Below are 115,343 nucleotides of genomic sequence, written 5' to 3'. Positions count from 1 at the left end.
TTGAAAAATCAGGAAGCACGCTGAACATTCCCACTTCTGCATTCGGCTGGTAAAGTCCTACAAGCTCACAGATAATGCCTAAGATCCAGGTTGCCAGAATTCCCCATAAGATATTGCCCTTTATATTCTTTACAACTAAAACTGCCGTGATTAAAATACCGATAAGCGCCAGCAATACTGTGATTCCAACGCTGTTAAACAGCCCTTCTTTAACGGCTCCTTTAAATGAATAAACAGATACTAAGGTTGCTCCGTCCACAACGATCTTCGCATTCTGCAGACCGATAAAAGCGATAAATAAACCGATACCCACGGAAACCGCATGTTTTAAATTCATCGGAATCGCATTGAAGATTGCTTCACGTACATTGGTCAGTGACAGTACGATGAAGATCAGACCTTCGATAAATACGGCTGCCAATGCTGTCTGCCAGGAATATCCCATCTGGCCCACAACCGTGTAAGCGAAGTAAGCGTTTAACCCCATGCCGGGAGCAAGAACAAACGGATAGTTTGCAAATGCCGCCATCAAAAGTGTTGCCACCAAAGCGGCCAGAGCTGTGGCCGTAAATACGGCTCCATTATCCATTCCCGCACCGTCAACGCCCAGAATATTCGGGTTAACCGCCAGAATGTAAGCCATTGTCATAAATGTGGTAATACCTGCTATAATTTCCGTTTTTACATCTGTATGCTTTTCCGTAAGATGAAATACACGATCCAATACATTGTCATTTGCTGTTGCCTTCATATAAAATTCCCCCTTATATTATCATTTTCAGCTTTCTTCTCCGCCCTGAGGACGGGAGTGAATCTTTCTTCATCGTGATACGATAAGACTGCCCGCTACATATTTCGCCTTGATCTGGCTGTCATCTGCCAGGTAAATCAGCCGCTCTAAGCGTTCTTTCACGCCCAGCTGCTGAGGATGTTTCAAGGAACTGTCATCCAGAACAACTGCATCCAGTTCATACCCCTTCTCGAAACTTCCTACGTTGCCGAAAAACTCTCCCCCTCCTTTTGTCCCAAGATAAAATGCTTCCTCTACGGTGAGAGGTTTTAAAGATTCATCCTGAATCCTCCAGCGCATCTTGGACGCCTGTATGGCATCCGACATGGCCCGGAATATGGATTCAGTGAAACCGCCTGCAACATCGCTTCCCAATCCCACTTTGATTCCCTTATCCAGGTAGCTTCTGACCGGAGCAATTCCCGAAGAAAGGTTCATGTTGGACTGAGGACAATGGGCCACGAATACGCCCCGTTCCTTCATTCTGTTCTGCTCTTCCTCACCGGACCACACGCAGTGGGCCATGATCGTCTTATACGTTCCCCCGAACGCGCCGGTACGGTCATAGGCGTCTCCATAAAACTGCGACTGTGGGCAAAGCTCCTTTACCCATGCAATTTCACTTTGATTTTCCGAAAGGTGTGACTGAAGCGGCAAGTCAAAACGCTTCTGTATCTCTGACAGCTGTTCCATTAGTTCGTCTGAACAAGTCGGTATAAATCTTGGCGTCAAAATCGGTTTTACGTGTTTGTATCTGCCTGATGTCTCTTCCAGCCAGCGGATCGTGTCCTCTGCCGACTGCTGTGTCTCTTCCACCAGAAAATCCGGTGAATTCCGGTCCATATTGACCTTACCAACCATGGTTTCCAGTCCAGCTTCTTCCAAAAGATCCATTAAAAGCTCCGTTGCCGGAGTGTGAATCGTCGCGAAGATGCATGCTCTTGTGGTCGCGCTGTTTTTCAAGTTGTCTGCAAAAATTGTGTACGCCTTTTTCGCATATTCCAGGTCCTGATACTTCGATTCCTCCGGAAATGTATGGGTGTTCAGCCAGTCCAGCAGCTCTAAATCCATGCCTAAACCTCTGAACGCATACTGGGGCGCATGCATATGTAAGTCCACCAGTCCGGGGATAATGAGTCTGTCCCCATAGTCCGTCATGGGATAATCCCCATAATGATCCGGCAGTTCCCGGTAAACACCGGCGGATTTGCCGTTCTCACAAACCAGATACCCGTTTTCCACAATCTGTACCGCCTTTTGATCGCTACTGTAACAGATGTGGCCTCTCAGCACAAAACAATTGTTTTCCATCTTGCCTCCTGTTCCAGCATTCCCCACAGAGAATCTTAGCCTTTTGCAGCGGGAGACGGCAGCTGTTTACATCCGGTAAACCTGGCTTTAAAACACTCGGTGCCATAATTCCGGGGAACAAAAAAACTACCGTGCTTGTCACCCTGCGCTTTCACAGACAAAATCCCTGTGAAAACTTATAGGCAACTATTACGGTAGTTGGTAGAGACGCTCAACCAATTATGAGCATATATAAGTTTTGTGAATACTATTAAATTTTTATTAAATTGTTTCTCTATTAACAACATAACACAAAAGCTATCGGAATGTCAATACCCATTTTCTCAATTAATTTTTATGCTGTCAAAAATATTTTCAGCCTTCTTCATCAGACTCCACTGCATTCTTCCCAGCATATTTACACTGGCCGTATACCGGATTCCATTCACCGTAAAATGCCTGTTTATGGAATAGCTGGAAAGCCGCCCTACTTTGTACCTGGACACCTCCTGTTCATACTCCACGCCATTCATCGTCCCTGTTTCCGGCCCCCAGATCACTTTAGGACGTTCCATGTCCCAAGTTTCCTCTTCCGGCTCTTCGCTGAAACGGGCCACCATCACGAAGAAATTTTTCGCTTCCGCCATCACGGCAAAAGTGCCGTCGTCCTCACCATCTTTGCCCTCTTTCGGATATTCTATAGGTTCCATCGGCATAAGCAGGGATATGCCGGTATCTTTAATCGAATACCGCTCCCAGCTGCCGATATCAACCGGCTTCAAGCTTCTTACGGCGCTGTTAATTCCCGATGTCAGGCCAATTAGGGTCATAACCGATCCGATTATCAGAAAAACCGCATTCCCGGTTTTATTTCCGGAAATACCCGACGGCCCAGCCGTGTTCTGCTCCATCAGCTCATCTTCTCTTTTTCGAACTCCGTTTAACCGGACAAGAGCCGCTGTCTTCACGCAGATGATGAGAAACGGCACCAGATAAAAGCAGACAATCAGTATCATGTATCTTGTAAAAACCGGAACAGACATTTCCAGCAGGAATATGGGAAAGGGTGCTAAGGCAGTGGTCAGCAGAAGCAGAAATCCTATCACGCAGGCGGTAAAGCCGGCAGCGGAGTTTCGCTTCCTGATTCCGAATACTGTCCCAAAGAGCATCAGCCCCATTACCGCTCTCATCCACGGCGGCACCACCAGAAAATCCATCATGAAACTGGCATTGGAAAACAAATTCAGAAGCCCATTGGAGGCAGCCGCCCCGGCCATCACAAAACATCCGAAGCAAAATACCGCAATTTCAAGATGATTCATCTGTGTTTCCCATTTTTTTATCTGATCTTCCATTTTTGTCCCTATCCTGTCTAAGTTTTATCTATAAATTTTATCATGAAACAGGTCTGGTGTCCAACTGCTTTCTCGTGGTGCTTTGGTAAATTCAAGCGAAAAAACCACTTATAGAAATCATCTATAAGTGGTTTTTTTCAACCTATCTTCACTTCGGCTCCGCTTTTTTTCAATATGTCCTTTAACGTTTCCAGATACCCTTGATCCGGCGTCTGAAACCGACTCATGATCTGATCCGGAAGCCTCAGCGCTTCCAGTTTTGACAGCCCCATATTGTGATAGGGCAAAAGCCAGATTTGATCCACATGACCGTCTAAGCCTTCCGCCAATTCCGTAACGGCTTCAATTTCCACGGCGGAATCATTAATTCCGCTTATTAACGGCAGGCGAAGCCAGACATGCTTATTCAATTCCTTTACCGTCCGTTTCAAATTCTCCAGTATCCGTTCATTTCCAACGCCTGTCAGCTCTTTATGGATGTCCGTATCCATATGCTTAATATCATAGAGTATGTAATCCGACTCTTTGAACACCATCTCTGCCGATTCCCAGGCCGCATATCCGCAGGTTTCCACAGCTGTTGAGATGCCTGCCTCCCTGCATTTTCTCATCACCTGCGAGGTGAAACGGGGCTGCATCAAGGGCTCGCCTCCGCTGAAGGTTACGCCTCCGCCGGAGGATTTAAAATAAATCCTGTCTTTGACCACCTCATCCAATATCTCTTCTGCCGTTGCCTCATAGCCGGCTAAGCTTCTGGCTCCGTGTTCACAGACCAGCTCCGAAGCGCATGCTCCGCAGTTGATGCACCGGGACGTATCTGTGAACGCTTTTTTTGTTTCAGGCGATATGGTGATGCATTGGCCGGGACATATTTTCACGCAGCTGCCGCAGCCGGTACAAAGTTTTGAATGGATCATCAGCTGGGGAAAGATTTCATTTGACTCCGGATTGTGGCACCATTTACAGCGCAGCGGGCAGCCTTTTACAAATACCGTGGTACGGATTCCCGGGCCGTCGTGTATGCTGAATTTCTGTATGTTAAAAACCGTTCCTTTCTCGTGTTCCATAGCGACCTCATTTTTCTGTATTCAAGAAATTATAAAAGGGTAAAGATGCCGATCAGTCCTCCGGCTCCCACTAAAGCCAGACTCACAAGCGAGATGACTAACTGGCCGTTAAAAAGCAGTTTCGCATTCTTTTCCACGGGATTTGCGCCCATGATTAAGGCTCCGCCTGTGGAGAACGGCGATAATGCCGTGATTCTGGCACCGCAGCAAATAGCAGCCAGCATCGCATAAGCGGGAATCCCCGTAGCTTCGGCAATGGGCGGAACCAATGAGGCCAGCATCGGAAATACCACGCTCATTCCTCCTGAGAAAAAGCTTAAAAATCCTGCTAACACTCCAAGAATGGCCACAATTACCGCCGGTGACATGTTTTTGCTCAAAAGCGCTGCGATATAATCGGTTGCTCCCGCTTCGCCTGCGATATTCATGAGCATTGCCATTCCGCCTAACATCACGATTGTGCTCCAAGGAACTCCTTTCGCAATCGCTTCTTTTTGATTTCCCAGCTTTAAGAGGATGCAGAGTAAAATTCCCACCATACAAAGCATCTGAATATCCATATATCCGGCCAGCAGCTTCACGATGGTGATTCCCGGACACAGGGTATTGATAATTGGGAAGAGCAGAGACAGTCCCACTACGCTTCCGATAATGATTAACGTATACTTCTGTTCTTTGGTAAATGATTCCGGCTTCGCATATTCTAAAGCCGCCCTCTTCTTAAAACCGCCGAAGATCAGGGAAACTCCGATACAGATCACCAAGGACAGGATCAAATAAGCCAGCCACAATTTCCAGGTATAGCTGTCCGCATGCTCAGGCCAATACTCCTGAATCACCCCTTTTGCAATGATTCCCTGGGCGCTCCATGGCAGCTCGCTTCCGGCCGCGCCTCCGTGGCAGGCCACGGCGGCTATAATCAGCGGATGCAGCCCTACCTCAGCCGCAATGTTGAATCCGATCACACTCATGATGATGTTGGCCGTCGCCCCCGGAGCCCCCATTCCTCCGATGGAAAAACCGGCGAAATAGATTACAAGGGGTATCATCCAAGTCTGTTTTCTGAAACGGTAAATAAAGCTGTCCGCCACCTTCTTCATGGTGCCGTTCTGTGTGGCGAACGCAAAGAACATAGTGATGCACATTAATTGGAATACAATGCTGGTCGGCCATTGGCTCACTACCGCCTTCACTTTCATATTGAGGCAGAAGCATCCAATCAGCCAGGCAAAGATAATTGCCGGGATACCTAAGTTAATATTCAGCTTATAGTTTAAAAGAATACAAATAATAATTGCAGCTAGCGTAAGCACTAAAATTGTACCAATGGACATTTTATCCCCCAATTCCGCCGCCAAAAAGCGGCACAAACCTCCAAGCGTTATTATTTACATCATTTCATGCGTGGTTCTTTTTATGATCTCGTCCTGTACTCCATCCGACAGCAGTGTGAAATAGGTGCTGTAGCCCGCAACCCTCACAACCAGATCGCGGTACTGGTCCGGATCTTCTTTCGCTTTCTGTAATGTCTCCGTATCCACCACGTTGAACTGAATCTGTTTTCCTCCATTGTCCAGATATGCGTGGATGAGAGCTCCAAGTTTCATCGCATCCTCTTCCTGTTTCAGGGAATTGGGGTGCAGTTTCATGTTCAGCAGAAGGGAATTCAGTTTCTCCTGATTGATCTTCAGAGCGCTGTTAAGCATAGCCGTCGGGCCGTTTCTGTCCATGCCCTGTATCGGCGATCCGCCACCGTCCGCCAAGATGGAGCCGGCATATCTTCCGTCCGGCGTTGCTCCAACCAGTTTTCCTCCCGGTTCATGAGAAGTGATGGAAATAGCCGCCACACAATATTTTGTTCCTCTGTAGCTGTCCATGTTAAGGATTACATCCGACAGCCGGTTATAGAGTTCCGCTATGACGCTGTCCGTCTCGTCATTATCGTTTCCGTATTTGGGAACCGCCAGGCACATGCGCCTGATCTCCTGATTCCGTTCACCTTCCCAGTTGGCGTCCAAAGCGCCGATCAGTTCGTCCATAGTGATCTTCTTCTCATCAAATACCAGCTTTTTAATGGCCGCCAGAGAATCGCCCACGTTGATAATGCCCACACCGATTCCGATAGCCGGCCCCAATCCCGGATAAGGAAGTTTTCTGAAAAATGGACTGCATCCCACATCCACGCCGTCATGATACAGAGAGATCGCCAGCGCATCCTGTAAAAACCGCTGGGAACGCCTGATATTGAAACGAATCTGCCGGTCGGCCGCGTAGCATTTAAAATACCATTCATAATGCTCTACCAGCCGGTCCATAAACTCCTCAAAACTCTTCATCTCACGCGGGTCCCCTGTTTTCGGCCCTACCGCATGGTCCTCAATCGGACTGTAGCCGTTATGCAGGAACGTATCGAACGGCAGCGCATTGCAGCACATGGAAAACAGCTGGCCCCAGCCTTCCGGCACCGTAACATCCAGACATCCCACAATATAATAATCCCTGGCCACTTCCAGCGGCATCCCTTTGTCCACCAATGTTTTTATATAAGAAGCATCGCTGACAAATGACGGCATGCCGATTCCGGTTTTCACCAGTTCAATCGCCTTTCTCATCAACTGAGGCGGAGTTCCTTCGTGGATTCTAAGCGTAATGGTATGATGCGGGGTGCGGCAGCGCATTGCGGCCTCCAGGAACAGATAAGTCAGTTCATTGGTTGCATCCGTTCCGTCCGGTTTCACGCCTCCGATGGTAACAGAACGCCATGCCGCCTGGCCGGACCATTTTTTACGGTGCTGACCGCCGGATGTGGACCGGATCTGCATATATTTCAAGCGGAGACATTGGAGGTACTCCAAGGCGGTTTCCTCGTCCATCGTGCCTTCGTCCATATCGTGTTTAAAGTATGGATACATATACTGGTCCGCACGCCCTAAAGGCATTACGTTCATATAATGGGTCAGAATATAGATAAACCACTGGAAATGCAGGGCGTCTATAAAGGTCACTGCCGGGAATTCAGGAACACGGCTGCAGCTTTCCGCCATCTTCATAAGCTCTTCCCTGCGTTTGGGGTCCTGGCACTCATCCGCCTGCTTCTTCGCCAGATCGGCATACCTGTGCGCCCACCGGATCACGGCCTCATTGATGATCACCATCGCCCTGAGGGAATAAACCCGGTCCACATCGTAATCCGTTTTCAGTTCAAAACAATCAATTTCTTTTAACTTCTGCTTTGCCTTTTCAATATTGGCCCTCAGCCCGGTCTTTAAAGCAAATTCATAATTAATGCTGGCAAATTCCTGTTCCGGAAATATGGAAAGGCTGCTGAGAGCCAGGCCGGACCCGGCGGCTTCTTCGATCGTTTTGTTGCGCGGAAGATGAAAACCGCTCTTTTTCCACGCCCACATCTTTTCGTCAAACAGATCCAGCATCTTATATTCAGCTGCAAAATGCTGCCAATAATCAGCCATGTCCTCCATGTCTTTTACGCTTTCCTCGCTGATATAATGAGTTCCCTCTTCCCTTAGAGATTCGATTCCCTCTTTTCTCCAGCATCCTCTCGTCCAGAAATCGGCTTCCAGCCCCAGCGGCTGAGACGCAGGCGCTCCTGCGATCAGATCCCCGTCTAATATAAAGATATTGATATGATCCAGCATATACGCCTGTGCCTTGGCTGTACGCACTACATCCGGATCGCCGTCATATTTTTTATAAGCTTCCGTAAAAAGTCTGGCCTTTTCCGTACAGATGGTCATCCGCGTATCGCGTATGTAGTGATACATTTTTTCAATTCTTGGTGTCATGTTAGATTCCTCCTGATTATTTTTTAATGCCCGCCGGCGGACAATAAATTTTCTTTTATTTTCCTTTTATTTCCGTCAATCTCAAATTCGAATTGACACATAAAACTAATATATTTTATAATAAATATAGCAAAAAGCTATACCAAAGGATAAGAAAGGAGTTTTATGGATTTCCGAGAACTGCAATACATTATCGCCATAGCCGAACAGGAAAATATATCGAAAGCCGCCGACCAGCTATACATCGCCCAGCCAACCCTGTCCCGTTTTCTCCAAACACATGAAAAACTGGTTGGAGCAAAGATATTTCAGCGGATAAACGGAAAGCTGAAGCCCACTTACTTCGGCGAACGCTATCTCGATTACGCGCGCCAGATCATATATATAAAAAATCAAATGGATTTTGAATTGAATGATATCGCTCATCAGAAAAAAGGGCGTTTAAATCTGGCCTGCCCCAGAAACAGGCGGGACGGCATCATCCCCCTCTCCATCCTGGAGTTTAAAAACCAGTTTCCCGAAATTGAACTGAACATCCTGGAATCCGACACCACCGGGAGAATCCAGCTTTTAATGAAAGGCGACGCAGACATTGCCATCGTCTATCCTCCTGATTACGATCCCGACTTATTATACGAGCCTATCATCCAGGAAGAATTAGTCCTGTGCATCCCTCCCGGACACCCTCTGGCAAACTCCGGTGTTCAAAGACCGGACTGTAAATACCCATGGATTGATATCCGTAATTTTAAAAATGATTCCTTTATTCTCCAGCCCTCAACCGCCATCTCCGGAAAGCTGGCGGCCAAGGTCTTCAAAAATGCCGGAATTTCACCAAAGACCGCCCTCTGCACCAGCAGCCTTCACGGCACCCTCGAAGCGGTCAGCAAGGGATACTGCTGCGCCTTTATCCCGGAACTATTTTTAAAGTCCACGTCCCTGACCCCATTCCCAGCCTGCTTCTCCCTGGGTGATCCCAGCTCTCACATGGAGCTGACAGCCATATGCAATAAAAACTCTTACCGGCCAAAATACATTCAAAAATATATTCAAATTCTAAAAAAAGAAGCCGCATCACAGCAGGCACTCTCCGACTAACCATCCGCCCTGCCTACCTCATGCCCTTATTATAATTCCTGACATTTATGCTTTCAAGACAACATTTTGCATAACAAATATGTCCCCAAGCTATACTCTTTGAGTTGGCGAGATTGTTATTTAGCTGAGTTGGCGAAAGGGGGACGCACGGAATGGGAAGGCGGAACCGGAAGACGAAGGTCGGAGGGGCCATCCAGGCCGGGGAAGGAAGATGCAGCCAGATGGGATTCGGGATTCGCCCCTAAGAACTACTAAGGCCCGTAAGAACAGAACGAGGCAGGCCAGCGCCATTCGCAGTGAACTCTTGATGACTTCGCTGCTCAGCGGCGCTTTAGAAACTGACCTGGAAATCAATTTCTACCTGCCTCGTTCTGTCCTTACGGACCTAAGTAGTTCTAAAGGGGTTCCATACGATCCCATCTGGCTGCATCTTCCTTCCCCGGCCTGGATGGCCCCTCCGACCTTCGTCCTCCGGTTCCGCCTTCCCATTCCGTGCTGGTTTTCGCTAGCCTGGTTAAAAACAATATTGGTGCATAGGTATTTATGCAGAATCACATTTACATTGATCGTGAAGGGATTTTCAGAAATGCCTTCAGGTTTTACTTTAAACGTTAAGGCATTTCACGAAAAGACCTCACCCTTTACATTAAATGGTGAAGGCATTTCTGAAAAAGACTTAACGGTTGATGTAAAAATTCACTTTCCCATCCACTAAATCTTTTTTCCTTAGCCAGCCAAGCAACAGCCGGAAAGAAGGGGAAACCTGGGCGGGCGGCGGAACTGATAAGAGATAGGGGATCGTTTGCAGACCCTTAGAGGTACTTGGTCGTCAGAAACGGAAAAAGGCAGACAAATACTGAATTCCGAATCAGTATTTGAGGCGCCCTTGAGCGATGAAGTCATAAAGAGTTCATCGCGAATGGCGCCGCGCTGCCTTTTTCCGCTTCTGACGGCCTTAGTACCTCTTAGGGTCGAAACTCGAATCCCCTATCTCTTATCAGTTCCGCCGCCCGCCCAGGTTTCCCCTTCTTTCCGGCGTTTCTTTCTAAACTAAATAAAGATTTCGCTCATAGACTCAAAGGGGAGGGAGGTTTCGGTTATGAATGATTTAACTGTATCCCCGTCTTCGGCCGGAACAGCCCAGGCCAATCCGCAACCGGCGCTGATCTGTCTGGGTACGGGAATCAGGCGGCCCGGAATGCCGGCCGCTTTACAGTTCTTTTCCATGGCAATGGATTCTGCTGTTGTATGAAATGTTATCACTAATTTTAATTCTTTCGCTCTCATGGCTTTATTCTATCATTAATTCGTATTCGTGTCCAACTTCTTTAACGGTCACGCTTCTGCCTTTGCTCTTTGCAAACTTTTCTACATTTGTCTTCGAGTGAGCCTCTGTAACTACCACTTTTATGCTCTCTCCCGGATGTTTCTTCATGGCCTGGTCTGTGAGCATCAATGGCTCCGGGCAGGATAATCCTCTTGCATCCACTTCGATCATCGCCGTATCCTCCTATTCCTTATCTTTTTTGATACAAAAACCTATGATAAACAATACCACTGCGCATAGAATGACTGCAGCTTTTCCCGCGGTTCCAAGTCCTCCCGGCGATACCGGGTCTGCTGAGGCCGCAGAGCCTGCCAGTCCGAAGTTATGGCAGACGGCAGCTCCTACAAAAAGTCCTAAAAATGTGACTGCCGCATCGCCGGACCCTTGTCCCGCCAAAACAAGCTGTCTTAACGGGCATCCTCCCGCTAATACGGCGGCAAATCCAACCACATATAGGCCGAGGAAGTTCCAAAGATGTTGGGAATGAGCTACCGGCTGTCCGGTGAAGGACAGATGAAATCCGCCGCTAACCAAGTTATAAATTGTCATTACTACGAAAAATCCGCCGATGATGGTGAGCAGATCAAAGTTTTTCATGAGAATCACGTCCCTGACGCTTCCTGCAAAACAGGTTCTGCATTTTTGAGAAACCGCTCCGAAAACCAAACCGGCCGCTAAGGAAAGGATTACAGGGGCGTGCATGCTTCCCGGGCCTTTTTCACTGGCTGCCAGTAAGGTGGTGAATGCGCCCAGAATAAGAACAATTGTCATCATCGCAGGAAGTATGTAGCCTCCGGACCGCCTGGTTTCATAGGATCTTCCCAAGCTGAATCCATGTTTCAAAGCCAATGTGCCCGTGAAGATTCCCCCGATAAATCCCACCAAAGCCACATAGGCGTTTAAGTCTCCTGCCGACATGCGGATCAGCATGCGGAGAGGACATCCTAAAAATGCCAGTGCCCCGATCATCATAATCATCCCCAATACAAAACGGATCATCGGAGCCGATCCGGCCGTAGAACGGTACTCTTTCGTCAGCAGAGAGATAATAAATGCCCCCAGGATAATCCCTGTAATCTCCGGCCTGGCATATTGGACAACCGCAGCCTGATGGAATTTCATTGCTCCCGCCGTGTCCCGGATAAAACAGGCGATGCATATGGCCATGTTCTTAGGATTCCCGGACGCCGCCAAAATTACGGCAATGATACCGAGCAACGCGCCTGACAGGGCCAAACCTTTTTTCGTACTTGTAAAACTCATACCTTACCCTCCATTATTCTTGCCTAATTTTTTTTGTATATTTTTATCTTAACACTAATTATTTATTAGGTCTAATTGATAATCAGGATAAAAAAATCGTACTTATAGAAATTATCTATAAGTACGATTTTCTCATAAATGAAACGATAATTTTATATGTATTCATACAAATCCCTGACAAACTGCAAAAAGGTTCTGGCCGCCGTTCCCGGCTTATTGTTGCGGTTCCATACCATATAAAGTTTGCGGCTGACATCTCTGCCGCTCAGATAGAATTTTAACACCAGTCCCTGCTGTACGTAATCTTCCGCCGCCGCGCTGGAGATGACCGATACTCCCATACCATTGCTCACCGATTTTTTAATGGTTTCCTGATTGCTGATGGTTGCGACCACGGGAATCTTTTCTATATCGATTCCTTCGTTCCTTAAAAAGCGTTCCGTTTCCATTCTCGTCCCGGACCCTTCCTCACGGACAATCATTTTTTCCTGATATAGCTGTTCCAGAGGATATCCATCCTCCTTGAATTTTCTGTATTCCTCCTGATTGGGAGTGATCAGAATCAGGCGGTCCGAATAGAACGGCTCATACACGCAGCTGGCATTTTCAATCATGGTGCCTGTGAAGCCCACTTCGATCTCGCCTTCCAAAATCTTCTGTATCACAACCTCGCTGTCCGCTTCCATGAGTTCCAGTTCATTTTCCGGGTAGTTCTGGCAGAACAGGGACAGCGCCTGGGGAAGTATATACTGTCCCGGCACCGTGGAAGCTCCTACGATCATCTTCCTTTTTTTAGGAGCTTCCTTTTCTTCAAAATCATGCCAAATGCTTTTCTCCAGCTGCAGCATCTGGCGGGCTTTTTCGTACAGCCGCTGTCCGTCCGGGGAAAGAAATACATCCTTTGTCGTCCGGATAAACAGCTTTCTTCCCAGTTCCTTTTCCAAAGAGTTAATATGAGCGCTGACCGTGGGCTGGGTCAGATAAAGCTTTTTTGCGGCTTTTGAAAAGCTTTTCACCTCTGTAACACAGACAAATGCTTCCAATTGTTTCAGATTCATTCCAAATCCCTCTCAGTCTTTTGCCAGTTCATTTACAGCTTCTATGGCGGCATCCACTTCTGCTTCCGTATTCTGATGGGAAAAGCTGAATCTCACGGCTCCCTGATCCACGGTTCCCAGCGCCTGATGCATCAGCGGGGCGCAGTGGGCTCCGGCCCTGGTGCAGATGCCGTATTCTTCAAACAATTCATCCGCCACCTGGCCTGAATCATAATCCCCGATATTCAGGGCAACAATGGGACATCGTTTTGAGACGGAAAAGTCACCATAAATCTTCACATTGGAACAATCCTTTACTCCGTTATAGAACTTCCACATCAGCTCCATTTCCCTGTTTCTCAGCTGATCCAAACCTGTTTCTTCTATATAAGAGACTGCGGCGGACAAACCTGCAATTCCATGTCCGTTCAGCGTTCCCGCTTCTAAGGCAGTTGGCATCACGTCCGGGTGTTCCTTCGAATAGCTGTGAACTCCGCTTCCCCCGGCCAGCAGAGGAAGAATCTTTACTCCCTCCCTCACACAGATTCCTCCGGTTCCCTGAGGTCCCAAAAGGCTTTTATGGCCGGTAAAACAGAGAACGTCAATGCCCATCTCCATCATATGAATGGGATATACCCCAGCGCTTTGGGATGCGTCCACCACCAGCAGTACGCCATGACGGCGGCAAATCTCCCCCACCTGCGCTATGTCAATCATATTGCCGGTCAGGTTGGACGCGTGGGTGCATACAACTGCTTTCGTTTCGGGACGAATCTGTGTTTCCAATTCCGACAAATCAATTCTCCCCAGCCTGTCCGCAGGAATGATACTGAGTTTAACCCCTTTTCGTTCCATCAGATACAGGGGTCTGAGCACAGAATTATGTTCCATCTGTGTTGTGATCACATGATCTCCCGGGCAAAGCAGCCCCTGGATGGCTATATTCAGGCTCTCTGTAGAATTCATGGTGAACGCTACTCCGGAAGGATCGCCCGCTCCGAAAAAGTCAGCTAATTTTTGTCTTGCATCAAAGATCAGGCGGGAGGCGGCCAATGCTTCGTCATGGGCTCCGCGTCCCGCATTTCCCAGATGCTGCATTGCCTGTACCACCGCGTCGATCACGCACTGCGGTTTATGAAAACTCGTTGCCGCATTATCCAGATAAATCATAGCTTCGTCTCCTATAATAACCGGATGCGTTTTTCACCGGCGGGAATCACGCGGCCGATCACTGCAAACGGGGTGTCCATATCGGTTTGTTCCAGGTCTTTCATAATCTGATCCGCAGTTTCAGGGGAAACGCTGATTAGGAGGCCGCCGGAGGTCTGGGGATCAAAAAACAGATCCAGCATATGCTCCTCGGCATTTCCAACATCGATCTTTCCCTCGGCAAAAGCGCGGTTTTTATAGGCTCCGGCCGGTATCAGCCCCATCTTGGCATATTCAGCCGCTTCCGACTGAACCGGAAGCTGGTCCAGATGAATCTCTATGGTGACGCCGCTTCCCTCTGCCATCTCTACGCTGTGTCCTGCAAGACCAAAACCGGTCACGTCGGTGCAGCTGTGGATCTCGTAGCGTTCGATCACCTGTTTAGCCTTTTTGTTAAGCGCCGTCATGGTTCTGATCACTTCCGCTTTCGCCTTCTCGGATGCCATCTCCGCCTTCACCGCAGTGTTGACAATACCGGTTCCCAGCGGTTTTGTTAAGATCAGCACATCTCCCGGAACCGCTCCGCAGTTTTTAAACATCTTGTCCGGATGGACAAAACCGGTTACGCTGAGCCCGTATTTGGGTTCGTCGTCCTGGATGGAATGGCCTCCGGCCAAAACAGCCCCGGCTTCCATCACTTTATCCGCGCCTCCCCTTAAAATCTCTCCCAGAAATTTGGGATTCACACAGTTTGGCCACGCCACGATATTGAGCGCGATCTTGGGCTCTCCGCCCATGGCATAAATGTCGCTCAATGCATTTGCCGCAGCCACCTGGCCAAATGTATATGGATCGTCAACAACCGGCGTAAAAAAATCCAGCGTTTGAATCAAGGCCAGTTCATCAGAAACTTTATAAACCGCCCCGTCGTCGGAGGTTTCTATCCCAACCAACAGATTGGGGTCCTGAAATTTTGGAAGACCTTCTAATATTCCCGCCAGAGTGCCCGGCCCGATCTTGGCTGCGCACCCTGCGGTATGCGACATTCCCGTTAATTTTACTTCATTGTCTGGTATCATGATAAACCCTTCTTTCCCCATTTATAGATATTTTCTATATATCATTGTACCATAATACTTTTTACTGTCAATTACATGAAATGATTCTGAGCCGGCTTTTTCGCAAAAAGGGCGAAAAAGGCCGGCTCAGAAAAGCTGTTAAAGTATTATTAAATTAATTCATTATAAACACCCCGTTTTGTATAATGGGTATGGAGCAGCTTGTGGGCCAGATGTCCGTTGGCCTCTCCTAAATATTCGTCATAAAGCTTCTGAAGATCAGGATTCTCATGGGATTTGCGGAGAGTCTTCCGCTCATCTTCGCTGTAAAGGGCTTTCGCTCTCTTCTCCCGGTAGCCTTCCACATAAGTTCTCGGCTGCCCGCCTCCGTTGACGCATCCTCCGGGGCATCCCATCACTTCGATAAAGTGATAGGGCGATGTTCCTTCTGCAACTTCCTTCATAAGTATGGAAGCGCCTTCCAGGCCGCTGGTAACCGCAATATTTACCGTCACGCCTTCTAAATGGGAGAAAGCAGGAAGCACATTTTCTATTACGAGAGATGCGGTTTTAATCTGCTCCATGCCCACGATCGGGGTCACATGAAGCCCCTCAAACGGAAGTTCCCGTCCGGTCACCAGTTCGTAAACCGTTCTGAGAGCCGCCTCCATAACTCCTCCAGTCACACCGAAGATGTCCGCAGCTCCTGTGGACAATCCTAACGGAGCGTCAAATTCGCCTTCCGGAAGGTTTACAAAATCAATTCCCGCGGATTTAATCATTCTGGCCAGCTCTCTTGTGGTGAGAACCGCATCCACATCCGGGTGTCCGTCCACCTGCATCTCAGGCCGCTGGATTTCATATTTTTTAGCGGTGCACGGCATTACGGATACTACGAACATATCCTCCGGATCTTTTCCGATCTTTTCCGCATAGAAGGATTTAACCACCGCGCCCATCATGGTATGAGGGCTCTTACAGCTGGAAAGATGATCCAGTTCTTCCGGGAACCGGTGTTCAATGTGTTTGATCCATCCCGGTGAACAGCTGGTGATCATAGGAAGAGCAGCTTCTTTTCCCTCTTTCAGAACTGTATTTAAACGGCCCAGCAATTCGGTTCCTTCTTCAATAATTGTCAAATCAGCGGAGAACAGAGTATCAAATACATCGTCAAAGCCCAGTTCATGAAGGGCGGAAGCCATCTTTCCTGTTACAGGAGTTCCGCATTCCATGCCGAATTCTTCTCCTAAAGCCGCCCGGACTGCCGGGGCAACCTGAACCACCACCCGTTTCTTAGGATCAGCGATGGCTCTCCATACAGGTGTCAGGCCGTCCGTCTCCTGAAGCGCTCCCGTCGGACATACCACGGTGCACTGGCCGCACATGGCGCATGCGGTGGAGTTGAGCGGAAGGCCCATGGCAGGGCTTATCATGGTCTCAAATCCTCTGTTCTGCGCCTGGATCGCGCCTACATGCTGAATCTGGTTGCAGACGGTCACGCAGCGCCTGCAAAGGATACATTTGCTGGTATCTCTGGTGATGGATGGGGAGATATCGATTTTGCTCTTTGCCATCTCGCCTTCCAAACGGCTTTCCGTCACGCCCAGTTCATAGCCCAGCTGCTGAAGCTCGCAGTTCTGGTTTCTCTGGCAGTTTAAGCAGTCCTTCGGATGATTGGATAACAAGAGCTCGTAGAGCACCTTGCGGGCGGCTCTTACTTTCGGGGAATTGGTTTTAATCACCATTCCGTCCCGAACCTTTGCCATACAGGAAGCCTGAAGGTTTTTCATGCCTTCCACCTCCACCACGCAGATGCGGCAGGAGCCGTATTTATGGATATCTTTATACTGACAAAGGCTTGGTATCTTAATTCCGGCTTCTTTTGCCGCTTCCATGATGGTCAGTCCCTCACGAACTTCCATCGGCTTTCCATTGATCGTTATATTCATCACGTTACCTCTCCTTCCTATCTTCTATCACAATGCAGACATCTCAAGGATTCTGCCATGGCGTCTAATTTATGGAAACCGCAGGCAACTTCTTTAAAGTTGTCAATTCTGTCTTCCACTGCCAGGGTTCTTACCGGGAACCGTTTATGAGGCTCCGTCACTTCCGCATCCGGCACATTCGGGATATCAAATACCTGGCCCTTATTCAGTTCACCGCTTCCGCCTAAATATTTATCAATATTTACTGCGGCAAGTTTTCCGTCTGCAATGGCCTGGATCACCACGTTAGCGCCCCATGGGCTCGTGTCGCCTCCTGCGAATATGCCTTCCTGGGATGTCTGGCCTGTGAATTTATTGATCTCCAAACGGCCTTTCTGATCCAGATCCACCTGAGTTGTGTGGTAGAACTGATGGTCAACATCCTGGTTGATCGCCTTGATGATGCAGTCACATTCAATGGTGAAATCAGAGCCCTCAATATGTACGCTTCTCCTGCGCCCGTCATTGCCGTAATCAGCCAGCTCCCTGCGGACCATATGGATTCCTGTTACATGGCCGTCTTTTCCGAGGAATTCTCTTGGGGAGGCCAATGTGATGATCTTCACGCCCTCTTCTCTTGCTTCCACAACTTCCTCCTCACCGGCAGGCATCTCATTTTCCGTACGGCGGTAAACTACCGTGACTTCTTCCGCTCCCAGGCGGACTGCCGTGCGGGCTACGTCCATAGCCGTGCTTCCGCCGCCGACCACTACGATCCGTTTTGCCACGGTTCTGTCATAATTAAGTCCAACTCTCTTTAAGAACTGAAGTCCGCTTTCCACTCCGTCCAGATCTTCTCCCGGAATATCCAAAAGTCTGGAAACCTGTGTTCCGATGGCGATATAAACGGCGTCGGACTGGTTTTTCATCTCCTCAAAGGTAATATTTTCACCGATCTTTGTATTCAAATGGATCTTCACGCCGCTCTTTTCGATTGCATGAACTTCCTTCGCCAGCACTTCCTTAGGAAGGCGGTATTCAGGAATTCCCCAATAGAGAACTCCGCCTGCCACGGATTCCGCCTCATATACATGCACTTCATGGCCAAGATTAGCCAGGTAGTACGCGCAGGACAGTCCGGAAGGGCCTGCTCCGATGATGGAAACACGTTTTCCCGTGGATGGCTGAGGCTCTACCACCGGCAGATTGTAATCATCCCGCAGCGCATAGTCTCCGATAAACCGTTTTAAAGAGCAGATGGAAACAGCTTCATCCACCTGGCTTCTGCGGCAGTGGCTCTCACACGGATGGGTACAAACGCGGCCGCATACGGACGGGAACGGGTTCTCCTGGCGGATCAGCTGGTACGCGTCCTCAATCCTTCCAACGGAAAGGAGGGACAGATAACCTGGTACATGGACATTGGCCGGGCATGCATTGCGGCATGGGGCGGTCTGAAGCTCGGCACAGACGCCTGCGTCGCAGTGTTTGGCGTAAATATGGGCTTCGTATTCATTTCTGAAATATTTCAGGGTGGACAGCACCGGATTTGGAGCCGTCTGTCCCAGGCCGCACATGGCTGTCTGCTTGATGGTTTCCGCCAGTTCCTCCAAAAGCTCTAAATCGCCTTCTTTTCCCTTTCCTTCAGTGATCCGTTCCAGAATCTCCAGCATGCGCTTTGTGCCGTTCCGGCATGGAAGACATTTTCCGCAGGATTCATCCCGGATAAAGTCCATAAAGTAGCGGGCCGTATCCACCATGCAGGTGTCCTCGTTCATGACTACCAGTCCGCCGGACCCCATGATGGCCCCAAGTTTTGACAGGGACTCATAGTCCACCGGAGTGTTTAAATGGGCCTTTGTCAGACAGCCGCCGGACGGTCCGCCGGACTGAATGGCCTTAAACCGTTTTCCTCCTGAAATTCCTCCGCCGATTTTATAGATAATATCTCCAAGCAGGATTCCCATAGGCACTTCGATGATTCCGGCATTGGCGATGTCGCCCGCCAGCGCGAACACCTTGGTTCCCGCACTCTTTTCTGTTCCAAACTGATGGTACCAATCGGCTCCGTTCAGCACGATGGGAGCGATATTGGCCAGCGTCTCCACGTTGTTGATAATGGTCGGTGATTCAAACAGACCTTTTTCAAATGGGAACGGCGGCTTCTGTCTCGGCTCACCTCTCTTGCCTTCTATGGACGCCAGAAGTGAGGTCTCCTCTCCGCATACGAACGCTCCGGCTCCGATTCTGATCTCCAGATCGAAATCCACGCCGCTGCCGAACACGTTGGCGCCCAGAATCCCGGCTTTTCTGGCCTGGTCGATGGCATTGGACAAACGCTCCACAGCCAGCGGATATTCCGCCCGCACGTACACATATCCTTTATCCGCGCCAATTGCATATCCTCCGATCATCATTCCTTCGATGATGCTGTGAGGATCGCCTTCCAAAATACTTCTGTCCATGAAAGCGCCCGGATCGCCTTCATCCGCATTACAAACAATATATTTTCTTCCGTCTTCTGAAACAGCCTTCAATCCGGCCTCCCATTTCACTCCGGTTGGGAAGCCTGCACCGCCGCGCCCTCTTAAACCGGAAGCTTTTATGGTTTCCACCACATCGGCCGGGCTCATGGACGAAAGCGCCTTGGACGCCGCCGCATATCCGTCTCTCGCTATGTAGGCTTCCATGGACGCATATTCCATCCGTCCGCAGTTTCTCAGCGCAATCCTTACCTGCTCTTTAAAGAAGCTGATATCATCCAGTTTCGGGATATATTTCTTCAATTCATTATCATAAAATGTATATTCTTCACAAATTTCCTGATTAACCAGGTGGCGTTCCACCATATCTGCCACCTTATCCGGATCCATAGCCGTATAAAAGATTCCCTCCGGCTCCACCAGCAGTACAGGTCCGGCCGCACAGGTTCCCATACAGCCTGTAATCAAAACATGAACCTGATTTTCCAGATTATGTTCCTTCAGTGCCTTTTTCAATGCGTCCTGCACTTCCCCGCAGTGTGATGAGATACATCCGGCCCCGCCGCATACTAAAATTTCATGACGGTACTGTTTCTGTTTTTCTATGTATTCCTCTTTGACCCTCAACAAATCCATGTTTTATTCCTCCTCATCATAATATCTTGCTAAAATCTGCTCCAGCTTATCAGGATTAACCTGCTTAAACACCTGGTCGTCGATGGACATAGCCGGCGCAAGACCGCAGGCGCCGATACACCGGGCCACTTCAAACGTAAACTTCCTGTCTTTGGTCGTGTCCCCAATCTCCACGTCCAACAGCTTTTTCAGTCGTTCCACGATCTTTTTCCCGCCTCTTACATAACATGCGGTGCCAAGACATACCCGGATGGTATGCTCCCCTCTGGGCTGGGTAGAAAAGAAAGAATAGAAGGTAACAACTCCGGATACCTCTGCAAGCGGCACATCCAGCGCCTCCGCCACCACCTGCTGCACTTCCAACGGCAGATAGCCGTAAATCCCCTGGGCCATATGGAGAACCTGAATCAAACTGCCCTCTTTACCCCGATATTCAGCGGCCCGTTCGCCAATCAGCTTTAAAAGCCCTTCCTGGCTGTTGTCACAACCACAGCAGCACACAGTTTTCGTTTCTTCATTCATACCATTACCTCCTTAAATGATTTGTTTATTGTGAAAAATTATACAAAGTTAAAAGGAGAGCAGCCCAAACGGACTGCTCTCCAAAAAATAATATCTATGAAATTGTCGCTGTTTTCGCTTTCGAACGTAGCATTTAAGCGTCATATGGCGATTCCTCCACAAAAAAATGTTTGTATGAAACTCTGTAAAAGATTTCACAAAAATTTTTTAGCTATGCTAAAACTTTTTGTACATTTTCATGGTAACATGTTACAAGTCCCGTGTCAAGATGAATTTTTTTTAGTATTAACTATATAATTCCGTCATTTTTTTCTTCCAAAACGTGAATCGCATGATATAAAAATTCATTCAGCGGGGTCGGAACCCCTGTTTCCCTGCCCAGGCGCACCATGGTGCCGGCGAACATATCCACCTCGGTTTTCCGGCCGGATTCAATGTCCTGAAGCGTGGAAGGCTTATTCTGATACGGAAGTCTCTTTATCACTTCCCTCTGGTTCTGAATATCTTTTTCTGACAGGTCGATTCCCTTTTTCTGGGCCACGGCCACCACTTCGCGCATCACCATTTCCCTGATTTCAGTAGCATGTTCACTGACGCCGCTCCATGCTCCGAACGGTATGCCAAGCACTGCCGCCGTCTGGTTCTCACTCACGTTGCACATATATTTAATCCAGATGGCCCGCTCCATATCTTCCGGAATCCAGGATTCTATGCCCGCGCTTTCAAATAAGTCTTTTACGGCTTGTACCCGCTCCGAGATGGTTTCATTGGTCTTTTCTCCAAATTCCAGATGGGCAACTTTTGGATTATAGCTCACCTGGTTCCCCTTCATCACCACACTGACCCTGGCAAGGGAATAGATCACACGGTCCCATCCGTATTCCTCTGCAACCGCTTCTTCGCTTTCCACTCCATTGAGAGGGGCCATGATGATGGTATCCGGGCCGATCTGGTTCTTAATATCCTTCAGCGCCTCTTTTATGCCCGTAAATTTTGTGATGATCACCGCAAGATCAGCAAATCCGGTCTCCTCTTCCGGGGAAACCACGTGGAAATGATAGGGCTCTCCGTTGATCACAATTCCGTCCCTTTCGAGCCTCTCCTTCCGGCTGCCTCCTGCAATGATCCTTAAATCGTCTCCCATCACCTTTGACAAGTTGCCGGCAATATAGCTTCCGATTGCCCCCAGTCCGATCAATGCCACTGTTTTAACTTTTCTCATCTGTTTCTCCATCCTTTCCGCCGCCTTCTATGGCCGTCCATTGTTTCAGGTTTATTTCTTTATGAAGCGTCAGGGAATAGATAATCTTTTCCCGGACACATTGCCCTGTCATCTGTTCCAATGCTCTCTGATAGTAATCCAGCTGCTCCCGGTACCGGTCCGCCAAAACCTGTTCCTGCCCCGGCTGAATCCGGTCTGTCTTATAATCCACTAAAACCAGTCCGTCCTCTTCTTCCATATACGCATCGATAATACCCTGGATCAGCACCAGTTCGTCCGAATCGCAGACCTCCATCTCCCTGGCAGGAATCCCGATCACAAACTGCTGTTCTTTATGAAGCGTTCCCTTGGCGGCCGCATCTTTCATCCGTCTGCCAAGAGGCGATTGGAAGAACCGCCACAGCCGCCCGATATCCAAAAGCTCCATGCTGCTCTCCGTCATTTTCTTCGATTCCTTTAAGGAAATGACCTCTTTCTCCAAAGCTTTACGGTCCGTTACCGCCGCAAAATCCAACAGCTCCAAAATCCGGTGATATGCGGTACCCCGGGTTGCCCCTCCTGTCTTTTCCGCCTCTTCCTCCTTTAAAAATGCAGGAATAACCGGAAGCAGTTCCGTTTCCTCCTCGTCTTCCATTTGCCCCTGCTTTTTCAGTTCCGAAACAGACATCTTGGTATGAAGATGGATATCCGGTTCATGAGGGTATTGATATGACAGCGTTTCCTGAAGCCGCTGGGCATATTCCTCATCATACACATGGCTGCCGTCAAAATTGACCAGCTCATCCCTGGAAATCGCTTTTGCCGCCTGGCGGCTGACCTCTTCTCCCACCAGATCTTCCAGTTCCACGATCTCCGTTTCTATGGATGGAACCGGCCGGGCCATGCTCATGAGAACCCAGTCCAGATAGGAACCCGCAGTGGAAAGCACCGTATAAGGAACTGCTCCCTCCACAAATGGAACCTGCTGCCATTTCTCCATCTTACCGGCCAGATTCCGGTCCGTTGCAGTCATAATCAGCTTTTCTTTTGCCCTGGTCATGGCAACATACAGGATTCTCAGTTCCTCTCCCAGGTTTTCCAAGTCGATTCTCCGTTTCATCACATTTTTCTTCAGAGTCGTTGATTTGACACGTTTCTCCAAATCCACATAATCCGTTCCGATTCCAAGCCTGGGATCGATCAGAATCTTTCCTCTCACATCCTGTTTGTTGAAATTCTTTCCCATACCGGCCAGAAATACCACCGGAAATTCCAGCCCCTTGCTCTTGTGTATGCTCATAATGCGGACCGTATCGTCATGCTCTCCAATCACCGACGCCTCGCCGAAATCCGCATCATACCGTTTGATCTTATCGATATAGCGTATGAACTGAAACAGCCCTTTATAGCTTGTTTTTTCATAGGAAACCGCTTTTTCCACCAGCATATCCAGATTGGCTTTTCTCACCTCTCCCGCCGGCATGGCCGATATATAATCGTAATATCCGGTCACGCTGTAGATCTCATAGAGAAGTTCGTGGATCGGCATATAGGCGCTCTTGCGGCGTAGATCTTCTCTCAGTTCCTCAAATCTTCTCAGTTTTCCGGCGATCATCCGTTCTTCCTCCGGCAGGCTTCCGTTCGAATCAACGGCAAGCATATGCCTCAGCGCCCCATAGATGCCCCGGTCCTGGCCTTTTTCGGCTTTTTTCATATAGAGATACATCATCACAACCAGCTCTTCGTCCGTCATCCCCACAACCGGAGATTTCAGCACCGCCGCAAGGGGAATGTCCTGAATCGGATTATCGATCACCGAAAGAAGGCTCAGCACGGTTTCCACCTCGATGGCGGAAAAATACCCGGTTCTGGATTCCGCATAAGCGGGAATTCCCTCACTGGTCAGAACCTCCAGAAATGTCTCCACCCATCCGCTCGTGCTTCTGAGCAGAATCACCACATCCCGGTACTGCACAATGCGGTACTCCTTCTTTTTCTTATCCCACACATAGAGGCCGTTTTCCGGGTCCATCAGCTGTCTTAATTTCCCCGCAATCATTCTGGCTTCGGCTTCCTGCCCCGTATATTCTCCCGTCTCCTCTTTCCGGTCCAGAAGTAAAAGTTCCGTAGGCGTTCCGGCATTTCCTTCAAAGGGCTCAAATGAAGCTCCCGGATGAAGAGCCGTTTCCCTGGTATATTGGATATTTCCCAGGTCCTTTATCATGATTCTGTAGAAAATATCATTGATGCTGGTCAGCACCGAATCCCTGCTTCGGAAATTCTGATGCAGCTCGATCTTTTGGCTCTTGCTGTCCTCTACAGTATACGTCTCATATTTTTCCATAAAAAGTTCAGGGCGGGCCAGGCGGAATTTATAGATACTCTGCTTAACATCCCCTACCATAAACACATTGGGCCGTCCGAACCGTTCTCCGGAAAGGCTTCGGATCAGCGCCTCCTGCACATAGTTGCTGTCCTGATACTCGTCAACCAGAATCTCATAATACTGGCTGCTCAGTTCGTCCGCCACTGCAGTAGGGTGTTCCCCGTCCTCCTGCATATCGATCAGAATCTTCAATGCAAAATGCTCCAGATCATTGAAATCCACAATATTCTTTTCTTTTTTCTCTTTCTGATACCGGTCCGAAAAGTCCTGAGCCAGCTTTAGCAGGGTGAGAACCGCTCCGCTGGTGGCCTGAATATCGGCAATCACATCCTCCACCGACTCAAAACAATATTCATCCCTTAATTTTGTCACCGCTTTTTTAATCCGGTTTCTGGTGGATGTAATAAATTCTTTTTTATCCGCGTCCACCTCTTTTTTCCTGATCGAAGCCATCCGATCCCAGGTCACGGTTTTCAGCGCTTCGTTCAGCTGGCCATAATCCTCGGAATCCGCCAGCCGCTTCATCATCCCCACATCATTTTTAAGCATAGGCTCATATGCGGACAAGATCTCGTCTCCGCTGGCAATTTCAAGCGCCTCTTCCAGCTGTCCCTTAAACTCCCGGATCTGCGCGATGGCGTCGCTCATCAAAAACTGCATCCAGGGCATCTCCATCAGCTGACTCATATCGCTTCCGGAAAGCTCATCCCTGCATTCCTTCATCCACAGCTCCGGCCAAGGATTGCTTTGGGAAAAGGTATAGACCTGCATGATATAGTCCTCAATCCCGCCGTCCGCCTTTCCCACCGCATAGGTGTCCACAAAGCGCTCAAACTCTTCGTCCCCGCTCTCGTAGTAATCCTCCAGCATCTCCTTCATCACATCCGCTCTGGTGAGCATCAGCTCGCCCTCATCCCCGATGCGGAACGCCGGATCAATGTCCAGTTTATTAAAATGTTCCCTGATCACCTGTAGGCAAAAGCTGTCGATGGTGGTGATCTGCGCAAAATGCACCAGCGTGGACTGGCGCTGCAGATGGCGGTCCTGTGGATTCTTAGCCAGTTTTTCTTCTATGGCGGCTCCGATCCTCTCCCGCATCTCCGCAGCCGCAGCGCTGGTAAATGTCATAACCAACAGCCGGTCGATGTCCACCGGGTCATTTTCGTCTGTAATCATCTGTATAATCCGCTCTACTAAAACCGCGGTCTTACCGCTTCCCGCAGCGGCCGACACCAGGAGATTCCTGTTTCTGCTCTCAATGACCTGCTGCTGCTCTTTGGTCCAATTTACCGACATGTAGGTTTCTCCTTTCCCGGCATCTCTTCTATCTCTCCCCAGATCTCTTCCGGCTTCATGGACCGGAATTTCCTGTACTGATATCCATCCGTTTTCTTATCAAATCCGCAGACCGGGTGATAAGGGCAGTAATCACAGGCCGTCTTCGTCCCCTGCTGGTATGGATTCACCTGAATCTGTCCTCCCAGAATCTCACGCCCTGTATCTTTGACCTTTTCCCGGACATACTGTTTTAATGCTTCAAACCGTTTCCGGTTGGCAACGGAAGACCGTGCTTCCTGAATCACCCCGTCTTTCATCGCCACCGGAATCACGTCGGATTCCTTTTCAATCTCGTGATCCAGATGTTTGATCACCTCCAGCTCACTGTTTACCAGACCGTTCATTCTCAGCTGCCTCAATATCTGCTGCTCAATGGTTTCCTCATCCGGCGTCATCCCGGCTTCCTTCTCAACCAGCGGGTCCTTGATGTTGTAATAGAAAATTCCGGCCGGCACCACCTCTTTATCCGGGTGTTTCCGCTCTTCCAGTTCCATCACCGCATCCATATACACCACCAGCTGAAGCTGCAGCCCGTAGAACAGGGACACCAGATCAAAGCTGGTGCTTCCCGATTTATAATCAATGATTTTCACATAGACATGATCCTCGTCCACACAGGTATCCATGCGGTCAATCCGCCCTCTCAGATGAAGCGCTTCTTCGTCGGAAAGGGAAATCTTCATGGCCGACAGATTATCGATGGAGGAGAAGGAAACTTCAAACCCGGCCGGTTCAAAATCGCCCTTTTTCAGCTGCTCCGAAAGAGCCCAAATCGTCCTGTCCGTGATCTTTTCCACCCTGGCCGCCAGATAAGCGTTTCTGGCCGAGCTCTGAAGTATGGTATTGCCGTATTCCCCGGTCACCTCTTCCACACAGGCCTTTACCAGCGCTTTTCTCTCTTCCTCTTCCAAATCCCGAAAGCTCTTCTGCTGTTCCCGTATGGCCTTAAAACACCGGTCAATGGAGTTATGGAACAGATTTCCCATATCCACGGCCGCCAGCGTATATTCCTGTCTCTCCGTCAGTTCCAGGCCGTATTTCAGAAAATGGGCGTAAGCGCAGGCTGCATACTGTTCCAGACGCGTCACGCTGCCGCTTAAAACGTTCCCGTACAGAGCCTTAGCCGCCGCCTTGCCGATTCCCGTTTCCCGGTATACATAGCTGGCCGCCTCCACCAGCTTACTCAGCTGTTCCCTGTGTTCCGGCGAATTGAAAAACCAACGGTAAAGTTCCATAAAGCGGGGATCATCCGGCCTTTCCTGGAATCTGCGCAGCCCCTGTGTCAAAAGCCTCTTTCCCTCCTGGATGGAGTGGATCATTCCGTCCTCCGTCTCACATTCCCTGACCTCCAGCTTTGGAAATAACGCCCTGATTTCATTGATAATATGGGACGGTCTCTGGCTCTTTCCTTGGGAATTGAGGGCTGTATAGGATAGAATCAGTTTTCTGGACGGCTTTGTCAGCATCAGATACAGATAAAACCTCTGCATAAACCCGTCTTCCGTAGAAGTGGGGGCCAGTTCTATCTGATGAGCGCCTAAAAACTCCCGCTCTTTATCCGTTAAAAGGTTGCCCGCCGTCTTTTTAGACGGCACAATCCCATCGTTGACGCCCACGAAAAACAGCACCTTCACATGATCCAGACGTGTTCTGGTCAAGTCGCCTACCACAATCCGGTCCACCGTAGCAGGAATCACGCCCACTTTAATCTCCTCAAAGCCCGCGTCCAAAATCTCACTAAACTCTTTTCTGCTGACGCTTTCATCCCCTAAAAGTCCCACCAAACGGTCAAACAGATCCATAACCAGCTGATAGATCTGGCTGTATTCCTTTGCCAAAACCAGCTGTCCCCGGCTTTCAAAATATTCCTGAAACTGTGCCATCTTCTTCTCCGCCTGGCATTCCTCCAAAAATGACACCAGAGCTGCCGCCATACCGCGGACGGTGATGCCCTCTTCACGAAATGCGTCCCGCAGATGGCAAAGGGGTTCCAAAATCTTATTCTTGCAGTAATTCAATTCCAAAAGATTTAAATCATGGCTTCCCTTATACTCCCACTCCCAGATGCTGTTCCACCGCTTAAATCCCCTGATTCCAAGGGCGATCACATAGTTTTCCATCCGGTCAGCCTGTTCCATATCCTCCCACACCAGCCCGGTCTTAATATAGCGGAACACGCTTTCATAAGCAAAATCCTTCTGTAATATCTCAAGGGCCGAACGGATCAGTTCCACCATGGGATTTTCCAAAATGCTCTTTTTATCATCCATAAAATATGGAATTTCATTTTTAATAAACTGCTGTATGATCTGAGGCCGGTATCCGGAAAGATCACCGGTAATAACCGCAATATCCCGGTAGCGCAGACTTCCCTCCTGCACCATCCGGTGAATCCCGGCCGCCACAAAAGCCACCTCATCCTGAGGATTTACAGCCTGATACAGGGAAAGCGGCGAATTTTCCCCATCCGTCCACTCCCCGTCATAAGAAGCCGCCCCATACCGGAAAATATTCTGTTCCAAAAAGTCCAGCTCCACCCTGTCGCCGAACCTTACATAAGGATGGCAGTCCAGCCGGATGTCCTCATCCCGCATCACCCCATTTTTCTCAGCGATCTGATCCAGTTTTGTCACAATCACCTTGCTCATATGGAACAAATCCTGATAATCCGATCTTTTATAAGGATCGGCGGACGGATCGACGGTCACAGTCACAATCACCTTTTTACAATAACGGATCATCAGTTCCAACAGACGGTACTGGACCGGGGTAAATCCCGTATACCCGTCCAGAGTAACAACGCTGTTTTTAATGATTTCCGATTTTTCCAGGTTGTCGCATAAAACGGACAAAATCTCCTCCGCCGTGATGTAGCGGTTCTCCTTATCCTCTTTAAATCCCCGGTATAAAACCGCCAAGTCTTTTAATTTATGGCCCAGCACATCGCTGGATGCCTGGGGCGCCATCTCTTCCAGCATCTCATTGGTAATGCCGTACTGAAGCAGCTCTGAAATCATGGACTTGAGACAGCTGATGAATCCGGGCTTATTCAAATTCCCCTTAAAATACCCAAGGCTGTTCTTCTTATCAGAAGCAACCTTTCTTAATACCATGGATTTTCCCATATCGTCCAGGACGATGGGGTTTTCTATGGCCAGTTCTTCAAATATTCTGTACGCAAGCCTCTGAAAGCTTACGATATCTATGTTCATGGTTCCGTGGTTGGGGTGCAGGGTCACGATCTCTTTCTGTGTCTGCATGGTAAACTGCTCCGGAACAACCGCAATATACTGCTGTTTCGGATTGGAAATGGACTCTCCAATCAGCCACTCATACAACACCCTGGTCTTACCGCTTCCCGACCCTCCGAGTATAAATTGTAAGGACATAGTTCCTCCCATCTGTATTTTATAACTTTGCTTTTCAGTATACCATAAACTCCATATGGCTTCCAATTTATTTTTATTAAGAGCTTTTGCATATGCCCAATATTTGAGCGTGAGCGAGTTTGGGCATTTCCCTTGGTTTTTAGAAAAATCCTGCACGTTTAGAAGCGCTTATGTCCGAAACCGGAACCGGAAAGTTCCTGCAAACCTGCCAAAACCGGAACGGACAGCAGAGACCACCGGGACTGTGAACCGTAATAATATTTTTGCATAAAACGGTCATGTGGTAAATAGATTATAACAAACACTTACGGAGGTTCCCCATTATGAGCTCCAAAACCAAAATTGTAGTTTTACGAATGAAAGAAATTATATATACCGCCATTTTCATCGGCCTTGGAATTCTGCTGATTACTCTTTTTCTGATTATGTTCCATCCGAAAAAAGATACCGAGACCGCATCTTCCGGCCAGGCTTCTTACATACCGGGCGTTTATACGGCTTCTCTGACATTAGGGAATCAGGAGGTCAATGTAGAGGTAACCGTGGATGCTGATCATATAAACTCCATTACGATGAAGCCATTAAGCGATTCCGTTACCACCATGTATCCTCTTGTACAGCCCACCCTGTCTGATCTGGCTGAGCAGATCTGCAACACACAGTCACTGGAAAACCTTTCTTATTCCAGCGAAACAAGATATACCTCCACAGCCCTTCTAAACGCCATCGAAACCGCCCTAAACAAAGCGCAGGCAAAGTAAAGCTGAATTGCTATTTAACGGGGTTGGCGAAGGGTACGCACGGAAACGGGAGGCGAAACCGGAAGACGAAGGTCGAAGGGGCTGTCCGGGCCGGGGAAGGAAGATGCAGCCAAATGGGATTCGGGATTCGCCCCTAAGAACTACTAAGGCCCGTAAGAACAGAACGAGGCAGGCCAGCGCCATTCGCAGTGAACTCTTGATGACTTCGCTGCTCAACGGCGCTTTAAAAACTGAGACGGAAATCAGTTTTTACCTGCCTCATTCTGTCCTTACGGACCTAAGTAGTTCTAAAGGGGTTCCATACGATCCCATTTGGCTGCATCTTCCTTCCCCGGCCCGGACAGCCCCTTCGACCTTCGTCTTCCGGTTCCGCCTCCCGTTTCCGTGCTGATATTCGCTAACTTAGTTAAAAAGAATTCATTTATTTGCCTCGATATTTACGAAGAATCACATTTATATATATCTTCAAGGGATTTTCAGAAATGCCTTCGGGTTTTACTTAAAACGTCAAAGCATTTCTGAAAAAACCTTCACCCTTGATGTAAAAACTTACTCACAATCCACCCAAATCTTTTTTCCTCAGCCAGCCAAGCAACAGCCGGAAAGAAGGGGAAACCTGGGCGGGCGGCGGAACTAGAGCAAGACAGGGGATCGTGTGCAGACCCTTAGTGATACTTGGTTGGCAAGAGCGGAAAAAGGCAGACAAATACTGAATTCCGAATCAGTATTTGAGGCGCCACTGAACGATGAAGTCATAAAGAGTTCACCGTGAATGGCGCCGCGCTGCCTTTTTCCGCTCTTGGCGGCCTAGTATCACTTAGGGTCGTAACCCGAATCCCCTGTCTTGCTCTAGTTCCGCCGCCCGCCCAGGTTTCCCCTTCTTTCCGGCGTTTCTTAGTTAACTAAATAAAGATTTCTATGATAATACCTTTTGGTAGGCGGCTCTTGGGCTTCCATCTTCTTCGGTTCCCACGATATAGATGATTCCGCACCGCTTAAATCCAAACTTTTCCACAGCCCTCTGCATGGACTTATTATCGGGATGCGTATCATTGCGGATATTCCTAAATCCCCATTCCCGGCAAAGCTTTTCGCCTTCCTCAAATAAGATTCCGGCCAGCCCCTGCCCTTTCCGGCTCTCCTCCACACAAACCCGGTGAAAAGATACATAGTCCTCCTGATTCAGCCAGCTTCCTTCAATGGTATTATAAGCCTCCTCCTCTCCGGACACCACAGTAATCATCCCCACGACCTCTCCGCCGTCTTCCAGCACATAGTTAATTCCCTTCTCCAAATCCTCCCTGAGCACGCCTTCATTCGGATATCCCATCTGCCATTGGTCAATTCCTCTCGCCTTCATAGATGCTTTCGACTGATTCACCATCTCCATCATCCGAAAAATGTCCCTTTCCTCCGCCTTCCTAAAAACCATATCCTTACTTCCTCCTATCTCTTTATAATCATCGTAATCCTAAATCTTAGCTTCCCTATCACTCCAAAATTTCCTGTAAGTAGTTTATCACACCGCTCTTTCTCTTTCAATCAGATTCAACCTCGGCATTTCTGCTGTTGTGTCCCGGGGCCGCTTTTTGCCTGGCCTTGGTTGGGGGGCCGTCCCTGCTTCGGTTCCAAAGGGGTTGAACCAGACCCCGTCATATGACTATGCAGGGTATTAGAGGGTGTTAGCGCGCCGCATTTTTCGTTCTGAGGGAAAGAGCCGCTTGTTTGAGTGTCAGCGAGTTGCGGTCTTTCCCGAAGGCTTTTAGAAAAATCCGGCACGCTTACAGCCTCTTATACCCGAATCCGGAATATGCCGGGGTCTGGTTCACCCCCTTTGGAACCGAAGCAGGGACGGCCCCCCAACCAAGGCCAGGCAAAAAGCGGCCCCGGGACACAACAGCAGAAATTTCACCATTTCAAACCTATTGCCTTTTTCTTCTATAGCCGCTATAATGATATACAATTTACCTGTATCAAAAGGCGATACATAACTACTATATTAATGTGAGGTCAGGGCAGGAATATGAAAAATTCAGCTAAGCAGGCAAACGGTGCGATGGAGCACAATCAAATTACAGAAGGAGTGATCTGGAAGCAGCTTCTTCTGTTTTTCTTTCCGATTCTGTTCGGTACGTTCTTTCAGCAGCTTTATAACACAGTGGATGCCATCATCGTAGGCCAGTTTGTCGGCAAAGAGGCGCTTGCCGCAGTAGGGGGGACAACTGGGACTTTAATCCAGCTGTTAGTCGGCTTCTTCGTCGGTCTTTCCTCGGGAGCCACCGTTATTATCTCACAATATTACGGGGCTAAGCGGGCTGATAAAGTGGGTTATGCCGTACATACTTCCATCGCTTTCTGCATCGCCGCAGGAGCGGTTATGATGGTGGGCGGCATTTCGCTGGCTCCTTCCATTTTGGGAATTATGGATACTCCTCCGGCCATACTGTCCTATGCCACTTCTTATATCCGCATCTATCTGGCAGGGATCATCCCCAATCTGATCTATAACATGGGGTCCGGTATTCTGAGAGCGGTAGGCGATTCCAAACGGCCTTTGTATTTCCTGATCGCCGGATGTTTTACCAATATTGTGCTGGATGTTCTTTTTGTAGCCGTTTTACATATGGGGGTAAATGGAGCCGCTCTCGCCACGATTCTGTCGCAGGCAGTCAGCGCTTCTCTCGTAATTGTAGTTTTAATGCGCACCTCCGATGTATACCGGTTAATCCCCAGCCAGGTACGGCTGGATAAGAGGATGTTAAAGCGGGTAATCCGCATTGGACTGCCGGCAGGACTTCAGTCCGTGATGTACAGCTTTTCCAACATTGTAATACAAGCCAGCGTCAATTCCCTGGGTACGGATACGATCGCAGCCTGGACCGCATACAGCAAGATTGACAGCGTGTTCTGGATGATCATCAGCGCCTTTGGTATCTCCGTCACCACATTTACAGGCCAGAATTACGGTGCAGGGAAACATGACCGGGTCAGAAAAGGAATCCGGGTCTGCATGGCCATGAGCATGGCCGCTTCCGTTTTCTTGTCGGCCGCCTTGTATCTGATCGGTCATGCATTTTTCCGCCTTTTCACCTCTGATGCGGCGGTTATATCCATCGGTATGGACATTCTTCATTTCCTGGTTCCTACTTTTATCACTTATGTCGCTATCGAAATCTATTCCGGCGCATTGAGAGGAGTTGGGGACTGCTGGCTGCCTATGCTGATTACCTGTTTGGGCGTATGTGTCCTGAGAATTGTATGGATTGTTGCCGCCGTACCGTTCCACAGAACCATTAAAATGGTGGTGTTCAGCTATCCGCTCACCTGGATTACCACCACCATCTTATTCGTCATTTATTTCAACTTCTTCAGTCATTTAAAGAGACGGCGTTAAATAAAATACACCGGGCATAGAAATATGCCCGGTTATATAACTGGTTTACCCTTTATTTCGTTCGCGCCCCATTTCCCGTCCACCGGGACGCTGGTCTTTTTCCGTCGATTGTCCTTCTTGGTTTTGGGAAGATTCAGATTCCCGGTTATCCGGCATGTTTTCCGGGTTCATTTCAGACCCGTCATTCATTTCAGTTTTGCCTTCCATTTCAGTTCTTCCTTTCATTTCAGGTCTGTCTTCCATTTCAGGTCTTCCTTCCATTTCAAACCCGCCATTCATTTCCGGCCTGCCTTCTCCCATTCCGCCCTGACCTCTGTGACCGCCCGGCATGGTTCCGGCTGCTCTGCTGCCTGAAGTGGTTAATACGGTGGTAATTGTCACTTCCTTGGTCTCTTCACCTGCCGTAATCTTATAAGTACCCTCTGTTTCTAATCCCGGCGCGCTGATGACTGCGCTGGAATATTCTTTTACCGGCGTATAGGAAGCAATCAGATTTCCGGACGCATCGACCACGGTTATTTCCGTTCCCGCTTCCTGGGTATTTTCAAAATAAACCAGAATACTATTCTGCTCGGACCCATCTGAGAACGTCTGGGCCATTCCTGAGCTTCCGGCTGCAATTACCACTCCTCCGGTTATGATTCCATTTCCGTCATAATCGAGAGCTCCGTCTCTGCTGCTGGTCGGCCCGCTGATATAAAGTTCACCGCCGTCCACATAAAAATGGCCGTTGGAATCCACTCCGTCCGCAGACGCATTGATGTGGATGGTTCCTCCCGAAATGCGGATATACGCATTTTCCTGAATTGCAGTTCTTCCTTTTCCATTTCCAGTTTCCTCAGTTTTGGATGTGTCTTCAACGGCATTCAGTCCGTCGTCTGTGGATGTGATGTCCAGACTTCCTCCGTTGATATCTATGGTCTGTGCCTCGATTCCTTCATAACTTTCCGCTACCTGTATGATACCGTCATTGACAATTACCGCGCCCTTTGACTTCATGCCGTCATCCCCGGCATGAACCGTGATGGTTCCTCCGTCCACAACCAGAGAATCCTTCCCCTTAATTCCATCCTCTTTTGCAGTGACAGTGATTTCACCCGACAGGATATACAAATTATCCTTGCTCCGTATGCCGTCATTATAATTTCCCGTCACTTCCAGAGCTCCATTGCCTTCAATAATCAGATCTTTCTTGGTAAAGATCGCCGCATCCGGCTCATCTTCTCCTTCTTCCAGCGCATATTCTTCGCCGTCCGTCACCTGATTCACCGTTCCATCCATCAGCCTCAATCTGATTTCTCCGCTCTTTTTACCATAAATGGCCGACAGATCACTGCTGGTGATCTCAAATCCGTTGAGTTCCAGAATAATGGCGTCCTCTTTCGCAGCGTCTACCACAATTCTGCCTTCTGTCAGAATTCCTTCCAGACGGTATGTTCCTCCCTCTGTGATCGTGATGATTCCGTCGCTTTCCGATGCCCCGTTGCCGTTAATCGATACAGCGGTCTGATCACAGAAAATGGTAGTGAGATTCCCGGTTTCTTCCCCGGAATTTTTTAACGGTTCCGTCTCGATACTTCCGGTTTCCTGTACCTTATTATCAGCGGCTTCCCTGGCCTGGCATCCGGATACCGAAGCGGCCAGAGCGCACAGACTGCCCGCAAGAAGCAGATATTTTCTATAATTTCGCATTATAATTCCTCTCTTTCTCTCGCTACTCTGCCGCACACGATGGTGAGATTGCCGTTACGGCAGCGCAGGTTGTCAATAAACGCTTTTTCCTGTTCTTCCCGTTTCAAATCCACTCTGTATTGGAGTTCGTAAAGACTTCCCATATTAACGGTTTTTACCTTTAGAAGTTCATACTTCTTAACATACGTTTCAAATACATCGTCAAATATCCCGTAATAATCCAGATTTTCCGGGATTGTCACCTTTAATTCCCGTTCTGTAAAATCAGAATTATTCGTTGGTATTAAGATTAAGAGCACTGTCATTCCGCCTGCAATCAGAAGTAAAAGCACCGCCAGGCCAAGGTATCCCATTCCGGTGGCCAGGCCGATGGCCATTGCCATAAATACACTTTGAATTTCCCTGGAATTGCCTGGAAGCGACCGGAATCTTACCAGGCTGAATGCGCCCATAACCGCGACTCCGGTTCCCAAATTGCCGTTTACCATCATGATTATCGTCTGAATGATAGCCGGAAGCATTGAAAGCGTCAGCACGAAATTTCTGGAACAATGATTTTTATATGTATGAATTGCAGCCAGCACCAGCCCCAGCAGAACGGAGACTCCGGTGCAAAGCAAAAACTCCATGAGTGAAAGGTTGGATTGTGTTGTCGTCAAAATACTGTTAAGCACAGATGCGCCCTCCTGTTTCTTCATTCTGTTTTAAAATGTAACGCTTATAGTAAGCGCCATATTTGGAAAATGTGATTGGAAAGATGTCCAGATTGGAAAACACACGGCTCATCCATACCGGCATCGCTCCGGGAATCTTCACTTCCATCAAAATCCGGCCCTGTCCCAATACATTTACCCCAAAACTTCCCTGTTCCAAATCCAGAGCAAAGGATCTTCCTACAATATTGGTATCAAATGTAACTCTCAGTTCCGGGTCTTCATTTCCATAGTACGCAATTCTGTCATAGGACAGATACACCGCCGGTTTCAGGTCATACCGCCTTATGGCATAGTCCAGTTCATGCAGAATCTGGCCGTCCTGTTTTGGCCTGATTTGCTGCCCCAGATACGCATTGGCTTCTCCCAGCGTCATGGCCGCCCTCCGTTTATAGACCACACCGTCAAATTTCTTTTTTAACTCTAAAAATACCGTATCCTCTCCTGACGGTACGCCGTAGCTTCTGAGGCGGACCTTTTCTTTATACTCCGGCTTTTCTAAAGACGTTCTGATTAATTCATAATCCAGAGTATCATAATAGACATTGCATATTTTATGTTTTCCATAATGATCCATGGTCATTGACTGGTTGAGATAACCCATCAGCTGATGATACTGATCCTGGGTCAAACTGTATTTTTTTTCATATCGCTTAAATATTTCCTGCGCCATCTAATTACCTCCTTCGCATTTTCTGATGGTGGTATCTTATCGATTTAACCTGAAATTTACCTTAAATCAGCTTTTCAGCTTAATTTCAGTTTGAGGAACTATACTTTTCCATATATAATAGGGATTGAGAGGAATTAATTAGGAGGCTGATCCATGAATATATTAATTGTAGAAGATGAAATCCGTCTGGCGGAGGCTTTGGGGCAGATTATGGAGGAGCAGAAATACCAGGCCGATATCTCCAACGACGGCATTGACGGCCTTAATCTCGCGCTGTCGGGCGAATATGACGTAATCGTTTTGGATGTGATGCTGCCCGGAAAAGACGGCTTTCAAATCGTTCAGGAACTCAGAAGAAATAAAATCCAGACTCCCGTTCTCATGCTGACCGCCAGAGACGATGTGCGGGATAAAATTGCAGGATTGGACCGGGGTGCCGACGACTATATGACCAAACCATTTGTCCCCGAAGAACTGCTGGCCCGGATACGGGCTTTATCGAGACGGCAGGGAGATGTGGTGATCGAAGAATTGGCCTTTGGCGACCTGCTTCTCAAATTTTCCACCAATGATCTGTGGTGCGGCCACAAATCCATTCATTTAAGCTTTAAAGAATTTGAAATACTCAAGATTCTAATGAGCAATCCAAAATCCATCATTTCCAAAGAACAGCTGATTTCTAAGGTTTGGGGAAGTGATTCCGATGCGGAAGACAACAACGTGGAAGCTTACATTTCATTTTTAAGGAAAAAATTCTTTTTCTTAGGTTCAAAGGTGAGTATTGGCGTAGTCCGTAAAGTGGGTTACCGCCTGGAGGGGGATCAATGATTAAGAAGCTGCACAGGAAATTCATCCTGATCAATATGATCTTTGTGACCAGCATTTTAGCCATTGTGCTGGGAATCCTGTATTATACCAACTTTCAGCGATCCAACATAGAGCTGAAGATAGCCATGTCCCAGGTAATCCAGTACAATAACCGTCCTCAGGATCATAAATTTGAAGTACGGCGCCAGCCAAAGCCCGACCCGGAGCAACGCCCGCCAAGGACCTTAACGCCCATGTTTCTGGTCACTTTAGATAATGAGCACAAGATCGTGAACACAGAGTCCAGAAATGTGGAAATCGAAGAAGACCTGCTTCAAACCCTGATAGATACGGTAATCTCCCTTCCCACACCGGAAGGAGAGCTAAAAGATTACAATCTTTTATACCTAAAACAGGAAATCCCCAACGGAATGAAGATCCTTTTTGCAGATCAAAGCCTGCAAAAATCCAACATGAGAACCATGCTTTTCAATTATCTGGCCATCTTTTTCTCCGGTACCGCCGCCTTTTTTGTACTGAGCCTGTTTCTATCCAAATGGGCGCTCACACCGGTGGAAAAGGCCTGGGAACAGCAAAGCCAGTTTGTAGCGGATGCTTCTCATGAATTAAAAACGCCTTTGACCGTTATTTTAGCCAATTTAAAAATCCTGGCTTCCCATAAAACGGAAACCATACAGAGCCAGAAAAAATGGCTGGACAACACACAGGAAGAAGCCAACCGGATGAAGCAGCTGGTGGAGGACCTTTTATTCCTGGCCAAATCCGACGCCCAGACCACCCAGCCGGTAACATCTGAATTCGATCTCAGTAATCTGGTATGGGAACGTGTTCTTCTCTTCGAATCCTTGGCCTTTGAACAAAATCTGACTTTAAACAGCGACATCACCCCGGACATCCATATGACCGGCAACGAAAGCCAGATCAAACAGCTTCTCACAATTCTCATAGATAACGGATGTAAATATGCAGGAAAGGGCGGCGCTGTCGATCTGACCTTAAAAAAAGAACAGGATAAAATCCTGCTCTCCGTTCACAATACCGGCGATCCCATCTCTCCGGAAGATATCGGCCATCTGTTCGAACGCTTCTACCGCGCTGATAAATCCAGGGCAAGAAAAGCCGGCGGCTACGGCCTGGGCCTCTCCATCGCCAAGTCCATCGTAGAAAGCCACCACGGAAAAATCTCCGTTACAAGCACCGAGCCCCAGGGAACCACCTTCACAGTGACCTTTTAACCTAAAAGATATTGGAAATCTTTATCTAGTGGACTAAGGTACGCCGGAAAGAAGGGGAAGCCCAGGCGGGCGGCGGAAGTAATCGGCGAAATGGGATTCGGGATTCGCCCCTAAGATGTACTAAGACCCGCAAGGACAAAAAGAGACAGGTAGAAACTGAATTCCGAATCAGTTTCTAAGCGCCCCTTGAGCAGTGAAGTCATAAGGAGTTCACTGCGAATGGGCGCGATCCTGTCTCTTTCTGTACTTGCGGGTCTTAGTATCACTTAGGGGCGAATCCCGAATCCCAATTGGCCTTTTTTCATGCTCCCCCCGCCCGGGTTCCCGTAAAGACCGCCTTTCCCTTCCCCGCATCTCGATTCCGGGCGTACCTTTCCGACACCCCCGTTAAATAACAATTTACCCCCGCATAAAGCGGCTCAGGAATTCTTTGGTTTGGTGATCCTTGGGGTTGCTGAATAATTCCTTTGGTTCGCCGTCTTCTACGATCACTCCGTTGGCCATGAAGACCACATGGTTTGATACGTCGCGGGCAAAGGCCATCTCGTGAGTGACGATGATCATGGTGAGGCCTTCGTCTGCAAGGGTTCTCATAACCTCCAGAACTTCGCCCACCATCTGCGGGTCCAAGGCGGAGGTCGGTTCGTCGAACAGAAGAACTTCCGGTTCCATAGCCAAGGCGCGGGCGATGGCTACACGCTGTTTCTGTCCGCCTGAAAGCTGTCTCGGCTTTGCGTTGATATAAGGCGCCATGCCGACCTTTTCCAGATACATCATAGCGTTTTTATGAGCTTCTTCCTTGCTTTTTTTCAAGACCTTGATCTGTCCGACCATGCAGTTTTCCAGAACCGTCATATTGTTAAACAGGTTAAAGCTCTGGAATACCATTCCCACTTTGGAACGGAAGCTGGACGGATTGACTTTGGAATCCGTGATATCCGTATCGTGATACAGGATTTCTCCGGTAGTGGGTGTTTCCAGTAAATTGATGCAGCGCAGAAGTGTGGATTTACCTGAACCGGACGCTCCGATGATGCAGGTTACATCCCCTGTACTGACCGTAAAATCAATATCCCGAAGCACAACATTGGTGCCAAATGTTTTACTTAAATGTCTGATCTGTAATACGCAGCTGTCCGCCATTATGCTTCCTCCTTATTCTTGTTCTTATCGTCCGGATAGCGGTACAATCCGCTGGTATGTGCCAGCGTATCCGTAGTCGCCAGGTCGTAATTGTCCGGACCATCCATCTTCTTTTCCCAGAAGCGCAGGATTCTGGAACAGGTAAAGGTCAAAATGAAGTAGATCACCATAGCGATGGCAAATGCTTCAAAATAAGTATACAGTGCTCCCGCAACTCCCTTTGTCGCGTAGAATAATTCCACGGTTCCGATGATGGAAAGCACGCAGGTATCCTTGATATTGATGATTAAGTTGTTGCCGATCTGCGGCATGATATTTCTCAGCGCCTGAGGAAGGATGACGCTTGTCATGGTCTGAAAATGGTTCATTCCGATGGCCTTGGCTCCTTCGGTCTGTCCCGGATCGATGGAAAGGATTCCGCCTCGCACCGTCTCCGCCATATACGCGCCCGTATTGATGGAAACAATGAAAAATGCCGCAAACCACATGGACATATTGATATTGAATACTGCGGCGGAACCGAAGTAAATGAACATGGCCTGAGCCATCATAGGCGTTCCCCGAAATACTTCCACATACACGTTCAAAAGCGCCTTTACAATCCATAAAAGCACCTTTTTCACCATATTGTCATGTTTTTCCACCGGAATGGTCTGTACAATTCCAACTGCAAAACCGATAATACATCCGATCAGCGTGCCGACCAGGGCGATGACCATAGTAACTCCCGCACCCCGGGCAAACGAAGCGCCGTTACGCTGAAGAATATACACAATTCTTCCAAAAAAATCTGAAGGCATAATTTTTCTCCTTACTTTTAAAATGGCACGGGGCTGCTGCTGCCTTCCCGTGCCTGTACTGTGTTAACGCTTGTCCTATTGAGAAAGAGGCTGAACCGAAATCGCATCATCCATCATCTTGGTATAATCATCCGGCGTCATTTTTCCTAAAACTCCGTTAATCGCATCTTTTAATTCCGTATTGCCTTTCTTTAAAGAGATACCGATGTTAATCTCTTCTTCTGAAACTTCAAACGCTCCCTCCGTATCGGAGAAATCCAGAAGTTTGAAATCAGGATAAGCAACGCATGCTGCCATTCCGGTCGGCATATCCGTTACTACCAGATCACATTTGCCGGCGCTTAATGCTACCAGCATAGCAGGAGCTGATTCCTGAGCCGGTAAAATCTTGGCATCCGGAATCTGAGGAAGGCATACATTGTACCAGATTGTGTTCTGCTGGGAAGTACAAACCGCACCTTTTAAATCTTCAACGCTCTTGGCATCCGCATATGCTCCATCATTTTTCACCAATGTGATGATGGATGCGTAATAATAAGGTTCCGTGAAATCAACGGATTCCATACGCTCGGATGTGATGGACTGTCCTGCGATTACACAGTCAACCGTACCCGACTGCACCGCCGGCACAAGGGCATCCCAGTCTAATTTGACAATTTCCAGTTCATATCCTAACTCATCAGCGATCTTCTTCGCCATCATAACGTCATAGCCATATGCATAATCCGGGCTTCCTGAGATTGGAACCGCGCCGTTGGAATCGTCGGGCTGTGTCCAGTTATAAGGAGCGTAACCGCATTCCATAGCCACTTTTAACGTCTTCTTTCCCTCTGCTGCCGCTGCGGATTCCTGCTTTTCGCTTTTCCCGCCGCACGCTGCCAATGATACTGCCATGGAAGCGGCCAAAAGTGCCGATATCACTTTCTTCACATTTTTTTTCATAATTCTCTCCTCTTTCCTACATTTTATCTAATGTAACAAATAGGAACATTATAATGGATTCACTTCCTCATTGTCAAGGGAAAACCCGGTTTCTGCCGTCAATTTCTGCAAACAACCGCGCTTTTTCGTCCAAAGACGACTCAGACGGGAAATCCGCCAGTTTTCTGCCCCTATTCCATATTGTCAAATTTTATCATTTTGCCAGGATTTAAAATATTTTTCTCGTCAAATGCCAGTTTTATGGAACGGTACAGATTGTACATTCTGGTTCCCACAAAATCTTCCAGATATTCCAGCCGTCCGTTTCCGATCCCGTGTTCTCCGGACATCTGTCCACCCAGCTCTTTGCTCTTTTCATAAAGCTCTTTCAGGATCTCTTTGGTGGCTGTCTTCCATTCTTCTTCCGTCAGCTGGTCGCGCAGTATCTCCGTATGGATGTTGCCGTCGCCCGCGTGGCCTACCGTTATGATCCTCACGCGGTGTCTGGAAGCGATCACCTTGGCCGCTTTCACAAATTCTGCAATCTTATTTCTCGGAACTACCACGTCGCATTCTTCTTCCGAAGTGGTATCCGCTTTCATTCCCTCCAAAACGGCTCCTCTCACGCTCCAGACAGAACCGATCCGTTCCTCGGTATCGCAGAACAACACGTCCAAAGCCCCGGAAGCCATGCAGATCTCAGCCGCATCGTCGCAGTCCCGCTCGATCTCCTCCTGGGAATTGGCGTCAAACATCACAATCAGATAAGCATTTCCGCTGTTGTCCGGGAAATGTTTTCCAAGAGTTCTCTCCACAATCTCCAAAAGGTCTGCTTCCATCAGCTCAATGGCCGTGGGCACCAGATGGGACTGAAGGATTTTAGGAACGGTTTCCACACATGTCTCAATGGCGTCAAATGGAACCACTAAAGTTCTGGTGCATTTGGGAGCCGGAATCAGCTTCAGGGTCACTTCCGTCAGCACGCATAAGATTCCCTCCGAGCCGATGACCAGGTCTTTAATATCAAAACCAGTGGTATTTTTCACCACATTGCTGCTGAAATTAACCAGTTCTCCATCCGGAAGCACCGCTTCGATGGAACGCACATAATCCCTGGTCACGCCGTAGCGCACCGCTCTCATTCCGCCTGCATTGGTGATTACGGTTCCTCCTATGGAGGCCGTCTTCTCGCCGGGATCAGGCGGATAGAACAGCCCTTTTTCGGCTGCGGCTGCCGCCACTTCAGATAAAAGCGCTCCCGGCTGAACCGTGATGGACAGGTTTTCCATGTCGATCTTAATGATCTTATTCATCTTCATCAGAGAGAGAAGGATTCCGCCGTATTTGGCTGTGGCTCCTCCCGCAAGTCCCGTGCCGGCTCCCCGGGCCACTACCGGAATGTTGTTCTCATAAGCGAACTTCATGATGGCGGAAACTTCTTCCCTGGAAATGGCTTCTACCATCACATCCGGCGGATATACTCCGTATTCCGGCATCTCGTCGTGATAATATTCTTCCTGAATCTGGTCTTTTTCATAGACCCGGGATGGGTCTGTCACTGATTTTAAATAGGAAATGTGTTCTTCATTGATCTTAGTATATGGATAAGGCATCCTGTTATACCTCCTCATTTTCTGCGATTGATTTTAACTGTTCGATCAGAGCAGGTACTGCCTGATTCAGATCATCCACGATACAATAATGGGCTGTTTTAAATATAGGCGCATCCGGGTCCTGGTTGATGGCAACGATGCATTCCGCCTGGTTCATGGCGCTGGTGAACTGGATGGCCCCCGACACACCGCAGGTGATAATTAATTTTGGTTTCACGGTCCGTCCGGAAAGGCCGATCTGTTCTGACGCCGTTCCATATCCCGCTTCCACCATAGGCCTTGTATAGGCAACCCGGCCCCCTAACTGCTCTGCCAGCTCTTTCACCAGCTTCATGCCGTTCTGGCTCTTTACGCCTCTGCCTGCCGCCACCAGGATGTCCGCGTCCTCAATGCCTTCTTTCTGCTGCGGAATTCTGGTTTCTAAAATTTCAATGCCGGATTTCACCATCTCATCCGTCACATCGCACATGATCAGGCATCCGTCGGGATGTTCCACTTTTTTGGCGCGGTCCATCACTTTATATCTTACCGTGGCAAACTGAGGACGGTGGTTCTGAATCAGAATCTGCGCCATAATATTGCCGCCAAATGCCGGGCGGATCTGAACCAGATCCGTATTCTCCCTCATCTGAAGGCTGGTACAGTCGGCGGTCAGGCCGGTATGGAATCTGGCCGAAATCCTGGGCGCTAAAGAACGTCCAACGCTGGTAGCCCCGATTAATACAACGGACGGTTTATAGGTTTTGATCACATCCTCCATCACGTTGGTATAGGTATCCACGCGGAAATCTTCTAACGCCTCCGCTTCATAAACAAACACCTTTTTCACACCGTATTTCAGCAGCTTTTCCGCATTTTTAGCGGTGCCCTCTCCGCCGGCTGCAATCACGCACACATCGAATCCAACGTTTTCCGCCAGTTTCAACGCTTCGCCGATCAGTTCATAAACGCAGGGATGTATTTTCCCGTTGGACTGCTCCATGAACACGAAAATATCGTTCCACTGGGATTTATCCACCTTTTTATCCTCAGTTTCTTCTATATGTACTGCCGTCCGGGGACATGCTTTCACACATGCTTTGCACATCTTGCAGGCCGCATTGACTCTGGCCTTTTCTTCTATAATCTCAATCGCCTGAAATGGGCAGGCTTCCCGGCATACGCCGCAGCCGTTGCACAGGCCGGTATCTATGGTTAACTGTTTCATGCTCTTACGCCCTCCACTAATTTTTTCTTTTGAAGGATTTCCACCAGCTGCTTCATCTTTTCAACCGCATGGCCCTCTAAGTAGATCTGGCGCATTTCCGCCTCCGGAGTGAAGATTCTCTCCACATTGGTCGGAGAACCGCTCAGTCCGTAATTTTCTTTATTCTGGTCCGCAAAATCCTTCAGGGAAAGCAGTTTTACCGTCTTGTGGGCAGCTGCTTTCTTTCTCTTATAAGAAGGGAGCCTTGGAACAAAAATTCCGCTCTCCACGGTGATCAGACACGGAAATTCCATTCTGGCAGACTGGACGATCTCCTCGGATTCCCTGCTGACGCTGATGCTTTTCTCATTCACATCCAAAATGCCGGACACCCAGGAGATATGAGGGATGGACAGATGCTCCGCCAACGCAGGACCGATCTGAGCGGTATCCCCATCCGTGGTCTGTTTTCCGCAGATAATCAAATCACAGCCGCCGATCTCCTTAATGGCCTCCGACAGGGTATAGGAAGTGGCCAGAACATCGCTTCCCGCAAAAGCCCGGTCCGAAACCAGGATTCCTTCATCCACGCCCATATTAAATACATCCCGCATCATCTCTTCCGCCTGGGATGGCCCCATAGAAATGGCAGTCACCGTTCCGCCCACCTGCTCTTTTATTCTCAATGCGGTCTCCACCGCATATAGGTCATAGGGATTGGTCTTGGACTGCGCCCCATTTCTGATAATCACTCCGGTATCCGGGTCAACCTTTACTTTATTAGACGCCGGTACCTGCTTAATACAAACTACTATTTTCATATTAAAGCCCTCTCTTGCAGTATTTGTTTAAACTTTAACAGTTTAAAGTATTGTCTCGTTGAATTTTAACATATTGCAGGAATTTTATCAACTGTTTAAATATAAATAATATGATTCCTATAACCGCTTTACCGCCCCGGACTTAGGTACTTTAAGCGGCTTTTGTTTCCAAAATCGAAAGATAACTTCCCTTTTGGAATTGTATGCAAAGTAATCATAAGCTACAATTAATTTAAGAAAAGACATAACTGTTCAGTAGGTCTGCGCATTTACTGCGCTGACCGTAATAAAACTTGGAAAAGCAGGCAAAAATCCCATCACCGCAGGCGATTTCGCATGGATTTTTGCTCGTAATTGTGAGGGTACTGAATAATTACGAAAAGACAATACAAATCCCAGAATGTGAGATTATAAAAAAGAAAAGAGGCGAATTTATGGCGGCTCCTAATATGCCTGCCAAAAAGCAGGATACACAGGCTGTTTATTTAATGAAATTATTAGTGGGACTATTTTTTATGTTCGGTTTTGGATATGTAGTCCCTCCGTTTGCCACCGTAACCAAACTTGGCGTTCAGGTAATCGGCATTTTCATCGGCATCATCTGGTTTTTGTCCTGGTTTGAGATGACATGGCCGCCGCTTTTGGCGGTTCCGGCCTTAGTCTTTACCGGGTACATTAACACTGCGGATTTTATTACTTCGATGCTGGGCAATACTACCGTATTTCAGATGATTTTATTAATGGCTCTCTGTTTTGCGATCCGTCAAAGCGGCGCCGGAAAGGTGATCGCCGGCTGGTTCATCACGAGAAAATGTCTGAAAGGCCATCCCGTTTTATTCTGCTGTGTTTTTTTGTGGGCTTTCTTCATCGCCTCCATTTTCCTCAGCTACGCTTCCTTCTTTCTGGCATGGGAAGTGCTGAATAACGTATTTCGGGTCACCGGGTATCAAAAGCAGGAAAAACTTCCTGTTTTGATGATCATAGGCACATTTATGGTGGCATGGCTTGGTTACTGCTCCCTTCCGATCGCAGGGCTCCAGCTGGCCATGGTGGCCAGTTTTAACTCTACTATGGCGGTCTATGGCGTTGAACTGGATACGGCAACTTACATAATCTGCGGCCTGCTTGTGGGAAGTGCGGTATCAATTGCAGAAGGACTTTCCATCCGATACATTTTCCGGGCCGACATGTCACGCCTTGCCGACCTAGATCCTGAAGAACTGGGAATCGATACGTCCACGCTGCATTTTAATAAACAGCAGATCATATTGCTGGCCGCATTTATAATCGGCATCGGTTTCAGCGTTGTCAGCAGTTTTGTTCCGAAGGAAAGCGCTTTGGGCGTCTGGATGGGCACCATCACCTTATATGGCTGGTTTGCCCTGCTGTTAACCGTACTTTCCTGGATTAAAACAGACGGAAAACCTGTTTTCAATATCGGAGAATCCTTATCAAAAGGTGTGATGTGGGGCGCAGTTCTCTGTACGGGCGCTTTCGTCGTAATCGGAGGGGCAATTACCTCTGATGCCTGTGGAATTAAAGCCGGGATCAACCAGCTTCTAAATCCCTTATTTGGTCAGATGAACTGGTTCATCTTTATGCTGTTTGCAGTGGCGCTGACTTCCATCATCACCAACCTGATGTCCAATCTCTCTACCGGAGTGGTCATTATAACGATTGTCGCCCCATTTGTGGTGAACTATATTGATGCCGGAATCAATCCGTCTGTCTTAGGATGTGCCATCACAATCTCAGCCATGCTGGGAATGCTGACAATGAGCGCAGGGGCCTGGTCTCCTATGCTGATCGGAAACGAATGGGTGGATTCTCAACCGTTGGTTTTAAAGTATGGGGGAATCATGGTAGGAGTTTACATTGTTGTCGCTGCCGTTTTATTCGGCATTTTAGGCTATATTTTATAATTACAGTTACGATTCACGGCCCCGGGGACCTCTGCCGTCCGGTCTGGCTCCGGCGGTTTATACGGCCTTTCCTGTGACTTTGCAGGGCATTAGCAATTCTTAACTCGCAGAATTTTTCGTTCAAGGGAAATGTCCACCTGTTTGAGCGTAAGCGAGTTTGGGCATTTCCCTTGGTTTTTAGAAAAATCCTGCACGTTTAGAAGTGCTTATGCCCGAAACCGGAACTGGAAAGGCCGTATAAACCGCCGGAGCCAGACCGGACGGCAGAGGTCCTCGGGGCCGTGAATCGTAACTAATTACAAGAAGGGGGGAAACTCCCTTCTTTGCATTTCTTGATAATTTTCTGTTTTGATGATATCTTTGTAGTAAGAGAGGCGGGGAAGCAGATATGGATTTAAAACAAATTGAAACGGTTTTAGCAGTGGCGGAGACTTTGAGTTTTTCAGACGCCGCATGGAAGGTTAATTTTTCATCATCCAGCGTATCCAAACAAGTCTCAGCGGTGGAAAATGAATTAGGAATTAAGATCTTTGAACGGAAAGCCCGGTCAAAAGTAATGATTACCAAAGCCGGAACTTCCGTAATTCCTTACTTGCGGCGGATAGCGGATGCCTATAACCGCCTTAATCTGCATGTCTCCTCTGTGCTGAACGATCAGGATAATTCCTTTATCATCTCCTGCCCCAACGGCTTCAGCACCCTGGGAGAAGAACGGTGGATCAGCGATTACTGCCGCTGCTATCCGGAGGTGCAGCTGCATCAGATCTTTGCCGATCAGAAAACGGCTCTCAGCATGCTGAGCACCGGCAGAATCGACGCGGCCTTTAACATGGCTTCTGAAAATATACTGGACGACTATGCAGCCTATTTAAAACATTCTATCTTTTTATCCAATATACTGCCGGAAGATAAACTTGGCATCATACCGTTAGAAAAAAAGAACATCATGATCGCCGTTTCGGAACGCCACCCGGCCATCAAAGACGGTAAGGTTAATCTTGCGGATTTGACGAACGAGAAATTCTTTTTCCGTCATTTTCGAGAGAATATGGAAGAGGATGATAAAATCCAGCATTTCATCCAGGCCTGCCACAGTGAAAATTTTCACCCCGATATCAAATTCATTTCCGATATGCGCAACACCATTGTATTCAGTATGGTGGCTTCCGGCCAGGGAATTGCACCTCTCATGCACTGCCCTGATTTCATCTATCCGGGTGTCAAGGTGCTTCCATTGACGAAAGAATATTATACCTTTACAACCGTTGTCTATTATTTAAAAACTAACCGTTCAACCGCGCTGAACAAATTCCTGGACTGCATTAAAGAATGGCTGGAAAATCATCCGGGCAGTCATTAATTAAGTTATCGCGGACTGTCCCTGGAGCTTTTGCGGCCCGGTTCGGCTCCGGCAGTTTCCATGGCCTTTCCTCTTTCGGGTACAAGCAATTCTAAATTAATTTCCAATACGGAATCATAACTTCATTATCGGATTTGTATCCGTTTTATCCCTTTGATAAGATTAAGACGTAGGTGGGATTCCCTATGTCTTTTCTTTTATTAAAATTAAATTTAATCTTATCAAATACAGGAGGTAAATCATGCAGACAATCATAAAACATCTTTATTGTGACGTCGCAATCATCGGAGGCGGAGCAGGTGGCTGTTCTGCCGCTATTACGGCGGCAAAAAGGGGCTTGCAGACCATTCTATTCGATAAGGGAGTCAGCTTAGGAGGACTTGCTACCAATGGATATGTTCCGCAAATTGCCGGAATGATCGAAGGGAACTGTAAAGAATTCTCAGAAAGGCTTGAAAAAAGCGGCTATCTTATGAGAAAAAGCGCTGACGATGACCATAACCCAACCTTTGATCCTGAATTTTCGAAATTTATTCTGGAACAAATGGTGATGGAACACGGCGGACGAATCATCTACGACGCCACATGCATGGATGTGGAGCTGGAAGGCGAAATGATAAAAGCTGCTGTTTTTTATACAAAAGGAGGATGGATGGCGGTTCATGCCCCATACTTTATTGATGCAACCGGAGACGCCGACGTGGCTTATCTGGCGGGCGTTCCTTATCAGGTAGGAGGCGCCGATTTTGCCGGTTTAAATATGTCAACCACTATGGGAACCAGATGGGCCGGTTATAATGCGCCCGCATATGAGCTGGCAGATGAGCGTTGGAAAGAAGAACAGATAAAAAACGGCGTTGATCCTAAAAAAGTCAAGCCTCTGATCTTCAGTCTGGAAGAAAAGGCTATTGAAGCGGGAGAATTATCCCGCCATGTTGCGAATCCATGGAAGGGCATTTTCCAGGTACAGCTGCCTAACACAACCCGGGAGGATATGGAATTCTGTACCTTTTCATTTCACAGCTATTATACCCATAATACGGATGTGGAGGATATCTCACGGCAGATTTTGGAACAGCATACTCTGATCAGCCAGTATGAACAGTTTCTCCGGACGTATGTCCCAGGCTTTGAACAGGTCCATCTTATCGGTCAGGGCTCTCTTCCGGGCGTCCGGGATTCCAGGCGGATCTTCGGCGAATACATGCTGAAAGCCTCCGACGTGGCCTGCGGCACGAAATTCGAAGATGGTATCGCCCGTTTTCCGGAGATGTTTGATACCCACCATCCGACCAACCCGGAAGCCGTATTCCAGCGCCATATCCATATTCCCGCCCCAAGCGGTTCCGCCGTATGCAGGGAAGCCTGCTGCAGCGCCGCAATGCATCCATTTGGCCGTCCGGCAGGAGTGGAAGCCCGCTCCAATCCAAGAGATTATTGTGAAATTCCATACCGCAGCCTGATTCCAAAGGGAATCGATAATCTTCTGGTAGTTGGCCGCTGCTGCTCTTCCGAATTCCATGCCAACGGAGCCATGCGCATTATCGGGCCGGCCATGGGCACCGGTCAGGCTGCCGCCGTCGCCGTCCATACAGCAAAAATTTCCGGCGTAAACCCCCGTGACATAGACGGTAAGTTAATACGCCGGAAACTGATTGAAGAAGAAGGTGTGGACCTGGATCATTTTCCAGGCGGCTGGTGGGAAAAGCTGAGGGATAAAGAAGGGGAGCTGGTCGTAAATTCAGGGGATGCCGTCAGCATAATCTAAGCTCCCTCGGCAGTTCACCAAAGGTTTTACGCTGCCTTCTCTTCCTTGCTCACCAGTTTGCGGATTCCTTCGAATGCCACAATTACGCCCAGGATCAAAAGCAGTACAGCAAATACCAGCTGCAATGCATTGCCGAACACAAACTGGTTCGATAATGCGGTAACCAGATCCTTAATTTTCAGGGTCAATGCGGTAAATGTTACGCCCAGCATGATTACCATCGGCCCCCAAAGCATAAATCCCTGACGTTTTGTCTTCTTTAAGAACACCGCGCAGGCGATGAGCGCAAGGGCTGACAGCAGCTGGTTCGCCGAACCGAACAGCGGCCAGATGCTTGCATAGCCAGCGCGAGACAGGGCATAGCAGAGCACCAGAGTTAAAATCGTTGCAAAATATTTGTTTGTAAGCAGTTTATTCAATGCGCTTGCATTTTCCGGATCAACGCTGTCATCTGTAAAGAATTCCTGGAAGGCGATTCTTCCCACACGGGCTACGGAATCCAGACTGGTTAAAGCAAATGCGGAAATGGACAGCGTAATCAGCGTATAACATACGCTTTCCGGCAGACCTAAGCTGGTTAAGAATATGGAGATTGCTTTGGCAAACAGCTGTGGAGGCGTTCCTTTTGGAAGGCCTTCGCTGGTTGCCACAAATCCTGCGGCGATCAGGGCCGTAATCGCTAAAAGGCTCTCTAAAAGCATGGCGCCAAAGGATACAGGCAGCATATTCTTTTCATTTTTAATCTGCTTGGAAGCCGTTCCGGAAGCCACCAGTGAATGAAAACCGGAAACCGCGCCGCAGGCAATGGTAACAAACAATGCCGGGAACAGGTAGGAAATGCTTCCGTCCGCACCCACAATTGTAAAAGAGGTAAAGGACGGCAGATTCATGGAAGGATTATAAACACAAATTCCCAATACTGCTCCGAGGATCATGGCGATCAGCAGATAGCTGTTCAGATAATCACGGGGCTGCAGCAATGCCCAAACAGGCGTTACACATGCGATAATTACATAGATAAATACGAAAATCAGCCAGGTTCCCTGCGGTATGTAAATAGGCAGCATCAAACCAACTGCAACTGCCGCCACCAAAAGTCCAATGGCTACGATGGTATTGACCAGCGTGCCGCATCTGGTATATTTCAGGAAAAATCCCAGACAGACCGCAAACATGATAAACAACAGGGATGTGGTCGCTACAGCTCCATTTGCTGCGATCGCTGCGCCTTCCGCGTCGAATCCGTTAAAGGTTCCCGCCACGATATCGGCAAATGCGGCCACAACGAGAATGGAAAACAGCCAGGTAAATAATAAAAACAACCGTTTTCCAAGCTTACCGATATAAAGCTCAATGATATAACCGATGGAACGGCCTTTATTCTTTACCGACGCATACATGGCCGAAAAATCCTGAACCGCACCGAAGAACACGCCTCCTAACAGAATCCAAAGCATAACCGGAAGCCAGCCGAACATAGCGGCCTGAATCGGTCCGTTGATTGGGCCTGCGCCGGCGATGGATGCGAACTGATGGCCGAACACCACGTTGGTATCCGCCGGAACATAGTCTACGCCGTCCTGCATCTCATAAGCAGGCGTTTTGGCTTCCGGATCAATTCCCCATTTCTTCACAAGATATCTGCCGTAAATCAGATAGGCTCCGCCTAACACAACTACAGCTAAAATCATCATAGATAAACCATTCATAATTGCCACTCCTTTATGTAATAATTAGGTTTAAGAATCGGGAATCTCAGAAAATGCTGCATTTCTCAATATCCTTTTTTCTTTGTCTAACAATTTATCACTTCATCTTAAAGAAGTCAACGGATTGTTTATAAATAGTTTATATCTATTTTATATATTTTTAATAACTACAGGTTATACCTCTCCTGTCTGTAATTCTTCCCCGTAATAAAAACAAGGTTTCATCAATCCAATTCCAGCTCTGTCAGCTTATGTTCCAGCACATCCACAAGCCCCAGATCGGTCAGTCCCAGTTCCGGTACGGTAGGGAGGGAGATAAAGCTGAGGGACATAAAAGGCGCATCCATTCTGCATCCCAGTTTCTTGGCATCCTCATTCAGAATATCCAGCTGAGCCATCACCTCTTCCGCCGTTTTTTCGCTCATCAAACCGCCGATTGGAAGTTCCATGCTGTTTATAATCTGTCCGTCACAAGCTGCGGACAAACCGCCATTCAGCCTGGCCACTTCATTCACCGCAGCCGCCATATCCTGATCATTTGTTCCTACCACCACAATATTATGATGGTCGTGGGACATGGAATAGGCTAACGCTCCCTTTTCCAGTTCAAAACCATGAACAAATCCGATCCCAACATTACCATTTTTACCATAACGTTCCACAACAGCCAGTTTCAGAATATCTTTGGAAAGATCCGGCTGTATGAATCCCTCGTTCACAGGAAGAACCGCTTCCATCCGGTTATTGATAATCTGTCTCGGAATCATATCAATTACCTGTACTTTGGTGGAATCCCCTTCCTTTTTCGACTTTACCAGGAAGGAAGACGGGGTGATCTCCCGTTTTAAAATGACCGTATGCTTGATCCATTCCGGATAATCGCCCACTTTGCATTCTTCCAGCAAAGATCCGTTTTGAGCCACGATCTTTCCTTCGAAAATAACGGTTTCCGGCTTCACCGTCCGCAAATCCTTAACAAGCAGAATGTCCGCCAGACGTCCCGGGGTAATGCTTCCGATCTCATCCTCCAGCCGGAAATGCTTCGCCGTATTCACAGTCGCCATCTGAATGGCATCCATCGGTTCCAGCCCCAGTTCCATAGCCCGGCTCACATTGTAATTAATATGGCCTTCCGTCTGAATCTCCCTGGCATGTTTATCATCCGTACAGAACATCAGATTATCGGTCTTCATATGTTCTTCCACAATCCCCTTCACCAGCTCATCCACGTTGCGCTCGCTGCTGCCTTCCCGGATCAGCACTTTCATTCCAACCTTCAGCCGTTCTTTCATCTCCTGAACGTTCACACATTCATGGTCATCCGAGATTCCGGAAGAGGCATAGACATTGAGCTGCTGTCCCAGCCTGCCGATGGCGTGGCCGTTGACGATCTTTCTTCTTGCCAGCGTATCCGCGATTTTCTGTATGTACTCTTCTTTCACAAACAGTATTTTAGACGGGTCCAGCTCTCCAAGGCTTATGCTCTCGTCCCAATCCATAATTTCAGCCACTTCCTTCGCCCCCAGAATGGCTCCGGTTGTTTCCAGCCCCGGCGCGGTCGGCACTCTCGACGACACTTCGATCAGCATCCGGTAAGGCAGGCGGCTCATGGACTGAAGCATGGCGTTAAGGCCGTCACCTCCCGCCACATTGGCAATTTCCATAAGATCAGCGCATAAAGTCGTGGTTCCCTGAGGGACAACCACAGAGGCCAGCGCCTCCGGAGACAGCATAGTGGATTCAAAATGCATATGGGCATCGATCAGTCCCGGCAGCGCATAGCTTCCCCCGCACTCCAACACTTCCTTTGCTTCCAGTTTTGCATCCGGGTCAATGGATACGATCCGTTTGTCTTTAATATAGATATTGGTATCGTAAATTTCTCCTGAAAATACATTAACAAGTTTAACATTGGAAAGCTTCAAATCGCATGGATGCATGCCTAACCCAGTCTCAATCGTATTCTTTATCTCTTCAAATGTCCTCATCTTCTCATCCTCCTATAAAATAATATCAAGCGCCAGATAAATAACAAAAATTGCCGTCAAAACCCACACTGTCTTCGTAATTTTTCCCGTCTTTCCCGCAGCGATCTGTCCGATGGTATATCCGATCAGGCCGAATAAAATGCCGTACGCAATATTATAGGAAAACGGCATAAATGCCACCGTCATAAATACGGGCAATGCAATGGAAACATCGTCTAAAGGCAGGTTTCTCAACGGCTCAATCATAAAGATTCCCACCATAACAAGGGCAGGCGCCGTAGCGATCGCCGGTATCATCAGGAAAACCGGAGATAAAAATAAGGTCAGCAAAAATAAAATTCCCACAACACAAGCCGTTAAACCGGTTCTTCCGCCTTCGCTGATACCAGTTGCGCTCTCCGCACCGTAAATGGTCACCGTATTGGTTCCCAAAAGGGCTCCCACGGCCGCGCCTCCGGCCGAAACGAACAATGCTTTGCCCGCACACGGTATATTTCCGTCTTTATCAACTAATCCGGCCTTGGATGCCACACCCAGGAGCACACCGATACTGTCGAATAAATCCACGAATAAAAAGCTGATGATTGCAAAAATAACGCCCAATATCATGGCCGGAGTTCCGTCAAACATCCCTTTAAGTGTCAGCTTCCCAAATGTGGGAGCCAAAGCTGTCACCGGATTATCAAAGGAAAGGAGAGTTTTCGGCAGCACCGTATAAGCCGCCCCTGTCAGCGGATCTTTTACAAAGATCCCAAGCACTGTAATCACCATAATACCAATTAAAATTGCACCCTTAACCCGTTTAATTACCAAAACTGCCGTAAGGAAAATCCCCAATAATGCGAGAAGAGCTCCCGGATTTGCCAAATCTCCCAATGTGAGCAGGGTATCCTGAGATGCGGCGATGATCCCTGCCTGTTTCAGCCCCGTAAATGCAATGAAAAATCCAATGCCCGCACCTACTGAATGTTTGATACAATCTGGCATGGCATCCACAATTTTCTGCTGAACCTTTATAATGCTCAAGATCATAAAGGTAATTCCCGAAATCGCCACACAGGCAAGAGCGTTCTGCCACGGCAGTCCCAGCGTATTGCACACATAATAGGTAAAATAGGCATTCAGTCCCATAGCCGGCGCCAACGCGAACGGAAGGTTAGCCCACACTCCGATCCAGATACAGGCCACCGCAGACGCAAGCGCTGTTGCCCAGAAAAGAGCCTTGGTATCCATTCCTGTCGCAGCTAAAATCCCCGGATTTACCGCCACAATATAAACGCAGGTCAAAAAAGTGGTAATTCCCGCCAACACCTCAGTTTTCAGATCCGTCCCCCGATCCGTAAGATGAAAATAAGTATCCAGCTTATGTTTCATTTCATTCTCCTCCTAACAATTGTTATTATGATATTATGGTATTACCTTTAATGTTGTTAAAAAGAAAAGTACTTTTTAAGTACTTCACTTTTCATTCTCATACACGTTCTTCACTCTCAGCAGGCTGAACTTAATATATCCGGTATCATAAAATTCCGTATCATAGATGATGGGCCGGTTTTCCTGGTTATAGTTCACCCCATGGAATACCAGCGCGCTGCTGCACTCCATCAGACTGCCCGGTTTTGCAAACCTGCACATCTCCTCCCGGTCCATGGTTTCGATCTTGATCTTATCGCGAACCACGAAATTCCCCGCAGACTGCCGGATAATATCAAAGGTGGAAGCAGACTTCACGTCTTCCTCGCTCAGCTCATCACCCACCAGCGAGCTGGCAAACCGGTCGATACTGATAATCGCCGGGTGGCTGTCGGCCATATAGACCTTTTCCACCACGTAAATCTCTTCCCCTTCGTCCAGCTGGAGAATCTGCCGGGTCTGTATGTCGGCCGCCCTCTTCTCCACAGAAACCACCTGAAAAGATGCCTTGTAGCCGCACAGCTCCACCAGATGTGAAAACTCCTCACCCGGCATTAAGTTCACCTGAATCTTAACCGCTTCCGGATTAATGAAGGTTCCCCTTCCATGAATCCGTAATATCATTCCCTCCTTCTCCAACTCATCCAAAGCCCGCCTTATGGTCACTCTGCTGACTCCTAATTTCGAAGAAATCTCATTCTCTGAAGGAAGTTTCATATTATCCTTCAAATCCACATTCCTTATGTATTGGTAGAGATAGTTTTTGACAGAGTTGCTTAAATTCGCTTTCACCATTGGATGAATTTCCATATTTTCACGCTCCTAACAAGGTATTACCATAAGATCATTGTACCCCTAAAATTATCCAATGTCAATCAGTAAGATCATTTAACAAAAGATTGTTTTTTCATCGCCCTGATTCCAACAAGTTCTTCAGTCTCCGGCACAAAAGCAGTTCTCCATCCTCTCCCAACAGATCGTAATCGCCGACCAATTCCTTCTTATAATGATAGAGTATTCCCTCCGATTCCCCTTTTTCCAAGGCTCTTATGAATTCATCTTCTCCATATTCTGCGATCAATCCGGCAAATTCCCTTACCCTGGGCTTTTTAAACATGCCGTAATCGCAGGGGAACTCCCTGCACTCCCAACAGCCGGATAATCCTTTTTTCTTACAGCAGACAAAAGGCTTGCACCATTCTTTATTCGCACATCCTTCATTCCTGCACCCGGCGCATGACGCATTTTCACTGCAGACACAGCATGCCAGGCCGCAGTAAGCCAGCCCCTTGCTTCCATCAAAAAAATCCTGCTTTACTCTCTCATAATATCCCGTCCCCGGTTCCAACGATTCTGACGGCACAAATCCCAGCCGTTCCAATACATTTACCCTGGAAGGAGTGTTGGAAACCTTAATTTTTAAATTGACGGCATTAAAATCGAAAATCAGTTTTGACACGGTAAGCTTCAGCAGTTCTTCTATATAATAATCCTTCTCATACTCATCAGCCAGGTCAATCCTGAGAACACCGGCTTCTCCCCCGAATATCTCCAGCGTTCCAACCGCACGGCCCGTATTTTTAGAAATAACCGAAAAACGGACATATCTCTGCTCCTCATATTCTCTGAGCCAAAACTCGATACAATCCGTCATCTGCTCCAACTTGGTATAATGAAAATCACTGGTGCAGTTATCCGCATTCACTCTCTTTGCAACTGCGGGGTCTGAGTAACAAACCAGCAGATCCTCTGCGTCTGACACCCTCACAAGGCGCAGCTGAAAACTGGCGGTTTCATATTCGGGACACGTTTCATATGGGTTCATAGACCTGATCCTCCTTGCGCTGAATTCTGTTCTCTGTTTCTGTTTGATCTCTGTTCAGCTTTTGTTTTCAGTATACCATATATCTACGGTCATTGCAAACATATGTTCGTTTTTAGTAATATAGAGGCCTGTGTCATTATCTGTGTTCACGTTCAGTCAAGTATCCGCCATAATCCATAACAGCGGATTTTAAAGATTTAAATTTTTTTCAAAAAAGTGTTGACATTTTCTCAATTATGCATTATATTAATATCAGTAACAATTACTATTACTAATAAATAAATTTTAATATACGAAAAGGAGAACACGAATTATGAAAAAATGGGTTTGTACAGTATGCGGATATGTTCATGAAGGAGAAACAGCACCGGAGTTTTGCCCGGTTTGTAAAGTACCGGCTTCTAAGTTTGAAGAGCAGAAAGGTGAATTATCATGGGCTGCTGAGCACGTGATCGGCGTTGCACAGGGTTCCAGCGAAGATATTATGATGGATTTAAGAGCTAACTTTGAAGGCGAATGCTCTGAAGTTGGTATGTATCTGGCTATGGCACGCGTTGCTCATAGAGAAGGTTATCCTGAGATCGGCTTATATTATGAAAAAGCCGCTTATGAAGAGGCTGAGCACGCTTCCAAATTTGCTGAATTATTAGGCGAATGCGTAACCAACAGCACAAAGAAGAACCTGGAATTGAGAGTTGCTGCTGAAAACGGCGCTACTGCCGGTAAGTTCGACTTAGCTAAACGTGCAAAAGCTGCTAACTTAGATGCAATCCATGATACCGTTCATGAGATGGCAAAAGATGAAGCCCGTCATGGAAAGGCATTTGAAGGCCTGTTAAAGAGATACTTCGCTTAATATTTAATAAACTTTGCCCCCAATTAATCTCTAATTATCATAAACTAGTCAAAAAAGACACCGGATGCGATATTTCCTCCTGCATCCGGCGTCTTTTTTGCTGGTCAATGAACAGTCCTTTTTCCAGGCGGATGAAAGCGAAATCTATCGTTCTAACATTTTCTCCATTCCGCTGCCGCTGTCATCTGCCGTCATCGTTTCAAATCCAAGCTGATTATAAAACGTTTCCTTTCCTTTGGAAGATCTCAAATCGATGCAAACCTTCCAACCGTCTTGTATGGTGCTCTTGATAAAATTTTCTGAAAAGCGGTACAAGAAAGTCCCAATCATCTGTCCCTGGTAATCTTTATGAATAATAAAATCTTTCATAAACCAGTGCATCCCATAATCGCCAAGCCAGTTAATTGCTGCCACAGCCTTTCCCTTATGGCGAACAACAAATGATTTGGTGCTGTTATTGACTGCAAGTTCCATCTGCTCTCTCGCCGGAAGACTCCAGCCGACCGAAGAAAACAATTCCGCAAGCTCATCGGCAGTTATGTCCTGACTTATGGTATAGCAGTCCATATTAAGCGAGCATAAAATGTTCCTCTCCCTGATTCTTCGTTCTTCAAGGCATTTGATATACCCGTCATAACCGGACAGGCGGTTTTGCTTTCCGTACCCTTGTGACACATGATACTCTGTCACGGCTTTCATCCAGCCATTTCCACGTTCGGCAAGCACGCTGTCAATTGCAGACCTCACATTTGGCTGGTCTATATAGACAATGACAGGAGACATCGGTTTGATAATCTCTGCTATCTCAGCAATACAGTTTGCAGACGCTTCTTCTTCCATACCAAATCGCATCATGGTTTCACACATCGGATTCTGCAAAAAAATGCAGTTGAAAACATAGATGACATCCTCGTCTGCACCATTCACAAAAGAACGCCACTTTTCAAGTATCCGGGCTCTTTCCGTTTCAAAATCCGGGAAATCATAATCGGCAATATCGGCGGGATGTTCTGCCGCTCCTTCATCCACACATACAACTTGTTTCCCTTTTTTCGTAAGTTCTCCGGCAATCATCGATGCAGTTGTGCTTTTTCCACTGCCGGGAAGCCCTTCTACGATTATCAGATTTGTTTTCATAATTTCATTCTCCAAACTTTGATTTGTATTTATCCGTCAGCCAGGCAATAACTATTTTTTATTCTTTTTCCTGCTCCATACAACAGCGCCGATTATAAGCAGAAATACAACGCCAAGAAGAAGGATCACACCAGCCGGATTCTTCTGCTCTTCTTCAGCATTAAACTGGCCGTTATCCAGCTCCCGGCCGCCCAAGTCCTGATCGCCGGCTCCCCACTGTACGCCGCCTTCTCCGGTATCACCTTCTTGCATGTGTTCCTCCGGCAGACTGCTGCTTTCCTCATATGGGGATGTCTCCGTCTCTTCTTGTGTGCCGCCTGTCTCCTCTGTGCTCGTCACAAGTCCTTTTCCTTCACCGCCCGCTGCCGCCAGACTGGATTCCGCCGCCCGGGATACATCCAGCCAATAAGGTGCGGTTCTGGATAGGAAAATGACCGGAAGCCCATCCTCGGCACCGCTGCTTTCCGTTGTACCCGTGCCCGAACCTCCGCCGGAACCTCCATATGTACCGCTAAATCCACTAAAACCGCCGCTGTAAGTGCTGCCGCCAGTATTTTTCTTGACACCGGAAGTTCCCGAACCGGAAATCTTATGATCCTTTAAGTTTACATCCGCCACAGTGCTCATTCCCGAACGGGACGGGCCGATTATCTGCACTTTCAGATAGATTTTATCCTGCACGCCGTATTCCTCAAAAATGTGTTCATACGGAATATAGGTATAAGGCGGAACTTTCTGTATCTCTGTCACAAAGTTCTTCACCTCTTTCGGATCTCCGGCCACCGTATCATCCAGCCAGTAAACCTTCTCCCATTTTTCCTTGTCTTTACTATAATAAATGTAAACCTCTTTTGTATCATGCGGAACTTCCGGAACAGAAAGGCGGATCTCAGCAATCTGGCTGTCAACGCTGATCAAATCCGTCGTCAGCAGGCAGATGATCTCCTCAGACGGTTTCGTCACCGGAGCCTGAGTGGTTTCAGGCTGGGTGGTCGTAGGCTGGGTCGGATCAGGTATCTCGATATTGTCATTTTTCACGGTGCAGTTCATCGGAAAGACTTGAATCTGGTTCTGATAAATGCCTCCCTGTTTGATAATAATCCCTTCCCGGCCCTCTTCATAAAGCCGGATTTCACCGTTAACAGGAATCAGGGTTCCTTCTTTCTCAACCACGATCACCTGGCCCGGCCCCTTAATCAGCAGTTTCTGATTATCGATTTTTAAACTGCCTCCCTTTATGATCTGTATCATATAAAAAGGCTGTCGGGCCACCAATTTGGGATTAGTCTGCTCTCCCGTTAATATGGTCACCGGATATTTGGTCTGCTGCCATTCAACAGGATAATTGATCACAAGATCCTGAACCAATTTTAAGGTAACCGGCTCCTTATCCGCTTTTTTATAAGCTTCCATCAACTCTTCCACTTTGCTGACCGGAACCGCCTTTTCCCACTCCCCGTTGTCCGCAGTCGTACTTTCCGGCTCTGCAGAAGAGGAAACTCCGGTTTCCGGCTGCGCCGCCATTAGTTCGCCTGTTGGCAGGCATCCGATGAAAAAAGCCGCTGCCAGCGCAGCAGCCAGATATCTTCCTCTATACCATAAATGTCTCATAACATCTCCTATTCAATCATAGACTGTTTCAGTTACTATTTATTATACCTGTCACCTGAGGGAGCGTCAATTCAGTTCACAGATTCGTAAGGTTTTCTTTACAGTTTAGCTTTCTGCCATAACTGATCCCATCTCCAAAAGTTCCTGCATACTGCCAAAACCGGCACGGACGGCAGAGACCGCCGGGGCTGCGAATCGCAACCGTATCAATAATTTTTTTCAAAATAAGTATTGACATTTTCTCAGTTATGTATTATATTAATATCAGTAACAATTACTATTATTAATAAATAAACATTTTATATAAGAAAAGGAGAACACGAATTATGAAGAAATGGGTTTGTACAGTATGCGGATATGTTCATGAAGGAGAAACAGCACCGGAGTTTTGCCCGGTTTGTAAAGTACCGGCTTCTAAATTTGAAGAGCAGAAAGGCGAATTATCATGGGCTGCTGAGCACGTGATCGGCGTTGCACAGGGTTCCAGCGAAGATATTATGATGGATTTAAGAGCTAACTTTGAAGGTGAATGCTCTGAAGTTGGTATGTATCTGGCTATGGCGCGCGTTGCCCACAGAGAAGGATATCCTGAGATCGGCTTATACTATGAAAAAGCCGCTTATGAAGAGGCTGAGCACGCTTCCAAATTTGCTGAATTATTAGGCGAATGCGTAACAAACAGCACAAAGAAGAACCTGGAATTGAGAGTCGCTGCTGAAAATGGCGCTACTGCAGGTAAGTTTGACTTAGCTAAACGCGCAAAAGCGGCTAACTTAGACGCAATCCATGATACCGTTCATGAGATGGCAAGAGACGAAGCCCGTCACGGAAAAGCATTTGAAGGTCTGTTGAAAAGATACTTTAACTAAGATTAGTTAATCCCCCACACTTGAATGATTCCCCCATCATTCTCTTAACTAAAAACAAGCCGCAGCGATTCTATACTCCCCGCTGCGGCTTGTTTTTTATTGTTGTTTCCAAACAAAACTACTGTATCATAGAATGGCTGTGAATATAAAATTCTTCCTGGCTCGGCTGGTATTTCTTTTCCATTTTTTCAAATGTATCGTCGAACTGCTGAATCTCCTGAGCCATTTTCTCCTCATCGATTTCATAAACAGGACTTTGACAGTAGACCCATTTTCTCCCGTCTAAAGCTCCGGGGCTCAGTTCTTTTACCAGCATTGCCGACGGATATGCGCCGTTTGCCAGGCAGACGTTATACTTTTTGCAGCTTTTAAAACCACGGCTCACATAATTGCCCGGGTTTCCAAAGATCACGATCACATCATATCCCAGCTCAGCCGCCTTTTGAAAAGAAGCCTCGATTAATTCTTTTCCATACCCTTCCCTCTGGTATTCCGGCAGCACACTGATGGGGCCAAATGTGAGGATTGACTTTTCTGTCCCCGATTCATCCAACAGTTTTGCTTTTGTATACATTATATTTCCAATGACCTGGCCGTCCAACTCGGCAACCAGATCCAGTTCAGTCAAAAAGTCTTCGTGCGCTCTCATCACATGGGCCAGGTAGTGTTCAATGCAGCCTGGAATATAGAGATTCCAAAAGGCTTTTCTTATCATTTCTTCTACACGCCTGTAATCATGTTCTGCTTCATTTCGAATCGTAATTGCTTTTTTCATTTCTGTCCCTCCGCTTATTTCACTGTTCAGCCGCTTTTTTCTTCTTGGTTTTTGGAGCAGGAAGCTCTTTATAGGTAGCCTGAATCAAAGCAGTCATCAACTCCCTGTCATCCACACTGTCGATAACCAGACATGGCTTAGCGCCCGGATACGGCTCTCCTTCTTCACAATTGGGCAAAAGGGCGGCTCCTTTCTCTGTCTTTTTCACAAAAAACTGGTTATCACAGATCAGTCCGATCACTTTTTTGTCACAGTAAACGGTAAATTCTCCAAACATCTTTCTGTAAGAGATTCCGCCCGCGCCACTGATCTGGTCACAAACATATTCTACAAAATCCAAACTGGATGCCATAATCTACCTTCCCTTCTGATATTCTGTTCATTTATAACCGCTACAATCATTTTTACCATTTAATTATAAAAAAAGCAACAGGACATCCGTGTGTCATGTTGCTTTTCCTTCTGCGGAAGATAATTTATTATTCCACCACTTCGATCTTCTCAATGACCGGCTGGTATTCCTTTTTTACACTTCCATTGTAATCCTCTGCTATTACAGTCTCGCAGATCTTGTCCACCACGTCCATTCCGTTGGTTACATATCCAAAAACAGCATATTCACCATCCAGGCGGTCGCTGTCCTCATGAACGATAAAGAACTGGGAACTGGCGCTGTCCATGCTCTGAGAACGCGCCATGGAAAGTGCACCTCTCGTATGTGATAACGGGTTATTCACCCCATTCTTAGAGAACTCGCCCTTTATCTTCTGATCCGAACCGCCCATTCCGGTTCCAAGAGGATCTCCGCCCTGAATCATAAATCCGCTTATAATCCGATGAAATGTTAGGCCGTCATAAAAACCGTCCTTTGCCAATTTCAGAAAATTCTCCACCGTAATCGGAGCTGCTTCCGGCTCCAATTCTGCTGTAATTGTTCCATAGTCCTTGACGTAGATTTTGACCTGTGGCTTCTCCCCTTCCGTAACCACTTTGCTTTCTTCTGCTGCCGCCTCTGTCTGAGCCTGGGTCTGGGCTTCGGACGGTTTTGTTTCCGCTTTTGTTTCGCTCTTGCAGCCTGATAATACGGTAACCGCCAGCAGCATAGATAAAAGTAGATATTTTTTCATGTTAATCCCTCTCTTCATTGTAATGTATTAATCTGAAGTTGTAACTGTTCAGAGCATCTGCACATTCCCTGTTATGACCATATTAAAATCTATCACTGTAAGGGTACTGAACAATTACCAGGATCTTATTATATAGTGTTTTTACGAAAAGATCAAATTATTATTTCCTGGCTGACGGCGGCGTACACTTCTCTTGCGGTATCTATCAGTTTCTGTATTCCCTTTGACACATCCGTATCCGCCCTGATTACCGCAGAAAAGTTCCAGATTCCATTTTCTTCCCCTTCCAGAGCCAGATAATGAAGGCGCTTGCGAAATACCGACTGGTGCGGCATTGAGGGCACGATGGAGATACCCATCTTATTCTCCACCGCCGAAAAGATCAGCCCCAGATTCTCAATCTCACTCACCACAGGAGGGTTAAAATGCATATGTTTCAGATAGTTTCTCATAAACCGGCCGGTATTCATGCTGGCGGCAGGTATGATAAACGGGCAGTCCTTCCACCTCTCGGCCCGCACAAATGGGTAGTGGCAGCCCTCCATTTCCACAGCTTCTTCCAACAGGAAATGGCCGTCATTTACCAGAAGAACCATATCCTCTCTGGCAATGTGACAGCAGATATGTTCCGGCGGTTCCGCGGCCGTATTCACAAAAACTACATCCAATTCGTGATTTTCCAGCATTTGAAGCAGGCTGCTTTTTGTATTTAAAGAGACCTTCGTCTGAAATTCGGGATATTTCCTATAAAACAACGGAAGAAGCCAGGAAGCTAAAAACTCTCCCCGGCTGGCGGATGCGCCTATCTTGATTACATTGGTATTGTCATGAATGATCTGGTCCAGTTCCTCCTGCATTATAAGATTCTGCTGCAGGATGGCTGCTGCATGTTTCAGGTAGCATTCCCCTGCCGCAGTCGGCACCAGCTGTTTTCCCGCCTTATAAAACAGGGATGTGCCCAGTTCCTCTTCCGTTCTCTGCAGGAAGCGGCTGAGCGCGGGCTGGGTGATGTACAGCCGCCCTGCCGCTTTCGATATGCTCCCCTGTCTGGCAATTTCCACAATATAGGCGTAATCCTTACTGTTCATAAATATTCTCTCCCTGCATTCTCAGCTCGCTGTCATTTTGGTATTCTCTTACCATTATACCTCATTTTTCCGTTTACAGCCAGACAAGAGGAATCACCACGAATGCCACCACGATACTGCACGCACATTCCAGCAGCCCCCATTTAAAGATTTCCTTAGGGCTGTAATGTCCGCCTTCCATAATAAATGCCAGAATCGGTGTTGCCATAGGAGTCAGACAGCCGATAGCGCTTCCGAACAAAGCTGCTGCCACAAATGCATATGGTTCAATTCCCATGGACTGTGCGATGGCAATTCCGATGGGAGCCATCAGGGAAGCCGCCGCATTGTTGGACATAAATTGTGTGATCAGAGCCGTAGCCAGATAAATCACCACGATAATCATAAACGGCGATGCGCTGTTGCCTGCGATTCCCATAATTCCTTCCGCAATCGCATTGCCAAGGCCGCTGGTTTCCACACCCTTTGCCACCGCTGTCATTCCTCCGATCAGGAATACGGTGCTCCAGTTAATGTTTGCAAACATCTGCTTTTGGTTCAGACAGCCAAGCAGTACGGATGCCACACCGCCTATAGCCGCACACATATACATAGGACAGATATCGGAATTTATCACCATTCCCGCGATCGTCAGAACTAAGATTCCGCAGGAGACCAGCATTTTTCCATTCAATTCCTTTGGAAGATTTTCCGCCTTTGCAGCTTCCGCCGCATCCGGCGCCACATAAGTGGTTGGTAGGAACTTATGCATGAGGAAATACAGGACTATAATCCCAAATATAGCTCTCGGAAGCCCGTACCATGCCGGTTCCAGGAATTCCCATCCCCTGTATCCGCTTTCGATCAGAATGGATGCGGTTGCCGAACACATTCCCGATCCGGCTAATGTCATAAAAGATCCCATTCCAATACCAGCGAATAAAGGCAGTAAAATCCGGTTTACAGAAATGCCCGCCGCCAAACAGATGGAACAGAAAATCGGATACAGTATCATCAGGGCTGCGGAACCGCTGCACACAGATGACAGTATCCATCCGGATACAATCGCCACAACCTGAAGGCTTCTCTCCCCTTTTCCGGTAATACTTACAATCTTACGGCCCAGCCATCCCGCAAATCCGGTATGGAACATTCCTCCGCCTACGATCATCATTCCGATCATAAGAATGATGGAACTGGACGTATAGTAATTAAATGCTGTCTTTACCGGCAAAAATCCGGCCAGAGCCATTGCAATCGTGCCGATTACAACCACCACTGCGTTAGGAAATTTGGGACTGAAAAACATGAATACAACTGCTGCCAGTATAATGGCTGCTATTATCATTGGTGACATAATAAATCCCCCTGTCTTAAACTCTTTTTATTCGTTTTAATTACCTGCCTCCATAAAGGCGTTGAACTGCTCTGTCAGCGTATCAATGAAATTGACCCACTCATTTGGATCCACAAATGGATTGTTGGACGGATCTGCGATCATGCGCTCCCTCTTTTCAAGGGTTTCATTCTGTCTCGGATGATTCCCTAAAACCACGTCCACCTGCTCTCCTCTCACCTTTTGAAGGGAAGCCAGGAACTGACTGCGGCATTCAAGAGGCAGTCCGTCGTGGATTAATGCCTTTTTATAGAGCGTATTGTAACCTGCTCCTCCAAAATATCCCACATGATAAATCTTTCCCTCCTCTTTTGTATCGAAGAAAAAGCTCATCACCCCCGGGGAATGTCCCGGCGTATGGATGCACCGGATGGAAGTGCGGCCCAGCTTTAAAATCTGCCCGTCTTCCAGCTCTATATCCGGCTGGAATATGGATGCATATGGATAAGGGCAGGCCTCCATATAGACAAGTTCCGGCCTGTTTCTGAAAATATCCGCTCCCGCCTTGCTGATCGCCAGCTTGCATCCATACAAATCCTTAAAATCATTGGCAGCGCCGATATGGTCAAAATGTTCATGAGAATGAATGATATATTTGATATCCTTAGGGTTAAACCCGCATTCCCACACCGCCTGAACCATCAGATGAATGGAATGCTGAAAACCGCTGTCAAACACGATCAGGCCATCCCCCGTATCGATCAGATGGGAACACACCTTCTGATCTCCAATATAATAGACATCTCCAATAATCCGAAACGGTTTCACATAATATCTGGACGGATGTGCATAATAATCCAGATTCTTGGTTTTCTGAACCTGCTGCAGTTCTTCATAACTTTTTTTATATTTCTCTAAATCCATAACTCCTCGCATTCTGCCTGATAAACGGCATTTCAATTTATATCTTTCTGACGGGGATATGCATATTCCTTATCGATAGTTTTATTATATTAGACAGGATCATATAAATCAAATGCATATATTTTCTTTTTTCATTACATTATGTAATACATTATTTATTCTCACTCCACAATTTCGGCAAAATAAAATGGCGACTCTGATTCTGCTGTTCAAAGCCGCCATAAGCTGAATGCCGTTATATAACGGCTTATTTTTAGGAGATGTAATCTGTGGGTTACTCAATTATGCCATTTTTCTGTAACCACCGGGTTACTAATCCTTCGGTTTCTTCTTGATTATTTTGAGCCGTGCTTCCCGAAACAGCAAGCCCGTCTAAAATTACTGCATTGGGAAATAAGTCCGATATTCTGTCCTCAGTTAAAGAAAGCCCGCTTCCAGCATGAGTACAAAAGGGCACAATTGTCTTGTTGGAAAAGTCATGGCTTTCTAGGAAAGTATAAACAGGCATAGGCATATCGCCCCACCATATCGGATAACCAATAAAAATTATGTCATATTCCGAAATGTCCTCAATATTATTCACGAGTTCAGGGCGTGCACGTTCTTCTTGTTCCCGCTCCGCAGCTTTTGTAGCTTCATCATAGCTATCAGGATAAGCTGATCCGGTGCGGATTTCAAACAGATCACCGCCTGTTTGTTCAGCAATTATATCTGCTACAATACTTGTATTTCCTTTTTCAATATAACCGACACCATAGTTTTCACCTGTGCGGGAAAAATATACGATTAAACTATTGGCCTTCTGATTATCAGCTGCTTCCGGTTGAGAGTTGTCCCCCATAACGCTGCGTGAAAGTGTTAAAGGTTTTACAGATGCCTCAGACTGCTCTAACTCTGTATTAAGCGGCTCGCTGTTTCCTGCGGGTGTACTGCAACCGCCCAATACCAACAATATCATCAACATCATTGCTGCTATTTTTGTCATATCATCACCTCTCTTACTCTTGCGGTTTTAACGGGCCATAAAAATAGCTTGAAGTAGCGCCGCCATCGACTAAAAAAGTAGATCCGGTGATAAAAGCCCCTTTATCGCTCATAAGCAATTCCGCTACATTTGCAATCTCATCTGCTGTTCCCGGCCTTCCTGCCGGACACTTTTCAAACATATTTTTGTAGAAATCTCCGCGCGGGCCGTTAAACTCGTCTATCGCAAGCGGAGTGACGACAATGCCGGGAGCTATATCATTCAAACGCGCCCCACGTTTTCCCCATTTTACGGCTTCTGCCATAACCCGTTTTTCATTACAGCGTTTTGCCATCTGATAGGCGTGCAGCGTATCGCGTATATGTTCCGTCTGTAAAATATCAAGGTCCAGCAATTCTTCTGTTGGCGTTACAGCAAGAAGTTCGTCCTCTTTCGCAGTCAACGCGGGCATGCGCCAACCGGACTGGCTTGAGATCGTTACGCCTGCGCCGCCTTGTTTGATAACTTTCCCGACTTCTTCCAACAAAACGGCCGTTCCGTATAAATCCACTTTTAAAATTGTTTCAATCGGCGCTTGACTGGGGGAAACTCCGGCTGCATTGACTAACATAGCAATTTCGCCGTATTTTTCTGCTTCCGAAATCAGTTTTAAAATGGAGGCACGGGAGGATAAATCCATTTCCACAGCAACAGTATCAAAACCTGCGTCATTCATAATTTGGGCGATCGTTTGGGCATTATCAATATTTTTATCACCTATTACAATTTTTTTACCATACCCCATTCTGCGGGCAATCGCCATTCCTATTTGCCCTGCCCCTGTCAAAATCATTACATCCTTCATTCTGAAATCCTCCTGACTATTTTCTGTTTTATTGATCCAACGCGTTAGCATTCCTTTTAAGTAAGCAGTATATCCTTAAATGCATTTGTTTTTTCCCGTCAAAGCATTACCGGTCTCATAGGCTTTTTTGTAAGAGGGATGCTTGTAAACATCGCCTTTGTCCCAGGTTCCGGTTCCATAAACAATCCCCTTTTCTTTTGCTCTCGGCAGACAGCGGAGATATCCGCGCAAACCTGCGATTGTTTCGTCGGCAGCAGTATGTTCAGGATCAGCGGCAGTAATAATGTAGTAGAACTCCTTGTTTTTAATTTCCTGATAGCGGGGTAAGCAGCGGTCAATCATTATTTTCATCTGTGCATCCATAGAATAGAAATAAACAGGTGTTGCCAATACAACCACATCGGCATTGATTAACTCTTGCAGAACCAGTTCCATATCGTCACGCTTCACACAACGATTTGTATTTCTGCACCCGTAACAGGCGGTACATGGGCTAATATCCATTTTAGCCAAATTAATTTTTTTAACAGAATGTCCTGCGTCCGACGCTCCTTTTAAAAACTGGCTGCAAAGGACATCGGAATTTCCTCCCTCACGAGGGCTTGCATTAATCGCTAAAACTTTCATCTCAACACGCCTTTTTTTATTACATGATTGTTTTCACTTTATATTTTACAGTTTTATACCCCAGCCGCAATTCAAGTTAAAGGACGATTCCATAAGAAAAACTTATAAGAAGGCCCGCGCTTGTCCAGACAAGTACGGGCCTTCTCAATGTATCCTATTCATTTTTGCCTTCTTTTCCAAGTTTTATTACGATCAGCGCAGTAAATGCGCAGATCTATTGAACCGTTACGTTAAACTTCAAATTGTGCCTTTAATATATCAGCGAAATCTTCAATGTAGTAACCGGAGTTATCCGCTTTCCAAAATGCGCAGTAATTCCGCTTAATCGGTTTTCCTTTGCGTGTAAGCCGAATACGGCGGATAGCCGTACCCACCTGAATAGTATTCCCGGGCCCCTCAATCGGCATAAATCCTTTTCCGCCCAGAACCATTAATCGCGCCGCTTCAAGGTTTTCGGCAAATAATATCTCACTTTTAATACCGACGATATCACGATAATAAGTACTCTCATTTTTCTGCTGATTTTGTGAAGCGATCAAAATACAAGGGATGTCTCTCAAATCGTTTATTTCTACGCTTTCAGATGAAGACAAGCTGTTTCGTGCCGCAATTTCTATACAGCATTCGCTTGTAGTTAATATGAAATTAACATATTCATCTGAAAATGCCCTTCTCTGGTCGCTCAGTATCAAATCGACTTTACCATAACGGAGTTCATCATATAATTCCTCATGGTTTCCATTGATAATTTGTACGGAAACATTTGGGTATTTTTCCGAAAACGCAGCAACCGCTAATTGGAATTCCTGTCCTCCGTAACATTTTAAATATCCGATATGCAGTTCCGGCATATCTTTGCGGGCGATGCGGGTTGTTTCTCTGCAAAGCTTTTCAAAATCCTCAATGAGCGTAAGGCTCTGTTTATAAAAATGCTCTCCTGCAGGGGTTAATGAGAACTTGCGATTTTCGCGGTTAATCAGTTTTACACCGAGTTCCTGCTCTAATGCCCGCATTTGCTGCGATATTGCAGATTGTGAGATATAGCATTCCTCGGCCGCTTCGGTAAAACTTTTATATCGCACGATTGCCTGAAAATACTTAATTTGCTTTATCATTATTCCCGCCCTTTCTTCCGATTCTATCACTAGTGCTAATTATAATCATATCATCGAACAAAATCAATTAACAGATAAAATTAAGCGCCGCATTTTGCCCTGCATGAAACTCCCCGCATCCTTACACGATACCCTGTAAAACGGAAAAACGGCATAGCCGAAGCTGCGCCGTTCCCCGAAAACATTCCCATTCTGTATTATGAATACCGCCCTCAGTAAAAGGCTTTTTCTATACGGATTTTTATTTATTCTCAAGATAATCCAGAATCTCCGCCGCGTTAGTATCCGGCTTCACTTTGGGATATACTTTTTCAATGATTCCATTTTCATCGATAATATAGGTGGAGCGGACAACGCCCATGCTCACCTTTCCATAAAGTTTTTTCTCCTGCCACACGTCGTATGCCTGAATGGCTTTCAGTTCCGGGTCCGATACGAGGATGAAGGGCAGGTTGTATTTTTCCGCAAATTTCCGGTGGGATGCCTCGCTGTCCTTGCTGACGCCGATCACCACCACATCATTCCGGCGAAATCCTTCATAAGCTCCCGCAAATGCACATGCCTCTTTGGTGCATCCCGGTGTATTATCCCTTGGATAAAAATATAATACCACCTTTTTTCCCAGATAGTCTGACAGGCTGATCTGTTTTCCATCCTTGTCATTCAATGTAAAATCCGGCGCTTTTATTCCTGCTTCCAACATAATTCTCTCTCCTATTCTATTTCCGCCGTTTCCGGCTTTTGATTCTTTAAAAGGAACACATAATTCCTGTCGTCCGATCTCTCTTCTGAAAACGCATAGCCTAAACGGTCAAACTTCCTGATCTCTTTTGGATCTTCAATCTCCCGTTCCGCCATAAACCGGACCATCTCTCCCCGGGCCATCTTGGCCTCGGTTCCCTTAACCTTTACTTTATAGTCCCCTTTTTTATCCTGCTCCATACAGCCGAATATACAGTTGATAAATACATCCTCCGGCTCCAGATAGGCTTCAACCGCCTTGCTGTACTCTTTAGACGCCAGGTTGACGATCACATGATCCTCTTCCGTCACCCTGCGATAAATTCTGCTGCCCCAAAAGCGGTACAAATCACGGAAATGATCATTTTCCATGCAGATATCCACCTTAGACTGCATCTCCAGCCGGTACGGCACAATTCCCTCTAAAGGCAAAAGCGCCCCATAAAATCCTGATAAAATAAACAAATGCTTCTGCACATAATCCAGCTGTTTCTGACTGAACACATCCGGCGCCATATACTGATATTGGATTCCTTCATAGGATAAAATGGCAGGCGTCAGGCGTTCTTCTAAATTCATATGTAAAAAACGTTCATAGTTAAGAGCGGCTATCTTATCATTGCATTTCCAAACTGCCTTTGCATCTTCATAGGACAGCCCTCTGATGTATCTTTTCAGCCCTTCTGCTTCTTCCATATAACGTGGCAGGCCGGATATCTCCAGGCTGTCGTCCTTTACGTTCATTTTTTTCGCGGGGGATATGATAATTTTCAAAGAATCTCCTCCAGTCTGTTTTTCCTAAGTTTCTATAATATTATACTGTATTTAGCTTCATTAGAAAAGCCTTTTCGAATATCCCTCACAGTCTCAGTGTACTAAAAAAATTGTTATTTAACGGGGTTGGCGAAAGGGGGACGCATGGAATGGGGAGGCGGAGCCGGAAGACGCAGGTCGGAGGGGCTGTCCGGGCCGGGGAAGGAAGATGCAGCCAATTGGGATTCGGGATTCGCCCCTAAGAACTACTAAGGCCCGTAAGGACAGAACGAGGCAGGCCAAGCAACAGCCGGAAAGAAGGGGAAACCTGGGCGGGCGGCGGAACTAGAGAAAGACAGGGGATCGTGTGCAGACCCTTAGTGATACTTGGCCGGCAAGAGTGGAAAAAGGCAGACAAATACTGAATTCCGAATCAGTATTTGAGGCGCCACTGAACGATGAAGTCATAAAGAGTTCATCGTGAATGGCGCCGCGCTGCCTTTTTCCGCTCTTGGCGGCCTAGTATCACTTAGGGTCGTAACCCGAATCCCCTGTCTTTCTCCAGTTCCGCCGCCCGCCCAGGTTTCCCCTTCTTTCCGGCGTATCTTTCTAAACTAAACAAAGATTTGCAACATTTCCTTAATCTTCCAGGTACATGTGCATTGGGTATGTCATATATTGTACATCTTCCAGTTTTTCTACGGTAATATATCCGGCCGGCGCATTGAGGATGGTTGGAATCCTGTTTACGATGGTTGCGCATGTATGCTCTACCGTTGCCGGTTTTGTTACGTAGAAGGTGGTATCCGGTTCGCCGATAATCTTCCAGTCGCACATATCCCCGTCATCCGGTCCATATACCTTGCCGATACACTGTGTCTCGATCACAGGTCCCTGGAAGGTCTCTGTTGTCACAACTGCGCTCATTCCGATACAATTGCCCTTTGGAATGGTCTTTCCAAGTGTAGAGGAATAGAGATCCGTATCGTAGAAATAAGGAACGCATTTCTGGGTCTGGGATTTGATGGTCCAGCCCATCTTATTGCAGAGAGCTTCGTTGGAATTCCATACATAGCAAGGTTCCAAAGTGGTCGGATGAGCGATCTTTTCTTCAAATTCTTCCGGTGTAAGGCCTGCTCCGTGAGCTTCAGCCAGCGCCAGACCGTAATCTTCCACGTTATAGCTGACAGCGCCTTCAATCTTATCGATCCGGTGAACGCCGCCTGCCACACAGCCGATCATATTGATCCAATAGATATCCTGCATGCCTGCTCCCACGATGGTGCAGCCATTTTCTTTTGCCAAAAGATCCAGCCTGTTTGTGATGGAAGAAGCGGTTGTCCATGGATAGATTGCCTCTTCACAGGTGGTTACCACGTTAATTCCTCTGGATACACATTTTTCAAAATGAGGATATACGTCTTCCATAAAACTGAATAAGGTGACAATTGCAATATCCGCATCGCATTCGTCCAGAACCGCATCCGCGTCATCCCGGATCGTAACACCCAGTTTAAAGCCAAGTTCTGCATAATCGCCCACATCCATACCCACAACTTCCGGGTTCACATCGATGGCTCCTACAATTTCCGCACCTTTTTCATACAGGTATCTCAAAATATATTTGGCCATCTTTCCGCATCCATACTGTACTACACGAATCTTTTCATAATTCATCATCGCTCACTCCATCCTTTCCATGAAATCGGGTTATCTGTTATCTTCATTATAAGGCTTATACAGAGTATCAAGTCTATTGAGCATTATTACCAATTTCAGGATTAATTATTAGTCATTATTACAATATGTCAATGGATGCGCACTGGTATCTGAAGTCTAAAAAACATTCCCCGTTCCGTATAATCAAAAGGCATCTCCACAATCACCTCACAGATATAATCCCCGGTTACGGTATAATGCTTTTCTTCAATTTCCGCTAAAAGGCGGTCTATATACTCTTTTTCTTTTTCAAAACGGTCACAGTAAATGCAGAGATAGGTGCTGGACGGGATGGATGTGATCAGCTCATCCGCCACATACTCCCGGTCCACGAACACAAATACCTCTGTAGAATATAAATTTCGTTTCAGAAACCGGTCTTTTCGCAGAATTGTACCCGCATTGGCAAAATAATAGGGAGAAATCCTGTGATCCGCCATATCTTCTTTTAAGATTCGCAGAACCTTTTCATATTCCGCTATGTCATAATCATAAAAATTGATCTTGGTATTGGTCACGTACATCTGACGTTTCGGAATGTATTCCATCACAATAGCTCCGTCCGGAGGGGCGGATTCATACCGTTCATAGCTGTCGAGAGCCCGTTCTATGGCCATCTTCTGTAAATTCAGATCCCGCATTTTTTCATCGATGGCATCCCGGTTCTCCCTTAAAAGCTGCTTGATTTTACCCATATCCCATTCCGCCATATGGATCTTGATCTCTTTTAAAGACATTCCCAGCACTTTCATGTACTGGATCGTGTCTAACTGGGCGCTTTGGCGGATATCGTAATAGCGGTATCCTGTTTTTTCATCCCGGTAAAGAGGCGAAAGAAGGCCCTCCCTGTCGTAAAGCCGCAGAGTCTGTTCTGAAATATGGTTCAGATTTGCCATCTGTCCAATTGTCATTTTTTTAACATCAAGATTACTCGTTTTTAACATTATGCACAACCTTATATAATTTTCATTACCAGTATCTATCATTATTATATAAAATAAACTTGATACTTACAATAAGGTTTTTGATAATTATTTGACACTTAGTCCGCTGTCTTTTTGCTTTCTTCCCATTTTTAAGAAAATCCCCCCTTGCTTTTTTCCTCAACGCTCTGTAGAATTGCCTTATTATAAGATCCAGGAGAGGAAAGAATGCCTGACATGAATGAAATTTTACAGGAAATAATCACCTATTACGAAAAAGACTGCGATATGCCCAATACAGAAAAACTTCTCCCCATGCTTCGGGAAATCCAGGAGGCGGAGGGATATATACCGGAATTTGTTAAACAGACAGTCTCCGAACGCTTTGACTTAAAATCCACTTATATCAATGCTGTGATCAAACGCTATCCCAGCTTAAAAGAGCAGCCTTACAAATATGAAATCAAGGTCTGCACCGACGGCCGATGCGCTTCTAAGTCTGCTTTGTCCGTGCTTCAGGAATTTGAATCCATATTGGGTGTACAAAAAGGCCAGGTCACCAATGACAACTTATTCTTACTGAACACCTGCCAATGCCTGCACCAATGTGCCAAAGGTCCTAATGTTATGATAAACGACCGGCTATACAGCCAGGTCACCCCTTCCATGGTCAATAAAATAATCAGGGATTTCCGTCCCTGATTATTCTTCCATCATAAAAGTAGTCTCTCCGACTGACTCTCCCATTTCCAGTTTTTCCCTGCTCTCATACAGATAGATTTCCAGCTGGTTTGATTTCCCGTTCATCTTGTCGTGAAACTCCCTTATCTCATGGAACAGCATGTCTGTATCATCTGATTTTTCATTTATAATTACACTGATTCTGGTATTTTTATATCCGCCGTTGCTGCTGATCAAACTGCTTCTAATATCAAATTTCCTGTGCTCATCTCCAGATTTCCGTATCCCCCATTTTCCATGATATCCGATTCCCATACATAAAAATAACATAATAAAGCATACTGTTATAGTCCTCTTCATACAGCTCTCCCTTTTCCAATATTATACCCATAAATTCGGGAATATTCAATATGAAGTTTCCTACGTACAATATCTTTATGAGGTGAGCAGATGATAACTTTTGAACCGTTATGGCAAACGCTGAAAAACAGAAAGATCACAACCTATGACCTGGTAACAAAATATAACATGAGCCGCGGTACGCTGGATAACTTAAAGCACGACCGCAGCATCACTTTGAATACGCTGAACGATCTGTGCAATACATTGGAATGTGATATTCCCGAAGTAATCAAGTATACGAAAGATGAAAAATGAGCTGCAATTACATGAATTGCAGTTCATTTTCATTTTAAGCTCCGTCAAATCTTCCTGCTCATAGAATACTATAAATAGCATCTTCACATTTAAACATAATTGCAGGAACGCATAACTGCCGTCTCCGTAAATCCCAGTATTTCCGCTTTTGTCTTTCTTCCGTTGCAGGTATCTATCATCAGCCTGTATAACTCTTCTTCCAACTCCTCCATGTTCTTTTCACCGCTCATCAGCCGGCTGGCGTCGAAATCGATATTATCTTCCATGTTCCGGTAAGTATCGGCATTTCCTGTAATTTTAATCACCGGCGCGATCGCGCTTCCCAGCGGGCTTCCAAGTCCGGAGGAAAAGACAACAACCTGAGCGCCTCCTGCCAGCATTCCAGCGATAGAGGACGCATCATTGCCCGGTGTATCCATCACCACCAGCCCGCGAGTATCGGAAGAAATCTGTTTTCCATAGTCATAGACCTCGTTGATCACAGAACTTCCTCCCTTATGAATACAGCCCAGAGACTTTTCTTCAAGAGTTGTCAGGCCGCCTTTTACATTGCCCGGCGTAGGATTTCCCAGGCGGATATTTTCTCCGTTTCTTATAAAATGTTTTTCGTAACGGTCTACGATATCCAAGATCCGTTCCCTTACCCGATCATTCTTTGCTCTGGAAGCGAGTATCATCTCCGCTCCGATAAATTCCGGCGTTTCGCTTAAAATAACGGTTGAACCTTCCGAAACCAGCCTGTCGCTGAGAGAGCCCATCACCGGATTGGCTGCAAGCCCGGATGTGGGGTCTGATCCTCCGCATTCTGTGGCCAGAATAATATCCTTAATGGAAACAGGCACTTTTAGCTGCATGGAAGCCTCTGCTGCCATCTGCCGAGCCATTCTGACGGCCTTCTCTATCAGGCGGATGGTTCCGCCTTCCTTTTGTATAACCAGAGTTTCCAACGGTTTGTTGGTACGTTTCTTAATTTCCTCCGCAATCAATTCAACCTGACATGTTTCACACCCAAGGCCAACCACTATGGTTCCATATACATTGGGATTTGCCGCAAAACCGGCCATCATATCCATCGCATACCGCATATCCGACGGAACTTGAGAACAGCCTACCTGGTTATGAAAAGAAACCGCTCCCTGGACCTGGGCAGCAATCATTCCCGTCGTGTCTGACGCACATACGCTGGCAGGCAGTATCAATATATGATTGCGGATTCCTGTACGGCCGTCGCTTCTTTTATATCCGTATAATTCCATCATCCTCTATCCCTTTCCTCAAAACTCACCACGTTATGACAGTGGATATATTCGTTTTACAATCTCCGTTCTCTCAGAATCCCTGCCTGTTTCATTAAAATAAATTGTCTTTTTCATCAAAAGCCAAGGGCGCAGGTTCTCCCATTATCTCTATACTGCTGTTGTTCCCAGCCTCCTCAAGCAATGCTTTTGAAATGTCAATTCGTTCCATCTCCATCGTGTTATGAATGCGGACAATCCGGGGCTCCTCATGGTTAATTTCGATGCAGGACTTTATTGCCGCCTGAATTGCCAGCTTATCCGATTCCATAATCATTGGGATTTTCATTTCTCCCACCACCGTATTGGTTATGGCATTGGGGTATGTCTGCTCTAAAATCATCTTTTCAAACAGCCGCCTTGTGGTAATATCGGCCAGGCCGATGCCGCAGGCATTTCCATGGGATTCTTCCGTCAGTTCCAGAACCGCTACCCTCTGGGCATTGATTCCTCCCTCCGCGAACGGGGTTGGAAAACGGCCTGAAATATTGGGGTCCATACCGTCGCCGCTGATATTTTTTCCCATCTGGTCTACGATCAGCACATCGCAGGAATCGAACAGAATGCGGGGCATATAGCTCTTTGCCCTCATCAAAAGCTCCGGTTCCTTTGAGATGATTTCTTCCGGCGTGAGCGAAACGATCTCCCTGGTCTGGTCATATGCATTTTCCAATAGAGCCAGTCCGCAGATCACAGGCGAATTGTTTAAGATAACCGTCCCAAACATGGGTATGTATTCCTCAAACTTCCCGAACCCGTCGGCATGGATAATCTCCGCGCCGAACTGTTTGCCAAGACCAATTGCCATCATCTTCATGATGCCGCTTTCATAGGGACCACGAAATCCCGTATGCGGTTTGACACGCCCGCACACGATAATTCCGTCCGATTCGCATGCATTTTTATCGATCCGCACCGGTTTCCCATTTGGCGTAATGCCGATCTGAACCGTTTCCATGGAAGAGCGGATCTCGCATCCGATAAATTCTTCCGTAACTCCATAGCCTTCGATTACCTGACGCTGTCCTTCTGCAGTCGCGCCCCCATGGCTTCCCATAGCCGGCACCACAAAAGGAACCGCTCCGCGGCTTTTTACAAAATCCGCGGCTGATTTTATAATCAATGGAATATTGGCAATTCCGCGGCTTCCTGCCGTAATTGCAATTTCCATACCCGGCTGAATCTTTTTTGCTATTTCTTCCCGTTCCAGCTGGCCGAAAATCACCTGGGGTATCTCTTCCTCCGGAATGTGGGTACCGTCAAATTTCTGCTTAATGGACACCATTTCCGGTATCTTAACTCCGCCTAATAAATCTGATATCACACTCATATTCACACCTCCGCATTATCTCTTATAGAAAGAGGATTCCTCTCGATCAGATTTGGCATGTGACACGCCTGTTTTGCAATTATGTCAAATGCAGTCATAAATGCTGAGCTGCTCACCTTTCCTGTCCCAGCTATATCAAAGGCAGTTCCATGAGCCGGGGTACCGATCGGCATAGGAAAGCCGGCTATAATCGTGGCTGCATGGGAAAACCCCTTTAGTTTCAGCGCAATCTGGCCCTGATCATGGTACATAGTAACAACAGCATCTGCTTCGCCGTCAAAAGCATGGACAAAAATCGTATCCGCGGAATACATCCCTGTGATGTTGTATCCTTCTTTTCTGCCCTCTTCAATCGCCGGTTTAATCATTGTCTGCTCTTCCTCTCCGCAGAGCCCTCCTTCGCCGCAATGCGGATTTAACGCCGCCACCGCAATTCTCGGTTTTTCAATCCCGAAAGCGCGGCAGGACTTATCCGCCAGACGAATCATGGACACGATTTTATCCTTTGAGAGATATTCTCCAAGTTTTGTAAGCGGTATATGGCTCGTAACCCTTGTTGTCCATAAACCGTCCACCACATTCATCTCACCAGATTCTTCATCAACCGGCAGCCCCAAGGCATCGCATTCCTCTTTAAAAATTTCCAATTCACTGGCTGTATTGCTGTAATTCAGGCGGATAGCTTCTTTGTTGAAAGGAGCAAAACAGATTCCGTCAATATAGCCTTTCGCATAAAATCCGCATGCAGTCTTAATATCAGATACGACCGCTTCCCCGCAAACAGCATTCACCTTTCCAAAAGGCGCTTCCCCAGGATTCATATTTTCCGTGTCAACCATTATAAGGCTTTCTTTGGCTGTTCGTATATCTTCCGGCTTAACCAGCGTGTATCCAACGCTCTTACCAGTCAATTCTTCAGCGCGATTTAACACTCTGACATCACCTAAAAGCACAACTTTTACGTTCTCTGCTGCGCTCTCCCGACCGCCAAACGCTTTCACAATAATTTCGGAGCCAACTCCGGATGCGTCACCCAATAGTACACAGACAACTGGTTTTTCCTGTTTCATGTTCTTCCTCCTTATTCGTATTCCGCTGCCATCGTCTGTTTCATATATGTACTCAGGATACTCTCAACGCTTTGTTTTATCAATATGATTCGCTCCTATTTATGTTCTATTTTAGAACACAAGTTAATATTTGTATATTCTGTTGTAATTTTCAATTTTATATTGTGCACTATTTCCATATTATTTTTACGCTTATTGTTTTATATTGAAACATTTCTATGCCGATGAGAAAATATTCGATGAATTGCAATCCGAGACTCCCATTTGTAGCATGAGACTCCCGTTTTATAAATGAAAATCTCGTTTTGTAAGCAATTTTCCCCTTTTGTAAATGAAACTCCCGTTTTGTAACCAACTTTCCATAGTTTACATTTCAATCATACGTGTTATAATGGCTTTACGGCATAAATTTTCATATGGCAAACAGGCATCAAATCCCGCTCAGCTTTTTTGTAACTGGAGATTCCATGCCTGGCAAAACCCGATTTTTTTCTTCTGGCGGCGCCCTGTGTTGATTTATGGGTTATTTTTTGAGAAGGCGAGGCTTCAGGATGATGTTCTCGGCGGGTACCGGTCTGCATCCCAGCCTCTGCAAAATCTCTTCTCCGTAATAAAAGCTGAACGCGTCGTATGGGCTACGGTTGTTCAGCTTTTTTCGTTTGTAGGAATTGATATGGTTCATCATCAGGGTAATATCTCTCTGCGTAAACCCATCAAAACTTTTTCCCTTGGGTACGATCCTGCGGATCAGCTCATGATTGACTTCTATGGAACCTTTTTGGTAGGGACTGCCCGGATCGCAATAAAAGAGATGCGTCCGCCTCCTTGCATGTTCATCGGGTCCAAACTCGATTGCCTTGGGATTAGAGAATTCGCTGCCGTTATCCGTTAGTATCACCGGAACCAGATTTTCAAACGTTTCCTTTCCCAGTGTGTGGTAGAGCTCATCCCATATCTCCGTAACGGATCTGGCGGTATTGGCCTCACGCAGGAATGCCAGCATAAAGCTCGTATTCACGAAATGTACAGTCAGCAGCACTTTGCCTCCCGGTGTTCCGATCACAGAGTCCATCTGCACAATATTTGTGTGCGGATTGGCTTCCATAAATGCCTGATAATCCTTGAAGGTACGGCCGTTCCGGCAGGCTCTGTCAACCTTGAACTCGGGTTTCTTATAGCGGGGACGGTATTTTACCTTGCGTGGAAGATCAATGTTCCTGACATCCAACAGGCAGGCATCGATGTAATTATATAAGGTTTTCTCGCTGCACATCAGTTCATCCCTGCGGCTTTCATATATCTGGTGGATGGATTGTCCATTCCGGACCAGAGGGGTGACGATTGCATTGATACGGGCAAGTTCCAGTTCATTAGACAAAATACCGCTCCTGCATTCAGAGATATTTTCCTGGCATCGCAGATGGGCCTCCTCAGCATGGTAAAACATCTTTTTAAGGGTACACTGATTCAATTGATTGCAGACATAGGGCGGTTTCAACTTTGTGGTGCAGACCTCCTCCTCAAAATTGTCACAGATAGTATTGCACATGGTACAGAGGCTGCATTTGTACTTTGATTGTCGGGTACATTCCAAGGGGCATATATTCTTTCGATTGCAGGTTTTGCGATATTTACAGGCATTATAAGGGTAACAGGAATAGCCGGTTTTCTGTTCAAAGGAATACTTTCGGATTTCTTTAGCAACCGTGGTACGGTCTTTGCCAATCACGCTGGCAATCTTACCAAAAGAAAGCTGTTCTTTGAGCCCCTTCTGGATCTCGAGGCGTTCATCATAGGTTAAGAATTTTGACATAGTGGCTCCTTTCATGCCGCCAGTGTCAAAACTATAACATAAAAGAAGACCGGAAAAAACCAGTCTTCTATCCTTTGTAAGAGAAAATCCATACCCTTCTCTTATGCTGTATTTTATTGTATATTCACTTATCCGGAATCTTGGGTATGGAATTTCGGATTACAATTAAGGGAGAAAATATTCTTTTCTTCCATACAAATAGGAAATATCTTAATACGTGCTCTATTGCCTCATAAAATGATGACAAAAAATGCTCAACAGACAGAACTCAAGAATCTCTTTTAAAGGAATCCTTTTATTCAGCCTGTTGAGCATAAAACTAAACGGCAGCTAACTTTTCGGTGAATGTGCCGCATCCCCCATAGCTCTGCACTTTTTTAATTATTCTACAGTGGCGGCTCTTGAGCGCACTCTACCGTATAAAGGATATTAAGATAATCTAATGTCCACAGATTCGTGCATCCCGTTAATTCCCGAGCATGAAAGTCAACCACCCCGGGTTCATTTTCATTTTCCATAATCATCCATGGGGAAAACATCCTGGCACCGGGCGGTATCACTTTACGTTCTTTAACCAAAATGCCATAAGCGTCTTCGATGGAAAAATTATCATACTCCGCATTGATCCGCTTCCGTTTCCCACTGCTTAATTTCCAAGGTGATTTATCCTGAATGATAATCTTCTTCCCGTTCACACTAAAATCATCCAGCTCTTTTAAACAAAGCTCTTCTTCTTTCAATGCGAATAAATGATTTCTCTCAAGGGCATATAAAAAAGCCTCATAAGAAAATACCGTCAATCCGGAGATTGCATTAATCAAAAAATCAATTTTAGAAAGTCCCTCATGAGGATAAATGAGTTCTCCGCCCCGCATGTAATCAAAAATCCAATTTGACAATTCTTCACTGTGTTTAAACCGCAGCTTCTCGAACAACGGGTCCTGCTGAAGGGGTTTTTCCTCCCTCATATAGATGCCATAGCCGTCCTGCATATGACACCGCATAAACGGCTGAAATCCCAATGGATAAATCAGATTGCTGACACCGCCCAAAAACTCAGGATGCTGGTACTGCCTGTAACGGTAAGGGGAGCCATCTTCCTTATATTCTGCCACTTCATTGGAACTACCTGAGAATTTCTCTACCTCTATATTCCACCGAAGGCTCATACGGCTGCTGGGCATGTGATAAATCATTCCATATTTTGTATTTTCATTTTTCTCTGTCTGTTCTTTGGTCAGCGGGTGCCATTTTCCATCTTTATAGCAGCAGGCAGCAAAAAATAAAGCTACGTCAAAATCGCTGGTTATATCCAGCCAGCAGGTTTCCAGCCCGTAATGCTGCGCTAATGGCTCATACAATACATCCGATCTTTTCCAATTTTTCACATGGTCAAAGCAGTTCAAAAGCTTCCCGAATTCATACACGCGCATATCGGCAACCAGGCGGTAAAGTTCCTGCTGTTTTGTATTGTCATATTCCCGCAGACGGCGAAGCAGAGAGGGCACACTTGACGGATAAATTTGATTCTCCCCCCGGTAAAAGTTTCTGCGCCTGGACTGCTGGATCACAACACCGTGAGGATATTCAATTCTCATGCCTGATGTTTTAGGGTCCCTGTAAAGGTACTCTTTATACATAGCCGTATTAAAATCCTCATACTGATCCCAATAATTTTCACCTCTGTCGCTGGATGCCGTGATTTTCCTGCCTTCCCGTTCTTCCATCAGGTTATCATTATGTAGCTTTTTAATATCATCCCAGGTGAGGTCATGGATTTTATTATCAATTGGAAATAAATATTCCGCCATATCGTTTTTACTCCCCCAGTATCAATAAATATCGTTCCATTCCAAACATAAATGTTTCCTCGCACAGTAAGTTTACTTTGATAAAGTCATCCTTTTACTTAACAGAATCAAAAAGCCGCCGCTTCATATTCTCACGCCATTCCTGGTCTGCAATGCACATTCCCATCCAGCAATGTTCGCTGAACATGCAGATTTCACACACCAATTGATCGATACTCTGCATCAGCAGCTCATCATCGTTTGGTATATCGTAAAACCCGGTTTTTCTGATTCTTTCCGGATTCCTTAAAGCGAAATCAATCGCTTTTCCATTACCGGTTTTAAGATACCGGTACACCTCGGCTGTAAAAGACAGGCAGTCTCCGGCTTGATACCTCTCAAATCCATTCTCCGGCATCCACACATGGTCCTCTTTACCATAAAAACAGGTACCGTCTCCATACATTCCATTAACAAAAATTCTCTTAAAACAGATATTGCCTTTAGACTTCTTTTCAATCTGTCCCTTGAAATCACATCCGCAGCAATTATAATAACACAGTTCAAAATAGGGCCGTATTTTCCTGCCGGATCTCTTCATGATATCGAGATACTCCTTATAGGACAGCTTTTCGCCGCCCTCTACCTTCCTCCTCTCGTCCGGGTCAAAATCAATTATTCCCCACTCGGTCTGCACACTGCATTTCTGCCCATAATAGTCCGCTTTGATTTCTTCCCATTTGTCACGCTCCGTATGCTTCGGTTTCGATCTTTTACCCTCTACTTCTTCCCATATAGCGTTAATACCTTCATCAAAATTGCCCATCTCTGTTTACCTCCGTATAAAAAGTACCGCCATTGGCAGTCTGACATTTTAACTTCGGTAATTTTCCTATCTCCTGCTGCCTTGCCAATTCCAAATCTCATATCCCTGCCGCCTCGCCGAATCATACACCGGCTGCATATTCTTCTGCAAAATATCACAGAACTCCTCCCTGGTGTTGCCCTTACGGTACAACTCCTGTCCGGCCCACAAGGAATGAAGATTATCCTTATAACAGCGCTCATACAGTTTTCGAATTCCTTCCTTTTCATGAATCAATTCGTACAAAATATACTGATTCCCTGCAAACCGGCCAAAATACGGACTCCAATATGGAAGCCGGTTGTTCTTAGAAGAATTCAGTGAAGAATCCATAGGCATCAAATTCCAGAGTTCATCGTTCATCACAAAAGACCAAGGAATGAAATGATCCACATCATACTGCTTAGGCTCCACCGGATCTCCCGTAAATACATCCCGCACTTCCTGAAGTTCCAGAATCCCTTCCCAAAGCTTCCTGACATGATTCAGCTTGCGCATCTTTTCATCCATAGGCGCCAGTTTATACACCAGCCCCGGCACTTCCGGATTGTTGTTTTGAAGCCATTTCACCTTTTCAAACTGTATCCAGCCTAAAATCGATACGGTATGATCCTGTATCATCCTGACCCAGGGCAGTTGGAAATATACTTCCTTATTCAACCGGCTCCCATTTCCCAATGTATAGGGAAGTAAGACTACATCACGGTTAATCAGTTCAATATATGCGGTCATCCGTTTAATGCTGTCCCACTCAGCCTTCGCATTTGCTTTCGAAAAGAAACCTGCCAGCGCACGGTAAGGAACCATATTGGTCAGCTGCTCTTTTGCTGTCTTCAATTCTGAATTGTGTTCCCGAATTGCATTTTTAATTTCCACCTTTGAAGCATTGGCAGGCAGAGCGCTCAACTCCGAAAGGCGCAGCACCGCCCGTTCCAAACCATCCTTCACCCCGCCGCTTATGGGAAGGCCGCTGAGATGGATATGAAATTCCCGGACAGAGTACCATGCATTACAGATCATTTCATCAATAATGGCATCAAAGGTCGTCTCCCTCACGTCCCTTGAAATCAACTGTACAATCGCTTCCAGCCAGTAGAATTTATAACAATAGGACGGATCTTTCATCATATAAGAAAATCCTTCAATATCCAGGGTGCTGTAATACTTCTCATCTATATTTAAGGAATGTATAATTTTCTTAGAATCAAATTCTGTCATCACTCATTACCTCTTTCCCGCCGCTCATCTCGGATTTATAGGGCCTGCATTTCCACCATATAGTTAATTTCCCTCAATTTCAAAAATCGTACGGATTAACATTCCAGACCGCCCAATGTCTATTTATAACTCCGACGGAACCTTTTCCAAATTTTTATAACAAATTAAAGAATATAATCGGGCATCTAAATAGATAGCCCGGAACGTCTGTTGGACGGAAGAAGCCGCCTTCTTCCGGTCACATCTTCTAAGAGATTCGCAGGCAAGGGCGAATTGTTCAAATCCTTCCTGGGCCAAAACCACGCATTGCTCATCAATCACGTATGGCCGGTCCAGATAATGTCCCCAAATCAGCGCATCGTCAAACTGCTCAAGAATATTTTCCAAACATTTAAGCGGCATATGCGCCTTCAAAAAAGCCGTTATAATATGTATAATTCCGGAACTTCGCTGTCTCAAAGGACTGCTCTCCCACTCTGACGCCGTATCCCCAAGCTCCGAATCCTCAAGTAAGGAAAAAGCAGCAAATGAAAGTTTCCCGGAACAGACGGCCAAAATCTGCAGAACATTTAAAAAGAGGATCAGATTATCCGCAATAATCGTTTGTTCTATGCGGACAGGAGCCAGTTCTTCTTCCTTCCGCAGTACCGTCCCCTTTTTCTCGATGGTATAGATAAGGCCTATGTCACTGAGCAAAGCCATGGCCTTAGAAGCGGTCGATTTGGAAATTCCATAGGTGCGCATGATTTCCGGTTCCGATGGGAAATAGACGCGGTTATTGAATTCGCCTAATTGAGCTCTCCGGTACAGACTTTGGGCAACCGTTGCATAAAGAGGCGAACGGTTTTTCCCTCGAAACCATTGGTAATTGACTACATCCTGGGGAATTGGAGCATTTTTCTGCAGTTCGCTCAGATAAATTTCCGCCTGCTTCCCAACATTCCGGTACATTAGCTCTAATTTAATCCTTAATGCTTCGCGCTCCTTCCGTTTTACCATTCCCTGAATAAGCGGCAGAATTTCTTTCATGAACCTGGTGGAAGCATCAAAAGGATTTTCCAAGCCGGACTGTTTCACATATGGAAAACGGGCATAATGCTCCATATCGGTTTGAAGATCCAGTACGGTCTGGTTTTGATAGGGCAAAAGCATCTCAGTAAAAAATGATATTATATTGGCATGGTTCATCTCCATATCGTCCCGTGAACCGTCTGAACCCATAACGGAGGTAAGATCCTTACACAGAGTCGCCCCCTCGGCATAAAGGGATGGCATCATCAGTTCCAATCCCCCGTAAATATCAAGAATACTATCGCGTCTCTGCATCAGGGACCGGATATAGGCCTGCTCGCTCTCGTCAAAACAGACGATGGCACGTTTGCCGGCAGAAGTGCGGATCACTCCTTCCTGTTCCAGCATGCGGATTACCTTTCTCACCGTCGTAATTCCCACCTGGTATCTTTGGCAAAGTTCCTTTTGGCTTGGAAATACCTGGCCGCAACGGAGGACGCCGCTGTAAATCTGTGTCAATATAGACTGGTAAAGAACCTTGTAAAGTCTGCCGTCCTGTTCCATGATACCCCTCCTTTTAGATAAGCTATTCTTAGTATACCACAAATAAGTCAAAAGCACTTGATAACTCAATAAATGAAGTCTATAATATAACTTATAGCTAATTCAGGGAAGATATTGAATATGAAAATCAAAACAGACGTTACCGTGTTGCCGCAGAGGGGCTCATTTGCCGCTTTGCTTAGCACTGAACGCAGGAGGTTGTACCGCTATGGATGATAAGAAAGTTACTAAAGTCAGTATGTCAAAGTCTGCAATCATAATCTGCGTCTTTGCGGTTCTGTTTGCAGTCGTCAGCATCTATTCCGCAAACAGCATCCGGGTGGATACGCAAGACATGTATGACCACCCATACACTGTGACCAATACCGCCAGAGACATGCGTTCACGTTTGCTTGATATGAAACGGTTTTCCGTCATATTTTTGACCACAAGCTTTGAAAATAAAGACGAAGTACACGAGCTTTTTGAAGAACGGTATGCGCTGCAAAATGAATCGATTGATACTATTTACTCACACTATCTGGGGCCGGTGGAACATGTGGATGCTTTAAGATCGGCGATGGATGAGCTGATCACCGTTCAAGACGCCGCAATACAGTTTATGGATCAGCGTTCCAATGACCAGCTTCTGCAATATTTTAATGAATATGTTTATCCTTCTTATGATCAGGTCGGCAGTTGTCTGGATGTCATTATCGGCCGTTCGGATTTTAATATCCGCAGCCTGACTGCCGCAGCCAAACGCACTTCCGTTGTTTCAATCGCAACGGCTTTCCTGCTAACCGTATTAATTGTCATATTGACCGTCCGCACCAATAAAAGCGAACGCAAGATGATTCAGGATACCCTTATCTCACTCTCACTTGTGCAGAACGCCAATGATGCAAAAAGACAGTTCCTTTCCCGCATGTCCCACGAGATGCGTACGCCTATGAACGTGATTATCGGAATGACGGCCATTGCCGGTATGCATATAGAAGACCGCAGCCGGGTAGAAGACTGTCTTTCGAAAATCTCCTTTTCCTCCCATCATTTGTTATCCTTAATCAATGATGTGCTCGATATGTCTAAAATCGAAGAAGGAAAAATGATAATCAATCAAGAGCCTTTCCGGTTGAAACAATTGACAGATTCTATGTATTCCATGGCTCATTCCCAGATAAAAGGGCAGAACAAGCGGTTTGAATGTGGTGTTCAGGGAGTGGAGGACCAGACATTAATAGGCGATTTTACCAGAGTCAATCAGATTTTATTGAATCTTCTTTCCAACGCAATCAAATTTACTCCAAAAGGGGGAAGGATTCGCCTGGAGATTAAGCAGCTGAGCAGGGATAAAAATACATCACGCCTGCAGTTTACGGTCAGCGATACAGGAATCGGCATGAGCGAAGAATTTTTGGACCGTCTTTTCCTGCCCTTTGAACAGGCCGACAGCAAGATCGCGCAGGAATACGGCGGCACCGGTTTAGGTATGGCTATTACACACAATCTTGTCAAATTGCTGGGCGGTACCATCGCGGTGAAAAGCAAACTGGACGAGGGAACCGTCTACACAGTAGAATTGCCGTTTGGCCTCCCGCAGGAAGCTGCTCCTCCTGCCTTTGACTGTGAGATATCTTATCAGGAAACGTACGCCTCCCATCCAGTCTCTTTATCAGGGAAACGTTTTCTTCTGGCGGAAGACAATGAACTAAACCGTGAAATCGCCATAGAACTGTTAAAAATGGCCGGGGTCGAGACGGATTGGACCGAAAATGGAAAAGAAGCGGCCGAACGTTTTCTCGCCTCTCCGGCTGGGTATTATGATTTGATCTTAATGGATATACAGATGCCTGTTATGGACGGATACGCTGCGGCAAGAGAAATCCGCGGCAGCAGCCATTCCTGTGCCAAAACCATACCAATTATAGCAATGACAGCTAATGCATTTAAAGAAGACGTGGACAGCGCCTATGTCGCCGGAATGAACGGTCATATTGCAAAACCATTTGAGGTGGAAAAGCTTTATCAGACGATATCGGGCTTTTTCTGACGGTCAAGATCACTGGGCCATATAACTTGTAAAGAGGGGAAATTAAAATGTTAAAAAATATGAAAATCAGAACGAGGATGCTGTTCTCCTATGCAGTTATCATAGTGCTTTGTCTCGCTGCCAGTGTGGCTGCGCTTGTTATGATGAAACGGATCAGCAGTAATCTGACAAGCTTTTACGACAACAATTACGCAGTAACAGTCAACGTTTGGACAGCCAAACGGGAGATGCAGTTTGCAAGAGCAGACATATTAAAAGCCATGTTGGAAACAGATGAGAATGACATGAAGATCTCTCTGGACAACGCATCTGCTGCCCTGGCTAATATGCGGGCTGCCTTTCCCAATATCCGTAAACGGTTTAAAGGAGATATGACATTGATGGACGAAGTGGATTCGACCTTAGCCGAGGCAATTGTCTACCGGGATCAGATTTTCGAATTAACCGCAGCAGAAAAAAATGAGGAAGCCTTCGCATTGATGAATACCAGTTACATACCATTGCTGAATCAGATGTCAGATTCGCTGGATAAGATTACCTTGCAGGCGGCAAATAATGCAAAAGCAATGGTGGATCAGGGCCAGCAGCTTCAAATGACTTCCAGGTTTATTATGATTGTAATCATTCTGCTCAATATCGCTCTGGCATTTTTATTTGGACTTTATATCTCCAACAGCATCCGCAAACCAGTGGAAGAAATCAGGGATGCTGCAAAAAAACTGGCCACAGGCAGCTTAGATGTATCAATCGGCTATCAATCAAAGGATGAACTGGGAAATCTGTCCGACAGCATACGTTCTCTTATCAGAACATTCCAAGGGATTATCAGCGATATGAACTGCCGTCTCGCATCATTGGGCAACGGCGATTTTACAGTCACCTCCAAGGCTGAGGAATTTTATGTCGGCGATTTTCAGCAGCTGGCAGCTTCCGTAGAACAGATCACCATCAAGCTGAGCCGGACCATGAAACAGATCAACCAGTCGTCCGACCAGGTTTCCACCGGCAGCGACCAGGTTTCTTCCGGAGCACAGGATCTCGCCCGGGGTGCAACCGAACAGGCGGCTTCCGTAGAGGAATTAGCTGCCTCAATTAACGAGATATCCTCCCAAGTTAGGGAAAATGCCCGAAATTCACAATATGGCAGTGAACTGGCGGCAGCAGCCGGAGCAAAAATTGAGGAAGCAAACCGGCAGATGCAGGAAATGATCGCATCTATGCATGATATCAGCCACAAATCCGGACAGATCGGGAAAATTATCCAAACAATTGAAGACATCGCCTTTCAAACCAATATCCTGGCGCTGAATGCGTCTGTAGAGGCGGCACACGTTAGTACGGCTAAAGGATTTGCGGTTATTGCCGATGAGGTACGGAACCTGGCAGACAAATCCGCCAGGGCTTCCACGAATACGGCTGCTCTGATAGAAGGAACCATTCAGGCCGTAAACTTAGGAACCAAAATAGCCGATGAAACTGCATACACACTCACAGAAGTCGTGGAGAGCGCCAGACAGATGGTTTCGGCAGTTGACAAAATCTCCAAAGCATCCAATGTCCAGGCGGCCGCCATCGCCCAAGTAACACAGGGCATCGATCAAATTTCCAACGTAGTGCAGGCCAACTCGGCTACTGCGGAAGAAAGCGCCGCCGCAAGCGAGGAACTGTACGATCAGGCGCAGATGCTGAAAAATCTGGTAAATCAGTTTAAACTCAGACAGTGAGCCATTATCCATGAAAAAAGCTGCTTCATTTACATATGTCAGATACTAGGAAGCAGAGGTAATCAGCCAAAAAAAGCCCCGGAATTGTAACTCCGGGGCTTTCGCTTTGCTTATTTATTGTTCAACGCCGCCTGAGCCGCTGCCAATCTTGCAATCGGAACGCGGAATGGTGAACAGGAAACATAGTTCAAACCAACCTTGTGGCAGAATTCGATGGAAGAAGGATCTCCGCCGTGCTCGCCGCAGATACCAAGTTTGATGTCAGGTCTTGTCTGTCTTCCCTTATCTGCTGCCATCTGAACAAGCTGTCCAACACCAGTCTGGTCAAGTCTTGCAAATGGGTCTGATTCGTAGATCTTAGCTTTGTAGTAAGAATCTAAGAACTTACCAGCGTCATCACGGGAGAAGCCAAATGTCATCTGTGTTAAGTCGTTTGTACCGAATGAGAAGAATTCTGCTTCTTCTGCAATGGCGTCAGCTGTTAAAGCTGCACGTGGGATCTCGATCATGGTACCGATATGATACTGGATGTCAGATCCTTTTTCCTTCTTAACTAATTCAGCAGTCTCTACAACGATGTCTTTTACATATTTTAATTCTTTCTTCTCGCCAACAAGAGGAATCATGATCTCAGGAACGATGTCATATCCGCATTCTTCCTTCACTTCGATAGCAGCTTCGATAACGGCTCTTGTCTGCATCTTAGCGATCTCAGGATAGGTAACTGCCAGACGGCATCCTCTATGTCCCATCATTGGGTTGAATTCATGAAGTTCATCACATTTCGCTTTAACCTGCTCTGGTGTCATTCCCATATCATCAGCTAATGCTTTGATATCTTCCGGATCGGTAGGAACGAACTCATGCAGAGGCGGATCTAAGTAACGAACAGTCATTGGTCTTCCTTCCAGGGCTTTGTACATAGCCTTGAAGTCGCCTTTCTGGAAAGGAATCAGCTCGTTGAGCGCTTCTTCTCTCGCTTCCACAGTATCGGAAAGGATCATCTTTCTGATCTTCGGAATTCTCTCAGGATCGAAGAACATATGCTCTGTACGGCAAAGGCCGATGCCTTCTGCGCCTAATTTAACTGCATTTAAAGTATCTGCAGGAGTATCTGCGTTAGTTCTTACATGAAGAGTTCTGAATTGATCAGCCCACTCCATCAGTCTTCCGAAGTTACCGCTTACAGTAGCTTCCTGTGTAGCGATATCGCCAAGATAGATCTTACCTGTAGAACCGTCTAAGGAGATATAATCGCCTTCTTTAATGCTGTGTCCGCCAAGTTCGAAATGTTTCTCTTCTTCGTTGATCTTAATGTCGCCGCATCCGGATACACAAGCTGTACCCATACCACGTGCAACTACTGCTGCGTGAGAGGTCATACCGCCGCGTACAGTCAGGATACCTTCAGCTGCGTGCATACCCTCGATATCTTCAGGAGATGTCTCCAGACGAACCAGGATAACTCTTTCGCCGGCTTCATGATGAGCCTTTGCTTCTTCTGCTGTGAAGTATACTTTACCTGCTGCTGCACCAGGAGATGCAGGAAGAGCGGAACCGATCACTTCGCCTGCCTTTAATGCTGCTGCATCAAATGTAGGATGTAATAACTGGTCTAAGGATTTTGCTTCAATTCTGCATACTGCTTCTTCAGGAGTGATCTTTCCTTCATCTACTAAGTCACATGCGATCTGTAAAGCTGCCGGAGCAGTTCTCTTACCGTTACGTGTCTGTAAGAAGTATAATTTGCCTTCCTGAATTGTGAATTCCATATCCTGCATATCGCGGTAATGGTCTTCCAGTTTATGAGCGATTGCCATGAATTCTTTGTAGCATTCAGGCAGATCTTCTGCTAATTTTGTAATAGGCTGTGGTGTACGGATACCAGCAACTACGTCTTCACCCTGAGCGTTGATTAAGTACTCGCCGTAGATACCGTTCTCGCCTGTAGATGGGTTACGTGTAAATGCAACGCCGGTACCGGAAGTATTGCCCATGTTACCAAATACCATGGCCTGCACGTTAACAGCGGTACCCCAATCACCAGGGATATCGTTCATACGTCTGTAAACGATGGCACGAGGGTTGTCCCATGAACGGAATACTGCTTTAACAGCTTCCATCAGCTGAACCTTTGGATCCTGTGGGAATTCTTCACCCATCTTCTCTTTGTAGATCGCTTTGTATTTTGCGATTACTTCTTTTAAATCGTCAGCGGTTAAGTCTGTATCAAACTTAGCGCCTTTTTCTTCTTTCACGTTGTCCAGAATTCCTTCGAAGAATGTTTTGCTCATCTCCATAACTACGTCGGAGAACATCTGGATAAATCTTCTGTAAGAATCATATGCAAATCTTGGGTTTCCTGTTTTCTTTGCAAATCCTTCTACTGCTACGTCGTTAAGACCTAAGTTTAAGATTGTGTCCATCATACCAGGCATGGAAGCTCTGGCTCCTGAACGAACAGATACTAATAACGGATCTTCCGTATCGCCAAACTTCTTGCCCTGAATCTCTTCCAGTTCAGCAAGAGCGTCAAAAATCTGACCTTTGATTTCATCTGTGATCTGCTTGCCGCTGTTATAGTAGTCAGTACAAGCTTCTGTTGTTACAGTAAAGCCCTGTGGAATCGGAAGACCAAGGTTGGTCATCTCAGCCAGGTTAGCACCTTTACCGCCTAACAGGTTTTTCATGTCGGCACTGCCTTCTTTAAATAAATAAACCCATTTTGCCATAAGTTATTTCCTCCTCAAGTTCATGTAGACTGGCATCTACCTTTGATTTTCATTTCCGTTCGTCAATGCCTTTTACAAAGAAAAAGCCCGCAAACGGTCTGTGTTTATTATATCACAAACCAAAATCTAGTAAAGGTTTTTTCTTCATTTCCTGGCAAAAATTTAGTAATTTTTCTGTAAAATAGGTTGTAACCACTTACATTTTCTGTTATTTTCGCATATCTGTTTTCAATTCGCATATACGAATATTCAGTAAAGTACAAACGGCTAAAGTGATAAATTCTGTCACCGGCATTGTCATCCAGATTCCGTTCACGCCCAAAACCGCCGGAAGCAGAAATACAAGGACGCCGCTGAGCACAATTCCACGCAGAAGACAAACCAAAAGTGCATAAAACGGTTTCATAACCGACTGAAAATAAGTGCTGAACAAAAGGTTGGCTCCCATTGCTGAAAACGACAGAAAATACATCCGGACTGCAGGAACAGACAAAGTCAATATGGATTCATCCGCCTTTACAAATATCTCGGTAATCATCCGCGGCAGAAAAAGACCTGCCGCCACGAACAGCGCTCCTGCGATAAATTCGGCCGTCAGCGCATATTTTCTGGTCTCCCTGACCCTTTTTTCCCTGCCGGCTCCAAAGTTGACAGCCATCAACGGCTGGGCGGCCTGAGCGATACCGTTGCTCACCGACGATACGATCAGAGCGCTGTTGGATATGATCCCGTAAACCACCACGCCTAAGTTTCCCACATAAGCCAGCAGCTGCCGGTTGAATAAAAAGATGATAATTCCGCCCGACATCTCAATTAAGAAACTGGATACTCCGTTGGCAATCACTTTCCCCGCTTTTGCAGCCGACAAATCCCCTGTGAATTTCAGTGTATTGGACGGTGAGAAAAAATGGGACAGCAGTATGCCGATCGTAATCAGCGATCCGATCACCGTGGCGACGGCGGCTCCCGCCATTCCCATCTTCATGGGAAAGATAAAGATATAATCCAGCACCACATTGCTCACGCCTCCGGCAATTACGGCGGCCATGGCCACCTTAGGCGCCTTGTCATTTCTGACAAACGCCTGTAAAAAAGCGGAAAACAGAAAAGCCGGAGCGCCCGCTATCAGGATCTTACCGTACTGTTCCACCAGCGCAGCCATGGACTCATTATTTCCCAAAAATCCGGTAATCGGGCCAAAGAAAAGATAGCCCATAGTCAGATAAAAAAGTGAAAACAGCACCGCGCACACGAACCCGACAGTAAAGTATTCCCTGGCCTTCTTTTCCTCACCCTTTCCCTTTGAAACGGAAAACAGCACGCCCCCTCCTACGCCCAACAGCACGCCCGTACCGAAAAACAGGCTGAATAAAGGCAGTAAAAGGTTCAGAGCCGCAATTCCCACAGCCCCCACGCCGCGTCCAATCATCACCGTATCCGCCAAAATATAGATGGACGTCACAAAAGTGGCGCTGACCGACGGAATCAGGTATTTTAAAAATAAAGCTCTCACATGATCTTCCAATAAATTAAGCGGTTTCATCCTGCCTCCTCATCCGAAATTAAAATTCATTTTACAGAAAATGAGAGCCGGATCTGCGGCTCCCATCTCAAACATTCTTATTTTGTTAAAAAGAGAATTTATCTTCCAGGTAAGCTTTTAATTCCGTAATCGGAATTCTCACCTGTTCCATGGTATCACGGTCACGCACGGTAACAGCCTGGTCTGTCTCTGATTCAAAATCATAGGTAATGCAGAACGGAGTACCGATCTCATCCTGTCTTCTGTAGCGTTTTCCGATATTGCCTCTGTCGTCAAACTCACAGTTGTAATACTTGGAAAGTTCTGCGTAAATCTTCTCCGCACCTTCATTCAGCTTCTTGGAAAGAGGCAGGATGCCGACTTTAACAGGAGCGATCGCCGGATGGAAATGAAGCACGGTACGCACATCTCCCTCTCCGATCTCTTCTTCATCATAAGCAGCGCAGAGGAACGCCAGCGTCACACGGTCAGCGCCCAAAGACGGCTCAATTACATAAGGAATGTATCTTTCTTTCTTCTCATCATCAAAATAAGTCATGTCTTCACCGGACGTATTCTGATGCTGGGTCAGGTCATAATCCGTTCTGTCGGCAATTCCCCATAACTCACCCCAGCCGAATGGGAAAAGGAATTCAAGGTCTGTGGTGGCCTTGCTGTAGAAGCATAATTCTTCCGGAGCATGGTCTCTGGCTCTCATCTCGTCCTCTTTGATTCCTAAGGACTTCAGCCAGTTGATGCAGTAGGATTTCCAATAGGAGAACCACTCTAAATCAGTTCCCGGTTCGCAGAAGAATTCCAGTTCCATCTGTTCAAATTCTCTTGTACGGAATGTGAAGTTGCCAGGAGTGATCTCGTTACGGAAAGATTTACCGATCTGTCCGATGCCGAACGGAATTTTCTTTCTGGAAGTTCTCTGAACGTTCTTAAAGTTTACAAAGATACCCTGAGCTGTCTCAGGTCTTAAATATACCGTATTCTTAGCGTCTTCCGTAACGCCCTGGAAGGTCTTAAACATCAGGTTAAACTGACGGATATCTGTAAAATCATGTTTGCCGCAGCTTGGGCAACAGATGTTTTTCTCATCGATATATGCTTTCATCTCTTCCTGGGACCAGGCATCTACAGAACCTTCTATCTGAATCTCATGCTCTGCCATATAGTCTTCAATCAGCTTATCCGCGCGGAAACGCTCTTTACATGCCTTGCAGTCCATCAGCGGGTCAGAGAATCCGCCTAAATGGCCGGATGCCACCCATGTCTGGGAATTCATCAGAATTGCGCAGTCCACGCCCACGTTGTAGGGACTCTCCTGAACAAATTTCTGCCACCATGCTTTTTTCACATTGTTTTTCAGTTCAACGCCCAGATTTCCGTAGTCCCATGTATTCGCAAGTCCTCCGTAAATCTCAGAACCAGGATATACGAATCCTCTGCTCTTTGCCAGCGCTACGATTTTTTCCATTGTCTTTTCCATAATCAGCTTAACCTCTTTCTTCTATTTGAAAATGATATATGATTTCCCCTCCGGCGTTTTCGCCGTAAATTCATCCTGAAGGGACACTCCCTTGGATACATACTGAATCTTTCCCTCGGTCTGAATGGTAACCGCCCCATCCACGGCCACGCAGTAACTGTCTCCGGCCTTTACCAGTTTCTCCGGCTTTACATTGGTTCCGTCTTTCGGTGTTACAAAAACGGCTTCCAGCAAAGCCCCCTGGTTAAGGAAAGTAGAAGCTTTTCCGAATTCCAGCCCCTCTGCCTGGTTATCCTCGTCCTTCTGGTCTTTCGCAAACTCGATCAGATCGGTTCCGCTGGCATAGTCGAAGATGATCTTTGCAGATCCGCCTTCCAGCGTACAGGTATTAACGGCAACCGGAAGCTTTGCCTGGCCTTCCGTGTTGGCCGATACGGCTCCCAAGCCCTTTTCTTCATTATACGAAGACACGATTCCATCCACGAAAGCCTGGAACTTTTCCTGGCTGTATTCGGCAGAATATGTTTCCACCAGTGAACTGGAGAAATTACCGTCTCTGGACACGAAGATACTGTCCTGATTCGGTGAAAATGTGCTGGTTGAGCCCTGTTTACCGCCGCAGGCGGCCAAAATCACTGCTAAAACGGACGCAGCCAGTGCAATTTTTATTTTTTTCATACATTACCCCTATCTTCCTATCTGAATCATTTTTTCGCATATAGAGTGGATTATACCTTCTTTTCCAAATATTTTCAATACTTAACCCGGATTAATTAAGGTTTTTAATATCTCCAGGGAATGAAACGTCCGGTCAATGAATTTTGTCTTGTTGACTTCCACACAGGAGGCGAATTCTTTTAAAACTTCGTCGGTCAGGGTAAATGTATACAGAGACTCCATAGAGGAGGCGATCACAAATTCCCAGGCATAATTGGCGGAATCCCCCACCCGGCGGGGCGGGTGTTCCGTGTACTCCCCATTAATCACCATGGCCTTTAGTTCAAATATCCGCTGAACCAGCTGGTTGGGTATCGCATCCTTTAAAAGGGCTCTGAGGGACTGGTACACCAGCTTTAAAAGCAGTGTCTCATCCATATTTTCTCTCGCATAATAATCGGCCAGTTCCAGAAAATACGACCCGTAGCAGGCCCCTTCCATATCAAACGCCAGATCGGCAAAGTAATTGGTGATTTCAGCCGACTGAAGGTTGTAGGCGTCTCTCCCTTCAAACAGGGAAAACTGTCCGAATGAAAAGGGGCGGCTGGCAGCCATCAGTATGCTGGAAGGGCGTTTGGCGCCTCTGGCAAACGCGGTGATCTTTCCGCGTTCTCTCGATAAAATCACCAGGCGCTTGTCAAATTCACCCACCGGAGTTGATTTGATCACCATTCCGGTCACCTTAACAACATCTCTCACTCTTTCTCCCATCCGCGTGATTTTTCACGCTCAATCAAAGAACTTTATCCGTTTTTAATTATCCCTTGGATCATATCCGTAGTTTTTCATATATAACTCGCTGTCTCTCCACTCCTTGCGCACCTTTACCCAGAGCTTTAAGTTGACCTGCATCTCCAGCAGGTCTTCGATCTCGCGTCTGGCCGAGGTTCCGATCTTTTTCAGCATGCTGCCGCCTTTTCCGATGATGATTCCCTTATGGGAATCCCGCTCGCAGACGATATTGGCCTCGATATCCATGATGCCGTCTCCCCGCTCCTTCATCACTTCGATGGTAACGGCGATTCCGTGAGGGATTTCGTCATTAAGAAGCCTGAGGGCTTTTTCCCGGATCAGCTCGGCCGCAATCTGGCGCATAGGCTGGTCCGTAACCGTATCCTCGTCATAAAACTGAGGTCCGTAAGGAAGGTATTTGAAAATCAATTCAGTCATCAGGTCTGTATTCTTATCCTTTAACGCGGATACCGGAACGATTTCGGCAAAATCGCAGATATCTTTGTAAGTATCGATAAATGTGAGAATCTCCTCCTGTTTTTTAACCGTATCGATCTTATTGATAACCAGAATCACAGGTGTGGTCACCTTTTTCAGCTGTTCCGCGATATGGCGCTCTCCTGCCCCGATAAATGTGGTGGGTTCCACCAGCCACAGAATCAAATCCACTTCTTTCAGCGTGTGCTCAGCCACATTTACCATATATTCGCCCAGCTTGTTTTTCGCTTTGTGGATGCCGGGAGTGTCCAGGAATATGATCTGTCCCCGTTCATCCGTATAGACCGTCTGAATCCGGTTCCTGGTGGTCTGCGGCTTATCCGATGTGATGGCGATCTTCTGCCCGATCAGATGGTTCATCAGCGTTGATTTTCCCACATTGGGCCTTCCTATTAATGTTACAAAACCTGATTTTAAATTATTTTCCATTCCTTACCCCGATCTGTATTTTTATAAAGCTTATGAATTATAGAGATTTTTTACCTCTTTAAATAACGGTTTCTCCGCTTCTATCTTATCTTTATTGCCGATTACGCAAAGGCTTTTTGTATCCAGCACCGCCTTCACCAGCCCGGCCAGATTTCTGATATCTTCCTGGGTGGCATTCAGAATCTGCATCCGTTCTTCCTTCATCATCTCCGGCGTCACGCCTGAAAGATAGGCGGACAGCCCTCTGGAACCTTTGCTGGACGGCGGATACGGAATATCCAGATCGCTGATGGTGCCAATCACATATTTGGTCATATCCCTTTCGTCAATCCGGAAGTCCTCCAGATATTTAGGAATCCCTTCGTAAATATCATTTGTCTCTTTTAAGTTAGGGTCCCGGTAAGAAACCAGATACCCTTCGCCCGAACGGCCGAAACCGCTCATGCATCCGTAGGCTCCGCCCTTTACGCGGAGGTTGATCCACAGATAATCATAGCTTAAAATCACTTTTAAGATTTTTAAAGCTCCCGTATAGTCAAACCGGCCTCCAAAGCTGCCGCAGCGGGCCACATAGTTGACCTGGGATGCCGTTGTAAAGCCTTCGTTTTTATTGCCCTCCCGGAATTGATACGGATAGGTGGTTCCGGTACCGGACGGAAGGCTGTCCTTTAAACACTTTACCGCTTCCGGCAGATAGGAATAACCGGTTTCATCCGCCGTATAGCTGATCAGCATATTGTCGGAAGTAAACAGCTTTTTCGCCACTTCCTCCAGCTTTTCAATCAGTGCTTTCTTATTGCTCTCATATTCTTTCACGGTGCGTTCCAGGAATTCATAATATCCCACGCCTCCGGTAATATCATTAAAAGAAGAAACCGGTGAAAAATAAGAAGTCGCCCTTGCCACCGCCGCGGAATGGAAGCTGCCTTCCAGCTTCATCTTGGCTCTGGACCTGCACTCTCCCAGAATCTCTCCCAAACGCTTTTCATCGCCCAGCTTAGAATTCAACAGTATCTCTTTTATCATATCGAATCCGAATCCCAGCTTATCATACATCACCTTAGCGCTGGCCTGGAACACTCCGTAGAAATTCTCCCGGTCTTTCAGATTCGGATAAGAGGTAACGGAAAAGCTGATTCCGCCGCTGTTTAAATAGATTTCACTGGAAAGATCCGTATAATTATAATGTTCCGTATCCACATAGCCCAGCACGGATTTTAACAGCCCCACATAAGGCAGGTCTTCCACCGGCACCCGGTTTGTATTGAAAAGTATTCTCAGATAGCCGATCTCTGATGTGAACATCTCATGGTGGATCACCTTGATTCCATCCACTTCTTTCTCTTCCCAGATCAGTTTCTCCGGCTCTCTGCCGATATCCTCTCTGGACAGAAGCGGAATCACGGATAATTCCTCCTGGGTGGACGGCGTCTCCTGATAAATCCTTAATTCCTTGGTCTGTTCCACCAGACGCCCAATCTCCTCTTCACTCAAAGACGCTTTATAAGCCGCCATCTTTTCTGAAAGCTTCGCCTCTTCCTCGGCAGTCAGATTCTTCTTGGGGCAGACGGCAATCACGGCCTCAAACGGATTATCCAGCAGATATTCCCTGAGCAGGCCTTCAAAATATCCCTCGTCCACCGCCTTTTTCAGGAACTCAAATGTATCCTGGTATTCCAGATGCATCATCGGGTCCCCGTCATACAGCCAGCTGTCCAGGCACTGCAGTCCGTACATCAGCCCGCTTGGCGCAGAACCGTAATCAGCTTCCCTGTAGCGGAACTCGTAGTAGTTAATTCCCGCTTTTAATATCTTTCTGTCAATTCCCTGGTCTGCCAGCTTGCGGAGCGTTCCCTTTAACACAGCCAGGAACTCGCCTCTCTGCTCTTTTTCCGCATTCTTAGCAACCACGGAAAAATACGGCTGTAAAATGCCGCTGTCATACCCTCCCAGAATATCCTGTCCGATACCCGCATCCAAAAGAGCCTGTTTTAACGGCGCTCCGGGCGCATCGATCAGCGTATATTCCAGAATCTGAAATGCGATATAGAGTTTGGGGTCCAAATCCGTTCCCACCACATTGCTGATGGAAAGATATGTGGCCTGTTCCTCCGATTCCCCGTCCGTAATGGAATAGAAGATGGTTTCTTCCACCGGTTTCTCAAAGGGCTTCTGCATCTTAATCTCAGAATCGATCTCCATCTTCTCATAATGGCTCAGATATTCCCGGTCCAGCCATTCCAGCTTTTCCGCCATATCCATGTTACCGTAGAGGTAGATATAGCTGTTGGACGGATGGTAGTATTTCCGGTGGAAATCCAGGAATTCTTCATAGCTTAAATTGGGAATCTCCGACGGATCGCCGCCCGATTCAAAGCCGTAACAGGTATCAGGGAACAAAACTTTTCTGGTAAACCGGTCCAGCACGCTTTCCGGAGAGGAAAACGCCCCTTTCATCTCATTATAGACAACCCCGTTATAGATTAACGGCTGATCGGCCTCTTCCAGTTCGTAGTGCCATCCCTCCTGCATGAAGATCTTTTCTTCTTTATAAATGTTGGGATGAAGAACCGCGTCCATATAGACGTCCATCAGGTTCTGGAAATCCTTATCATTGCAGCTGGCCACCGGGTATACGGTTTTGTCCGGATAGGTCATGGCATTTAAAAAGGTGTTTAACGATCCTTTTACCAGCTCCACAAACGGGTCCTTCACGGAAAACTTTGCGGAACCGCAGAGCACGCTGTGCTCCAGGATATGAGGAACTCCGGTGCTGTCCGACGGCGGGGTGCGGAATCCAATATTAAAAACCTTATTTTCATCTTCATTTGAGATCAAAAATAACCTGGCTCCGCTTTTTATGTGTTCCAGAACCATTCCGGTGGAATTGATCTCCTCTAACCTTCTAGTTTCCAATAAACGGTAGGTTGTTAATTCTTCTAACTTCTTCATCGACATGCCTCTCTTTGCTGCTTTCTATTCACTCTTTCTAATTACATATTGCCCACTAATTTATCTTTTAATATCGCCAGACACTCTCTGACGCAAAGATGGACAAATAAAACCGGGTCAGACCCGGAAGCGATTCCGCTCACATGGCTGATTCCCCACTTTTTAGCAATCTGCTGGGCTCTGAATACATGGAAATTGCTGGTAAGAATGCCGATTTCCAAAGGCTTTTCCTCCGCCAGCTCCACATTGCCCGGGTTAACCGGAGGGCGGTTCTTCATGGCTTCCTTCCGCTTTTCCTCCTGAAGATGGTCGATTAAAACCTTGCTGTACGCAATATTTTCAAGGGTGCTTGTGGAGCGGTCCTCCAACACCATATGGTCCGGATCCACCCCATTGTATTGGAGATATGCATACATCACTTCCGCTTCGCTGGCCGGTTCGTCGCTTCCCTGGCCGCCGGATAAAACAAGCACGGTATCCGGATTCTGTTCCACGTACTCAATGGCCTTATCCAGCCGTTTTTTCAGCGAATTACTAATTCCGTCAGGTTTAACTTTTGCTCCCAGCACAATCACATAATCCAGATTTTCTTTGGTGCTTCCCGCAACTCCGGTGAATACAAGCACCTCCACTGCCGCAAAGATCACTAAACCTGCCAGACAGAAGGTGGTGATCGATACCGGAAGCCAGAGCGGCACCCGTTTGGGATTCAGCCTGTAATAGTGTTCTCCATAAGCTAAAAATCCGAGGCAGGCCGCGAAAAACAGCCAGATAAACGCAAAGGACGTGGCAATTCCTGAATAAATGATGATGATAAAATAATAGATCACGCAGATCACCGCGCCAATTCCTAAAATCCACACGAGCACAGGCATTCACCTCCATAACTTCTTTCTCTTTGGGCTATTATACTAGATTTAACATGAAACGTGAAGGGATTTCTGAAAAAGCCTTGAGAGCAGGCTTTTTCAAAAATCCCTTCATGTTAAAATGTCCCTATTCCATCTCACTCCGCCTCAGGATATCATACGGATTCACTTCCGCTCCCAGATCCACGTATAAAACCTGTTTGGGATGAGGCGCGCTCTCCTGGGGATTGCCGTCTTCATCGAAAATTGCCCTGACAGTCACAGGAACATTGATTCCGTCCGGCTTCATCACTTCAATTTCCTCTCCAACGGAAAATTTATTCTTCTGCTCAATTTTAACAAATCCCTCCCGCTCAGACGCTTCCGCGGTTCCCAGATAAGTATAATTCTTCACATAGGTATTGTTATCATAGATTTGGGTCGTAGAATCAGGTTTTCCGAAATAAAAACCGGTGGTAAATTCACGGTAGGTGCATTTACCGATCTCCGACTTATACCACTCCATATTGGCCTGGTAAAGGGCCGGATCTTTCTGATAATCGTCGATCGCTTTTCTGTAGGTTCTGGCAACCGTCGCCACGTAAAGAGCGGTCTTCATCCGCCCTTCGATCTTAAAGCTGTCAATTCCGGCGTCGATCATCTCCGGGATATGTTCAATCATGCAAAGATCCTTGGAATTAAAGATATAGGTTCCCCGCTCGTTCTCATACACAGGCATGTATTCGCCAGGCCTTGTCTCTTCCACAATGCTGTATTTCCAGCGGCACGGATGGGTGCAGGCGCCCTGGTTGGCATCCCTTCCCGTAAAATAATTGCTCAGCAGGCATCTTCCGGAATAAGAGATACACATCGCTCCGTGTATAAAGCTTTCAATCTCCATATCCTCCGGAATCCGGCTTCTGATCTCTTTAATCTCGGCTAAAGACAGCTCTCTGGCCGTAACCACCCGTTTCGCTCCCTGTTGGTACCAGAACTGGTAGGTTCCGTAATTGGTATTATTGGCCTGGGTGCTGATATGAAGTTCCATATCCGGAAGCACCTCTTTGGCAATCATAAAGACACCCGGGTCTGATATAATCAGCGCATCCGGACGAATCTCTTTCAGTTCTTCAAAATACGCCTTTACTCCGTCCAGATCCTCGTTGTGGGCCAGAATATTGGCTGTAATGTAAACCTTTACTCCATTTTCATGGGCAAAGGCAATTCCTTCTTTAATCTCTTCATTCGTGAAATTCTTGGCTTTAGCGCGAAGCCCAAACGCTTCGCCGCCCAGATAAACGGCGTCCGCTCCATAAATAACAGCGGTTTTAAGCACGTCCAGGCTTCCGGCCGGTATTAGTAATTCAGTCTTTCTCATGCGTTCCTCTCATTCGGTCTGTTTTTTAAAACGCTGATGGTAACTCCATCTCCAATGGGTATCACCGAAGTTTCCAGTTCCTCCATATGCGTCAAAGTATACAGGTATTCCCTCATCCGGCTGTGTATGGTGCGGTTTCTCCGCTCCACCGCATATCTGGATTCCACAATATCCCCATCCTGGAGCACATTGTCGGAAAACAGGATTCCGCCTTCGGCAAGAAGCCTTAATATGGTGGGCAGCCAGTGAATATACTGTCCCTTGGCCGCATCCATAAAGATGAAATCAAAGGGGCCTTTAAGCCCGTTCAGGATTTCTTCCGCATCTCCTTCCAGCAAAGTGATCCTCTTTTCTTCCCCTGCCTTTTTAAAATTCTCTTTTGCAATGGGAATCCTGGGCTCATACTTTTCTATGGTGGTGATATGGCAGTCCTCCGGCATCACCCGGCTCATCAGCAGGGCGGAATAGCCTACGGCAGTTCCCACTTCTAAGATGGCCCGGGGCCTTTTTGCCGCCACCATGGTCTTTAATAAACTTTCCGTTTCTTTTTTAATGATGGGAATATAAGATGCCACTGCGTCTTTTGCAATGGCATCACATAGTTCTCCGTTTCCGCTGTCCAGGGACCTTAAATAATCCCTGATCCGCTCATTTACTATCATCTGTCTCTTCCTCTTCCGGTGCCTCATTGATCTGCGCCAGCATCTCTTTCGATGTCATGGAGGTGTTGAGAGTGTAGTCTCCCGGATTTATCTCATAATCATAAAATTTGCTTTGAATGATAAACGTAAATTTGTTATTAATCAAGCCTTTTTCCAGCAAAAGATCCGCAGCTTCCGAAAGGGTAGTGCCTTTTGCAATGGTTATCTTCTTGTCAATACCAGGGGCGGCTGCCACAGGCGTGGGGTCAAATATCTCATGACCGAAGGCAAATCCCTTGCTGGCGCCTTCGTACAGCAGCAAAATCACCAATGCATAAACGATCAGCTTTCCTGAAACGCTGATGATAGTTCCCGTTATTTTGTTAATTTCTTTCGTCGCCCTGCTCATATATCATCCTCAATTCCTGTGTCCAGTTTCCTGCAGCCGGTCAAACATCCGATGTTCTGCCTGCTTTTCCGCGTTTGATTGCGGTCAGCGCAGTCAATGCGCCGGCCTGCCAAACAATTATCATCAGATCTCCATAATAATCGGTAAAATCATAGGATTCCGTTTCATACGCTTCCACAGGAAATCACTTAAACTGTCACGAATAATGTTCTTAATCTTGCCCCAGTCGTTTACATGGCGTTCCAGGCAGTCACGGACCGCGTCGTCCACAATCGCCCTGGCCTCATCCAAAAGATCCTCGGATTCTCTCACATAAACAAATCCTCTGGATACGATGTCCGGACCTGCAAGCAGCTGGTTGCTGAACTTCTCCAGCGTCAAAACTACCACAATAATACCATTCTGTGCCAGGTTTTGTCTATCCCGCAATACAATATTTCCAACATCGCCTACGCCGAGACCGTCAACCAGGATCGCTCCCGCCTGTACGTGATCGGCGATTTTCCATGAATCATGGTTTAATTCCACCACGTCTCCTGAGGACATGATGATGATATCTTCTTTCGGAATGCCCATAGCCATAGCCAGCTGTTTCTGAGCCATCAGATGACGGTATTCGCCATGGACAGGAATGGAATATTTAGGATGGATCAGGGAATATAAAAGCTTAATCTCTTCCTGGCAGGCATGTCCTGAAACATGGGTATCCTGGAAAATAACTTCGGCGCCCTTAATGGACAACTCGTTGATAACCTTGGAAACCGCTTTTTCATTGCCCGGAATCGGAGTGGAGCTTAAAATTACCACATCTCCCGGTTTAATGGATACTTTTCTGTGAATGCTGGCCGCCATACGTGACAGCGCAGCCATGGATTCTCCCTGGCTTCCGGTTGTAATCAGCACGGTCTGCTCGTCCGGATAATTCTTCAAATGTTCAATATCGATTAAGGTGCCTTCTGGAATATTGATGTATCCCAGTTCACTGGCGGTTCCGATTACATTGACCATGCTGCGGCCTTCCACCACCACTTTTCGCCCGTACTTATTGGAAGAGTTGATGATCTGCTGAACCCGGTCCACGTTGGAAGCAAAGGTTGCCACGATAATACGGTTATTTTTATGCTCAGCGAAAATTGCGTCAAAGGTTTTGCCCACCGTCTTCTCCGACTGGGTAAATCCCGGACGGATCGCGTTGGTGCTGTCGCACATAAGGGCCAGAACGCCTTTTTTGCCCAGCTCGGCGAAGCGCTGAAGGTCTGCCGCATCTCCGAATACAGGCGTGTAGTCAATCTTAAAGTCGCCTGTGTGGACGATGATTCCTGCCGGTGTGAAGATGGCCAAAGCTGCGGCGTCCGCAATACTATGGTTCATCTTAACGAATTCGATTCTAAAGCAGCCTAAGTTGATGGACTGTCCGTGTTTCACCACTTTTCTCTTGGTGGTTTTCATTAAATTATGCTCTTTCAGCTTGTTCTCAATCAAGCCGATGGTCAGCTTTGTTCCGTAAACCGGTACATTGATCTTTTGTAAAATATAAGGCAGTGCTCCGATATGATCCTCATGTCCATGAGTGATTACAAAGCCTTTTACCTTGTCCGCATTCTGCGTCAGATAAGTCACATCCGGAATGCAGAGGTCGATTCCCAGCATGTCGTCGCTGGGGAATGCGAGGCCGCAGTCCACCACGATGATGCTGTCCTCATACTCAAATGCCGTAATATTCATACCGATCTGTTCCAGTCCGCCCAATGGTATGATTTTTACTTTTGCGTCACTGTTTTTTAATTTGTTTTGTTGTTTCAATCTGATTCCTCCGTTTTCTTTTTCCCATCCGCCTCTTTCTGTAATTTATCCATACAAGTTTTGCAGGTACCATATAATTTGACCTCATGATTTGTCACCGCAAATCCCATGTTGTCATACAATGCCTGTTCCAATGTATCCAATAAATCGTCCTGAAACGAATAAACTTTTCCACATATATTGCAAATCGCATGATGATGCTGATGCCTGGAATTCTGATCCATTCCACGCAGTTCATACCGGATAAATCCGTCATCAAAGCTGACTTTGTCAATCACCTGTAATTCAAACAGAACCTGTACGGTCCTGTAAACAGTCGCCAGTCCAATTTCCGGCTCTTTTACTCTCACCAGATCGTAAATCTCTTCCGTAGTCAGATGCTCACCCGGATGGGCAGCCATCGTCTCCAAAACATTCAGTCTCTGGTTTGTCACTTTAAGGCCCTTTTCTCTGAGCATATCTTTAAAAATTGCCTGATCCATGAAATCTCCTCAATTACTTCTTAATCTCGACGTCCATATCTTCCATCAATTCTGTAAAAATCTTAAACAAATACTCTATCTCATCATCGTCTTCCACAAATTCATAGACCGCTTCTTCCTCGTCGGCCTGTGATAAATCCTTCAGAACGTAGCATTCACCCTCGTCGTCATCTTCTTCGGCATCCGTAACCAAAAGGTAGTTCATACCGTTAATCTTCGTCTCTTCCAGGACGTAAAATTCCACTTCTTCCCCGGAATCCGTTACCATCACAATCTTTTTTTCTTCCATCCGATTCAATCCTCGTTCCCGTCATTTTTCCCTGCGGTAATCCAAATATCCCTGAAGGATCAGTCCTGCCGCAATTTTATCAATTACCTTTTTGCGGTCTTCTCTGCGAACACCGCTTTCCATCAATATCTCATTGGCCGCCACTGTTGTCAGCCTTTCATCCCACAGTATAACCTCTAATCCGGTACGTTTTTCAAGCATATGCTTAAATTCTTCCGTTTTCTGGGCACGTTCACCGATCGAATCATCCATATTCTTAGGATAACCTAAAACGATGGTTTCAATCTCATATTCTGCAATCAATGCCTCAATCCGTCTCAGGGTCGGACGTAATTTGTTCTCTTCATCACGAGTAATCGTTTCCAGCGCCTGCGCAGTCAGTCCAAGCGGATCGCAGACTGCAACTCCGACGGTTCTGGAACCGTAATCCAATCCCATAACTCTCATATATTCCTGTTCTTTCTAATGTTCATTCTTTTAAGCACAAAAAAATTAGCTGGCACTGCCCCCAACTGTTTATCCGTCCTTACCCATGCGCTTTACGGGCCGGTTCTCTTATGTGCTTAATAATTTGACTGTCAAAGCCTGTTTCCAAACAGTATCTGACAGTCATCTTCCGCAAATCTTCACGCTACAATATTCTCTAAATCTATAAATATCGCTACTTCAATTTCGAATCAATGTAGACAGCCAGCAATTCCTCCAGGATCTCATCACGCTCTACTTTCATGATCAGGCTTCTGGCGCTCTTGTGGCTGGTAATATAGGTTGGATCTCCAGACATAATATATCCGACAATCTGGTTGACCGGATTATATCCCTTTTCAGTCAGGGCAATATAAACCTGCTCTAATACCTGGCTTACATCCAGCTTATTCTCTTGTACTGCTTTAAAATACTGTGTGTTATGAATATCGCCCATCTGTAATCACGTCCTTTTACTGTTCTACTCTATTCTAAACCATATTATAACTTTCGGCAAGGAAAATATTTATTAAAACTTTCTGTCTTTTTTATACTAAATAGACAATTTCATCAGTCAACATATGGTCCAAACGCCCAACTATCAGCTGATTCTTCTGTTCCGGGCCTGTATAAGGCACAACTGCCTTAACATATTCCTTTGTATGGCCAATCATGTAATCAATGCCGTCAATGGTAATTTTTTCTTCCAAAAGCACTTCTTTTTCCGTCCCCAGACAGCTTAACCGGTATTCCTTTGACATGGTTTCATCCAGCTTTAAAAGCAGATCGCTGCGGGCGGACTTTACCTGTTCCGGCACCTGGTTTTCCATGGCAGCCGCTCTGGTTCCCTGGCGTTTTGAATATTTAAACACATGCATTTCATAAAAATGAATCCGTTCCAGATAAGCCTTTGTCATTTCAAACTCTTCATCCGTCTCCCCCGGAAATCCCACAATCACATCCGTGGTAATGGCCGGATTATCAAACCAGCGGCGCAGGTTATCACAGCAGGCCTCGTATTCTTTTGTATCGTAACGGCGGTTCATCCGCTTCAATGTTTCATCGCATCCGCTTTGAAGGGAAAGGTGGAAATGGGGGCAGATTTTCGGAAGTCCCGACAGCTCTTCTGCAAATGTCTCCGTCACAATTCTGGGTTCCAAAGAGCCGAAACGGATTCTCTTTACCGATTCAATCTGATGGATCTTTTTAATCAGCCCCAGAAGATTTTCCTTCTCTTCTTCCGGAAAATCAATCCCATAGGAACTCAAATGGATTCCGGTGAGCACCAGTTCCGAGTATCCGGCGTCCGCAAGCCGTTTCGCTTCCTCCACCACGTCCTCTGCCTTCCGGCTTCTGACCCGCCCTCTGGTATAAGGAATGATGCAGTAGCTGCAAAACTGGTTGCATCCGTCCTGAATCTTAATAAACGCCCTGGTGTGGTCAGCAATCCGGCTGATGCTCAGATTTTCGTATTCATGGGTCTTTCCGATATCGATCACAAGATCCTCTTTAGGACGGCTGTTGAAATAATCGTCCAGTATGGAAACCAGTTCAGCTTTCCTGTTGTTGCCCACAATCAGGTCCACGGCCTCGTCTTTTTTCAGTTCTTCCCCGGCGGCCTGAACATAGCAGCCCACGGCCACAACCGCGGCCTGGGGATTCATCTTTTTGGCTTTATGAAGCATCTGCCTGGACTTGCGGTCCGCGATATTGGTGACGGAGCAGGTATTGATAATGTAGACGTCCGCGCCCTCTTTAAAAGGCACGATTTCATATCCAGCAGCTTCCAAAAGCTGCTGCATCGCTTCTGTTTCGTAAGAGTTTACCTTGCACCCAAGATTGTGAAAGGCGGCTTTTCTCATTTTGTATTCTCCTATCTATTTTTATGCATTCATCCGGCTCTCCGGTTCCCTGTTTTTTCGGCAGCCGGTTCCTGTTCTGGAAGCTTTTGGAAACGCTTTCACAGCGTTTTTACGCCGTAAACGGCAGGTCTGACAGAGGCAAGCTGAACTGCAACAATTTTACAGTTTCTTATCTTATTTTTCATGCAATCTAACTATTGACTTTTATACCATTGATCTGTAGTATTTAACTAAGACGAGGGCGGGTGGAAAAGCCCAGTCATACAATAAAAGTGTAACCATTACAAGGAGGTTTTTACATGAAAACAGTTCGTATTTCTTTAAACTCAATTGATAAAGTGAAATCATTTGTAAATGATTTGACTAAATTTGATGTAGATTTTGATTTAGTATCCGGCAGATACGTAATCGATGCAAAGTCCATTATGGGCATTTTCAGCCTGGATCTTTCCAAACCGATCGATTTAAATATCCATGCGGAAAGCAACATCGATGAAATCATGAGCCTTTTAAGTCCATACATCATTCAGTAATTAATATTCATATTTTCATATAGAAAGATGCTTCTTGCGAAGCATCTTTTTTTGTTTGATTTGTTTTTCCGGCGCTCAAATCCGACGGATTTTTAATCGCACCAGACGGTTTCTGCCGTTTCAATAGCAGTCTTTACCATCTCATCAATCTTCTCTTCCAGCTTTGTTTCCGATTTTTTGATCACATTCAGATTCGGCTTTGTGACCGGATGTTTTGCAACGAATATGGTACAGCAGTCTTCAAACGGAAGGATTGAAGTCTCATACGTTCCGATCTTTTCGGATACGTCAATGATCTCCTGTTTGTCAAATCCGATGACCGGACGGTATACGGGCATGGTGCAGACCTCATTGGTGGCGGCTAACGACTGCATGGTCTGAGAAGCCACCTGGCCGATGCTCTCTCCGGTAATCAGTCCGATGCATCCGGTGTTCTCCGCTATGGTTTCAGCGATTCTCATCATATAGCGGCGCATGATAATGGTCAGTTCCTCATGAGGACACTGCTCATAGATATAGAGCTGGATATCCGTAAAATTAACCACATGAAGCTGGATCGGTCCTGAATAACGCGCCACAAGCTTGGCTAAATCCACCACCTTCTGTTTTGCCCGCTCGCTGGTGTATGGCGGCGCATGGAAGTAGACAGCGTCGATTTTTACGCCCCTCTTTGCGATCATATATCCCGCCACCGGACTGTCGATGCCGCCCGATAACAAGAGCATGGCCTTTCCGTTGGTTCCCACCGGCATTCCGCCCGCTCCGGGGATCATCAGAGAATAGATATTCACCTTATTTCTGATCTCCACGTGAAGCATCACATCCGGTTTGTGGACGTCCACCCGGATCTCAGGAAATGCTTCGAGAATCACTTCTCCCATATCCCGGTTGATCTGTTCCGATGTGACCGGATAGTTCTTATCCGCGCGGCGCGCATCCACTTTAAATGTGATGTTTTTATCCGGATATACTTCATCCATGTAAGCGACCACTTCTTTTTTCAGATTCTCATAATCCTTGGACTCAATCTGCACCATCGGGCAGATCCAGGCAATTCCGAACACGCGTTTCAAAGCCTCAATCAGCTCTTCGTAGTCGTATTCCCCTTTTGCTTCCGCATAGATGCGCCCTGATTCCTTTGTCACGGCAAATTCTCCGTCCACAGTCTTTAACGCATGGCGGATCTGCTTAATCAGCGCGTCTTCAAATAAGTACCGGTTTTTTCCCTTTGTACCGATCTCAGCATATTTAATCAAAAATGATTTGTACTGCATAGTTCCCTCCATATTCCGCACCGGGCGGCCTCTTTTCTTCCCAACAGGCATTTAAGCCGCCGGCAAAGTCTTTACATCCTCGTATAACGCCGGAGCACCGGCAGCAATTCCTTTAATGTATCAATGCAATAATCCACTTCTTCCCTGGTGTTGTATGTGCTGAAGCTGAAGCGGAGCGTAGAATCCAATAGTTCCTGTCTGACGCCGATTCCTTTAAGGGTTCCGCTGACCGCAGGATGATTGGAAGAGCAGGCGGAACCGGATGAAACATAGATTCCCTTATCTTCCAGCGCGTGAAGCAGAACTTCGCTTTTAATCCCTTCAAAGCTGACGCTGACGATCTGCGGGGCGCTGTCCCGGCCCTTTGACGAATTCACATGGGTTCCTTCGATCTCACCGATTCGGTCAATCATGTAGTCTTTTAAATCATAAAGGGCGTTCATCTTCTCATCAAAATTGGTGTAAGCTTCCTTTGCGGCCGCCCCAAGGCCTGCCACTCCGGGAACATTTTCCGTGCCGGAACGCATGCCTTTTTGCTGTCCTCCGCCGTAAATTAAAGGTTTCACCTTGATTTTTTCATCAATATATAAAAATCCGACTCCCTTAGGCCCATGGATCTTGTGTCCGCTCACGCTGAGTAGGTCAATTCCCTGGCGTTTGGGGTAAATGCGGAATTTTCCGTATCCCTGAATGGCGTCCACATGGAAAATGGTGTTGGGATTCTTGGATTTTATGATCTTAGAAAGCTCTTCCACCGGTTCCACAGCGCCCACTTCATTGTTTACATACATCACGGACACCAATATGGTCTCAGGACGCACCGCGTCTCTCAGTTCTTCCGGGCTTATATGGCCCTTTTCGTCCACTCGCAGATAAGTCACTTCAAATCCCAGGCTTTCCACATAGCTGAGGGTATTGTAGACAGACGGATGTTCAATATTGGTAGTTATAATATGGTTTCCGGCCCGCTTGTTGGCTAAAGCGGTGCCGATCAGAGCCATATTGTTGGACTCCGAACCGCCTGAGGTAAATAAAATCTCTTTTTCCTTCACTTTCAGGGTTTTCGCGATCTCTTCTCTCGCCTGGCGGATATAGCGTTCCGCCTCCACCCCTTTCAAATGTTTGGCAGAGGGATTGCCGTAATCCTCTGTCATGGTCTTTATTACGATATCTTTCACGCTGTCCAGCACTTTCGTGGTAGCGGAATTGTCAAAATATGCTTCCATGGTTTTCCTCATTTCTCACTTCTTGTTTCACAGAGACTTTGATGATGCCGGATGATCCCTACATCTGGCATTCCAGATGATACATTAAAACAGACAGCGCCGTAAGCCCTGCCGTTTCCGTCCTCAGAATCCGTTTTCCGAGGGAAACGGGCTCCACGCCCATGGAAGACGCCAGTTCAATCTCATCTTCCTCAAATCCGCCTTCCGGGCCGATGAATATGCCCACACTCATCCCGCTTTTAATCCGGCTGACCACCGCCTTGGTTGCGGCCATGCCCTCTGCCAGCTCATAGGGAATCATGCTGCAGTCGAATTCCCCTGCATAGTTTAACGCCTCTTTCAGTGTCATGGTTTTGGTCACTTCCGGGATGATGATCCGCTTGGACTGCTTGGCCGCGCTTTCGCAGATGCTGTTCCAGCGATTTAACTTGCTCTCTTCCTTTTTCGCGTCCAGCTTCACAATGGTTCGTTTTGTGACCACAGGGATGATCTGGTAAACGCCCAGTTCCACCGCTTTTTGAATGATCAGCTCCATCTTATCACTTTTAGGAAGCCCCTGGAACAGGAAAAGTCTGGCCGGAAGTTCGGTGCCTTCCTGGTCCACGCCCAGGATTTCAGAAACCACCTGATCCTGGCTGATCTCCGTAATCCTGCAGTGGTAATCCCTGTCGATTCCGTTGCTGATGAGAATCTCTTCTCCGCACCTCATCCGCAGAACATTTTTAATATGATTTACATCCTTTCCCTGAATCCGAATCAGGCTCTCTTCAATCTGATCCGGAGATACAAAAAAATGATACACGCTTCTTTCCTCTATTTCTTTCTGGCTGTTACGGAAAGCCATTCGCCCTGGTAGGTGATCTCGATCACTTCGAATGCATCGTTGGCGGCAAACGCCTCTTTGACAGCCTCTTCCTTCATATTAATAATACCCGATGTGATGAAAATACCGCCCTTCTTCAAATGAACGGGAATTTCCTTCTGAAGCAGAATGATCACATCCGCCAGTATGTTGGCAACCACAATATCGTAGCACTCATATCCAACCTGGTCCTGCACCGCCTTGTCGTCAATAATATTGCCCTGGAGCACATAGAACTCGGACGGGTCGATCTGGTTGGCTTCCATATTTTCCTTTACCGCTGAAATTGCGCATTCATCCAGATCGGTTCCGAATACGCTCTCTGCTCCCAGCTTTAAAGCCGTGATTCCTAAGATGCCGCTGCCCGTTCCCACATCCAGAATTTTGGAATCCCGGGTCACATATTTTTTCAGCTGACGGATGCAGAGCTGTGTAGTTTCATGCATTCCCGTTCCGAATGCGGTTCCCGGATCGATCTGGATCAGCAGCTTGTCCTTATGCTCTTCCGGAATGGTTTCCCATGTGGGTTTAATCAGAATATCGTCTACGGTAAAGGGTTTAAAATACTGCTTCCAGTTATTGATCCAGTCCTTATCTTCCGTCTCCGACATGGCAATGGTCCGCTCTCCCACATCGACAAACTGGCTTAACTCGTCCAGACCTTCTTCGATCTTCGTGAGAATCTCTTCCAGTTCATTTAAATCTTCCAGATAAAAGCTGACTTTTGCAATTCCCTCGTCCGGCGGAAGTTCCGGAAGGATATCGATAAACATCCCCTTGGTTTCCGCTTCCGTGAGAGGAATATTGTCCTCGATCTCAATTCCTTCGATGCCGATCTCATCCAGCATGCAGCTTACCAGATCCACTGCTGCAGTCGTTGTCGCTAATGTAAACTTTGTCCATTTCATTGTTTTCTTCCTCCATATAACTCTTACTGTCCTGATATAATCTTAATAAACAAGATCAGAAGCACCACCAAAATAATCGGGCGCACCACTTTCTGTCCGTTATTCACTACCATTCCCGAGCCGATATAATGGCCTGCAATACAGAATACCCCAGCCGCCAGACCTAACGGATAGATCACATTGCCGCTGATGATAAAGGTAACAAGAGCCGCCACATTGGACGACAGATTGATCACCTTCGTGATTCCGGAAGCGGTTCTTAAATTCATCCTGGCAACTCCGGTCAGAATGAGAATCAAAAATGTTCCCGTTCCCGGCCCGTAAAATCCGTCATACATTCCTATTATAAATGCGGCCGCGATTGTGATCAGATAAACCTTTCGGATGGGCAGTGTATTCGTCTTTTCATTATCGCCCATATTCTTGTTCTTTACCACATAGAAGGCCACTATGGGCAGCACTACAATCATCATGTTCTTAATTACTGCCTCGCTGGCTAAAAGGGAAAGCCTGGAACCTATGGTCGAACCCGCCAAAGCCGCCGCCACGGAACAGGCCGCCATGGACGCCATAATCTTTCCTTCCAAGTATCCGTTTTTAATATATCTGGCTGTAGATATGGTGGTTCCCATGGCCGATCCCAGTTTATTGGTTCCCAAAGCCATATGGGCCGGAACCCCTGCCAAAATATAGGCGGGAAGGGAAACGAGTCCGCCTCCGCCCGCAATGGAATCCACCAACCCGGCCAGAAAGACCAGCGGACACACGATCAAATATTGAATCATTCTATTATTATTCCTTTTCTTGTTAGTATTCACCGCCCCGGCGGTCTCTGCCGTCCGTTCCGGCTTTGGCAGTTTTGCAGAATCTTTCCAGTTCCGGTTTCGGGCATAAGCACTTCTAAACGTGCAGGAAAGTTCCTGCAAAACTGCCAAAGCCGGA

The 115,343-nt window shown here is 46.7% G+C and carries 97 protein-coding genes and 1 riboswitch (1 of these 98 running past the window's edge); of the genes, 16 read left to right on the top strand and 81 right to left on the bottom strand.

The genetic code is table 11. The features are described from left to right. From C0033_RS02410 to C0033_RS02385, 6 genes are all read right to left on the bottom strand, one after another. Positions 1–751 carry the 5' portion of an NCS2 family permease gene (locus C0033_RS02410; RefSeq protein ID WP_103226276.1) on the bottom strand. It extends 650 nt beyond the left edge of the window, so only the first 751 of its 1,401 coding nucleotides appear in the window; its start codon is at positions 749–751; its stop codon lies off the left edge, out of view. 69 nt (positions 752–820) lie between these two features. Beyond that, positions 821–2,101: an amidohydrolase family protein gene (locus C0033_RS02405; protein ID WP_103226275.1), complete on the bottom strand. Its 1,281-nt coding sequence runs from the start codon at positions 2,099–2,101 to the stop codon at positions 821–823. A 159-nt stretch (positions 2,102–2,260) separates the two neighbouring features. Continuing rightward, positions 2,261–2,356: riboswitch (purine riboswitch) on the bottom strand. A gap of 68 nt (positions 2,357–2,424) precedes the next feature. Next, entirely contained in the window at positions 2,425–3,435 is a 1,011-nt protein-coding gene (locus C0033_RS02400; RefSeq protein WP_103226274.1) for a hypothetical protein, read from the bottom strand. Positions 3,436–3,572: 137 nt separating this feature from the next. Continuing rightward, on the bottom strand, positions 3,573–4,502 hold the full coding sequence (locus tag C0033_RS02395) for a glycyl-radical enzyme activating protein (protein WP_103226273.1): 930 nt from the start codon (positions 4,500–4,502) through the stop codon (positions 3,573–3,575). A gap of 29 nt (positions 4,503–4,531) precedes the next feature. After that, positions 4,532–5,836, bottom strand: a complete 1,305-nt coding sequence (locus tag C0033_RS02390; protein ID WP_146043719.1) for an SLC13 family permease — start codon at positions 5,834–5,836, stop codon at positions 4,532–4,534. A 54-nt stretch (positions 5,837–5,890) separates the two neighbouring features. Further along, complete coding sequence (locus C0033_RS02385; RefSeq protein ID WP_103226271.1) at positions 5,891–8,305, bottom strand: pyruvate formate lyase family protein; 2,415 nt, start codon at positions 8,303–8,305, stop codon at positions 5,891–5,893. 165 nt (positions 8,306–8,470) lie between these two features. Between C0033_RS02385 and C0033_RS02380 the strand changes: the two genes are divergently transcribed. Then, positions 8,471–9,403, top strand: a complete 933-nt coding sequence (locus C0033_RS02380) for a LysR family transcriptional regulator (RefSeq protein ID WP_103226270.1) — start codon at positions 8,471–8,473, stop codon at positions 9,401–9,403. 129 nt (positions 9,404–9,532) lie between these two features. Continuing rightward, positions 9,533–9,658: a hypothetical protein gene (locus C0033_RS27580; RefSeq protein ID WP_278320735.1), complete on the top strand. Its 126-nt coding sequence runs from the start codon at positions 9,533–9,535 to the stop codon at positions 9,656–9,658. A gap of 795 nt (positions 9,659–10,453) precedes the next feature. Here the strand turns inward: C0033_RS27580 and C0033_RS02375 are convergent. The 12 genes from C0033_RS02375 to addB form a co-directional block, all read right to left on the bottom strand. Then, complete coding sequence (locus C0033_RS02375; RefSeq protein WP_347501026.1) at positions 10,454–10,630, bottom strand: DUF3343 domain-containing protein; 177 nt, start codon at positions 10,628–10,630, stop codon at positions 10,454–10,456. 64 nt (positions 10,631–10,694) lie between these two features. Continuing rightward, the gene (locus tag C0033_RS02370) at positions 10,695–10,901 is read right to left on the bottom strand and encodes a sulfurtransferase TusA family protein (RefSeq protein WP_103226268.1); all 207 of its coding nucleotides are present in this window, start codon (positions 10,899–10,901) and stop codon (positions 10,695–10,697) included. Positions 10,902–10,913: 12 nt separating this feature from the next. After that, on the bottom strand, positions 10,914–11,993 hold the full coding sequence (yedE, locus tag C0033_RS02365; RefSeq protein ID WP_103226267.1) for a YedE family putative selenium transporter: 1,080 nt from the start codon (positions 11,991–11,993) through the stop codon (positions 10,914–10,916). Between the two features lie 152 nt (positions 11,994–12,145). Further along, a complete protein-coding gene (locus tag C0033_RS02360) occupies positions 12,146–13,051 on the bottom strand; it encodes a selenium metabolism-associated LysR family transcriptional regulator (RefSeq protein ID WP_103226266.1) in 906 nt (301 codons plus the stop codon). Positions 13,052–13,063: 12 nt separating this feature from the next. Continuing rightward, positions 13,064–14,200, bottom strand: a complete 1,137-nt coding sequence (locus tag C0033_RS02355; RefSeq protein ID WP_103226265.1) for an aminotransferase class V-fold PLP-dependent enzyme — start codon at positions 14,198–14,200, stop codon at positions 13,064–13,066. A gap of 11 nt (positions 14,201–14,211) precedes the next feature. Further along, positions 14,212–15,258: a selenide, water dikinase SelD gene (selD, locus tag C0033_RS02350; protein ID WP_103226264.1), complete on the bottom strand. Its 1,047-nt coding sequence runs from the start codon at positions 15,256–15,258 to the stop codon at positions 14,212–14,214. A 149-nt stretch (positions 15,259–15,407) separates the two neighbouring features. Beyond that, positions 15,408–17,189, bottom strand: coding sequence for an NADH-dependent [FeFe] hydrogenase, group A6 (locus C0033_RS02345; protein WP_103226263.1), 1,782 nt, complete (start codon positions 17,187–17,189; stop codon positions 15,408–15,410). Between the two features lie 14 nt (positions 17,190–17,203). Continuing rightward, positions 17,204–20,284 carry an NADH-quinone oxidoreductase subunit NuoF gene (nuoF, locus tag C0033_RS02340; RefSeq protein ID WP_103226262.1) on the bottom strand — a complete coding sequence of 1,027 codons (3,081 nt, stop codon included), beginning with the start codon at positions 20,282–20,284 and terminating at the stop codon, positions 17,204–17,206. Positions 20,285–20,287: 3 nt separating this feature from the next. After that, complete coding sequence (locus tag C0033_RS02335; RefSeq protein WP_103226261.1) at positions 20,288–20,806, bottom strand: NAD(P)H-dependent oxidoreductase subunit E; 519 nt, start codon at positions 20,804–20,806, stop codon at positions 20,288–20,290. A gap of 289 nt (positions 20,807–21,095) precedes the next feature. Then, complete coding sequence (locus C0033_RS02330) at positions 21,096–22,028, bottom strand: ketopantoate reductase family protein (protein WP_103226458.1); 933 nt, start codon at positions 22,026–22,028, stop codon at positions 21,096–21,098. Continuing rightward, positions 22,015–25,689: a helicase-exonuclease AddAB subunit AddA gene (gene addA, locus C0033_RS02325; protein ID WP_103226260.1), complete on the bottom strand. Its 3,675-nt coding sequence runs from the start codon at positions 25,687–25,689 to the stop codon at positions 22,015–22,017. Before addA ends, C0033_RS02330 begins: the two co-directional genes overlap by 14 nt. Next, a complete protein-coding gene (gene addB / locus C0033_RS02320) occupies positions 25,680–29,120 on the bottom strand; it encodes a helicase-exonuclease AddAB subunit AddB (protein ID WP_103226259.1) in 3,441 nt (1,146 codons plus the stop codon). The genes addA and addB overlap by 10 nt, the downstream gene beginning before the upstream one ends. A gap of 323 nt (positions 29,121–29,443) precedes the next feature. Between addB and C0033_RS02315 the strand changes: the two genes are divergently transcribed. Next, entirely contained in the window at positions 29,444–29,881 is a 438-nt protein-coding gene (locus C0033_RS02315) for a hypothetical protein (RefSeq protein WP_103226258.1), read from the top strand. 916 nt (positions 29,882–30,797) lie between these two features. Here C0033_RS02315 and C0033_RS02310 read toward each other — a convergent pair. Continuing rightward, positions 30,798–31,313, bottom strand: coding sequence for a GNAT family N-acetyltransferase (locus C0033_RS02310; RefSeq protein ID WP_103226257.1), 516 nt, complete (start codon positions 31,311–31,313; stop codon positions 30,798–30,800). A 591-nt stretch (positions 31,314–31,904) separates the two neighbouring features. Here C0033_RS02310 and C0033_RS02305 point away from each other — a divergent pair. Next, positions 31,905–33,275 carry an MATE family efflux transporter gene (locus C0033_RS02305; RefSeq protein WP_103226256.1) on the top strand — a complete coding sequence of 457 codons (1,371 nt, stop codon included), beginning with the start codon at positions 31,905–31,907 and terminating at the stop codon, positions 33,273–33,275. Between the two features lie 45 nt (positions 33,276–33,320). Here the strand turns inward: C0033_RS02305 and C0033_RS02300 are convergent, their stop codons facing one another. Genes C0033_RS02300 through C0033_RS02290 form a run of 3 tightly spaced genes read right to left on the bottom strand, consistent with a single transcriptional unit; the run spans position 33,321 to position 36,353 of the window. Next, a complete protein-coding gene (locus C0033_RS02300; RefSeq protein ID WP_103226255.1) occupies positions 33,321–34,967 on the bottom strand; it encodes a carbohydrate-binding domain-containing protein in 1,647 nt (548 codons plus the stop codon). Beyond that, positions 34,967–35,665: a DUF4956 domain-containing protein gene (locus C0033_RS02295; RefSeq protein WP_347501013.1), complete on the bottom strand. Its 699-nt coding sequence runs from the start codon at positions 35,663–35,665 to the stop codon at positions 34,967–34,969. Before C0033_RS02295 ends, C0033_RS02300 begins: the two co-directional genes overlap by 1 nt. After that, entirely contained in the window at positions 35,634–36,353 is a 720-nt protein-coding gene (locus tag C0033_RS02290; protein WP_103226253.1) for a polyphosphate polymerase domain-containing protein, read from the bottom strand. Before C0033_RS02290 ends, C0033_RS02295 begins: the two co-directional genes overlap by 32 nt. Positions 36,354–36,506: 153 nt before the next feature. Between C0033_RS02290 and C0033_RS02285 the strand changes: the two genes are divergently transcribed. Next, positions 36,507–37,181: a response regulator transcription factor gene (locus C0033_RS02285; RefSeq protein WP_103226252.1), complete on the top strand. Its 675-nt coding sequence runs from the start codon at positions 36,507–36,509 to the stop codon at positions 37,179–37,181. Next, entirely contained in the window at positions 37,178–38,416 is a 1,239-nt protein-coding gene (locus C0033_RS02280) for a HAMP domain-containing sensor histidine kinase (RefSeq protein WP_103226251.1), read from the top strand. The genes C0033_RS02285 and C0033_RS02280 overlap by 4 nt, the downstream gene beginning before the upstream one ends. Positions 38,417–38,815: 399 nt before the next feature. Here the strand turns inward: C0033_RS02280 and C0033_RS02275 are convergent, their stop codons facing one another. The 6 genes from C0033_RS02275 to C0033_RS02250 form a co-directional block, all read right to left on the bottom strand. Beyond that, positions 38,816–39,559, bottom strand: a complete 744-nt coding sequence (locus C0033_RS02275; RefSeq protein ID WP_103226250.1) for an amino acid ABC transporter ATP-binding protein — start codon at positions 39,557–39,559, stop codon at positions 38,816–38,818. Further along, complete coding sequence (locus C0033_RS02270; protein WP_103226249.1) at positions 39,559–40,359, bottom strand: amino acid ABC transporter permease; 801 nt, start codon at positions 40,357–40,359, stop codon at positions 39,559–39,561. The genes C0033_RS02275 and C0033_RS02270 overlap by 1 nt, the downstream gene beginning before the upstream one ends. Before the next feature lie 75 nt (positions 40,360–40,434). Further along, positions 40,435–41,301, bottom strand: coding sequence for a transporter substrate-binding domain-containing protein (locus C0033_RS02265; protein ID WP_103226248.1), 867 nt, complete (start codon positions 41,299–41,301; stop codon positions 40,435–40,437). Positions 41,302–41,471: 170 nt separating this feature from the next. Then, positions 41,472–42,893, bottom strand: a complete 1,422-nt coding sequence (locus tag C0033_RS02260) for an FAD-binding oxidoreductase (RefSeq protein ID WP_103226247.1) — start codon at positions 42,891–42,893, stop codon at positions 41,472–41,474. Positions 42,894–42,897: 4 nt separating this feature from the next. Beyond that, positions 42,898–44,100, bottom strand: a complete 1,203-nt coding sequence (locus C0033_RS02255; protein ID WP_103226246.1) for an FAD-binding protein — start codon at positions 44,098–44,100, stop codon at positions 42,898–42,900. Further along, entirely contained in the window at positions 44,097–44,900 is an 804-nt protein-coding gene (locus C0033_RS02250) for an electron transfer flavoprotein subunit beta/FixA family protein (protein ID WP_103226245.1), read from the bottom strand. The genes C0033_RS02255 and C0033_RS02250 overlap by 4 nt, the downstream gene beginning before the upstream one ends. A gap of 434 nt (positions 44,901–45,334) precedes the next feature. Here C0033_RS02250 and C0033_RS02245 point away from each other — a divergent pair, with 434 nt between their 5' ends. The 3 genes from C0033_RS02245 to C0033_RS02235 all read left to right on the top strand — a co-directional run bounded on the left by C0033_RS02245 (position 45,335) and on the right by C0033_RS02235 (position 49,950). Continuing rightward, positions 45,335–46,822: a hypothetical protein gene (locus tag C0033_RS02245; RefSeq protein ID WP_103226244.1), complete on the top strand. Its 1,488-nt coding sequence runs from the start codon at positions 45,335–45,337 to the stop codon at positions 46,820–46,822. Positions 46,823–47,210: 388 nt separating this feature from the next. Next, positions 47,211–48,182 (top strand): LysR family transcriptional regulator, encoded by a 972-nt coding sequence (locus tag C0033_RS02240; protein ID WP_103226243.1) that lies wholly within the window; start codon positions 47,211–47,213, stop codon positions 48,180–48,182. Positions 48,183–48,423: 241 nt separating this feature from the next. After that, complete coding sequence (locus C0033_RS02235; protein WP_103226242.1) at positions 48,424–49,950, top strand: FAD-dependent oxidoreductase; 1,527 nt, start codon at positions 48,424–48,426, stop codon at positions 49,948–49,950. 26 nt (positions 49,951–49,976) lie between these two features. Here C0033_RS02235 and C0033_RS02230 read toward each other — a convergent pair whose 3' ends face one another. The 5 genes from C0033_RS02230 to C0033_RS02210 form a co-directional block, all read right to left on the bottom strand. Next, positions 49,977–51,659 (bottom strand): carbon starvation protein A, encoded by a 1,683-nt coding sequence (locus C0033_RS02230; protein ID WP_103226241.1) that lies wholly within the window; start codon positions 51,657–51,659, stop codon positions 49,977–49,979. 224 nt (positions 51,660–51,883) lie between these two features. Next, a complete protein-coding gene (gene ade / locus C0033_RS02225) occupies positions 51,884–53,647 on the bottom strand; it encodes an adenine deaminase (protein WP_103226240.1) in 1,764 nt (587 codons plus the stop codon). A gap of 12 nt (positions 53,648–53,659) precedes the next feature. Continuing rightward, positions 53,660–55,021 carry an NCS2 family permease gene (locus C0033_RS02220; protein ID WP_103226239.1) on the bottom strand — a complete coding sequence of 454 codons (1,362 nt, stop codon included), beginning with the start codon at positions 55,019–55,021 and terminating at the stop codon, positions 53,660–53,662. Between the two features lie 84 nt (positions 55,022–55,105). Beyond that, a complete protein-coding gene (locus tag C0033_RS02215; protein ID WP_103226238.1) occupies positions 55,106–55,870 on the bottom strand; it encodes a GntR family transcriptional regulator in 765 nt (254 codons plus the stop codon). 97 nt (positions 55,871–55,967) lie between these two features. Next, a complete protein-coding gene (locus C0033_RS02210; RefSeq protein WP_103226237.1) occupies positions 55,968–56,885 on the bottom strand; it encodes a GNAT family N-acetyltransferase in 918 nt (305 codons plus the stop codon). Positions 56,886–57,198: 313 nt separating this feature from the next. Here C0033_RS02210 and C0033_RS02205 point away from each other — a divergent pair, with 313 nt between their 5' ends. After that, the gene (locus C0033_RS02205) at positions 57,199–57,741 is read left to right on the top strand and encodes an NADH peroxidase (RefSeq protein WP_103226236.1); all 543 of its coding nucleotides are present in this window, start codon (positions 57,199–57,201) and stop codon (positions 57,739–57,741) included. Positions 57,742–57,885: 144 nt separating this feature from the next. Here C0033_RS02205 and C0033_RS02200 read toward each other — a convergent pair whose 3' ends face one another. The 3 genes from C0033_RS02200 to C0033_RS26820 all read right to left on the bottom strand — a co-directional run bounded on the left by C0033_RS02200 (position 57,886) and on the right by C0033_RS26820 (position 60,712). Further along, on the bottom strand, positions 57,886–58,878 hold the full coding sequence (locus C0033_RS02200) for a GNAT family N-acetyltransferase (protein ID WP_103226235.1): 993 nt from the start codon (positions 58,876–58,878) through the stop codon (positions 57,886–57,888). 51 nt (positions 58,879–58,929) lie between these two features. After that, complete coding sequence (locus C0033_RS02195) at positions 58,930–60,489, bottom strand: hypothetical protein (RefSeq protein WP_103226234.1); 1,560 nt, start codon at positions 60,487–60,489, stop codon at positions 58,930–58,932. A 76-nt stretch (positions 60,490–60,565) separates the two neighbouring features. Beyond that, a complete protein-coding gene (locus C0033_RS26820) occupies positions 60,566–60,712 on the bottom strand; it encodes a hypothetical protein (protein WP_180994526.1) in 147 nt (48 codons plus the stop codon). Between the two features lie 103 nt (positions 60,713–60,815). On the opposite strand from C0033_RS26820, the gene C0033_RS02190 reads away from it, so the two are divergent. Next, positions 60,816–61,358: an NADH peroxidase gene (locus C0033_RS02190; RefSeq protein WP_103226233.1), complete on the top strand. Its 543-nt coding sequence runs from the start codon at positions 60,816–60,818 to the stop codon at positions 61,356–61,358. A gap of 118 nt (positions 61,359–61,476) precedes the next feature. Here C0033_RS02190 and C0033_RS02185 read toward each other — a convergent pair whose 3' ends face one another. The 14 genes from C0033_RS02185 to C0033_RS02120 all read right to left on the bottom strand — a co-directional run bounded on the left by C0033_RS02185 (position 61,477) and on the right by C0033_RS02120 (position 74,315). Then, positions 61,477–62,133: an N-acetyltransferase gene (locus C0033_RS02185; RefSeq protein ID WP_103226232.1), complete on the bottom strand. Its 657-nt coding sequence runs from the start codon at positions 62,131–62,133 to the stop codon at positions 61,477–61,479. 19 nt (positions 62,134–62,152) lie between these two features. After that, positions 62,153–62,485, bottom strand: a complete 333-nt coding sequence (locus C0033_RS02180) for a TfoX/Sxy family protein (protein ID WP_103226231.1) — start codon at positions 62,483–62,485, stop codon at positions 62,153–62,155. Between the two features lie 127 nt (positions 62,486–62,612). Then, a complete protein-coding gene (locus tag C0033_RS02175) occupies positions 62,613–63,260 on the bottom strand; it encodes a peptidylprolyl isomerase (protein WP_103226230.1) in 648 nt (215 codons plus the stop codon). 152 nt (positions 63,261–63,412) lie between these two features. After that, positions 63,413–64,348, bottom strand: coding sequence for a LysR family transcriptional regulator (locus C0033_RS02170; protein ID WP_103226229.1), 936 nt, complete (start codon positions 64,346–64,348; stop codon positions 63,413–63,415). A 73-nt stretch (positions 64,349–64,421) separates the two neighbouring features. Continuing rightward, entirely contained in the window at positions 64,422–65,684 is a 1,263-nt protein-coding gene (locus tag C0033_RS02165) for an SLC13 family permease (RefSeq protein WP_103226228.1), read from the bottom strand. 36 nt (positions 65,685–65,720) lie between these two features. Continuing rightward, positions 65,721–66,587 (bottom strand): MBL fold metallo-hydrolase, encoded by an 867-nt coding sequence (locus tag C0033_RS02160; RefSeq protein WP_180994525.1) that lies wholly within the window; start codon positions 66,585–66,587, stop codon positions 65,721–65,723. Positions 66,588–66,861: 274 nt separating this feature from the next. Then, positions 66,862–67,572 (bottom strand): flavodoxin, encoded by a 711-nt coding sequence (locus tag C0033_RS02155; RefSeq protein WP_103226226.1) that lies wholly within the window; start codon positions 67,570–67,572, stop codon positions 66,862–66,864. A gap of 13 nt (positions 67,573–67,585) precedes the next feature. Further along, positions 67,586–68,416, bottom strand: coding sequence for an SDR family oxidoreductase (locus C0033_RS02150; protein ID WP_103226225.1), 831 nt, complete (start codon positions 68,414–68,416; stop codon positions 67,586–67,588). A 75-nt stretch (positions 68,417–68,491) separates the two neighbouring features. Next, entirely contained in the window at positions 68,492–69,043 is a 552-nt protein-coding gene (locus C0033_RS02145; protein ID WP_103226224.1) for a flavodoxin family protein, read from the bottom strand. A 230-nt stretch (positions 69,044–69,273) separates the two neighbouring features. Continuing rightward, the gene (locus C0033_RS02140) at positions 69,274–70,158 is read right to left on the bottom strand and encodes a LysR family transcriptional regulator (RefSeq protein WP_207656849.1); all 885 of its coding nucleotides are present in this window, start codon (positions 70,156–70,158) and stop codon (positions 69,274–69,276) included. 241 nt (positions 70,159–70,399) lie between these two features. Beyond that, positions 70,400–70,861, bottom strand: coding sequence for a thioredoxin-dependent thiol peroxidase (gene bcp, locus C0033_RS02135; protein WP_103226223.1), 462 nt, complete (start codon positions 70,859–70,861; stop codon positions 70,400–70,402). An 11-nt stretch (positions 70,862–70,872) separates the two neighbouring features. Beyond that, positions 70,873–71,673 (bottom strand): peroxide stress protein YaaA, encoded by an 801-nt coding sequence (gene yaaA / locus C0033_RS02130; protein ID WP_103226222.1) that lies wholly within the window; start codon positions 71,671–71,673, stop codon positions 70,873–70,875. Positions 71,674–72,291: 618 nt separating this feature from the next. Continuing rightward, a complete protein-coding gene (locus C0033_RS02125; RefSeq protein ID WP_347501025.1) occupies positions 72,292–73,329 on the bottom strand; it encodes a dihydrodipicolinate reductase in 1,038 nt (345 codons plus the stop codon). Positions 73,330–73,460: 131 nt separating this feature from the next. Beyond that, positions 73,461–74,315, bottom strand: a complete 855-nt coding sequence (locus tag C0033_RS02120) for a MerR family transcriptional regulator (RefSeq protein WP_103226220.1) — start codon at positions 74,313–74,315, stop codon at positions 73,461–73,463. A gap of 216 nt (positions 74,316–74,531) precedes the next feature. Between C0033_RS02120 and C0033_RS02115 the strand changes: the two genes are divergently transcribed. After that, complete coding sequence (locus C0033_RS02115; protein ID WP_180994524.1) at positions 74,532–74,996, top strand: NAD(P)H-dependent oxidoreductase subunit E; 465 nt, start codon at positions 74,532–74,534, stop codon at positions 74,994–74,996. Here the strand turns inward: C0033_RS02115 and C0033_RS02110 are convergent, their stop codons facing one another. Continuing rightward, complete coding sequence (locus C0033_RS02110; protein WP_180994523.1) at positions 74,997–75,305, bottom strand: hypothetical protein; 309 nt, start codon at positions 75,303–75,305, stop codon at positions 74,997–74,999. It abuts the gene before it with no gap. Between the two features lie 120 nt (positions 75,306–75,425). Between C0033_RS02110 and C0033_RS02105 the strand changes: the two genes are divergently transcribed. Further along, positions 75,426–75,632: a helix-turn-helix transcriptional regulator gene (locus C0033_RS02105; RefSeq protein ID WP_103226217.1), complete on the top strand. Its 207-nt coding sequence runs from the start codon at positions 75,426–75,428 to the stop codon at positions 75,630–75,632. 89 nt (positions 75,633–75,721) lie between these two features. Here the strand turns inward: C0033_RS02105 and C0033_RS02100 are convergent, their stop codons facing one another. The 8 genes from C0033_RS02100 to C0033_RS02065 all read right to left on the bottom strand — a co-directional run bounded on the left by C0033_RS02100 (position 75,722) and on the right by C0033_RS02065 (position 86,588). Then, positions 75,722–76,891: a UxaA family hydrolase gene (locus C0033_RS02100; protein ID WP_347501011.1), complete on the bottom strand. Its 1,170-nt coding sequence runs from the start codon at positions 76,889–76,891 to the stop codon at positions 75,722–75,724. 91 nt (positions 76,892–76,982) lie between these two features. Beyond that, complete coding sequence (locus C0033_RS02095) at positions 76,983–78,257, bottom strand: lactate racemase domain-containing protein (RefSeq protein WP_103226216.1); 1,275 nt, start codon at positions 78,255–78,257, stop codon at positions 76,983–76,985. 2 nt (positions 78,258–78,259) lie between these two features. Then, positions 78,260–79,327 (bottom strand): 4-hydroxythreonine-4-phosphate dehydrogenase PdxA, encoded by a 1,068-nt coding sequence (locus C0033_RS02090; protein WP_103226215.1) that lies wholly within the window; start codon positions 79,325–79,327, stop codon positions 78,260–78,262. Between the two features lie 523 nt (positions 79,328–79,850). Further along, positions 79,851–81,140 (bottom strand): IS30 family transposase, encoded by a 1,290-nt coding sequence (locus tag C0033_RS02085; protein ID WP_103226214.1) that lies wholly within the window; start codon positions 81,138–81,140, stop codon positions 79,851–79,853. A gap of 386 nt (positions 81,141–81,526) precedes the next feature. Then, a complete protein-coding gene (locus C0033_RS02080) occupies positions 81,527–82,951 on the bottom strand; it encodes an FRG domain-containing protein (protein ID WP_103226213.1) in 1,425 nt (474 codons plus the stop codon). A 94-nt stretch (positions 82,952–83,045) separates the two neighbouring features. Next, positions 83,046–83,756 carry a hypothetical protein gene (locus tag C0033_RS02075; RefSeq protein ID WP_103226212.1) on the bottom strand — a complete coding sequence of 237 codons (711 nt, stop codon included), beginning with the start codon at positions 83,754–83,756 and terminating at the stop codon, positions 83,046–83,048. 66 nt (positions 83,757–83,822) lie between these two features. Continuing rightward, positions 83,823–85,013, bottom strand: a complete 1,191-nt coding sequence (locus tag C0033_RS26815) for an HNH endonuclease domain-containing protein (protein ID WP_180994522.1) — start codon at positions 85,011–85,013, stop codon at positions 83,823–83,825. A 123-nt stretch (positions 85,014–85,136) separates the two neighbouring features. Continuing rightward, positions 85,137–86,588 carry a GntR family transcriptional regulator gene (locus C0033_RS02065; protein WP_103226211.1) on the bottom strand — a complete coding sequence of 484 codons (1,452 nt, stop codon included), beginning with the start codon at positions 86,586–86,588 and terminating at the stop codon, positions 85,137–85,139. 208 nt (positions 86,589–86,796) lie between these two features. Here C0033_RS02065 and C0033_RS02060 point away from each other — a divergent pair, with 208 nt between their 5' ends. Then, entirely contained in the window at positions 86,797–88,620 is a 1,824-nt protein-coding gene (locus C0033_RS02060; RefSeq protein ID WP_103226210.1) for an ATP-binding protein, read from the top strand. Positions 88,621–88,667: 47 nt separating this feature from the next. Continuing rightward, complete coding sequence (locus tag C0033_RS02055; protein WP_103226209.1) at positions 88,668–90,344, top strand: methyl-accepting chemotaxis protein; 1,677 nt, start codon at positions 88,668–88,670, stop codon at positions 90,342–90,344. A 110-nt stretch (positions 90,345–90,454) separates the two neighbouring features. On the opposite strand, the gene ppdK is transcribed toward C0033_RS02055, so the two are convergent. The 17 genes from ppdK to mtaB form a co-directional block, all read right to left on the bottom strand. Then, on the bottom strand, positions 90,455–93,076 hold the full coding sequence (ppdK, locus tag C0033_RS02050; RefSeq protein ID WP_103226208.1) for a pyruvate, phosphate dikinase: 2,622 nt from the start codon (positions 93,074–93,076) through the stop codon (positions 90,455–90,457). Between the two features lie 208 nt (positions 93,077–93,284). Further along, a complete protein-coding gene (locus C0033_RS02045) occupies positions 93,285–94,619 on the bottom strand; it encodes an MATE family efflux transporter (protein WP_103226207.1) in 1,335 nt (444 codons plus the stop codon). An 85-nt stretch (positions 94,620–94,704) separates the two neighbouring features. After that, the gene (locus C0033_RS02040; RefSeq protein WP_103226206.1) at positions 94,705–96,093 is read right to left on the bottom strand and encodes a glycine--tRNA ligase; all 1,389 of its coding nucleotides are present in this window, start codon (positions 96,091–96,093) and stop codon (positions 94,705–94,707) included. Between the two features lie 21 nt (positions 96,094–96,114). Further along, entirely contained in the window at positions 96,115–96,771 is a 657-nt protein-coding gene (locus C0033_RS02035; RefSeq protein ID WP_103226205.1) for a hypothetical protein, read from the bottom strand. Positions 96,772–96,852: 81 nt separating this feature from the next. Next, positions 96,853–97,509 carry a DNA repair protein RecO gene (gene recO, locus C0033_RS02030; protein ID WP_103226204.1) on the bottom strand — a complete coding sequence of 219 codons (657 nt, stop codon included), beginning with the start codon at positions 97,507–97,509 and terminating at the stop codon, positions 96,853–96,855. A gap of 54 nt (positions 97,510–97,563) precedes the next feature. Next, positions 97,564–98,469 carry a GTPase Era gene (gene era / locus C0033_RS02025; RefSeq protein ID WP_103226203.1) on the bottom strand — a complete coding sequence of 302 codons (906 nt, stop codon included), beginning with the start codon at positions 98,467–98,469 and terminating at the stop codon, positions 97,564–97,566. A gap of 30 nt (positions 98,470–98,499) precedes the next feature. Beyond that, a complete protein-coding gene (locus tag C0033_RS02020) occupies positions 98,500–101,421 on the bottom strand; it encodes an insulinase family protein (RefSeq protein ID WP_103226202.1) in 2,922 nt (973 codons plus the stop codon). A gap of 41 nt (positions 101,422–101,462) precedes the next feature. Then, positions 101,463–102,296, bottom strand: coding sequence for a YdcF family protein (locus tag C0033_RS02015; RefSeq protein ID WP_103226201.1), 834 nt, complete (start codon positions 102,294–102,296; stop codon positions 101,463–101,465). 121 nt (positions 102,297–102,417) lie between these two features. Further along, complete coding sequence (locus C0033_RS02010; protein WP_103226200.1) at positions 102,418–103,647, bottom strand: U32 family peptidase; 1,230 nt, start codon at positions 103,645–103,647, stop codon at positions 102,418–102,420. Beyond that, a complete protein-coding gene (locus tag C0033_RS02005) occupies positions 103,644–104,309 on the bottom strand; it encodes an O-methyltransferase (protein ID WP_103226199.1) in 666 nt (221 codons plus the stop codon). Before C0033_RS02005 ends, C0033_RS02010 begins: the two co-directional genes overlap by 4 nt. Beyond that, entirely contained in the window at positions 104,296–104,697 is a 402-nt protein-coding gene (locus C0033_RS02000) for an endolytic transglycosylase MltG (RefSeq protein WP_103226198.1), read from the bottom strand. Before C0033_RS02000 ends, C0033_RS02005 begins: the two co-directional genes overlap by 14 nt. Before the next feature lie 123 nt (positions 104,698–104,820). Next, complete coding sequence (locus C0033_RS01995; protein WP_103226197.1) at positions 104,821–106,500, bottom strand: ribonuclease J; 1,680 nt, start codon at positions 106,498–106,500, stop codon at positions 104,821–104,823. Then, positions 106,497–106,982 carry a Fur family transcriptional regulator gene (locus C0033_RS01990; protein WP_103226196.1) on the bottom strand — a complete coding sequence of 162 codons (486 nt, stop codon included), beginning with the start codon at positions 106,980–106,982 and terminating at the stop codon, positions 106,497–106,499. The genes C0033_RS01995 and C0033_RS01990 overlap by 4 nt, the downstream gene beginning before the upstream one ends. A gap of 13 nt (positions 106,983–106,995) precedes the next feature. Then, complete coding sequence (locus C0033_RS01985; RefSeq protein ID WP_103226195.1) at positions 106,996–107,271, bottom strand: DUF1292 domain-containing protein; 276 nt, start codon at positions 107,269–107,271, stop codon at positions 106,996–106,998. A 21-nt stretch (positions 107,272–107,292) separates the two neighbouring features. After that, positions 107,293–107,718 (bottom strand): Holliday junction resolvase RuvX, encoded by a 426-nt coding sequence (gene ruvX, locus C0033_RS01980; RefSeq protein WP_103226194.1) that lies wholly within the window; start codon positions 107,716–107,718, stop codon positions 107,293–107,295. Positions 107,719–107,932: 214 nt separating this feature from the next. After that, complete coding sequence (locus C0033_RS01975) at positions 107,933–108,193, bottom strand: IreB family regulatory phosphoprotein (RefSeq protein WP_103226193.1); 261 nt, start codon at positions 108,191–108,193, stop codon at positions 107,933–107,935. A 91-nt stretch (positions 108,194–108,284) separates the two neighbouring features. Then, positions 108,285–109,598 carry a tRNA (N(6)-L-threonylcarbamoyladenosine(37)-C(2))-methylthiotransferase MtaB gene (gene mtaB / locus C0033_RS01970; protein WP_103226192.1) on the bottom strand — a complete coding sequence of 438 codons (1,314 nt, stop codon included), beginning with the start codon at positions 109,596–109,598 and terminating at the stop codon, positions 108,285–108,287. Positions 109,599–109,897: 299 nt separating this feature from the next. Between mtaB and C0033_RS01965 the strand changes: the two genes are divergently transcribed. Then, complete coding sequence (locus tag C0033_RS01965) at positions 109,898–110,131, top strand: PTS sugar transporter (RefSeq protein ID WP_103226191.1); 234 nt, start codon at positions 109,898–109,900, stop codon at positions 110,129–110,131. A 92-nt stretch (positions 110,132–110,223) separates the two neighbouring features. On the opposite strand, the gene thiI is transcribed toward C0033_RS01965, so the two are convergent. The 5 genes from thiI to C0033_RS01940 form a co-directional block, all read right to left on the bottom strand. Further along, positions 110,224–111,405 (bottom strand): tRNA uracil 4-sulfurtransferase ThiI, encoded by a 1,182-nt coding sequence (gene thiI / locus C0033_RS01960; protein ID WP_103226454.1) that lies wholly within the window; start codon positions 111,403–111,405, stop codon positions 110,224–110,226. Positions 111,406–111,476: 71 nt separating this feature from the next. After that, positions 111,477–112,631, bottom strand: a complete 1,155-nt coding sequence (locus tag C0033_RS01955) for a cysteine desulfurase family protein (protein WP_103226190.1) — start codon at positions 112,629–112,631, stop codon at positions 111,477–111,479. Between the two features lie 58 nt (positions 112,632–112,689). Continuing rightward, positions 112,690–113,433 (bottom strand): 16S rRNA (uracil(1498)-N(3))-methyltransferase, encoded by a 744-nt coding sequence (locus C0033_RS01950; RefSeq protein ID WP_103226453.1) that lies wholly within the window; start codon positions 113,431–113,433, stop codon positions 112,690–112,692. Positions 113,434–113,444: 11 nt separating this feature from the next. Beyond that, positions 113,445–114,401, bottom strand: a complete 957-nt coding sequence (gene prmA, locus C0033_RS01945) for a 50S ribosomal protein L11 methyltransferase (protein WP_103226189.1) — start codon at positions 114,399–114,401, stop codon at positions 113,445–113,447. 23 nt (positions 114,402–114,424) lie between these two features. After that, the gene (locus C0033_RS01940) at positions 114,425–115,186 is read right to left on the bottom strand and encodes a TSUP family transporter (protein ID WP_103226452.1); all 762 of its coding nucleotides are present in this window, start codon (positions 115,184–115,186) and stop codon (positions 114,425–114,427) included. Between the last annotated feature and the right edge of the window lie 157 nt (positions 115,187–115,343).

It is taken from the genome of Clostridium sp. chh4-2, assembly GCF_002899675.1.
In the GTDB taxonomy this organism is placed as follows: domain Bacteria; phylum Bacillota; class Clostridia; order Lachnospirales; family Lachnospiraceae; genus CHH4-2.
The sequence above is the reverse complement of the archived record's forward strand: the minus strand, read 5'-3'. Positions and strand labels throughout refer to the sequence as shown.

Coding starts and splice junctions, on each gene's coding strand:
- C0033_RS02405 (WP_103226275.1), bottom strand. CDS start 2,101: ATGGAAAACAATTGTTTTGTGCTGAGAGGCCACATCTGTTACAGTAGC.
- C0033_RS02400 (WP_103226274.1), bottom strand. CDS start 3,435: ATGGAAGATCAGATAAAAAAATGGGAAACACAGATGAATCATCTTGAA.
- C0033_RS02395 (WP_103226273.1), bottom strand. CDS start 4,502: ATGGAACACGAGAAAGGAACGGTTTTTAACATACAGAAATTCAGCATA.
- C0033_RS02390 (WP_146043719.1), bottom strand. CDS start 5,836: ATGTCCATTGGTACAATTTTAGTGCTTACGCTAGCTGCAATTATTATT.
- C0033_RS02385 (WP_103226271.1), bottom strand. CDS start 8,305: ATGACACCAAGAATTGAAAAAATGTATCACTACATACGCGATACGCGG.
- C0033_RS02380 (WP_103226270.1), top strand. CDS start 8,471: ATGGATTTCCGAGAACTGCAATACATTATCGCCATAGCCGAACAGGAA.
- C0033_RS02375 (WP_347501026.1), bottom strand. CDS start 10,630: ATGGAAAAGAACTGTAAAGCGGCCGGCATTCCGGGCCGCCTGATTCCC.
- C0033_RS02370 (WP_103226268.1), bottom strand. CDS start 10,901: ATGATCGAAGTGGATGCAAGAGGATTATCCTGCCCGGAGCCATTGATG.
- yedE (WP_103226267.1), bottom strand. CDS start 11,993: ATGAGTTTTACAAGTACGAAAAAAGGTTTGGCCCTGTCAGGCGCGTTG.
- C0033_RS02360 (WP_103226266.1), bottom strand. CDS start 13,051: ATGAATCTGAAACAATTGGAAGCATTTGTCTGTGTTACAGAGGTGAAA.
- C0033_RS02355 (WP_103226265.1), bottom strand. CDS start 14,200: ATGATTTATCTGGATAATGCGGCAACGAGTTTTCATAAACCGCAGTGC.
- selD (WP_103226264.1), bottom strand. CDS start 15,258: ATGATACCAGACAATGAAGTAAAATTAACGGGAATGTCGCATACCGCA.
- nuoF (WP_103226262.1), bottom strand. CDS start 20,284: ATGGATTTGTTGAGGGTCAAAGAGGAATACATAGAAAAACAGAAACAG.
- C0033_RS02335 (WP_103226261.1), bottom strand. CDS start 20,806: ATGAATGAAGAAACGAAAACTGTGTGCTGCTGTGGTTGTGACAACAGC.
- C0033_RS02330 (WP_103226458.1), bottom strand. CDS start 22,028: ATGAGAAAAGTTAAAACAGTGGCATTGATCGGACTGGGGGCAATCGGA.
- addA (WP_103226260.1), bottom strand. CDS start 25,689: ATGTCGGTAAATTGGACCAAAGAGCAGCAGCAGGTCATTGAGAGCAGA.
- addB (WP_103226259.1), bottom strand. CDS start 29,120: ATGTCCTTACAATTTATACTCGGAGGGTCGGGAAGCGGTAAGACCAGG.
- C0033_RS02315 (WP_103226258.1), top strand. CDS start 29,444: ATGAGCTCCAAAACCAAAATTGTAGTTTTACGAATGAAAGAAATTATA.
- C0033_RS02310 (WP_103226257.1), bottom strand. CDS start 31,313: ATGGTTTTTAGGAAGGCGGAGGAAAGGGACATTTTTCGGATGATGGAG.
- C0033_RS02305 (WP_103226256.1), top strand. CDS start 31,905: ATGAAAAATTCAGCTAAGCAGGCAAACGGTGCGATGGAGCACAATCAA.
- C0033_RS02300 (WP_103226255.1), bottom strand. CDS start 34,967: ATGCGAAATTATAGAAAATATCTGCTTCTTGCGGGCAGTCTGTGCGCT.
- C0033_RS02295 (WP_347501013.1), bottom strand. CDS start 35,665: ATGAAGAAACAGGAGGGCGCATCTGTGCTTAACAGTATTTTGACGACA.
- C0033_RS02290 (WP_103226253.1), bottom strand. CDS start 36,353: ATGGCGCAGGAAATATTTAAGCGATATGAAAAAAAATACAGTTTGACC.
- C0033_RS02285 (WP_103226252.1), top strand. CDS start 36,507: ATGAATATATTAATTGTAGAAGATGAAATCCGTCTGGCGGAGGCTTTG.
- C0033_RS02280 (WP_103226251.1), top strand. CDS start 37,178: ATGATTAAGAAGCTGCACAGGAAATTCATCCTGATCAATATGATCTTT.
- C0033_RS02275 (WP_103226250.1), bottom strand. CDS start 39,559: ATGGCGGACAGCTGCGTATTACAGATCAGACATTTAAGTAAAACATTT.
- C0033_RS02270 (WP_103226249.1), bottom strand. CDS start 40,359: ATGCCTTCAGATTTTTTTGGAAGAATTGTGTATATTCTTCAGCGTAAC.
- C0033_RS02265 (WP_103226248.1), bottom strand. CDS start 41,301: ATGAAAAAAAATGTGAAGAAAGTGATATCGGCACTTTTGGCCGCTTCC.
- C0033_RS02260 (WP_103226247.1), bottom strand. CDS start 42,893: ATGCCTTATCCATATACTAAGATCAATGAAGAACACATTTCCTATTTA.
- C0033_RS02255 (WP_103226246.1), bottom strand. CDS start 44,100: ATGAAACAGTTAACCATAGATACCGGCCTGTGCAACGGCTGCGGCGTA.
- C0033_RS02250 (WP_103226245.1), bottom strand. CDS start 44,900: ATGAAAATAGTAGTTTGTATTAAGCAGGTACCGGCGTCTAATAAAGTA.
- C0033_RS02245 (WP_103226244.1), top strand. CDS start 45,335: ATGGCGGCTCCTAATATGCCTGCCAAAAAGCAGGATACACAGGCTGTT.
- C0033_RS02240 (WP_103226243.1), top strand. CDS start 47,211: ATGGATTTAAAACAAATTGAAACGGTTTTAGCAGTGGCGGAGACTTTG.
- C0033_RS02235 (WP_103226242.1), top strand. CDS start 48,424: ATGCAGACAATCATAAAACATCTTTATTGTGACGTCGCAATCATCGGA.
- C0033_RS02230 (WP_103226241.1), bottom strand. CDS start 51,659: ATGAATGGTTTATCTATGATGATTTTAGCTGTAGTTGTGTTAGGCGGA.
- ade (WP_103226240.1), bottom strand. CDS start 53,647: ATGAGGACATTTGAAGAGATAAAGAATACGATTGAGACTGGGTTAGGC.
- C0033_RS02220 (WP_103226239.1), bottom strand. CDS start 55,021: ATGAAACATAAGCTGGATACTTATTTTCATCTTACGGATCGGGGGACG.
- C0033_RS02215 (WP_103226238.1), bottom strand. CDS start 55,870: ATGGAAATTCATCCAATGGTGAAAGCGAATTTAAGCAACTCTGTCAAA.
- C0033_RS02210 (WP_103226237.1), bottom strand. CDS start 56,885: ATGAACCCATATGAAACGTGTCCCGAATATGAAACCGCCAGTTTTCAG.
- C0033_RS02205 (WP_103226236.1), top strand. CDS start 57,199: ATGAAAAAATGGGTTTGTACAGTATGCGGATATGTTCATGAAGGAGAA.
- C0033_RS02200 (WP_103226235.1), bottom strand. CDS start 58,878: ATGAAAACAAATCTGATAATCGTAGAAGGGCTTCCCGGCAGTGGAAAA.
- C0033_RS02195 (WP_103226234.1), bottom strand. CDS start 60,489: ATGAGACATTTATGGTATAGAGGAAGATATCTGGCTGCTGCGCTGGCA.
- C0033_RS02190 (WP_103226233.1), top strand. CDS start 60,816: ATGAAGAAATGGGTTTGTACAGTATGCGGATATGTTCATGAAGGAGAA.
- C0033_RS02185 (WP_103226232.1), bottom strand. CDS start 62,133: ATGAAAAAAGCAATTACGATTCGAAATGAAGCAGAACATGATTACAGG.
- C0033_RS02180 (WP_103226231.1), bottom strand. CDS start 62,485: ATGGCATCCAGTTTGGATTTTGTAGAATATGTTTGTGACCAGATCAGT.
- C0033_RS02175 (WP_103226230.1), bottom strand. CDS start 63,260: ATGAAAAAATATCTACTTTTATCTATGCTGCTGGCGGTTACCGTATTA.
- C0033_RS02170 (WP_103226229.1), bottom strand. CDS start 64,348: ATGAACAGTAAGGATTACGCCTATATTGTGGAAATTGCCAGACAGGGG.
- C0033_RS02165 (WP_103226228.1), bottom strand. CDS start 65,684: ATGTCACCAATGATAATAGCAGCCATTATACTGGCAGCAGTTGTATTC.
- C0033_RS02160 (WP_180994525.1), bottom strand. CDS start 66,587: ATGGATTTAGAGAAATATAAAAAAAGTTATGAAGAACTGCAGCAGGTT.
- C0033_RS02155 (WP_103226226.1), bottom strand. CDS start 67,572: ATGACAAAAATAGCAGCAATGATGTTGATGATATTGTTGGTATTGGGC.
- C0033_RS02150 (WP_103226225.1), bottom strand. CDS start 68,416: ATGAAGGATGTAATGATTTTGACAGGGGCAGGGCAAATAGGAATGGCG.
- C0033_RS02145 (WP_103226224.1), bottom strand. CDS start 69,043: ATGAAAGTTTTAGCGATTAATGCAAGCCCTCGTGAGGGAGGAAATTCC.
- C0033_RS02140 (WP_207656849.1), bottom strand. CDS start 70,158: ATGATAAAGCAAATTAAGTATTTTCAGGCAATCGTGCGATATAAAAGT.
- bcp (WP_103226223.1), bottom strand. CDS start 70,861: ATGTTGGAAGCAGGAATAAAAGCGCCGGATTTTACATTGAATGACAAG.
- C0033_RS02125 (WP_347501025.1), bottom strand. CDS start 73,329: ATGAATTATGAAAAGATTCGTGTAGTACAGTATGGATGCGGAAAGATG.
- C0033_RS02120 (WP_103226220.1), bottom strand. CDS start 74,315: ATGTTAAAAACGAGTAATCTTGATGTTAAAAAAATGACAATTGGACAG.
- C0033_RS02115 (WP_180994524.1), top strand. CDS start 74,532: ATGAATGAAATTTTACAGGAAATAATCACCTATTACGAAAAAGACTGC.
- C0033_RS02110 (WP_180994523.1), bottom strand. CDS start 75,305: ATGTTATTTTTATGTATGGGAATCGGATATCATGGAAAATGGGGGATA.
- C0033_RS02105 (WP_103226217.1), top strand. CDS start 75,426: ATGATAACTTTTGAACCGTTATGGCAAACGCTGAAAAACAGAAAGATC.
- C0033_RS02100 (WP_347501011.1), bottom strand. CDS start 76,891: ATGATGGAATTATACGGATATAAAAGAAGCGACGGCCGTACAGGAATC.
- C0033_RS02095 (WP_103226216.1), bottom strand. CDS start 78,257: ATGAGTGTGATATCAGATTTATTAGGCGGAGTTAAGATACCGGAAATG.
- C0033_RS02090 (WP_103226215.1), bottom strand. CDS start 79,327: ATGAAACAGGAAAAACCAGTTGTCTGTGTACTATTGGGTGACGCATCC.
- C0033_RS02085 (WP_103226214.1), bottom strand. CDS start 81,140: ATGTCAAAATTCTTAACCTATGATGAACGCCTCGAGATCCAGAAGGGG.
- C0033_RS02080 (WP_103226213.1), bottom strand. CDS start 82,951: ATGGCGGAATATTTATTTCCAATTGATAATAAAATCCATGACCTCACC.
- C0033_RS02075 (WP_103226212.1), bottom strand. CDS start 83,756: ATGGGCAATTTTGATGAAGGTATTAACGCTATATGGGAAGAAGTAGAG.
- C0033_RS26815 (WP_180994522.1), bottom strand. CDS start 85,013: ATGACAGAATTTGATTCTAAGAAAATTATACATTCCTTAAATATAGAT.
- C0033_RS02065 (WP_103226211.1), bottom strand. CDS start 86,588: ATGGAACAGGACGGCAGACTTTACAAGGTTCTTTACCAGTCTATATTG.
- C0033_RS02060 (WP_103226210.1), top strand. CDS start 86,797: ATGGATGATAAGAAAGTTACTAAAGTCAGTATGTCAAAGTCTGCAATC.
- C0033_RS02055 (WP_103226209.1), top strand. CDS start 88,668: ATGTTAAAAAATATGAAAATCAGAACGAGGATGCTGTTCTCCTATGCA.
- ppdK (WP_103226208.1), bottom strand. CDS start 93,076: ATGGCAAAATGGGTTTATTTATTTAAAGAAGGCAGTGCCGACATGAAA.
- C0033_RS02045 (WP_103226207.1), bottom strand. CDS start 94,619: ATGAAACCGCTTAATTTATTGGAAGATCATGTGAGAGCTTTATTTTTA.
- C0033_RS02040 (WP_103226206.1), bottom strand. CDS start 96,093: ATGGAAAAGACAATGGAAAAAATCGTAGCGCTGGCAAAGAGCAGAGGA.
- C0033_RS02035 (WP_103226205.1), bottom strand. CDS start 96,771: ATGAAAAAAATAAAAATTGCACTGGCTGCGTCCGTTTTAGCAGTGATT.
- era (WP_103226203.1), bottom strand. CDS start 98,469: ATGGAAAATAATTTAAAATCAGGTTTTGTAACATTAATAGGAAGGCCC.
- C0033_RS02020 (WP_103226202.1), bottom strand. CDS start 101,421: ATGAAGAAGTTAGAAGAATTAACAACCTACCGTTTATTGGAAACTAGA.
- C0033_RS02015 (WP_103226201.1), bottom strand. CDS start 102,296: ATGCCTGTGCTCGTGTGGATTTTAGGAATTGGCGCGGTGATCTGCGTG.
- C0033_RS02010 (WP_103226200.1), bottom strand. CDS start 103,647: ATGAGAAAGACTGAATTACTAATACCGGCCGGAAGCCTGGACGTGCTT.
- C0033_RS02005 (WP_103226199.1), bottom strand. CDS start 104,309: ATGATAGTAAATGAGCGGATCAGGGATTATTTAAGGTCCCTGGACAGC.
- C0033_RS02000 (WP_103226198.1), bottom strand. CDS start 104,697: ATGAGCAGGGCGACGAAAGAAATTAACAAAATAACGGGAACTATCATC.
- C0033_RS01990 (WP_103226196.1), bottom strand. CDS start 106,982: ATGGATCAGGCAATTTTTAAAGATATGCTCAGAGAAAAGGGCCTTAAA.
- C0033_RS01985 (WP_103226195.1), bottom strand. CDS start 107,271: ATGGAAGAAAAAAAGATTGTGATGGTAACGGATTCCGGGGAAGAAGTG.
- ruvX (WP_103226194.1), bottom strand. CDS start 107,718: ATGAGAGTTATGGGATTGGATTACGGTTCCAGAACCGTCGGAGTTGCA.
- C0033_RS01975 (WP_103226193.1), bottom strand. CDS start 108,193: ATGGGCGATATTCATAACACACAGTATTTTAAAGCAGTACAAGAGAAT.
- mtaB (WP_103226192.1), bottom strand. CDS start 109,598: ATGAGAAAAGCCGCCTTTCACAATCTTGGGTGCAAGGTAAACTCTTAC.
- C0033_RS01965 (WP_103226191.1), top strand. CDS start 109,898: ATGAAAACAGTTCGTATTTCTTTAAACTCAATTGATAAAGTGAAATCA.
- thiI (WP_103226454.1), bottom strand. CDS start 111,405: ATGCAGTACAAATCATTTTTGATTAAATATGCTGAGATCGGTACAAAG.
- C0033_RS01955 (WP_103226190.1), bottom strand. CDS start 112,631: ATGGAAGCATATTTTGACAATTCCGCTACCACGAAAGTGCTGGACAGC.
- prmA (WP_103226189.1), bottom strand. CDS start 114,401: ATGAAATGGACAAAGTTTACATTAGCGACAACGACTGCAGCAGTGGAT.
- C0033_RS01940 (WP_103226452.1), bottom strand. CDS start 115,186: ATGATTCAATATTTGATCGTGTGTCCGCTGGTCTTTCTGGCCGGGTTG.